General features: G+C 69.1%; 102 protein-coding genes (2 of these 102 running past the window's edge). 50 read left to right on the forward strand and 52 right to left on the reverse strand.

What is annotated here, in order from left to right; translation table 11 throughout:
• Window positions 1-10, reverse strand: the 5' end (the start) of a protein-coding gene (locus tag BUE42_RS08750) for a GNAT family N-acetyltransferase (protein ID WP_073464318.1). Its footprint begins 578 nt before the window's first position; 10 of the gene's 588 nt are visible here — the first part of the coding sequence; the start codon lies at window positions 8-10; its stop codon lies beyond the left edge, outside the window.
• A gap of 100 nt (window positions 11-110) precedes the next feature.
• Here BUE42_RS08750 and BUE42_RS08755 point away from each other — a divergent pair, with 100 nt between their 5' ends.
• Entirely contained in the window at window positions 111-1,607 is a 1,497-nt protein-coding gene (locus tag BUE42_RS08755) for a MocR-like pyridoxine biosynthesis transcription factor PdxR (RefSeq protein WP_073464320.1), read from the forward strand.
• Between the two features lie 91 nt (window positions 1,608-1,698).
• On the opposite strand, the gene BUE42_RS08760 is transcribed toward BUE42_RS08755, so the two are convergent.
• From BUE42_RS08760 to BUE42_RS08780, 5 genes are all read right to left on the reverse strand, one after another.
• Window positions 1,699-3,687, reverse strand: a complete 1,989-nt coding sequence (locus BUE42_RS08760; protein WP_083613991.1) for a patatin-like phospholipase domain-containing protein — start codon at window positions 3,685-3,687, stop codon at window positions 1,699-1,701.
• Window positions 3,684-5,168, reverse strand: a complete 1,485-nt coding sequence (locus BUE42_RS08765; RefSeq protein WP_073464324.1) for a Dyp-type peroxidase — start codon at window positions 5,166-5,168, stop codon at window positions 3,684-3,686. Before BUE42_RS08765 ends, BUE42_RS08760 begins: the two co-directional genes overlap by 4 nt.
• Window positions 5,165-7,072, reverse strand: a complete 1,908-nt coding sequence (locus BUE42_RS08770) for a cytochrome P450 family protein (protein ID WP_073464326.1) — start codon at window positions 7,070-7,072, stop codon at window positions 5,165-5,167. The genes BUE42_RS08765 and BUE42_RS08770 overlap by 4 nt, the downstream gene beginning before the upstream one ends.
• 31 nt (window positions 7,073-7,103) lie before the next feature.
• A complete protein-coding gene (locus BUE42_RS08775; protein ID WP_073464328.1) occupies window positions 7,104-11,147 on the reverse strand; it encodes an ATP-binding protein in 4,044 nt (1,347 codons plus the stop codon).
• A gap of 269 nt (window positions 11,148-11,416) precedes the next feature.
• A complete protein-coding gene (locus tag BUE42_RS08780) occupies window positions 11,417-13,138 on the reverse strand; it encodes a BamA/TamA family outer membrane protein (protein WP_159445387.1) in 1,722 nt (573 codons plus the stop codon).
• A gap of 295 nt (window positions 13,139-13,433) precedes the next feature.
• Between BUE42_RS08780 and BUE42_RS32040 the strand changes: the two genes are divergently transcribed.
• Window positions 13,434-13,763: a hypothetical protein gene (locus tag BUE42_RS32040; protein WP_143171388.1), complete on the forward strand. Its 330-nt coding sequence runs from the start codon at window positions 13,434-13,436 to the stop codon at window positions 13,761-13,763.
• Between the two features lie 67 nt (window positions 13,764-13,830).
• Here the strand turns inward: BUE42_RS32040 and BUE42_RS08790 are convergent, their stop codons facing one another.
• Entirely contained in the window at window positions 13,831-14,583 is a 753-nt protein-coding gene (locus BUE42_RS08790) for a hypothetical protein (RefSeq protein WP_235002203.1), read from the reverse strand.
• A gap of 220 nt (window positions 14,584-14,803) precedes the next feature.
• Between BUE42_RS08790 and BUE42_RS08795 the strand changes: the two genes are divergently transcribed.
• The gene (locus BUE42_RS08795) at window positions 14,804-15,388 is read left to right on the forward strand and encodes a L,D-transpeptidase (RefSeq protein WP_235002205.1); all 585 of its coding nucleotides are present in this window, start codon (window positions 14,804-14,806) and stop codon (window positions 15,386-15,388) included.
• On the opposite strand, the gene BUE42_RS34260 is transcribed toward BUE42_RS08795, so the two are convergent.
• Together BUE42_RS34260 and BUE42_RS08800 are read right to left on the reverse strand one after the other, a co-directional pair.
• Window positions 15,328-15,573 carry an EamA family transporter gene (locus BUE42_RS34260; RefSeq protein ID WP_369822961.1) on the reverse strand — a complete coding sequence of 82 codons (246 nt, stop codon included), beginning with the start codon at window positions 15,571-15,573 and terminating at the stop codon, window positions 15,328-15,330. The two genes, BUE42_RS08795 and BUE42_RS34260, sit on opposite strands and share 61 nt — an antisense overlap.
• Window positions 15,574-15,588: 15 nt before the next feature.
• Window positions 15,589-16,281 carry a DMT family transporter gene (locus BUE42_RS08800; RefSeq protein ID WP_369822962.1) on the reverse strand — a complete coding sequence of 231 codons (693 nt, stop codon included), beginning with the start codon at window positions 16,279-16,281 and terminating at the stop codon, window positions 15,589-15,591.
• Between the two features lie 68 nt (window positions 16,282-16,349).
• On the opposite strand from BUE42_RS08800, the gene BUE42_RS08805 reads away from it, so the two are divergent.
• Both BUE42_RS08805 and BUE42_RS08810 read left to right on the forward strand, forming a co-directional pair.
• A complete protein-coding gene (locus tag BUE42_RS08805; RefSeq protein WP_073464336.1) occupies window positions 16,350-17,216 on the forward strand; it encodes a LysR family transcriptional regulator in 867 nt (288 codons plus the stop codon).
• 67 nt (window positions 17,217-17,283) lie between these two features.
• Complete coding sequence (locus BUE42_RS08810; RefSeq protein ID WP_143171389.1) at window positions 17,284-17,904, forward strand: hypothetical protein; 621 nt, start codon at window positions 17,284-17,286, stop codon at window positions 17,902-17,904.
• A 13-nt stretch (window positions 17,905-17,917) separates the two neighbouring features.
• On the opposite strand, the gene BUE42_RS08815 is transcribed toward BUE42_RS08810, so the two are convergent.
• From BUE42_RS08815 to BUE42_RS08865, 11 genes are all read right to left on the reverse strand, one after another.
• Window positions 17,918-18,880 carry a recombination-associated protein RdgC gene (locus tag BUE42_RS08815; protein WP_073464340.1) on the reverse strand — a complete coding sequence of 321 codons (963 nt, stop codon included), beginning with the start codon at window positions 18,878-18,880 and terminating at the stop codon, window positions 17,918-17,920.
• Between the two features lie 57 nt (window positions 18,881-18,937).
• Window positions 18,938-22,252 carry a hypothetical protein gene (locus tag BUE42_RS08820; RefSeq protein ID WP_143171390.1) on the reverse strand — a complete coding sequence of 1,105 codons (3,315 nt, stop codon included), beginning with the start codon at window positions 22,250-22,252 and terminating at the stop codon, window positions 18,938-18,940.
• Between the two features lie 21 nt (window positions 22,253-22,273).
• On the reverse strand, window positions 22,274-22,735 hold the full coding sequence (locus BUE42_RS08825) for a CesT family type III secretion system chaperone (protein ID WP_073464345.1): 462 nt from the start codon (window positions 22,733-22,735) through the stop codon (window positions 22,274-22,276).
• Window positions 22,736-22,885: 150 nt separating this feature from the next.
• Entirely contained in the window at window positions 22,886-23,764 is an 879-nt protein-coding gene (locus BUE42_RS08830) for a transglutaminase family protein (protein ID WP_073464347.1), read from the reverse strand.
• Window positions 23,764-26,241, reverse strand: coding sequence for a circularly permuted type 2 ATP-grasp protein (locus tag BUE42_RS08835; protein ID WP_073464349.1), 2,478 nt, complete (start codon window positions 26,239-26,241; stop codon window positions 23,764-23,766). Before BUE42_RS08835 ends, BUE42_RS08830 begins: the two co-directional genes overlap by 1 nt.
• 52 nt (window positions 26,242-26,293) lie before the next feature.
• Window positions 26,294-29,623 (reverse strand): transglutaminase family protein, encoded by a 3,330-nt coding sequence (locus BUE42_RS08840; RefSeq protein ID WP_073464351.1) that lies wholly within the window; start codon window positions 29,621-29,623, stop codon window positions 26,294-26,296.
• Window positions 29,624-30,478 carry a transglutaminase family protein gene (locus BUE42_RS08845; protein ID WP_073464353.1) on the reverse strand — a complete coding sequence of 285 codons (855 nt, stop codon included), beginning with the start codon at window positions 30,476-30,478 and terminating at the stop codon, window positions 29,624-29,626.
• A gap of 22 nt (window positions 30,479-30,500) precedes the next feature.
• Window positions 30,501-31,484, reverse strand: coding sequence for an alpha-E domain-containing protein (locus BUE42_RS08850; protein ID WP_073464356.1), 984 nt, complete (start codon window positions 31,482-31,484; stop codon window positions 30,501-30,503).
• A 25-nt stretch (window positions 31,485-31,509) separates the two neighbouring features.
• The gene (locus BUE42_RS08855; RefSeq protein WP_073464358.1) at window positions 31,510-32,946 is read right to left on the reverse strand and encodes a circularly permuted type 2 ATP-grasp protein; all 1,437 of its coding nucleotides are present in this window, start codon (window positions 32,944-32,946) and stop codon (window positions 31,510-31,512) included.
• Window positions 32,947-32,994: 48 nt separating this feature from the next.
• The gene (locus BUE42_RS08860) at window positions 32,995-35,397 is read right to left on the reverse strand and encodes a DNA internalization-related competence protein ComEC/Rec2 (protein ID WP_073464360.1); all 2,403 of its coding nucleotides are present in this window, start codon (window positions 35,395-35,397) and stop codon (window positions 32,995-32,997) included.
• Between the two features lie 27 nt (window positions 35,398-35,424).
• A complete protein-coding gene (locus BUE42_RS08865) occupies window positions 35,425-37,515 on the reverse strand; it encodes a PQQ-dependent sugar dehydrogenase (RefSeq protein ID WP_083613992.1) in 2,091 nt (696 codons plus the stop codon).
• 158 nt (window positions 37,516-37,673) lie between these two features.
• Here BUE42_RS08865 and BUE42_RS08870 point away from each other — a divergent pair, with 158 nt between their 5' ends.
• The 5 genes from BUE42_RS08870 (at window position 37,674) to BUE42_RS08890 (ending at window position 41,192) form a co-directional block, all read left to right on the forward strand.
• Complete coding sequence (locus BUE42_RS08870) at window positions 37,674-38,060, forward strand: VOC family protein (protein WP_073464363.1); 387 nt, start codon at window positions 37,674-37,676, stop codon at window positions 38,058-38,060.
• Window positions 38,061-38,163: 103 nt separating this feature from the next.
• On the forward strand, window positions 38,164-38,625 hold the full coding sequence (locus BUE42_RS08875; RefSeq protein ID WP_073464365.1) for a RidA family protein: 462 nt from the start codon (window positions 38,164-38,166) through the stop codon (window positions 38,623-38,625).
• A gap of 3 nt (window positions 38,626-38,628) precedes the next feature.
• A complete protein-coding gene (locus BUE42_RS08880; protein ID WP_073464367.1) occupies window positions 38,629-39,108 on the forward strand; it encodes a disulfide bond formation protein B in 480 nt (159 codons plus the stop codon).
• Window positions 39,109-39,194: 86 nt separating this feature from the next.
• Entirely contained in the window at window positions 39,195-39,542 is a 348-nt protein-coding gene (locus BUE42_RS08885) for a hypothetical protein (protein ID WP_073464370.1), read from the forward strand.
• Between the two features lie 162 nt (window positions 39,543-39,704).
• Window positions 39,705-41,192, forward strand: a complete 1,488-nt coding sequence (locus tag BUE42_RS08890) for a leucine-rich repeat domain-containing protein (protein WP_143171391.1) — start codon at window positions 39,705-39,707, stop codon at window positions 41,190-41,192.
• Between the two features lie 18 nt (window positions 41,193-41,210).
• Here the strand turns inward: BUE42_RS08890 and parC are convergent, their stop codons facing one another.
• From parC to BUE42_RS08905, 3 genes are read right to left on the reverse strand one after another with little or no spacing between them, the layout of a single operon-like run.
• Window positions 41,211-43,523, reverse strand: a complete 2,313-nt coding sequence (gene parC, locus BUE42_RS08895; RefSeq protein WP_073464375.1) for a DNA topoisomerase IV subunit A — start codon at window positions 43,521-43,523, stop codon at window positions 41,211-41,213.
• A gap of 39 nt (window positions 43,524-43,562) precedes the next feature.
• The gene (locus BUE42_RS08900; RefSeq protein ID WP_235002207.1) at window positions 43,563-44,231 is read right to left on the reverse strand and encodes a lytic transglycosylase domain-containing protein; all 669 of its coding nucleotides are present in this window, start codon (window positions 44,229-44,231) and stop codon (window positions 43,563-43,565) included.
• Between the two features lie 35 nt (window positions 44,232-44,266).
• Window positions 44,267-46,252: a DNA topoisomerase IV subunit B gene (locus BUE42_RS08905; RefSeq protein WP_073464379.1), complete on the reverse strand. Its 1,986-nt coding sequence runs from the start codon at window positions 46,250-46,252 to the stop codon at window positions 44,267-44,269.
• Window positions 46,253-46,380: 128 nt separating this feature from the next.
• On the opposite strand from BUE42_RS08905, the gene BUE42_RS08910 reads away from it, so the two are divergent.
• The 8 genes from BUE42_RS08910 to BUE42_RS08940 all read left to right on the forward strand — a co-directional run bounded on the left by BUE42_RS08910 (window position 46,381) and on the right by BUE42_RS08940 (window position 52,876).
• Complete coding sequence (locus BUE42_RS08910; RefSeq protein ID WP_073464382.1) at window positions 46,381-47,106, forward strand: hypothetical protein; 726 nt, start codon at window positions 46,381-46,383, stop codon at window positions 47,104-47,106.
• 28 nt (window positions 47,107-47,134) lie between these two features.
• Window positions 47,135-48,352 (forward strand): MFS transporter, encoded by a 1,218-nt coding sequence (locus tag BUE42_RS08915; protein ID WP_073464384.1) that lies wholly within the window; start codon window positions 47,135-47,137, stop codon window positions 48,350-48,352.
• The gene (locus tag BUE42_RS34080; protein WP_255376836.1) at window positions 48,349-48,477 is read left to right on the forward strand and encodes a hypothetical protein; all 129 of its coding nucleotides are present in this window, start codon (window positions 48,349-48,351) and stop codon (window positions 48,475-48,477) included. The genes BUE42_RS08915 and BUE42_RS34080 overlap by 4 nt, the downstream gene beginning before the upstream one ends.
• A gap of 1 nt (window position 48,478) precedes the next feature.
• Complete coding sequence (locus tag BUE42_RS08920; protein ID WP_073464387.1) at window positions 48,479-49,285, forward strand: SDR family oxidoreductase; 807 nt, start codon at window positions 48,479-48,481, stop codon at window positions 49,283-49,285.
• Window positions 49,282-49,875 (forward strand): class I SAM-dependent methyltransferase, encoded by a 594-nt coding sequence (locus BUE42_RS08925; RefSeq protein ID WP_073464389.1) that lies wholly within the window; start codon window positions 49,282-49,284, stop codon window positions 49,873-49,875. The genes BUE42_RS08920 and BUE42_RS08925 overlap by 4 nt, the downstream gene beginning before the upstream one ends.
• 25 nt (window positions 49,876-49,900) lie before the next feature.
• Window positions 49,901-50,782, forward strand: coding sequence for a 4-hydroxy-tetrahydrodipicolinate synthase (gene dapA, locus BUE42_RS08930; protein ID WP_073464392.1), 882 nt, complete (start codon window positions 49,901-49,903; stop codon window positions 50,780-50,782).
• A gap of 110 nt (window positions 50,783-50,892) precedes the next feature.
• Window positions 50,893-52,065 carry an outer membrane protein assembly factor BamC gene (gene bamC, locus BUE42_RS08935; RefSeq protein ID WP_073464559.1) on the forward strand — a complete coding sequence of 391 codons (1,173 nt, stop codon included), beginning with the start codon at window positions 50,893-50,895 and terminating at the stop codon, window positions 52,063-52,065.
• A 34-nt stretch (window positions 52,066-52,099) separates the two neighbouring features.
• Window positions 52,100-52,876 (forward strand): MBL fold metallo-hydrolase, encoded by a 777-nt coding sequence (locus BUE42_RS08940; RefSeq protein ID WP_143171404.1) that lies wholly within the window; start codon window positions 52,100-52,102, stop codon window positions 52,874-52,876.
• Between the two features lie 68 nt (window positions 52,877-52,944).
• Here the strand turns inward: BUE42_RS08940 and BUE42_RS33695 are convergent, their stop codons facing one another.
• The 3 genes from BUE42_RS33695 to BUE42_RS08955 form a co-directional block, all read right to left on the reverse strand.
• Entirely contained in the window at window positions 52,945-53,175 is a 231-nt protein-coding gene (locus BUE42_RS33695) for a hypothetical protein (RefSeq protein ID WP_073464396.1), read from the reverse strand.
• Between the two features lie 163 nt (window positions 53,176-53,338).
• Complete coding sequence (locus BUE42_RS08950; protein ID WP_073464399.1) at window positions 53,339-53,842, reverse strand: hypothetical protein; 504 nt, start codon at window positions 53,840-53,842, stop codon at window positions 53,339-53,341.
• 19 nt (window positions 53,843-53,861) lie between these two features.
• On the reverse strand, window positions 53,862-55,034 hold the full coding sequence (locus tag BUE42_RS08955) for a cupin domain-containing protein (protein WP_073464561.1): 1,173 nt from the start codon (window positions 55,032-55,034) through the stop codon (window positions 53,862-53,864).
• 37 nt (window positions 55,035-55,071) lie between these two features.
• On the opposite strand from BUE42_RS08955, the gene BUE42_RS08960 reads away from it, so the two are divergent.
• Complete coding sequence (locus tag BUE42_RS08960; protein WP_073464401.1) at window positions 55,072-55,593, forward strand: FKBP-type peptidyl-prolyl cis-trans isomerase; 522 nt, start codon at window positions 55,072-55,074, stop codon at window positions 55,591-55,593.
• Here BUE42_RS08960 and BUE42_RS08965 read toward each other — a convergent pair.
• The 7 genes from BUE42_RS08965 to lepB all read right to left on the reverse strand — a co-directional run bounded on the left by BUE42_RS08965 (window position 55,579) and on the right by lepB (window position 64,470).
• Window positions 55,579-58,665, reverse strand: coding sequence for an efflux RND transporter permease subunit (locus BUE42_RS08965; protein ID WP_073464404.1), 3,087 nt, complete (start codon window positions 58,663-58,665; stop codon window positions 55,579-55,581). The two genes, BUE42_RS08960 and BUE42_RS08965, sit on opposite strands and share 15 nt — an antisense overlap.
• Complete coding sequence (locus BUE42_RS08970) at window positions 58,662-59,867, reverse strand: efflux RND transporter periplasmic adaptor subunit (protein ID WP_083613994.1); 1,206 nt, start codon at window positions 59,865-59,867, stop codon at window positions 58,662-58,664. Before BUE42_RS08970 ends, BUE42_RS08965 begins: the two co-directional genes overlap by 4 nt.
• Window positions 59,868-59,885: 18 nt before the next feature.
• Window positions 59,886-61,376 carry an MFS transporter gene (locus BUE42_RS08975; RefSeq protein WP_083613995.1) on the reverse strand — a complete coding sequence of 497 codons (1,491 nt, stop codon included), beginning with the start codon at window positions 61,374-61,376 and terminating at the stop codon, window positions 59,886-59,888.
• Entirely contained in the window at window positions 61,369-61,851 is a 483-nt protein-coding gene (locus BUE42_RS08980; RefSeq protein WP_143171392.1) for a MarR family winged helix-turn-helix transcriptional regulator, read from the reverse strand. The genes BUE42_RS08975 and BUE42_RS08980 overlap by 8 nt, the downstream gene beginning before the upstream one ends.
• A gap of 125 nt (window positions 61,852-61,976) precedes the next feature.
• A complete protein-coding gene (gene dut, locus BUE42_RS08985) occupies window positions 61,977-62,426 on the reverse strand; it encodes a dUTP diphosphatase (protein WP_073464406.1) in 450 nt (149 codons plus the stop codon).
• A complete protein-coding gene (gene coaBC, locus BUE42_RS08990) occupies window positions 62,423-63,664 on the reverse strand; it encodes a bifunctional phosphopantothenoylcysteine decarboxylase/phosphopantothenate--cysteine ligase CoaBC (RefSeq protein WP_073464409.1) in 1,242 nt (413 codons plus the stop codon). Before coaBC ends, dut begins: the two co-directional genes overlap by 4 nt.
• Window positions 63,661-64,470 (reverse strand): signal peptidase I, encoded by an 810-nt coding sequence (gene lepB, locus BUE42_RS08995; protein ID WP_083613997.1) that lies wholly within the window; start codon window positions 64,468-64,470, stop codon window positions 63,661-63,663. The genes coaBC and lepB overlap by 4 nt, the downstream gene beginning before the upstream one ends.
• Window positions 64,471-64,657: 187 nt before the next feature.
• Here lepB and egtD point away from each other — a divergent pair, with 187 nt between their 5' ends.
• Together egtD and BUE42_RS09005 are read left to right on the forward strand one after the other, a co-directional pair.
• Window positions 64,658-65,731, forward strand: a complete 1,074-nt coding sequence (gene egtD / locus BUE42_RS09000) for an L-histidine N(alpha)-methyltransferase (protein WP_235002209.1) — start codon at window positions 64,658-64,660, stop codon at window positions 65,729-65,731.
• 675 nt (window positions 65,732-66,406) lie between these two features.
• Entirely contained in the window at window positions 66,407-66,727 is a 321-nt protein-coding gene (locus tag BUE42_RS09005; protein WP_073464411.1) for an antibiotic biosynthesis monooxygenase family protein, read from the forward strand.
• A gap of 192 nt (window positions 66,728-66,919) precedes the next feature.
• Here the strand turns inward: BUE42_RS09005 and BUE42_RS09010 are convergent, their stop codons facing one another.
• The 4 genes from BUE42_RS09010 to BUE42_RS09025 form a co-directional block, all read right to left on the reverse strand.
• Window positions 66,920-67,477 (reverse strand): hypothetical protein, encoded by a 558-nt coding sequence (locus BUE42_RS09010; RefSeq protein ID WP_073464413.1) that lies wholly within the window; start codon window positions 67,475-67,477, stop codon window positions 66,920-66,922.
• A gap of 130 nt (window positions 67,478-67,607) precedes the next feature.
• Window positions 67,608-68,009 carry a c-type cytochrome gene (locus tag BUE42_RS09015; protein ID WP_200798926.1) on the reverse strand — a complete coding sequence of 134 codons (402 nt, stop codon included), beginning with the start codon at window positions 68,007-68,009 and terminating at the stop codon, window positions 67,608-67,610.
• Window positions 68,006-68,326, reverse strand: a complete 321-nt coding sequence (locus tag BUE42_RS09020; RefSeq protein WP_073464577.1) for a cupredoxin domain-containing protein — start codon at window positions 68,324-68,326, stop codon at window positions 68,006-68,008. Before BUE42_RS09020 ends, BUE42_RS09015 begins: the two co-directional genes overlap by 4 nt.
• 17 nt (window positions 68,327-68,343) lie before the next feature.
• Window positions 68,344-69,384, reverse strand: a complete 1,041-nt coding sequence (locus BUE42_RS09025) for a cytochrome-c peroxidase (RefSeq protein WP_073464415.1) — start codon at window positions 69,382-69,384, stop codon at window positions 68,344-68,346.
• 250 nt (window positions 69,385-69,634) lie between these two features.
• Between BUE42_RS09025 and BUE42_RS09030 the strand changes: the two genes are divergently transcribed.
• The 6 genes from BUE42_RS09030 (at window position 69,635) to BUE42_RS09055 (ending at window position 77,287) form a co-directional block, all read left to right on the forward strand.
• Window positions 69,635-71,713, forward strand: coding sequence for a methyl-accepting chemotaxis protein (locus BUE42_RS09030; RefSeq protein ID WP_073464417.1), 2,079 nt, complete (start codon window positions 69,635-69,637; stop codon window positions 71,711-71,713).
• A gap of 5 nt (window positions 71,714-71,718) precedes the next feature.
• Window positions 71,719-72,933, forward strand: a complete 1,215-nt coding sequence (locus tag BUE42_RS09035) for a sensor histidine kinase (RefSeq protein WP_073464419.1) — start codon at window positions 71,719-71,721, stop codon at window positions 72,931-72,933.
• 51 nt (window positions 72,934-72,984) lie between these two features.
• A complete protein-coding gene (locus BUE42_RS09040) occupies window positions 72,985-73,587 on the forward strand; it encodes a YfiR family protein (protein ID WP_073464421.1) in 603 nt (200 codons plus the stop codon).
• A complete protein-coding gene (locus tag BUE42_RS09045) occupies window positions 73,587-75,776 on the forward strand; it encodes an ATP-binding protein (RefSeq protein WP_083613999.1) in 2,190 nt (729 codons plus the stop codon). Before BUE42_RS09040 ends, BUE42_RS09045 begins: the two co-directional genes overlap by 1 nt.
• Before the next feature lie 289 nt (window positions 75,777-76,065).
• Window positions 76,066-76,533, forward strand: a complete 468-nt coding sequence (locus BUE42_RS32045) for a hypothetical protein (RefSeq protein ID WP_143171393.1) — start codon at window positions 76,066-76,068, stop codon at window positions 76,531-76,533.
• 82 nt (window positions 76,534-76,615) lie between these two features.
• Window positions 76,616-77,287: a response regulator transcription factor gene (locus tag BUE42_RS09055; RefSeq protein WP_073464426.1), complete on the forward strand. Its 672-nt coding sequence runs from the start codon at window positions 76,616-76,618 to the stop codon at window positions 77,285-77,287.
• Window positions 77,288-77,300: 13 nt separating this feature from the next.
• Here the strand turns inward: BUE42_RS09055 and BUE42_RS09060 are convergent, their stop codons facing one another.
• The 4 genes from BUE42_RS09060 to BUE42_RS09075 form a co-directional block, all read right to left on the reverse strand.
• Entirely contained in the window at window positions 77,301-78,899 is a 1,599-nt protein-coding gene (locus BUE42_RS09060) for a hybrid sensor histidine kinase/response regulator (protein WP_073464428.1), read from the reverse strand.
• On the reverse strand, window positions 78,896-79,354 hold the full coding sequence (locus tag BUE42_RS09065) for a response regulator (RefSeq protein WP_073464431.1): 459 nt from the start codon (window positions 79,352-79,354) through the stop codon (window positions 78,896-78,898). The genes BUE42_RS09060 and BUE42_RS09065 overlap by 4 nt, the downstream gene beginning before the upstream one ends.
• A 101-nt stretch (window positions 79,355-79,455) precedes the next feature.
• Complete coding sequence (locus BUE42_RS09070) at window positions 79,456-80,757, reverse strand: DUF4397 domain-containing protein (protein WP_083614002.1); 1,302 nt, start codon at window positions 80,755-80,757, stop codon at window positions 79,456-79,458.
• 30 nt (window positions 80,758-80,787) lie between these two features.
• Window positions 80,788-81,777, reverse strand: coding sequence for a tRNA dihydrouridine synthase (locus tag BUE42_RS09075; RefSeq protein WP_083614003.1), 990 nt, complete (start codon window positions 81,775-81,777; stop codon window positions 80,788-80,790).
• 131 nt (window positions 81,778-81,908) lie between these two features.
• Here BUE42_RS09075 and BUE42_RS09080 point away from each other — a divergent pair, with 131 nt between their 5' ends.
• The gene (locus BUE42_RS09080) at window positions 81,909-83,837 is read left to right on the forward strand and encodes an ATP-binding protein (protein ID WP_143171395.1); all 1,929 of its coding nucleotides are present in this window, start codon (window positions 81,909-81,911) and stop codon (window positions 83,835-83,837) included.
• On the opposite strand, the gene BUE42_RS09085 is transcribed toward BUE42_RS09080, so the two are convergent.
• Window positions 83,749-84,465 (reverse strand): hypothetical protein, encoded by a 717-nt coding sequence (locus tag BUE42_RS09085; RefSeq protein ID WP_235002217.1) that lies wholly within the window; start codon window positions 84,463-84,465, stop codon window positions 83,749-83,751. The two genes, BUE42_RS09080 and BUE42_RS09085, sit on opposite strands and share 89 nt — an antisense overlap.
• Window positions 84,466-84,637: 172 nt before the next feature.
• Between BUE42_RS09085 and BUE42_RS09090 the strand changes: the two genes are divergently transcribed.
• Window positions 84,638-85,072 (forward strand): FKBP-type peptidyl-prolyl cis-trans isomerase, encoded by a 435-nt coding sequence (locus tag BUE42_RS09090; protein ID WP_073464440.1) that lies wholly within the window; start codon window positions 84,638-84,640, stop codon window positions 85,070-85,072.
• Between the two features lie 63 nt (window positions 85,073-85,135).
• Here BUE42_RS09090 and BUE42_RS09095 read toward each other — a convergent pair whose 3' ends face one another.
• The 5 genes from BUE42_RS09095 to BUE42_RS09115 form a co-directional block, all read right to left on the reverse strand.
• On the reverse strand, window positions 85,136-85,345 hold the full coding sequence (locus BUE42_RS09095) for a hypothetical protein (protein WP_073464442.1): 210 nt from the start codon (window positions 85,343-85,345) through the stop codon (window positions 85,136-85,138).
• Between the two features lie 309 nt (window positions 85,346-85,654).
• Complete coding sequence (locus BUE42_RS09100) at window positions 85,655-85,834, reverse strand: hypothetical protein (protein ID WP_073464444.1); 180 nt, start codon at window positions 85,832-85,834, stop codon at window positions 85,655-85,657.
• A 148-nt stretch (window positions 85,835-85,982) separates the two neighbouring features.
• Window positions 85,983-86,282, reverse strand: coding sequence for a flagellar basal body protein (locus BUE42_RS09105; protein WP_073464447.1), 300 nt, complete (start codon window positions 86,280-86,282; stop codon window positions 85,983-85,985).
• Between the two features lie 54 nt (window positions 86,283-86,336).
• A complete protein-coding gene (locus BUE42_RS09110) occupies window positions 86,337-86,696 on the reverse strand; it encodes a GFA family protein (protein ID WP_200798928.1) in 360 nt (119 codons plus the stop codon).
• Window positions 86,693-87,658 (reverse strand): threo-3-hydroxy-L-aspartate ammonia-lyase, encoded by a 966-nt coding sequence (locus BUE42_RS09115; protein ID WP_073464449.1) that lies wholly within the window; start codon window positions 87,656-87,658, stop codon window positions 86,693-86,695. Before BUE42_RS09115 ends, BUE42_RS09110 begins: the two co-directional genes overlap by 4 nt.
• Window positions 87,659-87,824: 166 nt before the next feature.
• Between BUE42_RS09115 and BUE42_RS09120 the strand changes: the two genes are divergently transcribed.
• The 8 genes from BUE42_RS09120 (at window position 87,825) to BUE42_RS09155 (ending at window position 94,152) form a co-directional block, all read left to right on the forward strand.
• Complete coding sequence (locus BUE42_RS09120; RefSeq protein WP_073464451.1) at window positions 87,825-88,412, forward strand: LysE family translocator; 588 nt, start codon at window positions 87,825-87,827, stop codon at window positions 88,410-88,412.
• A gap of 30 nt (window positions 88,413-88,442) precedes the next feature.
• Window positions 88,443-89,879, forward strand: coding sequence for an aminotransferase-like domain-containing protein (locus BUE42_RS09125; RefSeq protein ID WP_073464453.1), 1,437 nt, complete (start codon window positions 88,443-88,445; stop codon window positions 89,877-89,879).
• Window positions 89,880-89,926: 47 nt separating this feature from the next.
• Window positions 89,927-91,327 carry an ATP-dependent RNA helicase DbpA gene (gene dbpA, locus BUE42_RS09130; RefSeq protein ID WP_073464455.1) on the forward strand — a complete coding sequence of 467 codons (1,401 nt, stop codon included), beginning with the start codon at window positions 89,927-89,929 and terminating at the stop codon, window positions 91,325-91,327.
• Window positions 91,324-91,647 carry a 2Fe-2S iron-sulfur cluster-binding protein gene (locus BUE42_RS09135; RefSeq protein WP_073464457.1) on the forward strand — a complete coding sequence of 108 codons (324 nt, stop codon included), beginning with the start codon at window positions 91,324-91,326 and terminating at the stop codon, window positions 91,645-91,647. The genes dbpA and BUE42_RS09135 overlap by 4 nt, the downstream gene beginning before the upstream one ends.
• Window positions 91,648-91,654: 7 nt before the next feature.
• Window positions 91,655-92,140, forward strand: a complete 486-nt coding sequence (locus BUE42_RS09140) for a DUF2127 domain-containing protein (RefSeq protein WP_200798929.1) — start codon at window positions 91,655-91,657, stop codon at window positions 92,138-92,140.
• A gap of 131 nt (window positions 92,141-92,271) precedes the next feature.
• A complete protein-coding gene (locus BUE42_RS09145; protein WP_073464463.1) occupies window positions 92,272-92,478 on the forward strand; it encodes a hypothetical protein in 207 nt (68 codons plus the stop codon).
• Between the two features lie 46 nt (window positions 92,479-92,524).
• Window positions 92,525-93,451: a peptidylprolyl isomerase gene (locus BUE42_RS09150; protein WP_073464465.1), complete on the forward strand. Its 927-nt coding sequence runs from the start codon at window positions 92,525-92,527 to the stop codon at window positions 93,449-93,451.
• A gap of 68 nt (window positions 93,452-93,519) precedes the next feature.
• Window positions 93,520-94,152, forward strand: a complete 633-nt coding sequence (locus BUE42_RS09155) for a hypothetical protein (RefSeq protein ID WP_143171396.1) — start codon at window positions 93,520-93,522, stop codon at window positions 94,150-94,152.
• Here the strand turns inward: BUE42_RS09155 and BUE42_RS09160 are convergent.
• The gene (locus tag BUE42_RS09160) at window positions 94,141-96,030 is read right to left on the reverse strand and encodes an ABC transporter ATP-binding protein (RefSeq protein ID WP_073464470.1); all 1,890 of its coding nucleotides are present in this window, start codon (window positions 96,028-96,030) and stop codon (window positions 94,141-94,143) included. The genes BUE42_RS09155 and BUE42_RS09160 overlap by 12 nt on opposite strands.
• Before the next feature lie 571 nt (window positions 96,031-96,601).
• Between BUE42_RS09160 and BUE42_RS32050 the strand changes: the two genes are divergently transcribed.
• Both BUE42_RS32050 and BUE42_RS32055 read left to right on the forward strand, forming a co-directional pair.
• Window positions 96,602-97,342 carry a hypothetical protein gene (locus BUE42_RS32050; RefSeq protein ID WP_143171397.1) on the forward strand — a complete coding sequence of 247 codons (741 nt, stop codon included), beginning with the start codon at window positions 96,602-96,604 and terminating at the stop codon, window positions 97,340-97,342.
• 485 nt (window positions 97,343-97,827) lie between these two features.
• The gene (locus BUE42_RS32055; protein WP_143171398.1) at window positions 97,828-98,319 is read left to right on the forward strand and encodes a hypothetical protein; all 492 of its coding nucleotides are present in this window, start codon (window positions 97,828-97,830) and stop codon (window positions 98,317-98,319) included.
• 8 nt (window positions 98,320-98,327) lie between these two features.
• Here the strand turns inward: BUE42_RS32055 and BUE42_RS09170 are convergent, their stop codons facing one another.
• The gene (locus BUE42_RS09170) at window positions 98,328-98,798 is read right to left on the reverse strand and encodes a BON domain-containing protein (RefSeq protein WP_073464474.1); all 471 of its coding nucleotides are present in this window, start codon (window positions 98,796-98,798) and stop codon (window positions 98,328-98,330) included.
• A gap of 241 nt (window positions 98,799-99,039) precedes the next feature.
• Here BUE42_RS09170 and BUE42_RS09175 point away from each other — a divergent pair, with 241 nt between their 5' ends.
• From BUE42_RS09175 to BUE42_RS09185, 3 genes are all read left to right on the forward strand, one after another.
• Window positions 99,040-100,362, forward strand: coding sequence for a PQQ-dependent sugar dehydrogenase (locus BUE42_RS09175; protein WP_073464476.1), 1,323 nt, complete (start codon window positions 99,040-99,042; stop codon window positions 100,360-100,362).
• A 78-nt stretch (window positions 100,363-100,440) separates the two neighbouring features.
• On the forward strand, window positions 100,441-101,058 hold the full coding sequence (locus tag BUE42_RS09180) for a YqhG/Tai3 family protein (protein WP_073464479.1): 618 nt from the start codon (window positions 100,441-100,443) through the stop codon (window positions 101,056-101,058).
• 74 nt (window positions 101,059-101,132) lie between these two features.
• Complete coding sequence (locus tag BUE42_RS09185) at window positions 101,133-101,363, forward strand: DUF1161 domain-containing protein (RefSeq protein WP_073464481.1); 231 nt, start codon at window positions 101,133-101,135, stop codon at window positions 101,361-101,363.
• 3 nt (window positions 101,364-101,366) lie between these two features.
• Here the strand turns inward: BUE42_RS09185 and BUE42_RS09190 are convergent, their stop codons facing one another.
• A complete protein-coding gene (locus BUE42_RS09190) occupies window positions 101,367-101,981 on the reverse strand; it encodes a nucleoside/nucleotide kinase family protein (RefSeq protein WP_073464483.1) in 615 nt (204 codons plus the stop codon).
• Between the two features lie 19 nt (window positions 101,982-102,000).
• Between BUE42_RS09190 and BUE42_RS09195 the strand changes: the two genes are divergently transcribed.
• From BUE42_RS09195 to BUE42_RS09225, 7 genes are all read left to right on the forward strand, one after another.
• Window positions 102,001-102,630, forward strand: coding sequence for an RluA family pseudouridine synthase (locus tag BUE42_RS09195; RefSeq protein ID WP_073464486.1), 630 nt, complete (start codon window positions 102,001-102,003; stop codon window positions 102,628-102,630).
• Window positions 102,631-102,634: 4 nt separating this feature from the next.
• Window positions 102,635-103,216 carry a flavin reductase family protein gene (locus tag BUE42_RS09200; protein WP_235002210.1) on the forward strand — a complete coding sequence of 194 codons (582 nt, stop codon included), beginning with the start codon at window positions 102,635-102,637 and terminating at the stop codon, window positions 103,214-103,216.
• Window positions 103,217-103,243: 27 nt separating this feature from the next.
• Window positions 103,244-103,699, forward strand: a complete 456-nt coding sequence (locus BUE42_RS09205) for a YybH family protein (protein ID WP_073464490.1) — start codon at window positions 103,244-103,246, stop codon at window positions 103,697-103,699.
• A gap of 27 nt (window positions 103,700-103,726) precedes the next feature.
• Entirely contained in the window at window positions 103,727-104,953 is a 1,227-nt protein-coding gene (locus BUE42_RS09210) for an MFS transporter (RefSeq protein ID WP_073464493.1), read from the forward strand.
• 56 nt (window positions 104,954-105,009) lie between these two features.
• Window positions 105,010-105,228 carry a hypothetical protein gene (locus BUE42_RS09215; RefSeq protein WP_143171399.1) on the forward strand — a complete coding sequence of 73 codons (219 nt, stop codon included), beginning with the start codon at window positions 105,010-105,012 and terminating at the stop codon, window positions 105,226-105,228.
• Between the two features lie 116 nt (window positions 105,229-105,344).
• Window positions 105,345-108,509, forward strand: coding sequence for an NAD(P)-binding protein (locus BUE42_RS09220; protein WP_073464496.1), 3,165 nt, complete (start codon window positions 105,345-105,347; stop codon window positions 108,507-108,509).
• Between the two features lie 48 nt (window positions 108,510-108,557).
• Window positions 108,558-110,234 (forward strand): GGDEF domain-containing protein, encoded by a 1,677-nt coding sequence (locus tag BUE42_RS09225; RefSeq protein WP_073464498.1) that lies wholly within the window; start codon window positions 108,558-108,560, stop codon window positions 110,232-110,234.
• On the opposite strand, the gene rsgA is transcribed toward BUE42_RS09225, so the two are convergent.
• Window positions 110,215-111,312: a ribosome small subunit-dependent GTPase A gene (gene rsgA / locus BUE42_RS09230; RefSeq protein WP_073464500.1), complete on the reverse strand. Its 1,098-nt coding sequence runs from the start codon at window positions 111,310-111,312 to the stop codon at window positions 110,215-110,217. The two genes, BUE42_RS09225 and rsgA, sit on opposite strands and share 20 nt — an antisense overlap.
• Window positions 111,313-111,676: 364 nt before the next feature.
• Here rsgA and BUE42_RS09235 point away from each other — a divergent pair, with 364 nt between their 5' ends.
• Complete coding sequence (locus tag BUE42_RS09235; RefSeq protein WP_073464503.1) at window positions 111,677-112,435, forward strand: SDR family NAD(P)-dependent oxidoreductase; 759 nt, start codon at window positions 111,677-111,679, stop codon at window positions 112,433-112,435.
• A gap of 7 nt (window positions 112,436-112,442) precedes the next feature.
• Here BUE42_RS09235 and BUE42_RS09240 read toward each other — a convergent pair whose 3' ends face one another.
• A protein-coding gene (locus tag BUE42_RS09240; protein WP_143171400.1) for a hypothetical protein crosses the window boundary here: on the reverse strand, window positions 112,443-112,682 show its 3' portion. 51 nt of this gene lie beyond the right edge of the window; only the last 240 of its 291 coding nucleotides appear in the window; the start codon falls outside the window, past its right edge; it ends in the stop codon at window positions 112,443-112,445.

Raw genomic sequence — 112,682 nt, forward strand, 5'->3', positions numbered from 1 at the left:
GCCAGGTCATCGTCGTCGTCCTTGCGGGAGGTTCGGTTCAGGGTGCTCTACAGTAGCGCCGGTGTGGCACCTTGAAAAGCGCCACGCATGGCGATTTTCATGGAGCCACGATGACAACCCACGTGCCGCAGGCCCTGCTCGATGCGCCGCTCTCGCGCGAGCGCGGCCCGGCCTCGCTGCAACGCCAGCTGCACGACCGGCTGAAGCACGCGATCCTCGGTGCAACGCTGGCGCCGGGCACCCGCCTGCCGGGTTCGCGGGCCCTCGCCGAGGCGCTCGGGATTTCGCGCAACACCGTGACGGCTGTGTACGACCTGCTCGCGGCCGAAGGCTACCTGCTGCCCGATCGACAGGGCACGCGCGTCGCGGCGCTGACCCGGCCGGCTCGCACTGCCCGTACAGCGCAAGGCAAGCCGGTGCAGCACGCCGCACCGGCGGCACCGCCTGCGATCGCCCGGCGCCTGTCGCCTATCCAGTCCGAGCCCGCACAGACCGATGGCGATGCGGCGTTGCGCCCCGGCGTGCCCGCACTGGCGCAGTTCCCGCTGGCCGAATGGCGCCGGGCACTCGATCGCGCGATGGGCCGCGCCGGTCCGTCGACGCTGGGCTATGGCAACCCGCTCGGCGAACCGGCGCTGCGCCGCTCGATCGCCCGCCACCTGAGCGTCGCGCGCGGCGTGCGCTGCGAGGCCGAACAGGTCGTCGTCACCGAAGGCGCGATGGAGGCGCTGGCGCTGTGCGCGCGGCTGCTGACGAACCCCGGAGACACCGTGTGGGTCGAGGACCCTGGCTACCGCGGCGCCCGCACCGCGATGCATGCGGCCGACCTGCAGATCGTGCCGATGCGCGTCGATGCCGAAGGGCTGTGCGTGCGCGAGAGCGACTGGGCCGCGCGGCCGCCGCGGCTGATCTACGCGACGCCGTCGCACCAGTACCCGTCGGGCGCGGTGATGAGCGCGGCGCGCCGGCTCGACCTGATCGCGCAGGCGCAACGCCATGGCGCGTGGATCATCGAGGACGACTACGACAGCGAGTTCCGCCACGCCGGCGAGCCGATCGGCGCGATGCAGGGCCTGGTCGCGCAGGCGCCGGTGCTGTACGTGGGCACCTTCAGCAAGACGATGTTCCCGTCGCTGCGGCTGGGCTTCCTGGTGCTGCCGGAGGCGCTCGCCGCGAGGCTGCAGGCGCCGCTCGGGCAACTGCTGCGCGGTGGGCATCGGCACGAGCAGCTGGCGCTCGGCGATTTCATCGAGAGCGGTGCGTTCGGCCGGCACCTGGGGCGCATGCGGCGGCTGTACCGCGAGCGGCAGGTCGCATTGCGCGAGGCGCTGTCGCGCCACCTGCGCGTGCCGCATGCGATCGACGGCGGGCATTGCGGCATGCACCTCACGGTGCGGCTGCCGGGCGAGTACACCGATGCCCGCATCGCCGCCGCAGCGCTGCGGCACGGAATGGCGCCGGCGGCACTGTCGAGCTTTGCGCTGCAGCCCTCGGCCGACGACAACGGGCTCGTGCTCGGCTATGGCAACACGCCGGCGGAGCGCTTCGAGGCGCTGGTGAAGAAGCTGTCGCAACTGGCGCGCGCTGCCGCGGCGGATGCCGTCTGACCGTTCGGGCTGAGCTTGTCGAAGCCCTGGCTCGATGCGAGCAGACCCTTCGACAGGCTCAGGGCGAACGGATTTGCGGCGCCGCCTTCGATCACACCGGCGTGCGCAGCCGCAACTCCGGCGCCGGCATCGGCTTGTACGGCTGCCGCGCGTCGTTGACCCGGAACCGCTCCTCCAACTGCTCGATGCCCGCCAGCAAGGCCTGCAGCTGCTCGGCCTCTTCATCGCTCAACGCGCGTGCGCCGTCATCGCCACCCCTCAGCGGAGGCCCGTGCCTGGCATCATCGATCGCCTCCCCCATCGGCACCGCATGCGCCTGGCTCGCTGCCGCCGAGGCCGCGCCCTTCAACCAGCCGCGCAGCCCGACCAGCAGCGCCTGCAGCCGCACCCAGCGCTGCTCCTGCCACGCCGGCGTCGCACGCTCGCCCGGCGCATCGGCATAGCGCTCGACGAACAACTTGCCGCTCGCCGTACCGTAGCGCCGTGCCATCCGCAGGATGCGCTTGCGTGGCATGCCGATGTGCAGCTCGCCCTCGCCCGGCCGCAGCGCGAGCCGTGCGACGCGGTTGCGCGCGGTGGCCAGGCGCATCGCGCTGTGGTCCTGCCAGTCCTTCGCGGTCAGGCCGGCCGCCAGCAGGAAGCCCGCGAGAAAACCCAGCGGCTTGTCCGCACGCTCGCGCGCCTGCACCGGCGTGCCGGGGTCGGTCGGGTCGAAACGCTGCCAGCTGTCGCGGCTGCCCTGCAGGTGCGTCTCGGGCAGCCACACGAACACGTTGCGCCGGAACGGGTTGCGCTGGCCCAGCCACAGCCCGAAGGTCGGCCAGCGCGGCACCGCCGCATCGAACAGGTGGATCGGGAAGTTCGAGCACAGCCCGCCATCGGAGAACCAGCAGCGCTTCAGCTGCCGGTCCTTGCGCGGCATCTCGTGGTCGACCGCCCACAGCGGCACCGCCGAGAACAGCAGCGGAAAGCTCAGGCTCAGGCGCGCCGCGACGAGGATCGGCAGGTCGCCGCGCGGCAGCTCCAGCAGCCCTTCACTCTTCGCGGCCTCACCGGCCGGCGGGTCGAACTCGCTGGCCGGCGCATAGGGCCGCGCCACCTTCACCATCGCGTCGACCACGCGGTCCGGAAAGAACAGCCGCAGCGCCTCGGGCTCGAAGTACACGCGGTCGGTCTCGTCCTGCAGCGGCAGCCGGTACGGCCGGCCGTGCGTCACGTTGGTCGTGATCAGCTCCAGGTTGATCGAGCGCAGCCGGCGCTCGTCGCCATCGCGCACCGCCACGCGCGGCGCGCCCGGCGAGGCCGGCGCCGACCACAGGTCGCGGAAGGTCAATGGTGCGTCCTCGCGGCCGAGGCCGGCGGCCAACTGGATGCCCTTGTCCAGCCATTCGACGAGACCGGGGTCGGTCTTCGGGTCGCGGCCCGGTTGCGTCTTGCCGCGGCACAGCCCGAGGTCGTTCTTCACCAGGCCCTTGATCAGATCCGGCCGAAGACCCAGCCAGACGACAGCCAGCAAGGCGCAGACCGGTATGGTCAGCAGCAACCCTGCCCCATTGCCCCGACCGATCAACAGCCCGAGGGCGGCGCCCCAAAGGGCCGGCACGCGGTAGCTGGACAAGATCGGCCACAGCAACCGCAGCCAGCGTGGCACCCGGCTGCGGCGTGTCTCGCCATAGATGTCGACCGCGCCCACGAACAGGTCGAACAAGCGCTGCCCGTCGGGCGCCGGCTGGAACAGCGACAGCATCTTCGTGCGCAGCCCGCGCGGCCCGGGCTTCGCCAGATCGCCCGGCGCGCGCCGCAGCACCTCGAAGCCATCGTCGTAGCCGTTGCGCCGCCCGTACTCCGCCGCCGCCGCGAGCGCCGCCGCCATCGCACCCACCGACGTACCGCCGATGCTCTTGAAGCGGAATGCCCGCGCGATCTCGAGGATCGCCCACGGGTAGACGACGCCGCTCGCGACACCTCCCGTCAGCACCAGGTCGCAGAAGCGATCGGCGGGCGGGCGCTCGGTCAGCGGCTCGGGCAGTTCGACGAAGTCTTCTCCGGTGTCGAGCGGCGCGCTCTTTTGCACCGTCATTCGAAGGCTTCCCGGTCCACCTCGTCGACCCACAGGTGGCCGTGGTCCTCGGTCGCGAGCTGTTCCAGGCCGTCGCTCGTCGGGTACAGCAGGTAGGCGGTGCCGCGCGTGCGCACGAACGGTTTCAGGCCCTTGAACTCCGTCACGCCGACGCGCTTCATCGCATCGCCCGGCAGCACGAAGTTCGCATCGGGATCCTCATGGTGCGAGGCCAGCGGATCCTTCGCACGGCCCTCGTCGAGGTTGCCCATCGGCACACGGTCGGCCCATTCGCCGAGCAGGTGCTCGAACTGGTTCTCGATGCTGCTGCAGAAGAACAGGCCGAGCAGGCCGCGCTCGGCATCGGCCGATTTGTCTTCCTCCCACGTTCTCCCGTAAGGCGCACCACGACGCAGCAGCGGGCGATGCCGCCGCTGGTGCGCGATCTCGCCGCCACGCGGGTTCATGCGGCGGACGTGGGCCCCGAACGGGCAGCCCTCGCCTTTCGCGTCGCTCTCGTAGTTGAAATCACCTTCGGGCTCGCCGACAGGTTCCTGCGTCTCGGGGTGGATGCGCTGACCGTCCCGAAAGCGGCCACACAGTTTGGCCCGCACGAGCTCGATCGCCGAGGCTTCCTTGATCGCACCACCGCTGCCTTTGACGATCCGCTTGGCCTGCTCCTCCAGGTAGCCGCGGAACGCCGGCTCGTCCTGCTCCATCTGCCGCAGCACGCCAAAGCTCGCCTCGCAGAAGAACGACCTGACGGCCTGCGGCTGCGCGGCCAACGCCCACGGGTTCGCGCCGCCGTCGTCCGGGTGGCCGAGCAGGAACTCGCCGGGGTTGTGCATCGAGACCGGCAACAGCGTCCCCGTCCGGTTCGGATCATCCGACCAGCCGCGGATGCCCACCTTCGACAGGCCGTCGCGATAGCCGAAGTGCACCCAGCGCTCCTCCGTCTTGCCGTGCGTGAAGTTCTCACCCCGCAACGGTTTCTCGGCCACTCGCACATCGAACTCGCCGGCCAGTCCGCGCACGCGCTCCACCAGCTTGGCAGCGCACGCATCGTCCTTGTAGTGAAGGCTGATCACGGCATGCAGCGCTTCAAGCTGAAAGTCGCTGTCCCAGCGATCCGGTGCACTCGATCCCGTGTCGCCCAGCCGCGTGGCGGCCTGCACCGGCGCGCCGAGGTGGAACGACGGTGCGAGCTTCTGCAGCACCAGCTGCACGTGGCAAGGCAGGCCCAGCGCTTCCAGCCCGCGGTAGGTGAAGCCGACGCTGAGCTGGGGATCCGAATCGGGATCGCGCGCCCGCGACGTGTATGTCACGTCCTTGCTCAGCTTCCTGAGGAACCTGCGCGCCGGCGAGCCCTTCCCGTTGAACTTGAGCAGCAAGTGCTGCACTCCCAGTTGCTTCGGCGTGCACAGCACGATGCGCTGCACATGGTCGAAGTGATCGCCCCACGGCGTGCGTGACGTGGCCGGCTTGCGCGGAGGGCTCTTCATGGCTCGATCGCCAGCACGCGCCGGATCTGCGCCGTCTCGGCGGCCGGGTAGGCGCTGAAGAAGTAGCCCGCCGCCACCGGCCGGTCATTGCGGCGGATCAGGTCGATGAAGGCGCCGGGGTACTTGTTGACCGGCATCGGCGGCGGGTCTTCGATGTGCTCGAAGATCTTGTCGAACAGCTCGCCCACCGCCAGCGCGAAATGCTCGATGTACGACTCGAACAGCCCGTCGTACACCGTGTGCAGCACCAGCCGGTTGTCGTTCTCGATGAACTCGAACCACGCGAAATGGATGTGCCGCGATTCGCGAAGCGCCCACTCGATGCGGGGCGCGCCGGCGCGGATCACCAAACGCAGCATCTCGGCATGCACGGCGATCGGCGACTTCACGCGCATCGACACGTTCAGCGCATGCTGGCGGTCGAGCCGGCAGCTCAGCGGATAACGCTTGCAGGTGAAGCCCCAACGGCGCTCCAGGCCCGCCACCGTGCCGTCTTCCGGGTCGATCGCCTCGGCCAGGCCGCGCAGCAGCAGCACGCGGCGCACGATCTCGCTGACCAGCGGCCGCACGAGCATGTTGCCGATGCACGAATGCAGACCGTGCGGCGACGGGCCGCCGTCCAGGCCGAAGATCAGCGGATGAGCTTCGGCCGGCGGCTTCGTGGAAACCTCTCCCTTGCCATCGAACGCACCCTGGAAAACCGTGCCCTCGGCACGCAAAGCCGCGACGATGGACAGCACGCACTCGTTGTTCTTCGCCAGCCTTGCCTTGCCCGGCAGCTCGATGTCCGCGGTCACCCGGCGCGGCAGGTAGGCGGCCGGCGGGTTCAGGCGCAGCGCCTCGGCAATCCACGGCCACAGGTCCAGCGGATCTTCCTTGTCGCGCAGCTTGTTGCGCAGCGGCTCGACCAGCCCGTTGCGGAAGAACTCGTACAGGGCCGAGCACACCGCCGCCTGCACGTTGCCGACCATGCCGGCCATCACGCCGACCACCATCACGCCGAGTTCCTCGCCGCTGAGGTCGCCGGCATCGCGCGCGAGGAGTTGCATCGCCGGATCGAAGCCGTGCACCAGGTCGATCCGCAGGTCCACACCGGTCGGGAGGTTCTCCGGATCGCGCTGGTACTCGTCGATCAGCTCGCAGGAGCGCGCAAACAGCAGGCCCATCGCGTCGCGGGCCACCGCCAGCGGCACCGGATCACTGACGAAATGCCGGCCCAGGATCTGGTGCGTCAACGCCATGTAGGCGCCCCGCAGCGCCTTCTCCAGCAACGGATAGTCGCCGGTCGCGAAGCCGAACAACCGGCTGCAGAAGCGCAGCGCGGCCTGCTCGGCCAACTCCGCGAGGTCGAAGTGCGGCGCGCGCAGCGAGATCGGCGCCGCTTCGTCGAACGCCAGCGCGGCCAGCTGCGACACGGTCGATCCGGAGTAGCCCAGCGCGACCTTCGCCGCTTCGCGCTGGCGCCTGCGCATCTTCTCGTCGTCGAGCCCGAGCAGGAAGGTGCCGGAGCCCAGCTTGTTGTACGCCTCGTTGCTGAAGGCCTTGCCTTCATTGCGCAGCACGAACGCGATGTCTTCGGCCCGCATCACCAGGTGCACGTTCTTGTGCCCGAACGTCGGGTCTTCCCCTGCCAGGCTGTCCTTGGGCTCGTACTCGCTCAGGTGGTGGATCGCGCGGCTGCGAAAGGTCAGCACGCCCTTCAAGTCCGAGCGTTTCAGCAGCGCCTCGAACAGCGCATCGCGCTGCGCCGGCAGGCTCTGCGGATCGTGCGGCCGCAGGTCTCGCCAATCGCACAGCCAGTCGAACAGCATGCGGTTGCGCACGTAGTCGGTCGCCTGTGCGTCGGACCAGGTCGGCAGGCCCTTCTCGACCGACCCGGGCCGGAACTTCCTGTTGGTCGTCATCACCGCCTCCCCGCGTTGCCGCGTCAAAAGCTCAACTCATGGACCGCAGCAGCTCTCGCGCCTGTCGCAGATCGTGCGTCTCCAGCCCTTCGGTGAACGACGCATGGGCCGGCTTCAACAGCTGCAGCGCCTCCCGCGTGCGGCCGTCCTCATGCCACAGCCGCGCCAGGCTGGTGGCGCTGCGCAGCGCGAAACCGCGCTTGTGCTGCTGCATCGCCAGCGCGTGCGCCGCCTGCAGGCCCTGCTCGGCCACGCGGCGTGCCGCCGGTAGCAACGGCCCGTCGCGGCGCAGCGTCAGCTCGGCGATCAGCCGGCGCACCTCGGCCTCGTAGTAGCGCTCGCCATGCGCCTGCACGATGCCCATCGCCTCGTCGAGCCGCGCGAGCCCTTGCACCAGGTCGCCGCCGCGCGCCAGGCCCTCGGCCAGCAGCGTCAGGTACAGCGGCCGCGTGACCACCGCACCGCTGCGCGCCCACAGCGCCAGGCCCTCGCGCATCTCGGCAACGCCCTCGTCGTGCAACCCGCGCTCGCACTGCAGCCAGCCGTGCATCACATGCGCGTGCGCCAGCCACACCGCGAAGCCGCCTTCGTCGCAGATCGCGATCGCCTGCTCGGCGCAGGCCAGCGCCTGCGCGTGCTCGCCGCGGTAGCGGTGCACGTTGGCGGCAAAGCCGAAGGCCTCGCCGAGGCTGAACTTGTGGTCGAGCGTGCGCGCGAGCTGCTGCACGCGGTCGATGCGCGCCAGCGCGTCGTCCGGATGGCCCAGCTCCCACTGGCCCCAGGCCGAGTAGCACAGGCACATCACGCCCGGGTCCTGCACCGCGGCGCGGCGGTGGTGCTCCGGCCGGTACACCGCCAGGCACTCGTCCATGCGCTGCACCGCGGCCAGCCCGTGGCCCTCGTGGAACAGGATGTTGGCCGTGGCCCAGCGCACCTGCAGCCGCGCCATCGTGTCGCCGCTCTGCTCGGCCAGCGCCTCGGCGCGGCGCGCGATCTCGTGGGCGCGTGGGAAATCCGCGCGCATGAAGTGGTAGCCCTCCAGCCCGAGCTGCGCCTTCAGCCGGGCCCCCGGGTCGCCGAGTTCGTCGCCCAGCTGCTCGGCGCGCGCATAGGCGCGCTCGACCGGCGGCGCGCCATAGCCTTCGGTCGCGATGTAGCGCGACGCGAGCAGCAGCTGCAGCCGCAGCTCGATGCTTCGACGCTCCGGTTCCTGCGGGTGGCTGCCCAGCAATGCCAGTGCGCGCTGCAGGTGCTGGATGGCTTCGTCGTGCGCCGAGCGCGAGGCGGCCAGCCGCGCGGCGACCTCCCACTGCCCGAGCGCCTCGGCCGCCAGGCCGGCCTCGGTCTGGTGGTGGGCGAGCAGCTCGGGCTGGCGCTGCGCGAGCTCGGGCCACGAGGCGCGCAGCACCGCTGCCACGGCGCGGTGCACCAGTTGGCGGTCGCGCGTCCACAGCGACTGGTAGGCGATGTCGCGCACCAGCGCGTGCTTGAACGCGCAGCGCCGCTCGCCCGCGCCGTCGGTACCGCCGGCACTCGTCAGCAGCCCCGATTGCTCGATCAGGTCGAGCTGCGCCGTCAACTCCTGCGGCGTCATCGGGCGCCCGCCGTGCGCCAGCACCTGCTGCAGCAGCGCGACCGGAAACTCGCGCCCGAGCACCGCACCGAATTGCGCGATCGCGCGCGCCGGGCCGAGCCGGTCGAGGCGCGCCATCAGCAGGTCCTGCAGGCTGCCCGGCACGTCGAGCGACTGCGGCAGCATCTCGTCGAGCGTCGCGCTCTGCTCGACCACCATGCGCGCCGATTCCTCGAGGAACAGCGGCACGCCGTCGGAGCGCCCGGCCAGCAAGCGCACCACGCCGGCCGGCAGCAGCGATTCGCCGCAGGCCTGTTTCAGCAGCCGGCGCGATTCATCGGGGCGCAGGCCGTGCAGCTCGATGGTCTCGTGCACGACCGCGGGCTGCCATGGCGCGGCGGCGGGGTTGTCACCACTCGTGCGCTGCGTCAGCAGCACCAGCATCGGCACCTGCTCGCCACTCGCCAGCAGCCGGCCGAGGAACTCGCGTGTCGACGGGTCGACCCAGTGCAGGTCTTCGACCACCAGGCACAGCGGCCGGGCCTGCGCGCTGCGCTGGAACCACTCGACCAGCGTCGCGAGCGTGCGTTCGCGCAACCGCTCCGGCGTGCCGACCAGCGGCTCGCCCGGCAGCGACAGCAGCGCAGCCACCACCGGCAGCGCCTGCGCGGCGTCCAGGCCGGCCGGCATCGCGTCGGCGAGCTTGCGCCGGCGCGTGGCCTCGTCATCGTCGTCGCGCACGCCCAGCCAGTGGTGCATCGCGTCGATCACCGCATGGAAGGCACTGCTCGCGTGGTCGGGCAGGCAGCGGCATTCGAACGACAGCGCGCCGCGTGCCTTCAGGCCGTGCCGGAACTCGCGCACCAGCCGCGATTTGCCGATGCCGGCATCGCCGTGCAACTGCAGCACGCGCAGCGCGCCGGCCTGCAAGGCGTCCCAGTGGCGCAGCAGCACCGCCAGTTCCTCGCCACGGCCGACGAAGGGGGTGAGGCGCGGCAGCGCGTCGAGCCGGTGCTCCTTGCGGTCGTGCAGCACCACGCCGGCGCGCTGCGCGCCCTCGATGCCCTTCAGCGCCAGCGCGTTCTCGAGCGGCTGCACCGTGAAGCGGTGCTGCACCAGCGCGAGCGTCATGTCGGACACCATCACCGTGCCGGGTGCCGCCTTGCTCTGCAGGCGCGCGGCCAGGTGGATCGACACGCCGACCGGCTGGCCGGCCATCACCGAGACGCGCCCGGTCGCGATGCCGATGCGCACCTGCACCGGCGTCGACATGCCGGCCACCGACTGCACGATCGCCAGCCCCGCCGCCACCGCCTGCTCGGCGCTGCGCTCGCTGGCGGCCGGGTAGCCGAAGTACGACATCACGCCGTCGTCGCCCTGCGGGTCGTCGGCGACGCCGCCGTGGCGCTCGATCTGCGCGATGCAGCGCTGGTGGAACTCGGCCAGCAGGCTCGCGTAGCGTTCGCTGCCCAGGCGGTGCAGCCAGCCGGTGGAATCGACGAAGTCGAACGACAGCGAGGTGACCTGGCGCGCATCGTTGCCGGCCGACGCGCGCGCATCGGGCAGCACCAGCACCGCATCGCCGTCGCCGTACAGCTGCAGCCATGCGGCAGCGGGCTCGCCGCGCACCGCGCGCACCGCCTCGGCGATCGGCTGGGCCTGCGAGAGCCGCTCGCACAGCATCGCGAACCAGCCGTGCTCGTCGTCGCCCGGGGCTTCACCGGAGCCCTGCGGCGCCACCAGCAGGCTCGCCCCGAGCGCCGCCAGCCGCTGCGCGAGCCGCGCCACCTGCTGCTCCGGCGCCGGTGCGACGACGAAGAGCTTCGGCGGCCGCAACCAGGTCACGCCCGCCAGCAGCTCGTGCGGCACGCCGGCGTCCAGGCGGATCACGTCGTGCTCGGCCAGCAGGCCGGCGATCGCGTCGGCGGCCACGGCATCGCGCGGCAGCCGGGTCGACAGCACGGCCGCGCTGTCGAGCGCCGGCAGCGCGGGCGGCACCGCATCGGCACGCCCCGCCGCATCGCCCAGCCGCAGCACCCGCAGCGGCCCGCGCCGCGGCACGCGCCGCACGGTGGCGGCAGGATCGGTGTCGGGATCGACGTCGGACCCCGCGCCGGGGCCGGCCTGCCGGTCGTCGTCGACCAGCAGGTGCCGCGCGACCCGCCAGCGCTCGCCGAGCAGGCCGTGGCCATCGCTTGCCAGTTCCCAGTGCAGGCCGTGCAGGGCCGCGTCGAGCTGCAGGTTCAGGCGGCGCGGCTCGCTGCCGCGCAGCGTGGCGCCGACGATGCCCGGGAACAGCTGGGCGAACAAGGCGAGGCCCGCGTGCAGGTCGCCCTCAGCGGCGGCTTGCGACAGCCGGCGCAAGGCCGGCAGCTCCGGCCACGACCGGGCGTGGCGGCCCACCGACCGCCCATCGGTCACGAAGACGTCGCATGACCCGGATTCGTCCAGGCGCGCCGTGACGTGGAACGGCGGCAGATCCTGTGCTCGCGCACTGCGCATTCAAACTTCCCCCTGCGGGAAATCTAACCGCAAACGCGCCTGTCTGACACACTTTGCTACACGCCATCCGCGCGACTGTCGACGAGTTGCCATCGCGCTGTCATCCCCAATGTGTCGGATGGGTTGGAACCGGTACCGGAATCGGCCGCCCGCGCATACCATGCACAGCCACGCCTTGCCGGGGAGGTATGGCACTTGGTGCATCCTGAGGTGTCATCGACCGACCGCGCGGCCCTGCCGATGGTCGGTGGCGTGTTCGGCACCCGGCCCTAGAAGCTCTCTTTCACCTCGACGACGAACTGCACCTTCTTGATCGAGGTGTCGCCGTCCAGCGGGAACGCGAGGTCGACGTGGATCACGTTGCCGAGCGACGTGCGGCTGTTGCCCAGGCGCAGCCCGAAGCCCACGTCCTTCAGCAGCTTGTGCGATGACTCCACCGCGCCCTGCCCCCAGGTGCGCCCCATGTCGTAGAACACCGCACCGCCGACGTTGAAGAGCCGGAACGGGTACCAGTTCGTGAACACCCGCTGCTCGGTCGTGAACAGCCAGCGGCCGTCGCCGCTCTGGTAGCGCAACGGGTAGCCGCGCAGCCCGTTGTCGCCGCCGAGCAGCACCTGCTGGCCGTCGTCGAGCCGCACGCCGCGCTGCGCCGACAGGCCCATGAAGAAGCTGCGGCGCGCCGACTGCCGCAGGTAGTAGCGGCCCTCTGCCTTGAACAGCGAGTTCTGCAACTGCCCGTCCTCGACGTGGCCGACCGCCGAACCTGCGAGCAGCAGCGTCTGCCGCGGCGTCAGCGCATGGCCCACCTTGGCGCCCAGCGAGAACACCGTGGCGCGCCGGTCCGCGCCCAGCGCGGGCAGCGAATAGCCCAGCTTGCCGTTCACGAACCAACCGAGCGAGACATCTTCGGTCTTGCCGATCTGGTCCTGGTTGCGCACCTCGCTGAAGGCATCCTCGATCAGCTCGAAGCCGATCCACGGGTACACCAGCTGGCGTTCGGTGCCCGGTGGCACCGCCTCGTTCGGCGGCACGGCCAGCGTGGCGCGGTGTTCGTCGAGCGAGACGCCCGCGGTCCAGCGCGTCACCCAGCCATCGCGCAGCCCGGCCGACCAGCCGCCGTACGCCGACACCATGCGGTCGCGCACGTCGAGCTGGCGCAGCACCTCGCCGCGGTCGTAGACGGAATCGACACGCTGCTCGTCGCGCACCTGCGCACCGGTCGTCCACGGCGTGTCCAGCGCATAGAACGGCCGCCTGACGATCAGCTCGTGCACGTGGCCATCGCTGTTGTCGGAGTACTGGGCCTGCAGGTCCCACCAGCTGTCGAGCACGTGCTTGTCGTGGTAGCTCACTTTCTTGCTGCTGCGGTCGACCTCGGACTTGAACGAGAAGCCGAGCTCCTTGCCGAGGCCGAGCAGGTTGGAATCTTCCAGGCTGAAGCCGCTGCTGTTCTTGCCGCCCGAGCGGCCGAGCGACACGCCGGGGTTCAGCGTCCACACGTCCTGCGTGACGACCTCGAGGTCGACGATGCCGTCATGCCAGGCGATCGGCCGGATGTGCGCATCGCGGAAGTACGACTCGGTGCGCATGATGCGCTCCGACTCGCGCAGCCGCCGCGGGTCGTAGGGATCGCCCGGCTTGAACAGCAGGTGCGACGCGACCACCGACTCGTGCGTCAGCAGGTGCAGCTTGTTGGCCCAGCGGAACAGCAGCCGGTCTTCTTCGGGCAGGCGCGTGTCGAAGAGGTTGAGCCGCTGGAAGCGGACTTCGCCGATGCGTGCGCCGGCCGCGACCAGCGCCTCGTCGTTCGGCACCTCGTCCGGACGCGGCTTCTCGAACTCGGGGGGCTTCGGGCGCGGCGGGCCGTCGTCGGCGGTGGGCTCGGAGGCGGCGGAGGCGGGCGGGTCGGCGGCTTGCGGCGCGCCTGCGGCCGCATCCTGCGCTGCAGCGAGGGTCGGCGCCAGCGCCGGCACGAGCGCCGCCCCCAGCATGAGGGTCCAGCTTGCCGCACACGAGCTCACACGCCACACCATCGGCTTCCTTTCGGTTGAACTGCTCGCCCCGCGTCGTACCGACCGTGCAGGCATGGTAGCCACACCAAGGCAGTCGGCGTGCCCGGTCGATCCGACAGACAGGCGGCAGCGGCACGGGGAGCGCAGCGCATCCACAAGGCACACCGATTGCCACCCTTCCATACCGCGCCTTTGGGTCTTCGGGCCAAAGAGCGGGATGTGACCGGCGGGGCCGGCGCGTCACCTCTTCCAACACCTGCAAAGGAGTCACATCATGACAAAGCTGTCCACCACCTTGACCCTCGTGTCCGCTGCCGCACTGGCGGCCGTGGTGTCGCTGTCGTCGGCCCAGTCGACCTCGAGCAACACCTCGGCACCCAGTTCGGCGAGTGCCGACCAGAACCAGCCGAACGGCCCGTCGACGTCGACCACCGAGAGCACGACGCCGACGAACCAGAACACGACGGCTCAGCCGACCACCATGGACACCCAGGTCAGCCCGAACAACTCGAACAATGCGAACCCGCCGACGACCTTGAACAACAGCGATTCGTCCAGCACGGTCGCGAGCGACCCGCTCGCACCGCGCGCCGACCGCAACTGATCCAGGTCGCAACGGACTGAAGGCCCGGCAGACGACCGTCTGCCGGGCCTTTTTCAATGGAAGCACGTCAGTTGTAGACCGTCGCCTGCGCAAGGCGCGTGGCGGAATGCGCCACCTCGGGCACGCCGAACATCTCGGCAAGCGAGCGCCGGTCGGGCACCAGGTACACCATTGCGCGACCGCGGCTGAACATCGGGCTGATCACGCCGTCGTAGAACGCCGGCGGCAGGTTGATGCAGCCGTAGCTGATGCGGTTGTCGTCGACGCCCGGCGACGCGAGGCGCTGCGCGCGCCGCTCGCGCGGGTTGGTGGTGCGCACGCGGTGCATGGAGACCGCGGCGTCGTAGTCGACCCAGACGATGTCTTCCCCATTGGCGTTGTGGCCGGGGCGCCCGACGAAACGCCCGGCCGGCGTGATGCGCTCGAACGGCTTGATGTCGGCGATGGGGCGCTCGCCGATGCCCGGCACCGAATCGTCGCCGCGTGCCGCGCCCAGCAGCGCCGGCGCCGAGCCCAGCAGCCGGCCGGTGGCATCGAACGCGAACACGTGCGCGCGCGGCTTGTCAATCAGCACGAACGGCAGCCCGCGGTTGTCGGATCGGCTGACGACCCAGTCGCCGAGGCGCCGCACATCGGCCGACGCCGTCTCGGCACCGAAATCCAGCGACCTCGCCGTGTACACCGGCACCGCGTGCCGAGCGTTGTGCGCCAGCCGCTCCGGATGGGCGGGCGACAGCGGCTGCGCTATCAGGCTCAGCGCGATCGTCGCGACGCCCATCAGGCCCGCGTTCACCCATTCCAGCACCGGTGATGGCTTCATGCCGATGCGTGGCAATCCCCGTGCCCGTGGGATAGCCAGCGCGATGGTTTGCGCGCCTCATCGGCACAGCGAACTGCGTCCACTTTGTCGCGCTTTTCGACGGACATCCCGCGACCGGCTTCCCTACGATTCACCATCTTCACGCGAGCGAGCCAGGACCCCGCCCATGCGATTTGCAGGTAAAGCAGTGCGATCGGCAATTCTTGCCGGTCTGTGGGCGGTGAGCACGCTGGCATGTGCGGCAGCTTCGACATCCGACGATGCCGGCGCGTCGCCCGAAGCCCGGCTCGTCACCCGCTGGATCCTCGACAGCCACGACAACCAGGGCAAGCCGTTCGCGGTGGTCGACAAGAAGGCGGCGCAGCTGCGCATCCATGCGGCGGACGGCCGGCTGCTCGGCGTCGCCCCGGCGCTGCTGGGCCTGGCCCCTGGCGATACCGCGATCGCCGACATCGCGCACCGCGCGCCGTCCAGCCTGCGCCCGTTCGAGCGCACCACGCCGGCCGGCCGCTTCGAATCGCAGCCGGGGCGCAACCTGCACGGCGAAGACATCGTCTGGCTCGACTACGCGGCCTCGCTCGCGATCCACCGGCTGCGCCCCGCGGCGGCGGCTGAGCGCCGCGCGCAGCGGCTCGCCTCGGACTCGCCGGCCGACAACCGCATTTCGCTCGGCTGCGTGGTCGTGCCGGTGGCGTTCTACGAGCAGGTCGTGGCGCCGGTGCTCGGGCACGAACGCGCGGTGGTCTACGTGCTGCCGGAAGACCGGCCGGCGCGCGGGTTCTTCGAAGCGGCGCAGGGTTTGTAGACCAGCGCCGCGCCCATCAGCAGCATCCCCGCCGACTGCAGCGCCGACAGGCTGCGGCCATACACCAGCCAATCCACGGCCACCGCGGCGAACGGGTAGACGAACTGCAGCAGCGCGATGCGGCCGGTCGGCAGCCGTGCCATGCCGGCATACAGCAGCACATACGCCAGGCCGGTGTGGATCACGCCCAGCCCGGCCAGTCAGCCCCAGGCCGCGGGCTGCGCGGGCCAGCCCTGCGTCAGCGGCCACCAGGCCGTCAGCAGCACGCCGACCGCGCATTGCCAGGCCGCGAGCGCAAACGACGACGCCCCCTGCACCAGCTTCGCGATCAGCGTGACCGCCGCGTAGCTGAGCGAGCCGCCGAGGCACATCACGAGGCCGGCCAGGTAGCGCGTCGATGCCAGCTCGCGCTGCGGCTGCCCGGCCAGGCCCGTCGCCAGCGCCAGGCCGAGCAACGCGAGCCCTGCCGCGGCCCAGCGCCGCGCGCCGATGCGTTCGCGCAACCACCACGCGCCGAAGCCCATCACCCACAGCGGCTGCACGTGGAACACCACGGTCGCGACGCCGATCGAGGTGCGATCGATCGCCGCGAAGAACAGCGCCCAGTTCACCACCATCAGCACGCCGCACGCGAGCGCGGCCGCGAACGCCCGCGGCGCGAGCCGCAGCTCGTGCAGGCGGCCGGTGGCCGCGCCCCAGGCGAGCAGCGCCAGGCCGCCGAACGCACAGCGGAAGCAGACCGCCATCAGCGGATGCTGGTCGGCCTCTTCGACGAACACGCCGAGCGTGCCGAGCAGCAGGCCGCCGGCGGTCATCAGCAGCACGCCGCGCTCGGTTGACGAGGCGGTGGGCGCTGACGGGGTCACGGCAGGCGTCGCGGTGGGTGTGCTCATGCCGGCATCGTCGAGGCGGCGCAGCATCCCGTAAAGCGCATAGTTCAGCTTGCTACCATTCGATTTCCATGAGAACCCCCGACCTCCAGCTCGACTGGCTGCGCGCCTTCGTCGCCGTGGTCGATGCCGGCTCGCTGACGGCGGCCGCGCCGCAGGTGCACCGATCGCAGTCCGCGCTGAGCATGCAGATCCGCAAGCTCGAAGAGGCCGTCGGCCGGCCGGTGCTGACGCGCGGCCCCCGCCACCTGGCGCTGACGCCGACCGGCCACGAGCTGCTCGGCTATGCGCGGCGCCTGCTCGAACTGCACGCCGAGGCGCTGGGCGCACTGAACGACACCCGCGTCAGCGGCCATGTGCGGCTGGGCGTGCCCGACGACTACGCGGTGGCCTACCTGGCGCCGGTGCTGCGCACCTTCGCGAGCCGCCACGGGCTGGTCGAGATCACGCTGTCGTGCGCGCAATCCACGCTGCTGATCCCGCAGGTGGAGCGCGGCGAGATCGACGTGGCCATCGTCACGCGCGACCGGCCGCAGCGCGGCACGCTGCTGTTCCGCGAGCCGATGGTGTGGGTCGGCGCAGCGCAGCACGAGGCCTGGCGGCGCGAGCCGCTGCCGCTCGCGATGTACGAGGCCGGCAGCCTGGCGCGCAAGGCGGTGCTCGCCGCGCTGGCGGCGCAGCGGCGCCAGCACCGCACCGTGACGCACAGCCAGAGCCTGGTCGGCCAGCTCGCGGCGGTCGAGGGGGGGCTCGCGGTGGCGGCGCTCACGCGCTGCAGCGTGCCGGCAGGCCTGCAGATCCTCGACGGGCGGCACCAGCTCCCTCCGCTGCCCGACATGGAGGTCGCGGTGCTGCGCAGCAAGGCGAGCCAGGGCGACGCGGCGGCCGATGCGATGCAGGCGCAAATCGTGAATACCTTGCGCCGTTCACCCTCCTGAGGGATGGACGGGCGGCACGAACGCAGCAGAATCCCTCCCGACTCAAGAACAACAGGAGGGTTGGAACGTGAAGAGATCGACAAAGGCCCGCGTCGTGCGGGGCGTGTTCGGTGCCGTCGTCGCGGCGGCAGCGCTGGCCGCGACACCGGCCGCTTCGGCGCAATCGATGTACCGATGCAAGTCGGGCAACTCGGCCTACCTGTCCGACCGGCCCTGCACCAGCGGTGCCGGCTCGACGCTCGGCACCATCAGCGCGGCCCCGAGCAACACCTACCAGCAGCCGTCGGGCACCTATGTGCAGCGCCCGGCCAAGGCGGCCGATCACGTGAACTACCTCAGCTCGGCCTGCGCCGACATCGCCGAGGCGATCCGCACCGGCCCGTCACGCGGCGTGCGCGGCGACGTGATCAGCGGCTTGCACGAGGAATACCGGCAGAAATGCTCCGAAGACGACGCGGCGGCGCGCCAGCGGGTGGCCGAGGACCGGCGCAACGAGCGCGATGCCAAGCGTTCGGTCCAGACGGCGGCCCAGCAACAGCAGCAGCAGACGCGCATCGCCAGCGACCAGTGCAACGAGCTGCTGCGCATCCTCGCGGCCAAGCGCCGGCAGACCGCGACGATGACCGACGGCGAGCGCGCCGACCTGCAGCGCTCGGAGGAGAGCTACGCGCAGCGCTGCAAGCACTGACGCGGCAGGCCCCTCAGGCCGCCAGCGGCTGGGGCGACGCTGCTGTTGCCGCTTTCGCGGCACCGGTGACGGCGTCGCGGTTCAGCTCGCCGCCCAGCGCCTCGATCAGCGCGGGGATCAGCTGCTGCAGCTCGCCGGTGACCAGCGCGACATCGGCGTCGAAGTGGTCCTCGTCCTTGGTGGCCGTCGAGGCGCCTTCGAGCACCACGTCGAGCAGCTTCAGCTTCTTGATCGTCATCGCATCGCTCAGCACGAAGGACACGCGCGACGACCAGGTCATCGCAAGCGATGTCGGCAGCTTGCCCTGCACGATGTGCTGGCCGACCTCGTCGATGTCGAGCGTGTGGCGGGCGTACTTGACGGTGGCCTTCTCGCTGTCGGGCTGCTTCAGCTCGCATTCGCGGTCGACCGTGAAGCCGGCCGGCGCTTCCTTGCTGGTCAGCCATTCGGCCATCGCGGTGGCAGGCGAGATCGCGCTCTGGGCCAGGCTCAGCCGGATGCCGCCACCGAGCAGCTCGACCAGCATCGTGACGACGCGGTCGGCCTTGGCGGTGCTGGCGGCGTCGATCACGACGAAGCCGGCGCGCACGTCGATCCACACCAGCGTGGCGGAGCGCTTCGGGAAGGCGCGCGGCAGCAGGTCCTGCACGATCTCTTCCTTCAGCTCCTTGGCGATCTTGCCCTTGGGGCGGCGACCGGTCTCGGCCTCGATGCGGTCGAGCCGGGCTTCGAGCTCGGCCTTGACCACCGACGACGGCACCGCCTTGCGCTCGACGCCCAGGCGCAGCACCAGCTGGCCGCCGATGTTCTCGATCAGCGCGCCTTCCTTGTCACCGCGCGGCTGCAGCCAGCCGGCGGATTCGGGCTGCGTCGCGCCGCAGGCGGTGAAGCGGCTGCCGGCGAGGCGGTCTTCCACCTCGTCAAGCGGGGGCGGGGTCCATTGGTCGATGCGGTAGAGGAGTGCGTTCTTGAACATCAGCGGCGGCGTGGGAGCAAGGGGGCGGATTGTAGGCCGGCCATCCGCCCAGGTGCCTCACGCGCCCTGCCGCCTGGCCTGCACGCGGAACAGGTCGACGAAATCCAGCGCGGCAGAGTCGACGTGCCGCCCCCGTGAGTGCATCGCGATGTACTGCTTGATCGCAGAGCCCATGTCGGGTGCCTCGAGCAGGCGGCTCTCCTTGCCGGTGGCGGGATCGTAGACACGGAAGCCGTAGCCATTCCTGGCGCGCGAGACCATCACGCTGTGATGACGCAGCCGACCATCGCGTGCGTAGCGCTTGAAGCACACGCCGAGATCGTTCGACCACTGCAGCATCTGCGGCATGCGGTCCTTCGAGGCATTCCACCGCGATTGCTGAAGCTGCAGACCGTCGCCCCGCGCCGCCAGCTTGGTACCGATCTGCGCGATCGAGCCCGGTCCGTCGGGCATCACCAGGCGGTCAAGGTCATCTGCCTGCTTCATCAGCAGCATGTTGATCACCGGCCGGCTGCCATCGCCGCCGGATTCCTCGCGTTTCAGCAGTTCGCGGTAATCGGGACGACCGGTGTGCTTGTCGGTCACGGAAAGCACGTCGAGAACCTCGGCCGGCACCAGGTCGGACCCCTTCTCCATGCAGCGTTCGACCTCCGCGTTGATCATCAACGCAAAGCCTTCACGGTCGTTCAAGCGCTGGGTGAATCCGATGTCGCACTCGTTCCACGGCAACGGATACCGGTCGGACGTGGCCACCGCCATGCGGCGGACGTAGCTGTCCCTGGAACCCTCGGGCTCGATCGGATGGCGGGCTTGCAGGTGGCTGTCGATGGCGGACTTCATCGCCGCCATGGCATCCGCCTCATGCCCGGGCACGGCCGGTATCCCGTTCCGGGCGGCCTCGAGCCTGGAGCGGCTGAAGGACGCCAGGATCTCGTGCTGGCCGGCCTCGTCCTGCGCGGCGTCCAGCGCGCGCTGGACGCTGCGGGTCGCATTGACATCGCGATTCCATTGCTCGCGAACGAACCGGCAAAACGGCGCCAGGTCGTGCATCGGCAAACCGTCGACCTGCCATTCGAAGTGGTCGCCTGTGCGCCAGGCTTGGTCGGCCATCGCCAGCAGGTGCTCGCACTTCTCCAGGAACAGCTGCGGTGGGATGCCAGGAAACAGCTGATCGGCGATGCCCTGCATTTCGGCGTCGCTGCAGTGGCTGTAGTGGATGCTGGGTGCCGCCTCGGCCAGGTTGCTGGCCACCCGGCTCAACAGCTCCAGGCCCTGCGCCGGCTCCGTCATCAGGCGGCCGGCTCCGTCGAGGCAGTCCTTGATCCGGCGCTGGCACTCGGGATGTTGCTGCGCATGGCTCTGCGCGCGCTGCGCCAGCCGCGCCCCGAAGAAGCTTTCGAGGAAGACACCGTCCGACAGCTTCGTCGCGCCGCGGGGCAGCCCGAAGCAGGGACCCAGCTGATTCTGCAGGTCCAGCAGGCGATGCCACTCGTCGCCCTCGTCGTCGAGGGCCGCATCGGCGGCCTTGCGCATCCGGGCCGCGGCCAGCACGCTCTGCTTGATCATGCTGAGTTCGAGTGCGGTGACACCCTGCTTGATCATGAACCTCATCAGCGCGACGTGCACCTCCGGATCCAGCGGCTTGTCGCGCACGATCTTGTCGACCAGCGTGGCGAAACAGGCCAGGCCCATCGCCGGGCTCAGCTGCACGTCGACCCGGTGGGTCTTCTTGCCGGCAAACACCTTGCCGCCGCCGACGAACGTCCCCCGCGTCGCCGTGCCCTTGAACCACCCTTTGCGGACCGTCTTCCGTAGCCCGTCGCCGCACTGCGTCGCGATCAGGATATCGGCGGCCTGCTGGTCGTTCTTCTGGTCTCGCTTGCGGCACGCGTTCCTGCCGAGCTTCGCGCCCATCGAAATCAGGTAGAGAGTTCCAACGCTGCCGCTGACCGCAGCGGGGACGGTGCCGAGAGTGGTGACGCCGGTGGCCACTGCCGCGACCCACAGAGGCCATGCGACGACGCTGTTGGCGACCCCCTTGAAGAAGCGCACATAGGAGCAGCGCTTCATGAACTTGGCATGCTTCGCGATGTCGTGGTGCGCCTGCCAGCAGGCGGGCAGCATCGTGTTGAAGAGCGCCCGATCAGCCTGGTGTTCCGGTGACTGCTCGTCGTTCACCGGAAGGTGCTTCACGGCCTTCAGCCAAGCCATCGTGTCCTTGGCGAGGCGGAACTTCTCGCCCCAGGCCTTGTGTTCGAACGTGCTGTGACCCATGTCGAAGCCGCTGCCGATCGGCGCCAGCCCCCCCGACGACACGTCGCCCAACGCACCGGCCGCCGCCGACAACGCTTCGTTGGCGCCGTCTGCCGCCGCGGCGATGCCGACAGCGATGCGGGTCAGGCTGACAAGGCCGGACGGCGCACCGACGCCGACATCGCGCCAGGTGGCCACCAGGCACCGCAGGCTCATGTCCGACATCTCCGCCCCGAACTTCGGATGCCGGGCGAACGCCTGCCTGCATTGGCTTGCGGCGATCCATTCGGCGTCGGTCGGTACGGCAGCGCACTCCTCCCCCGCCTCGTGGCACATCACCTTCAGCAGCGCGTGGAAACTCGTGACGATCTCGATGGCCGCCTTCTTTGCGGCACTCTTCATATCGATAAAGGCATGCAACTGGTCGGCGGCGTCGATCAAGCCCCCAAGAGCGTTGCCGGCACCTGTCATGCCACCAACGACTGACCCGGTCGACGCGGCGCCACCCATCGCGCTCTCGACACTGAGGCCGGCGCCCTCAACGCGGCAAGTCGCCCAGCCGGGCAGGACAGTGCTCACATAGGCGGTCTGGGTAAAGAAACCACGATCCGGTGTGGGCTTGATCACGTGGTAGTGCTTGTCACCCTCGTCGTTGCTCAACCCGGTCTCCCTCCTGAAATGTCGACTGAGGAAGACCGGCAAGCGCTGCGACGCGTCTCTCGCGTCATTCCACGTGGGGCGTCGCTTCTGCAGCGGAATGTCGATCCGGTAGGCCGGAAAGCCCGCGAAGAGATCCGTGGCATCGCGATCCACCGCGACGTAGCCTTTCTTCTCCAGCTTCGCGGCCAGCCGGCTCACCTTGGCGATCATTCCGCCGGGCTCGCGCGCCAGCTTCAGGAAATTCACCACCTCGTCGGCGGCCGCACGCCAGTCCTCGACGTGCCGCGACAGGCTGGGTTGAGGCGGCAGCACGGGGCCGCGTTCCGAAGGTCGATTGCTCCGGCTGCGCCCGTGTGCCTTCGCGAAGACCCTGCGCTTGCGGGTTGCGGGCGGTGCGTCGCCTGGTTCGGCGCGCTCCTTGCCGGCCCGATCGATTTTTCTTTGGCTGACAGGGTTCATCGCATGTCCCCCTTGGCCACTTCAGTATTGAGCCGACATCGGAAACTGCGCGGCAGCATCGCTGACAGCGGACGGCCTCTCCAGCAACTCGCTCAATGCGTCCTCCCAGGCATCGACGATTCCCCCGAGCTGGCCTTCGATCACCTCGCCGAGGACCTCGGCGTCGACAAGCTCAGCCGCTTCGAGGTGCACGCAAAGTCTGATGTGACCGGTCTGCGGCCGCAGGCTCATCACGGGTTGCCGCAGTCCATCGGCCTGGTGGTTGAATTGCAGCAGCAACCGGCAGCAGGCGAGTTCGACGGACGCCGGTGGCGGCCCGAGATCGATCGTGATGCGGCACCGGTCGATCGCCTCGATGAATTCGATCCGCAGCGGGTACCCGTCGATCGAGAGCAGGCAATCCTTCAACAGCTGGTGCGGATCCTCCAGGCCCTGCGCCTCACAGAACCGGTGGATGGCCTGCTCATAGTGCTCGATGCTCATGTCCGATGCCTTCACGGTCGGGTACGTGTCATTCAAACGGCCCCCCGATCGACTCGATCCGATCGCCAATCACACCCGGGGACGATGGTTGCTGAGTGACCTTCGCCGGGAATTCGTTCGCTGTTCAGATGAACTGGTCAGAAACCCGCATCAAACCGGCGTCACGCTCACCGACACATCGAGCTGCTGCTCGCCACCGCCCAGGATCACGCCGCGCAGCGGCACCACGTCGGCGAAGTCGGCGCCCCAGGCGAGCGTGATGTAGCGCTCGTCGGCCAGCTGGTTGTTGGTGGGATCGAACTCGACCCAGCCGTGCGCCGGCGAGTACGCGGCCACCCACGCATGCGACGCATCGACGCCGAGCAGCCGCGGCTGCCCTGGCGGCGGGTCGGTCAGCAGGTAGCCCGACACGTAGCGCGCCGGCAGCCCGTGGCCGCGCAGGCAGGCGATCATCAAATGCGCGAAGTCCTGGCAGACGCCGCGCTTCTGGTACAGCACCTCGTCGACCGAGGTGCTGACGGTGGTCGCACCCGCCTCGAACTCGAAATCGTCATGGATCGCCTGCGTCAGCGCCGACAGCGATTCGAACCAGTCGCGGCCCGGCGCCAACGCAGCCCGCGCATACAGCCGCGCGCCTTCGGACAAGGGCACCAGCACCGTCGGTTCGCACATGCGCGCCGGCTCCAGCGCACCGAGTGTCGGTGTGTTGCGCACCGCATCGCGCACCGATTCCCAGGGCTGCGCCGCCGACGCCCACACCGGCCGCGTGCCCACCTCGACCGTGCAGGCCATGCGCACCCGCAGCAGCCGGTGCGCGCCATGCAGCCCGAAATGCGTGACGGCGTTGCCGAAGCTGTCGGGCGCCTCGTGACGCTCGTCGGGCGGCGGGTCGATCTGCAGCGAATGCGCCAGCAGCTTCTGCCACGGCAGGTCACGCGGCGCGAGCCGGGCCAGTTGCCACGATTGAGACACCGGCGCGGCGTACGCGTAGCGCGTCTCGTGCTCGACGGTGTAGCGGACGGCCGGCATCACGCGACCAGCGAGAGCACGCTGCGCGACGCGGCGTGCGAGAAGAACTTCAGCGTCAGCTCGTCCGACACCGTGTACGCGGCGCGCTGCAGCTGGTCGATCACCGCCGCCAGCGCCTCGCTCTCCGGGTGCAGGTCGTGCGCACCGAGCGCCAGCAGCGCCGCCTGCGCCGGCCCGAGCACGTCGCTCGCGAAGCGGCCGTGCGTGCGCTCGAGCCTGTCGGTGTATTCCACCAGCCCCTTCACCTGGAAGGCCACCGAGCGCGGGTTGGTGTCGTCGCGCAGCAGCAGGTCGAGCACCGGCAGCCACTCCGGCGCCACCAGGTAGCGCGAACGGTAGGTGACGGTGGAGTCGGTCAGCTCCAGCAGCCAGTCGAGCCCGCTGCTGCGGCCTTCGCGCGTGGCGACCTTCAGCGTCTGGCACAGGGTCGACAGCCGTTCGATGCGCCGCCCGATCGACAGGAAGCGCCACGAGGTGCTGCGCGTCATGCCGTCGAGCACGAAACCCGACAGCGTCATCATCGACGTGACCGCGCGGTCCAGCCAGGCCAGCGCCAGCGCCAGCGAGCCGCCGCGCTGGAACACCGGGTCGGCGATCAGCTGGTTCAGCGTGCGCCAGTTGTCGGCCGACAGGCGGTCGCGCAGGCTGAAGGCCACGCGCAGCAGTTGCCGCAGCCGCACGCTCAGGCCTTCGTCCGGGTGCGTCGCGGCGCGCAGCAGCTCGGTGCCCACGTCGTCGAGCGAGTCGATCAGGCCCATGCGCTTCGCGAGCGCGAGCGTCGGCGTCAGGCCGTCTTCCGGGTCGTCGGCGCGCGCATCGACATTGCCCAGCACACCGGCCACCGCGACACGCAGCAGCCGCGCCGAGGCATCGCAGCGCTCGCCGTAGCGGCCGAACCAGAACAGGTTCTCGGCGGTGCGCGACGGCACGTTGCCCTTGGTCGTCGCCAGGTCGGCCGGCGTCACGGTGCGTGTCAGCAGCGAGAACGACGCGTTGACCGGCCGGTCGGACAGCACCCAGGTGTCCTTCGAGCGGCCGCCGCGCTGCATGCCGATCACGCGGTCGTCTTCGTCGCCGGCCACGCGGGTCAGGCCGCCGGGCATCACGCGCCAGCCGTTCGGCGTCGCGACCGCGAACACCCGCAGCCCGACGGTGCGCGCGCTCAGGTGTTCGCCATGGCGGGCGGTGCCACGCTGCTCGCGCTCGAGCACCGGTGCCTGCGACACGTGCACCCACTCCTGCGCGACGTAGCGCTGCGGGCGTGCCGCCACGCGGGCCCGCAGCAGCACGCGCTCGTCGTCGGAGAGGTCGGCACCGAACACCGCCGGCTCGCCGGCCGAGCGGTCCAGCGGCTTGATGATCAGGTGGTCGATGCGTTTCCAGGCGTCGTCGAACGCCGCCGGCTCGCCCAGCCACCAGGTGGCGACCGACGGCAGCAGCAGCGGCTCGCCGAGCAGCTGTTCGCTGAGCTGCGGCAGGTAGCCGAGCAGCGCGCCGGATTCGAGCACGCCCGAGCCGAGCGCATTGGCCAGCAGCACGGTGCCGCGGCGTGCGCAGTCGGTGAGGCCGGCCACGCCGAGCGCCGAATCGGAGCGCAGCTCGAGCGGATCGCAGTAGTCGTCGTCCTGGCGGCGCAGCAGCGCGTGCACCCGCTTCAGGCCGTCGACGGTCTTCATCCAGACGCGGCCGTCGCGCACCGTCAGGTCGCTGCCCTCGACGAGCGCGAAGCCGAGGTAGCGCGCCAGCAGCGCGTGCTCGAAGTAGGTCTCGTTGTACGGGCCCGGCGTCAGCAGGCCGATCAGCGGCGGACCGTCCCCCTTCGGGGCCAGGCGCAGCAACGATTCGCGCAGGTTCGAGAAGAACGAGGCCAGGTGCTGCACGTGCAGGTCGCGGAACATCTGCGGGAACACCCGCGAGACGACCAGCCGGTTCTCCAGCGCGTAGCCGGCGCCCGACGGCGCCTGCGTGCGGTCATTGACGACCCACCAGCGGCCGTCGGGCGAGCGCGCGAGGTCGGCCGCGTACTGGAACAGGTGCACGCCGCCGGGCGGGCGGATGCCCTGCACCTGGTGCAGGAAGCCGCTGTGGCCGAACACCACCGACGGCGGCACGCTGCCGTTGCGCAGCAGCTCCTGCGGGCCATAGATGTCGGTCAGCACGCGGTTCAGCAGTTCGGCGCGCTGCGCGATGCCGGCCTCGATCTCGTCCCATTCGGTGGGCGAGATCAGCAGCGGCAGCGGGTCGACCTCCCACGGGCGGTCGGCGCCCTGCGGATCGGCGTAGACGTTGTAGGTGATCCCGTTCTCGCGGATCTCGCGTTCCATCAGCGACAAGGTGTCGCCGATGTCGGGGCCCTGGCGCTGGGCCAGGGTCTTCAGGAAGGCTTCCCAGTGGGGCCGGGGTTCGCCGGCCGCGGCGAGCAACTCGTCGTAGCGGCCCTCATTGACGGCGTATCCCTCAAGCAATGTTCTGAGCATGTGTCGACTTCAAACCAGTCGCCAGTTTGTCACATGCGCATCGCGTCCTGCGTCACGAGGGAGCGCGCCGCAGATCCAGCGTGAACGGAAAGTTCGGGTTGCGCTCCTCCTTCGGCACCACCATCACGCCCGGCGTGTGGCCGACGCGGAAGAAGCGCGCCAGCCGCCGCGCCTCGGCCTCGTACGCATTCACCGGCGCGGTGTCGTAGCTGCGCCCGCCCGGGTGGGCCACGTGGTACTGGCAGCCGCCGAGCGAGCGGCTCATCCAGCTGTCGACCAGGTCGATCGTCAGCGGCGCATGCACCGGGATCGACGGGTGCAGCGCCGATGCAGGGTTCCACGCGCGGTAGCGCACCGCGCCGACGAACTCGCCGACCTTGCCGGTCGGCTGCATCGGGATCGTGCGGCCGTTGCAGGTGAGCACATGGCGGTCGCCGACGAGGCCGGTCGCCCGCACCTGCAGCCGCTCGACCGACGAATCGACGAAGCGCACCGTGCCGCCCGGCGCGCCCTCCTCGCCCATCACGTGCCACGGCTCCAGCGCGAGCCGCAGCTCGACCTCGGTGCCCATCGCGCTGAAATCGCCCAGCCGCGGGAAGCGGAAGTTCAGGTGCGGCGCGAACCACTCCGGCTTGAAGCCGTAGCCGAACTGGTTCATCTCCTCGATCACGTCGCACAGGTCCTGCCAGATGAAGTGCGGCAGCATGAAGCGGTCGTGCAGCTCGGTGCCCCAGCGCTTCAGGCGCGGCGGCTGGTACGGCCGCTGCCAGAAGCGCGACACCAGCGCGCGCATCAGCAGCTGCTGCGTCAGGCTCATGCGCGCATGCGGCGGCATCTCGAAGGCGCGCATCTCCAGCAGCCCGAGCCGGCCGGTCGGGCCGTCGGGCGAGTACAGCTTGTCGATGCAGAACTCGGCGCGGTGCGTGTTGCCGGTCACGTCGATCAGCAGGTTGCGCATCAGCCGGTCGACCAGCCACGGCGGCGTGTAGCCGTTGCCTTGCGCGGCGATCCGCTGCAGCTCGGCGAACGCGATCTCGATCTCGTAGACCGAATCGTTGCGCGCCTCGTCGACGCGCGGCGCCTGGCTGGTCGGGCCGATGAACAGCCCCGAGAACAGGTAGCTCAGCGCCGGGTGGTTGTGCCAGTAGCCGACCATGCTGGCCAGCAGGTCGGGGCGGCGCAGGAACGGCGAATCGGCCACCGTCGCGCCGCCCAGCACGAAGTGGTTGCCGCCGCCGGTGCCGGTGTGGCGGCCGTCGACCATGAACTTCTCGGTCGACAGCCGCGTCTCGTGCGCTGCCTGGTAGAGGTGCGTCGTCTGCTCGACCAGCTCGCCCCAGTTGTGCGCCGGGTGGATGTTGACCTCGATCACGCCGGGGTCGGGCGTGACGCGCAGCGTCGACAGCCGCGGGTCCTTCGGCGGCTCGTAGCCTTCGAGGATCACCGGCAGCTTCATCGCGACCGCCGTGTCCTCGACCGCGGCGATCACCTCCAGGTAGTCCTCCAGCGCGGTCGCCGGCGGCAGGAAGACGTAGAGCCGGCCACCGCGCGGCTCGGCGCTGATCGCGGTGCGGGTGACCCAGCCGGCAGACTCCTTCGGCGCGGGCTGGGGTGCGGGCTGGTGTGCTGCCACCGCGGGCATGACGCTCGCGGTCGAGCCCGGCGCCAGGCGCAGCCGGGGGTAGGCCGGCAGCGGCGCGAACGGCTGCGATTGATCCGGCGGATGCACCCACGGCAGGTCGGTGTCCTTGGCCCAGGGCTGCGAATCGAGCGGCAGCCGGTAGCCCATCGCCGAATCGCCGGGGATCAGGTAGCAGCGCTCGGCACGCAGGAACCACGCGCCGGTCTTCCACCGGTTGATGGCATTGCGCACCGGGTTGCGCGCGATCGGCAAGACGTGGCCGACCACCTTGTCCAGCCCCTGGGTGAACACATTCCGCAGGCGGTCGCGCTCCAGCGCGTCGGAGAGCTTCGCGTCGAACGGGTCGACATTGACCGGCAGCTTGCGCTCGCGCCACAGGTAGTACCAGACGTCTTCATACGCCGGGAAGACGTACTTGCCGTCCAGTCCCAGGCGCTGCGCGACGCCCTGCAGGAACGTCTGCGCCTGCACGTCGGTGACGCCGTAATCCTTGTGCTCATCGGCGAACAGCTCGGGGTGCGTCCACACCGGCTCGCGGTCCTTGCGCCAGAACAGGTTCAGCGACCAGCGCGGCAACTGCTCGCCCGGGTACCACTTGCCCTGCCCGTAGTGCAGCAGCCCGCCGTCGCCGTACTTGCGGCGCAGCTTGTCCATCAGGTCGGCGCTCAGCAGCCGCTTGGTCGGCCCCATCGCGTCGGTGTTCCATTCGGCGCCGTCGCGGTCGTCGACCGACACGAAGGTCGGCTCGCCGCCCTGCGTCAGCCGCACGTCGTGGCGGCGCAGGTCGTCGTCGACGCGGTGGCCCATCGCCTCGATCTCGCCCCACTGCGCATCGTCGTAGGGCAGCGTCACGCGCGGCGCTTCCCAGATGCGCGTGACCTTCATCAGGTGCTCGAACTCGGTCTCGCATTCGTCCAGCGCGCCGCTGACCGGCGCGGCCGACGACGGCTCCGGCGAGCACGCAAGCGGGATGTGGCCCTCGCCCGCCAGCAGGCCGGACGTGGGGTCGAAGCCGATCCAGCCGGCGCCCGGCAGGTAAACCTCGCACCAGGCGTGCAGGTCGGTGAAATCGACCTCGGTGCCGCTCGGACCGTCGAGCGATTTGACATCGCTCTTCAGCTGGATCAGGTAGCCCGACACGAAGCGCGACGCGAAGCCCAGGTGGCGCAGGATCTGCACCAGCAGCCAGCCGGAATCGCGGCACGAGCCGCTCGCGTTGACCAGCGTCTGCTCCGGCGTCTGCACGCCGGGTTCCATGCGGATCAGGTAGCCGATGTCCTTCTGCAGCCGCTGGTTCAGCGCGACCAGGAAGTTGGTCGTCTGCATCTTCTCGCGCGGGATGCTGGCCAGGTACTTCTCGAAGGCCGGCGTCAGCGGCGCCTTGTGGCGGTACGGCTCCAGCTCGGTCGCGAGCGATTTGTCGTACTCGAACGGAAAGTGCTCGGCCGCCGGTTCGAGGAAGAAATCGAACGGGTTCAGCACCGACATCTCGACCACCAGGTCGACCTCGATGCGGAACGAGGTGGTCTTGTCCGGGAACACCAGCCGCGCCAGGTAGTTGGCCTGCGGGTCCTGCTGCCAGTTGATGAAGTGCGTGGCCGGCTCGATGCGCATCGAGTAGCTCAGCACCCGGGTGCGCGAATGCGGGGCCGGGCGCAGCCGGATCACCTGCGGGCCCAGGTTGATCGGCCGGTCGTACCGGTAGTGGGTCACGTGGTTGAGCGCGACGTGGATGGACATTCAGGGCTCCTGGGCGGTGAGCACAGCGGTTTCGGGATGGGGCCTGGGGTCCGGCGTGGGGGCGTCGTCGAGGACGCCGATGTCCACCGTGACCCGCATGGTTTCGTCGCCGCCGCCTTCGCGCACGCCGCGGATCGGCGAGCAGGCGGCGTAGTCGGGGCCGACGGCCAGGCGCACATGGCGCTCGTCCATCAGGCAGCGGTGCGTGATGTCGACGCTGAGCCAGCGCCGCGCGGCGGGGTCGACGCAGATGTCGGCCCAGGCGTGGCTCGCGAGGGCGGGCGCATCGGGCGCGTGGAAATAGCCGCTGACGTAGCGCGCCGGCACGCCGGCGGCGCGGCAGGCGGCGATGAAGACGTGGGCCTGGTCCTGGCACACGCCGGCACCGAGCGCGAGCGCTTCGGCGGCGCTGGTGCGGGTGGTCGTCTTGCCGCCTTCGTAGGCGATGCGGTCGGCCACCGCGAGCGCCAGCGTGAGCGCCCGGGCCTCATCGACCGGGCCGTCGAGGTGCTCGCGGCCCAGCGCGGCGAGCGCGTCGGCAGCCTCGGTGAGCGGCGTGGCGCGCAGGTAGAAGGCCGGCGGGATGCGGTCGTCGACCAGCAGCGGCGAGGCATGCGTGCGCACGACGCCCGCGGCCCGCACCACGCCGCGGTAGACGCGCTGGCGCAGGCTCCAGGTGTGGCCGAGGTTGCCGAAGGCATCGCGCTGCGCAAACAGCTGGCCGGGCGCGGACAGGCTCCAGTCGAGCACCGTCTGGTGCGCGTTCGCCTGCGGCGTGAGGCACAGCGACTGCAGCGCGTACTGCAGCGGCGCGCTGTAGTCGTAGTGCGTGACGTGCCGGATGTCGAGCTTCATCCGGTGGCCCGCGCACGAGGCGTCATGCCGCCACCGGCACCAGGAAGTCGCGGCTGATGCCCACCCCCAGCGTGCCGACGCGTTCGAGGAACTGCGTGAGGAACGCGTGCAGGCCGGTCGCGAGGATCTCGTCGATGCGGCCGAAGCGCAGGTCGGCCTGCAGCCGGCCGGCGCGGCGCAGCGTGTCGGACGACTGCTCGTTGGCCACCTGGCGCAGGTTGTTGACGACCTCGTCCATGCAGGCCGCGAGCGAGCGCGGCATGTCGGCGCGCAGGATCAGCAGCTCGGCCACTTTCTCGGGCTTGATGACGTTGCGGTAGGCCTTGCGGTAGACCTCGAAGCCGGACACCGAGCGCAGGATCGCCGACCAGTGGTAGAAGTCGTACTCCTGGTCCTTGCCGTTGCCGTTGCCATTGGTGCCCATCGAGCCGGTGCCGAAGAACTCGCTCTCGACCGCGTGGAACTTCACGTCCAGCATGCGGGCGGTGTTGTCGGCGCGCTCCAGAAAGCTGCCGATGCGCAGGAAGTGGAAGGCCTCGTCCTGCAGCATCGTGCCCACCGTCACGCCGCGCGACAGGTGCGAGCGGAACTTGACCCATTCGAAGCCCTCGCCGGGGTCCTTCTGGAAGGTCTTGTGGCGCAGCATGCGCTGGAACTCGAGCCAGGTCTGGTTCTGCGTCTCCCAGACCTCGGTGGTCAGCGTGCCGCGCACCGCGCGGGCGTTCTCGCGCGCGGCCATCAGGCAGCTGTAGATGCTCGACGGGTTGCGCTCGTCGCTCACCATGTAGTCCATCACGCGGCGGGCATCGATCTCGCCGTAGCGCGACGCGTAGTCGGGGCTCAGTTCGGAGATGCTCAGCAGGCCCTTCCAGCCGTTGACCGCGGCATCGGCCGATTGCGGCAGCAGCGAGGTCTGGTAGTTGACGTCCAGCATGCGGGCGGTGTTCTCGGCCCGCTCCATGTAGCGGGCCATCCAGAAGAGGTGGTCGGCGGTTCTCGACAGCATCGTTGGTCTCCCCTTTTCTCAGGCTTCAGGCTTCCAGAACCCAGGTGTCTTTCGTGCCCCCGCCCTGCGACGAGTTGACGACCAGCGAGCCTTCCTTCAGCGCGACGCGCGTCAGCCCGCCCGGCACCATCTGCACCGTCTTGCCGCTCAGCACGAACGGGCGCAGGTCGATGTGGCGCGGCGCGATGCCGCTCTCGACGAAGGTCGGGCAGGTCGACAGGCTCAGCGTGGGCTGCGCGATGTAGCCGCCCGGGTTGGCCTCGAGCACCTTGCGGAAATCGGCGATCTCGTCCTTCGTGGCGGCCGGGCCGACCAGCATGCCGTAGCCGCCGGCGCCGTGCACCTCTTTCACGACCAGCTCGCCCAGGTGCGCCAGCACGTACTTGAGGTCTTCGGCATCGCGGCACTGGTACGTCGGCACGTTGTTCAGGATCGGTTTCTCGCCGAGGTAGAACTCGATCATCTTCGGCACGTAGGGGTAGATCGACTTGTCGTCGGCCACGCCGGTGCCGATGGCGTTCGACAGCGTCACGTTGCCGGCGCGGTAGACGCTGAGCAGCCCGGCGCAGCCGAGCGTCGAATCGGGGCGGAAGGCGAGCGGATCGAGGAAGTCGTCGTCGACGCGGCGGTAGATCACGTCGACGCGCTTCGGGCCCTGCGTCGTGCGCATGTAGACGAAGTTGTCCTTGACGAACAGGTCCTGCCCCTCGACCAGTTCGACGCCCATCTGCTGCGCGAGGAAGGCGTGCTCGAAGTAGGCGCTGTTGTACATGCCGGGCGTCAGCACCACGACGGTCGGGTCGTTGACGGCGGCCGGCGCGACCGCGCGCAGGGTCTCGAGCAGCAGGTCGGGGTAGTGCGCGACCGGCGCCACGCGGTGCTGGCTGAACAGGTCCGGGAACAGCCGCATCATCATCTTGCGGTTCTCGAGCATGTAGCTCACGCCGCTGGGCACGCGCAGGTTGTCTTCGAGCACGTAGTACGAGCCGCTGCCGTCGGGGTTGGCGGCGCGCACGATGTCGATGCCGGAGATGTGCGAATAGACGCCGCCCGGCACGTCGACGCCCATCATCTCGGGGCGGAACTGCGCGTTCTTGAAGATCTGGTCGCCGGGGACGATGCCGGCCTTGATGATCTCCTGGCCGTGGTAGACGTCGTGGATGAAGCGGTTCAGCGCGGTCACGCGCTGGCGCAGGCCGGCTTCCATGCTCGTCCACTCGGACGCGGGGATCACGCGCGGGATCAGGTCGAACGGGATCAGGCGTTCGGTGCCGGAGCCGTCTTCGTCCTTCGCGCCGTACACCGCGAAGGTGATGCCGACGCGGCGGAAGATCATCTCGGCTTCTTCGCGGCGCGAGCGCATCACGTCGCCCGGTTGCTGGGCCAGCCAACGCTCGTACACCCGGTAGTGGTCGCGCACCGTGGTGCTGGTGGCCTGCATCTCGTCGAAGCTTGCTCTCATCGGTTCAGTCTCCTCGTACTCAGGGTAGCAAATTCCAGGCCATTCACGTCACGGCGACGGCAACCGATGGTGCCAGTAGCGGCGGACGCGGTCACGCTCGCAAACGCCAGTCGCGGCCGGGCGGTCGCTGCGCCAGCGCCAGGCGCCGCACGAGGTGGTGGCGGCGACCAGCACGTCGCGCTCGTGCAGCCGGGCCAGCACTTCGGGCACCGGGTGGCCGAAGCGGTTGCGGTAGCCAGCCTGGATCAGCGCGACCTGCGGCTGCACCGCATCGAGGAAATCCGCGCTCGACGAGGTGCGGCTGCCGTGGTGCGCGACCAGCAGCAGGTCGCTGCGCAGTGCATCGCGGCTGCGCTCGACCAGCGCGCCCTCCTGCTCGCGCTCGATGTCGCCGGTGAGCAGCGCGCTGCGCCCGCCGGCGCTGACGCGCAGCACGCACGAGACGGCGTTGGGCTTGCGGGCTCGGTCGTAGTCGTCGGCGAAGGGGTGCAGCATCTGGAAGTGCACGCCGTCCCAGTCCCACGACTGGCCGGCGGCGCAGCGGGTGGCGGGGATGCCGGCGTCGCGCAGCGGGTGGCCGTCTTCCAGCGAGCTGTCGAGCTCGGCGACCGGCAGGCCAGCGATCACCGCCGCGGCGCCGCCGGTGTGGTCGGCATCGCGGTGGCTCAGCACCAGGCGGTCGATGCGGTCTTCGCCGCGTGAGCGCAGCAGCGGCAGCAGCACGCGCTGGCCGGCGTCGGATTCGCGCGAGTACTGCGGGCCGGCGTCGTAGACCAGCAGGTGCTGCCGGGTGCGCACCAGGACCGAGGTGCCCTGCCCCACATCGAGCGCCAGCAGCTCGAACTGCCCGGCGGACGGCAGCTCGCGCGGCGGCAGCAACAAGGGCAGCGCGAGCGGCACGGCCAGCAGGCGCAGGCGCCACGGCAGCGGCAACACCAGCAGCAGCGCCGACGACAGCCCGGCGAGGGCCGCCCACCACGGCGCGGCCGGCACGCTCCACACCGCCCACGGCGCCTGGGCCAGCCACGTCAGCAGCACGACCAGTTGCTGTTCGACCCATGCGCCCACCGTCCACAGCCACGGCCAGCCGGCGCCCAGCAGCGCGAGCGGCGTGATCACCAGCGTGATCAGCGGGATCGCGACCAGGTTGGCCGCGAAGCCGACGACCGAGATCTGCTGGAAGAACACCAGCGTCAACGGTGCCAGGCCGATGGTGGCGATCGCCTGCGTACGCAGGCCGGCGCGCAGGCTGCGCAGCACCGCGGCGAGCCGGCTCGGGGCTGCGGTTGGTGCGGGCTTGCCGTGCACGGGCTCTGACGCCATCAGCAACCCGACCGCCATGAACGACAGCCAGAAACCCGGCTGCAGCAGCGCCCACGGGTCGCAGGCGCTGACGACCACCGCCGCGGCCAGCAGCACCAGCGGCCACGGCCAGCGGCGTGCACCGGCCTGCAGCAGCGTGACGACCGCGAGCATCCACACCGTGCGCTGCGCCGGCACGCCCCAGCCGGCGAACAGTGAGTAGCCCATCGCCGCCGCGAGGCCGATCCAGCGCGCGGCCAGCGGCGCCGGCACCCACAGCATCGCGCGCACCGAACGCCGCCACAGCGCACCGGCAAGGCGCGCGGCCAGCCACGCGAACATCGTGATGTGCAGCCCGCTGATGCTGACGAGGTGGGCGATGCCGGTGCTGCGGAACAGCTGCCAGTCGGCCCGCTCGATGGCCGATTGGTCGCCGACCGCCAGCGCCGCCAGCACGCCGGCCGTCTGCGGGTCGTCGACCTGCGCGTACAGCCGGTCGCGCACGCGCTGGCGCAGGCGCTCGATCGGGTGCGCGGCGGCGGGGTCGAGCAGCGCGGCATGGCCGTCGAGCACATAGCCGGTGGCGCGCACGCCTTGCTCGAACAGCATCAGCTCGATGTCGAACCCGTTGGGATTCAGGCTGCCGTGCGGCTGGCGCAGGCGCGTCGTGAAGCGCCAGGCCTGGCCGGCGCGCAGCTTCGATTGCTCGGCGCTCAGCGGGCCGTCGTCGTGCCAGCCCTTGTACCAGCCGAGCGAGACGAGCGGCGGCACGGCGACGCGCTCGCCGCGCCAGCGGGCTTCATCGATCTCGAAGCGGAACTGCAGGCCGGAGGGGGTGTGGTCGGGTAGGCTCGCGACGACGCCGGTGAGGACCAGGTCTTCGCCTTCGAGCGAGGTGGGCAGCGCATCGGCCAGCCGCAGCGAGGCGCGCAGGTCGGAGGCCGCAAAGCCGGCGATCGATGCGGCCAGCACGCCGAGCAGCGCCCAACGGTGCCAGCGCCACGCGAGCATCGCGCAGGGAAGCGATGCGATGAGCAGCAGCGCCGTGACCGATGCCGGACAGACGGCTTGCTGCTGCAACTGCCACGCAACCCCCAACAGCCAAGCGACCGTGATCCCCGCGAGGTACAGCCCGCCCTGTCTGTGCATCGGGCGAGTGTAGGGGCGCGAGGCCCGTCAATTCCCCAGGATCACCTTGAAGATCTTCTCGTCGCTGTTGTTGGCGGTACTGTCCTTGTCGCCATTGTTGGTGGTGCTCATCCACAGGTTGCCGTCGATCGACGGCTCGACGGTGCGGATGCGGCCGTAGGTGCCGCGGAACAGCTCCTGCACGTTGGTCAGGCTGTCGCCGCTGATGACCTCGCGGTAGACACGCGTGCCGCGCTGGCACGCTACATACAGCACGCCGCGCACGATCGCGATGCCGCTGCACGAGCCGTCGGCCGTCGGGTAGGTGTGCTTGGGCGCGATGTAGCCCGAGGTGCCGCAACCGCCGCCGCTGCGCGACGAGGTGCCTTCGCAGTCAGGCCATCCGTAGTTGCCGCCCTTCTGGATCAGGTTGGTCTCGTCCATCGTGCCGTCGCCGAACTCCTGCTCCCACAGCCGGCCCTGCGCATCGAAGGCCAGGCCTTGCGGGTTGCGGTGGCCGTAGCTCCACACGTAGTTGCCGAACGGGTTGTCGGTGGGGCGCGTGCCATCCGGGTTCATCCGCAGCACCTTGCCGTTCAACCCGCTCGTGTTCTGCGCGTTGGCGCCGTTCTGCGCATCTCCGGTGGCGACATACAGCTTGCCGTCCGGGCCGAAGCGCAGGCGCCCGCCGTTGTGGAACTTGTTGCGCAGGATGCCGCTGAGCAGCACCTGGATCGTCGACGTGTCCAGCGTGCCGTTGACGTACTTCAGGCGGATCACGCGGTTGTCGCTGGCCGTCGTGTGCATCACGTAGAGCCATGGGTCGGTGGCCGGGAAGGCCGGCGTCACGGCCAAGCCCATCAGCCCGCCCTCGCCGTCGGTGCCGGACACGTTCGGGATCTTGCCGACGGTGGTCTTGGCGCCGGTGGCCGGGTTCAGTCGCACGATGTCCTGCGCATCACGGCGGCTGTAAAGCACGTTGCCGTCGGGCAGCGTGACCAGCCCCCACGGGATGTCGGTGTCGGTGGCCACCTGGCTCACCGAGCACACCGGGTTGCTGCACGCGCCGCCGGTCGTCAGGCTGACGCTGGTGCTGCGGGCCGACACGTTGCCCTGCGCATCGCGCGCGGCCACCGCATAGCGGTAGGTCGTGCTGGCGGCGAGGCCGCTGTCGGTGTAGCTCAGGTTCGAAGTGGAGCCGACCTTGGCATCGTCGCGGTAGACGTCATAGGCGCTCACCGCGACGTTGTCGGTGGCGGCCTTCCAGGTCAGCGTGGCGGCAGTGCCGGCCACCGAGCCGGAGAGCCCGGTGGGCGCGGTCGGCGGCTCGGTGTCGGCGCTGCACTGCGGCACGGTGATCGGCAGCGTCGCGCTGGCCTGCGAGACATTGCCCGCTGCGTCGCGGGCGTTCACGTACAGCCCCCAGCTGGCACCCGGGCTCAACGTCAGCGAGGTGCTGAGCGTGCTGCCGCTGACCGAGGCCATCGCCTGGCCATCGTGGTAGATGTCGTAGAACGCGACGCCGACGTTGTCGGTGGCCGCCGACCACGACAGCGTGACCGACCGGCATTGCAGGTTGGCGACCTTCAGGTTGCCGGGGATCGACGGCGCCTGGGTGTCGTTGGTGCCGCCATCGCTGCGGTTCCACACTTGGTTGCCATTGCCGTGGCAGGCCCAGAGTTGCACCACCGCCTTCTGCGCGGTGCTGGCGCCCGTGACATCGAGGCACAGGCCGGATTGCGAACCCGAGATGGTGCCGTTGGCGTTGTAGCGCCACTGCTGGTTGGCCTGGCCGTTGCAGGTGTACGAGGTGACCAGCGTGCCGTTCGTGGTGCCCTGGCCCTTGGCATCGAGGCAGCGGGTGCCGCCGAAGGTGCGCAGCTCGCCGGACGCGGTGAACTCCCATTGCTGGTTGGGATTGCCATGGCAGTCGTAGATCTGGATGCCCGCCCCGGGCGTCGTGCTGTTGCCGGAGACATCCATGCAACGGCCACTCGCCTTGCCGACCAGCGTGGTGGTGGCGGCAGACGCCGAGCCGGGCAACGCCGCAAGGGCCGACAACACGGCCAACGGTGTGCACAGGGCAAGGCGCCGCAGCGCGCCCGCGTTCAGGGTCTTGAATGCCGTGTCGATTGCCATGGATGAGCCTCCTTGCGTTGTTTGAGGAACGTTCGTTCCAGCGGCAACATACTTGGAATTTCAATTCCACTGTGTAAACAGGCGTTCGCGACGACGCGTCGGATATCGGTAGCGTCTCACCTCCCGCTACAGTTCATCCAGCAACAAGGAGCCCTGTCATGAAGCGCGTTACCGGCATCGGCGGCATCTTCTTCAAGTCCAAGGATCCGAAGGCACTCGGCGAGTGGTATCGGAAACACCTTGGGCTGGACGTCGAGGCATGGGGCGGCGTGAGCTTCCGGTGGGTCACCGAAGACAACCCGACGGGCACGGGCACCACGCTCTGGACGCCGTTCAAGGAAGACACGTCCTCCTTCGCGCCGAGCGCGGCGAGCTTCATGGTCAACTTCCGGGTGCACGACCTTCACGCGCTGCTCGCGGCATTGCGGTCGGAAGGCTGTGCGGTCGACGACAAGGTCGACGAGTCCGAGTTCGGGAAGTTCGGCTGGGTTCAAGACCCGGAAGGCAATCGCGTCGAACTGTGGCAACCGCCACAAGGTCAATGAAGCGGGGGACATCCTCAGTCCGGGCGCGCTCACAACCCCGCAGCGCGTTCAGCCAAAGGCCCAGGTGTAGGATCCCCCGCTTCCTCCACCTGCCCTCCCCGCCATGTCCGTCTACGACCGCCTGAAAGCCCTCGGCATCGACCTGCCGCCGGTGTCCGCTCCCGCTGCCGCCTACGTGCCCTTCGTGCGCACCGGCAACCTGGTGTTCCTGTCCGGCCACATCGCCAAGCGCGACGGCAAGCCCTGGGTCGGCAAGCTCGGCCTCGACATGGACACCGCCACCGGCAAGCAGGCCGCCCGCGCGATCGCGATCGACCTGATGGGCACGCTGCAGGCCGCGGTCGGCGGCGACCTCACCAAGGTGGAACGCATCGTCAAGGTGATGAGCCTCGTCAACAGCACCGGCGAATTCACCGAGCAGCACCTGGTGACCAACGGCTGCTCCGAACTGCTGGCCGAGGTGTTCGGCGCCGACAAGGGCGCGCATGCCCGCAGCGCGTTCGGCGTGGCCCAGGTGCCGACCGGTGCCTGCGTCGAGATCGAGTTGATCGCGCAGGTGGCCTGACCGATGGCCGCCTTCAAGTTCGGCGCCACGCAGCGCCTGTATGCCGTCGCGGTGCTGTGCCTGGCCGCCGTCGGCGTCGCGATGTTCTCGCAGTACATGTTCGACTTGCGCCCCTGCCCGTGGTGCATCCTGCAGCGGCTGCTGTTCACGCTGATCGCGGTGCTGTGCATCGTCGCGGCCTGGCTGCGTGGCGGGCCGCGCGTGGCGCTCGGCGGCATCTCGGTGCTGCTGGCCGCGGGCGGCATCGCGGCCGCGCTGTGGCAGAACCTGGTCGCCGCGAAGTCGAGCTCGTGCAACCTGACCTTCGCCGACAAGATCATCACCGGCATCGGCGTCGACAAGCTGCTGCCGTCGGTGTTCAAGGTGACCGGCAGTTGCGCCGAGGCAGCGGTCTCCATCCTCGGCGTGCCCTACGAGTTCTGGAGCCTCGCGGTGTTCGGCGTGGCCGGGCTGCTGGTGCTGTCGGCGCTGCGCGGGCGCTGATCACCCTGGCCGCGGGTCAATCGCCGATGGCGCCCGGGGCCATCGAGGGCTAAGCTCACCGGATCGTCCGCTACCGGAGCACGATCATGATGTGGCACTGGAACTCGTGGTGGGAACCGCGCAAGGACAACCCCGCCGCCACCGAGCCCCCCGCCTGGCACGGGCCGTGGGGCGTCGAGCAGGTGGCCGCCTGGCAGGCGCGCAGCTGGGAGCACATGGTGAGCACGAGCCGCTCGATGTGGAGCTTCTGGCTCGGCGCGATGCCGGTGCCCACGTGGCCGGTGATCGGGCAGGTCACGCCGCCATCGGCGCCGCATGAGGTGCAGCCGGAGACGCCGGCCAAGCCGGTGACGCGGACGGCTCAGAAATCACCGACACGCAAGCGGACTGCGCTGCCCGATGGGCGGCATGCGCAGCAGGCGCGCAAGCGTTGAACCTGCCGCCGTCGACCTGAGCAAGATCGCCTGCGCGTTCTGGTCCGGATTCAGATGTTCGAGGTCCGCATTCCCCGGGACCTCTGGTTGGCCCACTTCCGGAACCCCTTCATGGCAAGTGCCACTCAAGGTGAGTCGTATCACCTGTGAACAAAGCACGCCATGAATATCTCGTCCGCCTTGAAGGCTTTTCGTCCAACGACCCCGCGCTCATCGAGCGAGTCTGACGTCCGCGCAATCACCTCGTCAAACCCACCTGCCTTCATCGCGCAGAACTTTCGCCCTCAAGACGAGCGCAGTTGGCGCGAAGCGGCCACGGCTTCGCTGCGAGCCGCTGACGGAGAGGGAGCAGAGTCGCTCGAGTGGCTGAGCCACCACCCCTTCCGTGAAGAATCCGGCGATGCCTGCTCGAAGGCCCCCGTGGAGTTGAACCTGTCCAACATGGGCTTGACCCGTACCGACCTTCGCAAGCTTGGTGCATGGCTGCAGTCGCGGAAACTCCAGGTTCCCATCAAGATCGATCTGTCCGGCAACAACTTCGGCGACAAATGCGCCGACGAACTCACCGCGTTGCTGACAGAGCCTTCATGCGTCACCGCACTGAATCTCTCCAATTGCGAGCTTCCCAAGAGAAGCCTCTCGAAAATCTGCGCCGCCTTGCATGAGAACACGACGCTGCAGGAACTGAAGCTGAACCTCAATCGCTTCCAGGGTTGCGGCGAGCACATTGGCGCCATGCTCCTGGCGAACAAGACATTGAAGTCGCTCGGGCTTCAAGGCGAGCTGGGGGGATACCTTGAGCGCAAGCGGATGGGATATCAGAGCATCCGCTTGATCGCCCAAGCCCTTGAAAAGAACTCGTCGTTGCAGGCGTTGGATCTCAGTAGCAACGATTGGGGATTCAAGGGCGCCGAGGCGATGGCGAAGATGCTGAAAGAAAACAAGACGTTGACCGAACTCAACCACCGCCGTACACCACTGCATCGTGGGTTCAAAACACTTTGCAAGGCACTGGAAGCCAACACGACACTCAAGCGTCTCGATCTGAGCAACAACAACCTCTACAACAAGCAGCTCGTGGCACTTGGCTCCTTGCTGAAGACGAACAAGAGCCTTCAACAACTCGACCTGTCCTACACCAGATTCGAATGCAGCAAGGAAGAAGACTGGCTGTACTACGACCAGTTCTGCGAAGGCCTGTCTTTGAACACCGGTCTGCGCGAGCTGAAAATCCGTCCCTGGACCTCCGCGATCGACAACGCACTGGTGTCCATGTTGCGCAATCCGACCAGTCACATCGAGGCGCTGGACATCTGTGGCGCACCCCTGTGGGGAAAACGTGGGCTGGCCGCTCTGACGGAGGCAGTGCAGGCCAACCAGACATTGGTCAGCTTCAAACCGGGACGCGGCAGCAGCTTCACGGAAAGTGAACTGTCCGCCATTCGGCAGGCGACCGCGAGAAATAGGGAACGGCGACAAGGCTTGCCCACGCAAGCAGGGCCAGCCTTGTACGCTCTGCTGAATATGGCGTTCCAGAAGGGCCAGGTACCATTCCTTCCCAGGGAAATGGCCCGTGAATTGGAGAAGGCATTCAGCGCCAATGGAGACGTGCCTGCGATGATCAACACCATCGAAGCCGTCACGGGCTGACGGATTGGCGTGCGGGGCTCACCCCCCCGCCAGCACCCGCTGCGCCTTCATCCCCGCCGCATCCAGCACCTTCCCCTTGCGCGCCCGCTTGCCGCCATAGACGGCGAGCGACGCGCCCTTCAGGTCTTCTTCCTTCGGCTTGCCGCCGCGGCCCAGGCCCAGCACCTTCAGCGCGGCCGCGCAGGTGGCGGTGGACACCAGCGGGTCCTTCGCGTCGACCTCCATCAGCGTCAGCCCGCGGCCGCCGTTGGCCTGCAGCTTCAACTCGTCGAGCGGGAACACCAGCAGCCGGCCACTCAGGCTCAGGCAGGCCACCTGCTTGTGCGCGGCCGCCAGCGGCACCGGCGGCAGCAGCTTGTCGCCGTCGTCCAGCGTCAGGAAGCTCTTGCCGCCGCGCTGCCGGCTGACCATGTCGGACACCTGCGCCAGCAGCCCGAAGCCGCCGGTGTTCGACAGCAGCAGCTTCGTGTCGGCGCTCGCCGCAAAGTAGTGCAGCGGCTGCGTGCCGCTTTCCAGGTCGACCAGCGTCGTGATCGGCTGGCCGTCGCCGCGCCCGCCGGGCAGCAGGCTGGCCGCGATCGAATACACCCGCCCGTTGCTGCCGAACACCAGCAAGGTGTCGACGCTGCGGCACGGGAAGGTGCCGTACAGCCCGTCGCCCGCCTTGAAGGCCAGCGCCGCCGGATCGATCTCGTGCCCCTTCAGCGCGCGCGCCCAGCCCTTCAGGCTGACGACCACCGTCACCGGCTCGTCGAGCACCTTCACTTCCACCACGGTGCGCTTCTGCGCCTGGATCAGCGTGCGACGGTCGTCGCCGTACTGCTTCGCGTCGGCCTCGATCTCCTTGATCATCGTGCGGCGCAGCGAGGCCGGGCTGCCGAGGATCTCCTGCAGCTTGTCGCGCTCGGCGCGCTGCTCCTTCAGCTCCTGCTCGATCTTGATGGCTTCCAGCCGCGCCAACTGGCGCAGGCGGATCTCGAGGATGTCCTCGGCCTGCCGGTCGCTCAGCTTGAAGCGCTCGATCAGCGCGGCCTTCGGCTCGTCCGACTGCCGGATGATGCGGATCACCTCGTCGATGTTCAGCAGCACCGTCTGCCGGCCTTCCAGCACGTGGATGCGCTCGAGCACCTTGTCGAGGCGGTGCTGCGTGCGCCGCTGCACCGTCTGCTGGCGGAAGGCGATCCACTCCTGCAGCATCAGCCGCAAGGTCTTCTGCGTCGGCCGGCCATCGGCGCCGATCATCGTCAGGTTGATCGGTGCCGAGGTCTCCAGGCTGGTGTGGGCCAGCAAGGTGTTGATCAGGTCCTGCTGCTCGATGCGGCTGGTCTTGGGCTCGATGACGATGCGCACCGCCGCATCCTTGTTCGATTCGTCGCGCACCGTGTCGAGCACGGCCAGCACCGTCGCCTTCACCTGCACCTGGTCGGCCGTCAGCGCCTTCTTGCCGGTCTTGACCTTCGGGTTGATCAGCTCCTCGATCTCTTCGAGCACCTTCTGCACGCTGGTGCCGTGCGGCAGCTCGGTGATGACCAGCTGCCACTGGCCGCGCGCCAGGTCTTCGATCTTCCAGCGCGCGCGCACCTTCAGGCTGCCGCGGCCGGTGGTGTAGGCCGCGCGGATGTCTTCGGGCGAGCTGATGATCTGGCCGCCGCCCGGGTAGTCGGGGCCCGGCACCAGCGTGAACAGCTCGTCGTCGCTCATCGCCTCGTTGCGGATCAGCGCGACGGTGGCCGCGGCGATCTCGCGCAGGTTGTGCGACGGCAGCTCGGTGGCCAGACCCACCGCAATGCCGCTGGCGCCGTTCAGCAGCACGAACGGCAGGCGCGCCGGCAGCAGGCGCGGTTCGCGCTCGACGCCGTCGTAGTTGGGGACGAAGTCGACCGTGCCTTCGTCGAGCTCGTCGAGCAGCAGGCGCGAGATCGGGGCCAGGCGCGCTTCGGTGTAGCGCATCGCGGCCGCGTTGTCGCCGTCGCGCGAGCCGAAGTTGCCCTGGCCGTCGACCAGCGGATAGCGCTGCGAGAAATCCTGCGCCATGCGCACCATCGCGTCGTACGCCGCCTGGTCGCCGTGCGGGTGGAACTTGCCGATCACGTCGCCGACGACGCGCGCGCTCTTGACCGGCCGGGCGCCGGCCGTGCCGCTGAAGGCCAGGCCCAGGCGCTGCATCGCGTACAGGATGCGCCGCTGCACCGGCTTCTGGCCGTCGCAGACGTCGGGCAGCGCGCGGCCCTTGACGACGCTGAGCGCGTATTCGAGGTACGCGCGTTCGGCGTAGTGGGCGAGCGTGATGGCGTCGTCGGGGTTGCCGGTGTCGAAGAGGTCGTTGGTCATCGTGTTTTTCAGGGAAAGGCTTCGCGGCTTCTGCAAGGGCTAGCGGGAAGCGTCGGATGCAGCGGCGCCGTGCATCTGCAGCCCGGTGCGCTCGCCCGGCATGCGCGCCTGCAGCAGCGCCCAGTAGAGCTCCAGCACCAGGTGCACGTGCGCCTGGGTTTCGGGGATGGCCGGCATCTCGCCGCCGGCCTTGCGCACCGCGGATTCACCGGCATTCCACGCCGCGAGCGCGACATCGATGCGGCCGAAGCGGCGCGTCAGGGTCGACAGCATGCGGGCGCCGGTGAGGATGTTGGTGCGCGGGTCGAGCAGCTTGTCGCGCAGCGCGGCGGGGCGTTCGTTCGCAGCGAAGCCGCCGTAGTGCTGCGCGGCGATCGGGGTCAACTGCATCAGGCCGACCGCGCCGCGCGGCGACACAGCCTTCGCGTTGAAGCCGGACTCAACAGCGATGATGGCCTTCAGCAGCTCGATGTCGACGCCGTGCGCGGCCGCCGCCTCGCGCAGCAGCGGCTGCAGCGATTTCACTTCCGGCGCGAACTCCAGCCAGGTCAGCAGGCCGCCGGCGCCATCGGTCTTGCCAGGCACGCGCAACTGCGCCGCATCGCCCATCACCAGGTGGTAGCGCGAATCGACCTGCGTCGGCGCGAGGTGCGCGGTGCCGCTGCCGTCGACGTAGCCCCACAGCTCGGCGTGTGCGAGCGTGGGCACGGCGAGGGCGACCGCAGCCAGGGTCGCCGAGGGACTCACACGTCGACCTCGACGTCGTCGCCGCGCAGTTCCATCAGCTCGCGGCGGGCTTGCGCCTCGCCCTTGCCCATCAGCTTGGTCAGCGATTCGGTCGTGGCGCCGAAATCGAGCACGCCGAACGCCACCTGCAGCAGCCGGCGTGTGTCGGGGTTCAGCGTGGTGTCCCACAGCTGCTCGGCGTTCATCTCGCCCAGGCCCTTGAAGCGGCCGATGCTCCAGCTGTTGTCGCGCGCGCCTTCCTTGCGCAGCTTGTCCAGCGTGGCGGTCAGCTCGCCTTCGTCCAGCACGTAGAGCTTGGCCGCCGGCTTCTTGCCGCGCGCCGGCGCATCGACACGGAACAACGGCGGCTTCGCGATGTAGATGTTGCCGCGCTCGATCAGCTTCGGGAAATGCCGGAAGAACAGCGTCAGCAGCAATACCTGGATGTGCGAACCGTCGACGTCGGCATCGCTCAGGATGCAGATCTTGCCGTAGCGCAGCCCCGACAGGTCCGGCTCGTCGTTCGCGCCATGCGGGTCGACGCCGATCGCCACCGCGATGTCGTGGATCTCGTTGTTGGCGAACAGCCGGTCGCGCTCGACCTCCCACGCGTTCAGCACCTTGCCGCGCAGCGGCAGCACCGCCTGCGTCTCCTTGTTGCGGCCCATCTTCGCGCTGCCGCCGGCCGAATCGCCCTCGACCAGGAACAGCTCGTTCAGCGTGAGGTCACGGCTCTCGCAATCGGTCAGCTTGCCGGGCAGCACCGCCACGCCCGAGCCCTTGCGCTTCTCGACCTTCTGGCTCGCGCGCTGGCGCGTCTGCGCCTGCTTGATCACCAGCTCGGCCAGCTTGCGGCCCAGCTCCACATGCTGGTTCAGCCACAGCTCCAGCGCCGGCTTCACGTAGGTCGACACCAGCCGCAGCGCATCGCGGCTGTTCAGCCGCTCCTTGATCTGGCCCTGGAACTGCGGGTCGAGCACCTTGGCCGACAGCACGAAGCTGGCGCGCGAGAACACATCTTCCGGCATCAGCTTCACGCCCTTGGGCAGCAGGCTGTGCAGGTCGATGAAGCCCTTCACCGCACCGAACAACCCGTCCTTCAGCCCGGCTTCGTGCGTGCCGCCGTTGACGGTGGGGATCAGGTTCACGTAGCTCTCGCGCATCGGCGAGCCGTCTTCGGTGAACGCGACGCACCAGGCCGCGCCCTCGCCTTCGGCGAAGTTCTCCGTCTCGCGCGAATCGGCGAAGCGCTCGCCCTCGAACAGCGGGATCACCGGGTCGGCGGTGAGCGCCTGCATCAGGTAGTCGCGCAGGCCGCCCTGGTAGGTCCAGGTCTGCACCTCGCCGCTCTTCTCGAACGTCAGCGTGACGATGACGCCCGGCATCAGCACCGCCTTGCTGCGCAGCAGGTGGGTCAGCTCGGCCTTCGGGAAATCGACGCTCTCGAAGTACTTCGGGTCCGGCCAGGCGCGCACCGTGGTGCCGGTCTTGCGGTCGCCCGACGCGGCCGAGTACACGCCCTTGCGAATCGTCAACGGCTCGATCACGTCGCCGCCCGAGAACGCCAGCCGCGCCACCTGGCCCTCGCGGTACACCGTGACCTCGAGCCGCTTGGCCAGCGCGTTCGTCACGCTGACGCCCACGCCGTGCAGGCCGCCCGAGAAGCTGTAGGCACCGCCGGAGCCCTTGTCGAACTTGCCGCCGGCATGCAGCCGGGTGTAGACGATCTCGACCACCGGCACCTGCTCTTCGGGGTGCAGCCCGAACGGAATGCCGCGGCCGTCGTCGTGCACGGTGACCGAGCCGTCGGTGTGCAGCACCACGTCGATGCGCTTGCCGTGGCCGGCCAGCGCCTCGTCGGCCGCGTTGTCGATGACCTCTTGAATGATGTGCAGCGGGTTGTCGGTGCGGGTGTACATGCCCGGCCGCTGTTTCACGGGCTCGAGGCCCTTCAGGACACGGATCGATGACTCGCCGTAGGAATTGCTGGGTTTGGTCGCCATGGGGCGGGATTCTAGAAGCCCACCACGTTACAACTCGCAATCGACCGTGGCGCGGTCGACACGGAGCCGTCGTGGAGGCGCGTTACCCTTGCGCGCTTTTTTCTGATTCATCCAACCCGACCCGACCCATGCGCCTTGCCTCCGCCACCCTGATCGCCCTCCTGTTCGGTACCGCTGCGCCGATCGCCCAGGCAGCCGAGCTGAACTCGCTGCAAACGCTGACGCAGTCCGAGTTCCGCCTGCTGTCGGAAGACCTGGGCGCCATCGTGTCGTTCAAGCCGCTGATCCCGTCCGAGCCGCTCGGGCTGACCGGCTTCGACATCGGCGTCGGCGTGTCGGGCACCGTGCTCGAGAACCGCGGCGTCTGGGAAAAGGCGACCGGCGGCAGCAGCGTGCCGTCGACGATCGCGGTGCCGTCGCTGCGCGCGCACAAGGGGCTGCCGTTCGACATCGACGTGGGCGTCTCGGTCTCGCGCGTGCCGTCGGCCGGCGTCACCGTCACCGGCGGCGAGTTGCGCTGGGCGCCGCTGGCCGGCAATGCGGTGCTGCCGGCGATCGCGCTGCGGGTCAGCGCGTCGTCGATGTCGGGCGTCGACCAGCTGAAGCTGCGCACGCTCGGCTTCGACGTCTCGGTGTCGAAGGGCTTCCTGTTCGCGACGCCGTACGCCGGGCTCGGCACCGTCAACGTCAAGAGCAAGCCCCAGGGCGCACCGTTGGCAGGCGATGAAGACTTCAACCTGGCGAAGGTGTTCGCCGGCGTGAACCTGAACCTCGGGCTGGGCAACCTGGCCTTCGAGGCGGACAAGACCGGCAAGGCGACCAGCTACAGCGCGAAGTTCGGGTTCAGGTTCTGACCGGAGGGCAATCCGTTACATTCGCCCGATGTCCCGGACCGTCGACGCCCCCGCTCCGCTCTCGATGAAACAGGTGCTGCTGTGCGGCGCCATGATCGTCACGCTGTCGATGGGCATCCGCCACGGCTTCGGGCTGTGGCTGCAGCCGATCACGATGGACCGCGGCTGGACGCGCGAGACCTTCGCCTTCGCGCTCGCGGTGCAGAACCTCGCCTGGGGCGTCGCCGGCCCGTTCGCCGGTGCGCTGGCCGACCGCTTCGGCGCCTTCCGGGTGCTGATCGCCGGCAGCCTGTTGTATGCCGGCGGGCTGGTGCTGATGGGCCTGTCCACCTCCGGCCTCGCCTTCACCGGCAGCGCCGGGCTGCTGCTCGGCATGGCGCAATCCGGCACCACCTACGCGGTGGTCTACGGCGTGATCGGCCGCAACGTCGCCGCCGAAAAGCGCAGCTGGGCGATGGGCGTCGCCGCGGCAGCCGGCTCGTTCGGCCAGTTCCTGATGGTGCCCACCGAGAACTGGCTGATCGGCCACCTCGGCTGGCAGCAGGCGCTGTTCGTGCTGGGCTGCGTGGCGCTGGCCATCATCCCGCTGGCGGCCGGCCTCAAGGAACCGAAGTTCGTCGTCAACCCGCTGCAGCAAAGCCTCTCCGCCGCGCTGCGCGAGGCCTTCGCGTACCCGAGCTTCCTGCTGCTGATGGCCGGCTATTTCGTCTGCGGCTTCCAGGTGGTGTTCATCGGCGTGCACATGCCCAGCTACCTGAAGGACCACGGGCTGTCGCAGGATGTCGCGACCGGCGCGCTCGCACTGATCGGCCTGTTCAACGTGATCGGCACCTACACCGCCGGCACGCTCGGCCAGCGCCTGCCCAAGCGCTACATCCTGTCGACCATCTACGCGCTGCGCTCGGTCGCGATCCTCGTCTTCCTGAACGTGCCGCTGTCGCCGACCAGCGTCTACGTCTTCGCGTCGGTGATGGGCGTGCTGTGGTTGTCGACCGTGCCGCCGACCAATGCCGTCGTCGCGCAGATCTTCGGCGTGCGATACCTGTCGATGCTGGGCGGCTTCGTGTTCCTCAGCCACCAGGTCGGCTCCTTCCTCGGCGTGTGGCTCGGCGGCAAGCTGTACGACACCACCGGCAGCTACGACGTGGTGTGGTGGATCGCAGTCGGCCTGGGCGTGTTCGCCGCGCTCGTCAACCTGCCGGTGCGCGAATCGGCGATCGTGCGGACGACGCCGCAACCCGCATGAAGCAGGACGTCGTCAGGGTGGGCATCTGGGTCGCGGTCGGCATCGTGATGGTGCTCGTGTTCCTGGCCTACCTGCGCCCCGAGATGGCCTTCACGCTCGCCAACCAGCTCTGGAACTGCTTCTGACATGTACGTCGTCGTGATCACCGGCGCCTCGGACGGCATCGGCGCCGAGCTGGCCCGGCAGTGGGCCGCGCGCGGCAAGGGCAACATCGCGCTGGTGCTGGCAGCCCGCAACCTCGACAAGCTGCAGGCCGTCGCCGACGAGTGCCGCACGCACGGCGCGCAGGCGCTGGTGCAGCGCTGCGACGTGAGCGTGCAGGCCGACTGCAAGGCGCTGGTCGACGCGACGATGCACACCTACGGCCGGCTCGACACGCTCGTCAACAACGCCGGCATGTCGGCGCAGGCGCTGCTGCGCGACGTGGCCGACCTCGGCTGGTACGAAGACCTGATGCGGGTGAACCTGTGGGGCAGCGTCTGGTGCACGCATGCCGCGCTGCCGCACCTGAAGACGAGCTACGGCCGCATCGTCGCGGTGTCGAGCCTGGCCGGGCTGGTCGGCGTGCCGGGCCGAACCGCCTACGCCGCCACCAAGTTCGCGATGACCGGGTTCTTCGAATCGCTGCGGCCCGAGATCGGCCGCCAGGGCATCAGCGTGACCATCGCCTACCCGGGCGTCGTCGCGACCGGGATCCGCCACCGCGGGTATGACGCCAGCGGCCACGCCGCCGGCCGCAGCGGGCTCGATGAATCGAGTGCGATGCCGGTCGAGACCTGCGCCCGGCTGATCATCGAGGGCGCCGAGGCGCGCCGGCGCGACATCGTGATGACGGCGCAGGGCAAGCTCGGCCGCTGGCTGAAGCTGGTCGCGCCGCGCTTCATCGACCGGCTGGCGCTGAAGGCGCTGAACCAGCACGCCCGCCCGCAATGAGCGCGACGCTGACGCCCCCCGGCGCACCCGCGCCCTCGGCCTGGGTGCAGCGCTGGTCGCACCTGATCGCGCCGGGCGCCCGCGTGCTCGACGTCGCCTGCGGCAGCGGCCGCCATGTGCGCTGGTTCGCCGGCCGGGGCTGCCACGTGACCGCGCTCGACCGCGACGCGGTGGTCACCGAGCCGCTGCACCCGATCGCCGACGTGGTGCTGGCCGACATCGAGGCCGGCCCGTGGCCGCTGCCCGACCGCCATTTCGACGCCGTCGTCGTGACGAACTACCTGTGGCGGCCGCTGCTGCCGACGCTGTGCCAGGCGCTGAACGAGGGCGGCGTGCTGATCTACGAGACCTTCGCCCACGGCCAGCAGAGCGTGGGCCGGCCGGCCAACCCCGATTTTCTGCTGCGCCCGGGCGAGTTGCTCGAGGCGGCCCGCGGCCTGCGCATCGTCGCGTTCGAAGACGGCTTCCTCGGCTCGCCCGCGCGCTTCGTGCAGCGGATCGCCGCGGTGAACGCCGCCGCCGACCCCGCCGGACCGGGTGAAATCCCGCGTTATCTTCTGGACGCCGGGCACCCCCCGCAGGGTGAGTAAAATCCGCGGATTCCGAGGATCCCGCATGAAACCCATTGTTGGCAGCATCGTCGCGCTGATCACGCCGATGCACGAGGACGGCAGCGTCGACTATGACGCGCTGCGCCGCCTGATCGACTGGCACATCGACGAAGGCACCGACTGCATCGGCGTCGTCGGCACCACCGGCGAGAGCCCCACGGTCTCGGTCGAGGAGCACTGGGAGATCATCCGCGTCGCGGTCGAGCATGCGCGCGGCCGCGTGCCGATCATGGCCGGCACCGGCGCCAACTCCACCCGCGAGGCCATCGAGCACTCGCGCTATGCCCGCAAGGCCGGCGCCGACTGCACGCTGTCGGTCGTGCCGTACTACAACAAGCCGTCGCAGGAAGGCATCTACCAGCACTTCAAGGCCATCGCCGAGGCGGTCGACATCCCGATGGTGCTGTACAACGTCCCCGGCCGCACGGTCGCGGACATGCTGCCCGAGACCACGCTGCGCCTCGCGCAGGTCCCCGGCATCGTCGGCATCAAGGAAGCCACCGGCAACATCGAGCGCGCCGGCTGGCTGGTGCGCAATGCGCCCGCGGGCTTCTCGATCTATTCCGGCGACGACCCGACGGCGATCGCGCTGATGCTGCTGGGCGGCCACGGCAACGTGAGCGTCACCGCCAACGTCGCGCCGCGCGCGATGCACGAGCTGTGCAAGGCGGCGCTGGCCGGCCAGGCGCGCGAGGCGACCGCCATCCACCTGAAGCTGCTGCCGCTGCACAAGAACCTGTTCGTCGAACCGAGCCCCGCGCCCACCAAATGGGCCTTGTCGCGCCTGGGGCGCTGCGGCGCCACGCTGCGCCTGCCGATCGTCGGGCTGACGCCCGCCGGCCAGGCGACGGTGGAACAAGCGATGCGCGAATCGGGTCTGCTGTGAGCGGCCCGAGCCGCCTGCGCTGACGCGATCGCCCGTCCCTGCTCCAGTCCGCCCTCCCTTTCCTCTTTTCCACCGGCCCGGCCGGCGCCCTTGTGGCACTGTCCTCGGAGATGCACAACGTGACCCGTTTTCCCCTGAATCCTCTCGCCCAGGCCATCGCCGCCGCCCTCGCCCTGGGCCTCGCCGCCGCCGGTTGCTCGACGATCGAGACGGCCGTGACCGGCGAGAAGGTCGACTACAAGACCGCGACCGCCAAGCCGACGCCGCTGGAAGTGCCGCCCGACCTGACCCAGCTGCAGAACGACTCGCGCTACAACATGCAGAGTGGCGGCACCATCAGCGCCACCACCTTCCAGAACCCGCAGGCCGCCGCAGGCTCCACCCAGGCCGCCGGCCCGGCCACGCAGACGGTGGCGCCGAACGCGCTCGGCCAGGCCCGGCTGGAACGCCAGGGCGAGCAGCGCTGGGTCGTGACCGCGCAGACGCCCGAGCAGGTGTGGCCGCAGCTGCAGGCCTTCTGGAAGGAGCGCGGCCTGTCGATCTCGCTCGACCAGCCCGAGGCCGGCGTGATGGAAACCGAATGGGCCGAGAACCGCGCCAAGCTGCCGGACGACCTGCTGCGCCGCACGCTGGGCCGCGTCATCGACGGCCTGTACTCCACCGGTGAGCGCGACAAGTACCGCACCCGCGTCGAGCGCGGCGCGAACGGCACCGAGATCCACATCGCGCACCGCGGGCTGCGCGAGGTCTACGTCGGCCAGCAGAAGGAATCGACGACCTGGGAACCGCGCCCCAACGACCCGGAACTCGAGAGCGAAATGCTGTCGCGGCTGCTCGTGAAGCTGGGCGCGAAGGACGAGCAGGTCAAGCTGGCCTCGCAGCAGGCCGCGTCGGCGCCCGCCGCTGCCACGCCCCATGCACGCGCGCTCACCGGCCAGGCCGCCGCGACGCTGCAGGTCGACGACGCCTTCGACCGCGCCTGGCGGCGTGTCGGCCTCGCGCTGGACCGCAGCGGCTTCACGGTGGAAGACCGCGACCGCACGCAGGGCGTCTACTTCGTGCGCTATGTCGATCCGGCGATGGCCGGCAAGGAAGAGCCCGGCTTCTTCGGCCGCCTGTTCGGCACCGGCGAGAAGGGCAACTTCGCCCCGGTGAAGTACCGCGTGCGCGTGGTCGGCCAGGGCGATGCCAGCCTGATCTCGGTGCTCGACAGCAAGGGCGAGCCGGAGAACGGCGACGCCGGCAAGCGCATCGTCGGCCTGCTGGTCGACGAGCTGAAGTAAGCCCCGGGGTTCCGGCGACGAGGTACCGCACATGCTGCGCTTCTGCAGCCTCGGCAGCGGCAGCACCGGCAACGCGACGCTGGTCGAGGCCGGCAGCGGCGCGAGCGTCACGCGGCTGCTGATCGACTGCGGCTTCTCGCTGCGCGAGCTGACGCTGCGGCTGTCGCGCACCGGGCTCGCGGTCGACGACATCGACGCGGTGTTCGTGACGCACGAGCACGGCGACCACGTCGGCTGCGCGCTGACGCTCGCACGCCGGCACCGCGTTCCGCTGTGGACCAGCCAGGGCACCTGGCGCGCGATCGGCGATCCGACGGCGCAGGAATGGCTGAACGTGGCCCGCGACGGCGAGCCGATCGCGATCGGCGACCTGCAGCTGCAGCCCTACACCGTGCCGCACGATGCCAACGAGCCGCTGCAGCTGCGCGTGACCGATGGCGACGCCTGCCTGGGCGTGCTGACCGACATCGGCTCGTCGACGGCGCACGTGGTGTCGCACCTGCAGCACTGCGATGCGCTGCTGCTGGAATGCAATCACGACGTCCAGATGCTCGCGAACTCGAGCTACCCGGCCTCGCTGAAGCGGCGTGTCGGCGGGCGGCTCGGGCACCTGTCGAACGAGACCGCCGCGGAGATCCTCGCGGCCTGCCTGCATGGCGGGCTGCGCCACCTGGTGGCCGCGCACCTGAGCCGGCAGAACAACCGGCCCGAGCTGGCGGTTCAAGCGTTGCTCGGCGTGACCGGCGGCAACGCGGACGACATCATCGTGGCCGACCCGGCGCTCGGATTCGGCTGGTTGTCAGTGCGGTGAACGGGCAGCGGCAGATCCAGACGTGAAAAAGCCGCCCGAAGGCGGCTTTCTCGAATCGCCGAAGCGATTTACTTGGCAGCCGAAGCAGCGCTCGAAGCAGCGGCAGCAGCAGACGAAGCAGCGTCCGTGGCAGCCGAAGCGGCCATTGCAGCGCCCGAAGCGGCGGCATCAGCCATCGGAGCGGGAGCGGGAGCCGGCGTGGCGACCGGAGCAGCCGGAGCGGCCTCTTCCGGCTTCTTGCCGCAAGCGGCCAGAGCAACAGCAGCAACCAGGGAAGCCAACAGAAGCGACTTTTTCATACTTATCCTCAATGAAGGTTCAGACAATTACCGGTAATTGTGGGAACCCTCCGATCTCGATATCCGGCAGGATACCCGGCAGATCCCCAACGCAGTCAGACCCAGGAAAGCTCGAGCGTTTCCTAGGCCCAGCCCATGATTATACGCAGGCGCAGTGCTTACCCTATAGGCCCAGCGTTGTCGCAGGAAAGGCCTCGACGGAGCGTTGCAAAAGTGCATCAAGGTGTTCGCGCGTGCGCACCGCATCGCCCTCGTCGGTGGACCAGCTCGCGCGGTACTGCGCGCGGTTCAGCAGCTTCAGCGTGAGCAGGCCGGGTGCCAGCAGCACGGTCGGCATGTCGCGCTCGTCGTCGCTGTCGGGCGAGCGGCATTCGACGATGTGCGACCACTGCCGCCGCCAGGCCGCGAAGCGCGCATGGCGCCGCGACACCTCGTCGAAGTGCCCGCCCAGCATCGTCAGCTTGCGGTGCGCGAAGGCCCAGCGCGTCAGGTGATCGAGCACCTCCAGTTCGCCGAGCGGCCAGTCGGCGAAGTCGGGATCGCTCAGCAGCAACTCGCGGCAACCCTGCTCGGCCGCGAGCGCGAAGCCCTCGCGCAGGGCGTGCAGGAATTCGCTGCGCGACGTGATGATGCGGTGTGCGCCGCTGCTCCCTTCCACCTCTTCCATCGTGTGCTCCTTGCGTGGCTCAGGTCTCGTGCACCGGGTGCACCCAGCCGGCATGCGCCCACTGCCCGAGCAGTTCGAAGGCATCGTCGCTCAGCCGCGCGACATCGGCAAGCGCCAGGCTGCGGCCGTCCGCCAGCAGGCGCATCAGGCGCGCATCGCGGCCTGCGGCTCGGAACGAATCGCCGTTGATGAAGACATGCCGATCGTCGTACATCATCCGCGTGCGGCGGTCCAGGCGCACCGCCTGCGGCGCCTCGAGCGGCTCGCCGGCGTCGAACCACACCGCCGGTTTCGGCTCGCTCAGCAGTTCGCCGAGCGCGCAGGTCAGCGCTGCCGGGTCGCGCAGCAGCCGCTGCACCGCATCGGCGGCGAACGCCTGCAGCCGCTGCGGCACGCGGCCGGGTGCGTCGGTGGCCGTTTGCGACGGATCGCGGTACAGCGGGTCTTCGCCGTCCGGGTCGACCGCCTCGATCACGCGCTGCAGCACCTCGGTCGCGAGTTCGTCGCGGCCGGTGGCACGAAAGCCGATCGAGCAGGTCATGCACTCGCCCTCGGCCACGCCGTCATGCCCCCAGCCGGGTGGCAGGTACAGCATGTCGCCGGGCTCGAGCAGCCACTCCTGCTCGGGCACGAAGCGGCTGAGGATCTTCAGCGGCACGTCCGGCTCGAGCGATGCATCGTCGACCGGCCCGATGCGCCAGCGCCGCCGGCCTTGCACCTGCAGCAGGAACACGTCGTAGGAATCGACGTGCGGCCCGACCCCGCCACCGTCGCTCGCCCACGAGACCATCAGGTCGTCGAGCCGCGCATCCGGCACGAAGCGGAACCACGACAGCAGCTCGCGCGCGGCATCGAGGTGCAGGTCCAGCCCCTGCACCAGCAGGGTCCAGCCGCGGCGCGACACCGCCGGCAGCGAACGCCGCAGCAGCGGGCCGCGCTTCATCGACCAGCCGCGGCTGCCGCGCAGGATCAGCCTCGATTCGACGTCCTCGCGCGACGCCAGCTCGAACAGCTGCGCGCGCGGCGCGATCGGCACGATGCCGGGCACCGCCTGTCGGATCAGCAGCGGCTTCTTCTGCCAGTGGCGGCGCATGAAGGCGGCGGGCGACAGGCCGCCGAGCAGCGTGTCGGGGCGGGGGGCGTCACCGGGCGTAGAGCCGGACGCAGAGGGGTGGGAGATCGGTGCGGGCATCGCCGGATTGTGCGATGACTGTGCGATCATTCCGCCGATGCTCATCACCAATCCCTGCGTCGTCGCCCTCACGTGGCGGCTGGAAGACGCCCAAGGCCAGCTGATCGACGAACTGGATGCGCCAGTCGAGTTCTTCGTCGGTGGCGACGACCTGCTCGCGAAGGTCGAAGAAGCGCTGATCGGCCAGGAGGCCGGCTACGAAACCAAGCTGCACCTCGAGCCCGACCAGGCCTTCGGCGACTACCAACCCGACCTGGTCTTCTTCGAAGAGCGCTCGATCTTCCCGGAGCAGGTCGACGTCGGCATGCAGTTCGACGGTCCGCCCGAAGGCGCCGTCACCGAAGGCCTGCAGCCCGACGCGGTCTACACCGTGACCGAGGTCTACCCGACCCACGTGGTGCTCGACGGCAACCACCCGTTGGCCGGCATCGCGCTGCGGCTCGACCTGAAGGTGCGCGACGTGCGCGAGGCCACCGAAGATGAGATCGACGCCGGCACCGTCGGCTCGCCGGCCGTGAGCATCATGACGACGGCGCCGTCGAATTCACAGCTGCACTGAGCCCTCGGGGGCCGTGACCGGCCCCTTGCCGCTGAAGCGGTCGAGGTACAGGTAGATCACCGGCGTGATGTAGAGCGTGATCGCCTGCGAGAACACCAGCCCGCCGACCACCGCCAGCCCGAGCGGCTGGCGCAGCTCGGCACCCGCGCCCAGCCCCATCGCGATCGGCAGCGCCCCCATCAGCGCCGCCAGCGTCGTCATCATGATCGGGCGGAAGCGCAGCACGCAGGCCTCGCGGATCGCCTGCTCCGGCGCCATGCCCTGCGAGCGCTGCTGGTCGAGCGCGAAGTCGATCATCATGATCGCGTTCTTCTTGACGATGCCGATCAGCAGCAGGATGCCGATGGTCGCGATCAGCGTCAGGTCCATGTTGAAGAGCTTCAGCGTCAGCAGCGCACCGACCGCCGCCGACGGCAGCCCGGCCAGGATCGTCAGCGGGTGGATGTAGCTCTCGTACAGCACGCCCAGCAGCACGTAGATGACCAGCAGCGCGCCGACGATCAGGATCGCCTGGCTGCCCTGCGAACTCTTGAACACCGCCGCATCGCCGCCATAGCTGGTGATGATCGACTCCGGCAGCTCGATCTCCGCGCGGTAGTGCTCGATCTTGCCGGTGGCATCGCCGAGCGCGGCCCCGGGCGCGAGGTTGAACGACACCGTCACCGCCTGCAGCTGGCCGACGTGGTTGATCGAGGTCGGCCCGACGGTGCGCGCGACGGTCGTGAAGCTCGACATCGGCACCAGCGTGCCGTTGGACGAGCGCACGTAGATGTTGTTGAACGCGCTCTCGTCCTGCTTGGCGCCGGGCGCCACCTCCATGATCACCTGGTAGCTGTCGACGCTGGTGTAGATGGTCGACACCTGCCGCTCGCCGAACGCGCTGAACAGCGCCGAGCGCAGCGCGTCGATCGACACGCCGAGCACGTTGGCGCGGTCGCGGTCGATGTTCAGCGAGGCCTGCAGCCCGCGCAGCTGCGAATCGCTGGTCACGTCGCGGAACAGCGGATCGGCACGCAGCTTGGCTTGCAGCTTCTGCGCCCAGTCGCTGAGCTCGTCGGCCTTGACGCTCTGCAGGATGTATTGGTACTGCGCCTTGCTCTGGCGGCCGCCGAGCTGCAGGTTCTGGATCGGGCGCATGAAGACGGTGATGCCGGCCACGTCGCGCAGCTTGCGGCGCAGGCCTTCGACCACCTTGGTCATGTCGTCGCGCTGCGCATGCGGCTTCAGCGCCACGAACATGCGGCCGGTGTTCTGCGCGCCGCCGCCGCCGTTGAACGAGCTGACGGCCTGCACGTTCGGGTCGTCGCGGATGATGGCCGCGACGCGGTCCTGCAGCCGCACCATCTCCGGGAACGAGGTGTCTTCCGAGGCCTCGGTCTGCACGCTGAGCTGTCCGATGTCTTCCTGCGGGAAGAAGCCCTTCGAGATGCTCGCGAACAGCCAGCCGGTCGCGAGGAAGGTGACCGCCGCGACCATCACGACGGCCACGCGGTGGCGCAACGCCACGTCGAGCGTGCGCGAGTAGGCGCCGAGCAGCAGGTCGAAGCCGCGCTCGAACGAGCGCACCAGCGCGCCCGGCTGCTTCTTGTGCGCATCGTCGGTCAGGAAGCGGCTGGCCAGCATCGGCACCAGCGTCAGCGAGACGAAGGCCGACGCGATGATGGCCAGCGACACGATCACCGCGAACTCGTGGAACAAGAGGCCGATCACGCCCGGCATGAAGAAGATCGGGATGAACACGGCGATCAGCGAGGTCGAGATCGAGATGATCGTGAAGCCCACTTCGCGCGAGCCGCGCAGCGCAGCGCCGAACGGCGCCTCGCCGTGCTCGACGTGCCGCATGATGTTCTCGAGCATCACGATCGCGTCGTCGACGACCAGCCCGACCGCCAGCGTCAGCCCGAGCAGCGAGATGTTGTCGAGCGTGTAGCCGAAGCCCCACAGCAGCGCGATCGCGCCGACCAGCGAGACCGGCAGCGACAGCGTCGGGATCGCGGTCGCGACGAAGCGGCGCAGGAACAGGAAGATCACCAGCACCACCAGCACGATGGTGCCGAGCATCGTCAGCGTCACGTCGTGCAGCGATTCGCGCACCGACACCGAGCGGTCGTTGACCAGGTTCATGCGCACCGACTGCGGCAGCTGCGCCTGGAAGCCCGGCAGCGCGGCGCGCACCGCGTCGACCACCTTGACGGTGTTGGCATCGGGCTGGCGCAGGATGGCGAGCGTGATCGACGGCTCGCCGTTGTAGCTCGCGAAGGTCTTGACCGTCTCGTAGCTGTCCTCGACCGAGGCGACCTCCTTCAGCCGCACCGGGTTGCCGTTGCGGTTGCTGACGATCAGCTCACCGAACTCGGCGGCATTGCGCAGTTGGCGGTTCGCCTGCAGCGTCAGCGTCTGCTTCGGGCCTTCGAGCGTGCCGACCGGCGTGTTGGCGTTGGCCGCACCGAGCGCGGCGTTCAGCTCGTCGAGGCTGATGTTGCGCGCGGCCAGCGCATCGGGCTGCACCCGCACCCGCACCGCATAGCGCTTCTGGCCGAAGATGTTGACCTGCGCGACGCCGGCCAGCGTCGACAGCGACGGCGAGATCAGGTGCTCGGCGAAATCGTTCAGGTCCGACAGGTTCAGCGACGGCGAGGTCAGCGCGATCAGCAGCACCGGCGCATCGGCCGGGTTGACCTTGCGGTACGACGGCGGGCTGGTCATGTCCTGCGGCAGCTGGCGCTGCGCGCGCAGCAAGGCGGCCTGCACGTCGACCGCGGCGGCGTCGATGTCGCGGCCCTCGTCGAACTCCAGCGTCACGGTGGTGCTGCCCAGCGTGTTCGCCGAGCTGATCACGCTGAGGCCGGGGATGGTCTGGAACTGCTTCTCGAGCTGCAGCGCGACCGAGGTGGCCATGGTCTCGGGGCTCGCGCCCGGCAGTGCCGCCGACACATTGATCACCGGCGTGTTGTAGCTCGGCAGCGCGGCCACCGGGATGCGCGTGTACGCGATCACGCCGGCCACGACGATGGCCGCGTTCAGCAGCACCGTCATCACCGGACGGCGGATGAACAGCTCGGACAGGTTCATGGTGTCACCCCCGATGTGGCGGATGCCGATGCGGACGCGGTTGCCGATGTCCCACCCTTGCCCTTGCCGCCGGCCCCGCTGGCGGCGCGCTCGACCACCGGCGCGCCCGGGCGCAGGTTCTGCCGGCCATCGACCACGATGCGCTCGCCGGGCTGCACGCCGGTGACGACCGCGTCGGTGCCGGCCGCCTGCACCACGACGATCGGCCGGGCGACGGCCTTGCCGCCGTCGTCGACCGTGTAGACGATGTTGCCGCGCGGGCCCTGGATCAGCGAGGCCTGCGGCACGACGGTCGCGCCCTTCAGCGTCTCGACCACCAGGCGCACGCTGACGAACGCGCCGGGCCACAGCGTCTGCTGCCTGTTGTCGAACACCGCCTTCACCTTGACGGTGCCGGACGACGCGTCGATGTTGTTGTCGACGAACTGCAGCTTGCCGGTCAGCGTGCCGCGGCCTTCGGGCAGCACGGCCGTGACCACGCCACGGCCCGATTGCAGGTTGCGCAGCGCCTCGCCGAGGTTGCGCTGCGGCAGGTTGAAGCCGACCGCGATCGGGTCGATCTGCGTCAGCGTGACCAGCGTGCTGGTGGCCGGCTGCACCGAGCTGCCGGGGAACACGTTGATCGCGCCGGCGCGGCCGGCCCCGGGCGCGACGATGCGGTTGTAGCCGAGCGCCACCTTGGCGGCGGCCAGCGCGGCGCGGTCGGACGACACCACCGCCTGCGAGCCTTCGACCAGCGTCTGGCTGCTGTCGACCGCGCTCTGCGAGACGAAGTTCTGCGCCAGCAGGTCCTTGCTGCGGGTGAGCTGGCGCTGCGCGTCGGCCAGCGAGGCCAGGTCCTTCTCGAGCTGGGCCTGCGCCTTCGCGACGTTGACCTCGTCGGTGCGCGCATCGAGCGTGAACAGCAGCTCGCCGGCCTTCACGAACTGGCCTTCCTTGATGTGCACCTGGGTGATGGTGCTGGCGACCTGCGGGCGGATGTCGACGCTGTTCAGCGCGGTGACGGCGCCGGTGGCTTCGAGCGTCACGTCGTAGTCGCGCTGCTGGGCCCGCACGGTGCTGACGCTGACCGCCGCGCCCGAGGCCGCCGACGCCGGGCCCGCCGCACCGCCCTCGCCCTTGCCGCGCGATGCCAGGCCGTAGCCGACCCCTGCCACCACGACCACTGCGGCGATCACCCAACCCACCAAGCTCTTGTTCATGAACTGCCCGTCGTCAAGTCATTCGGAAAAGTCGGCCCGGCCCTCGGCCCCGGGATGGAAGCGCAGCGCCGGCACCCGGCTGGCGGCCCAGGCGGCCAGCACGCACACGGCGGCGGCACAGCCGAAGGCGACCTCGAACGCGACGCGCAGGTCTTGCTGCGCATGCGGATCCTGGGCCGCGTGCAGCGCATCGCTGCTCCCGATCAACCCGAAGATCAGCGCGCCGAACGCACTCGCGCCGATCGAGGAACCCAGCGTGCGCGCCAACGACATGGTGGCCGCCGCGGCACCCAGCCGTGCGGGGCCGGAGGCCGTCTGCGTCACGATCTGCATCACCGACATCACGCTGCCCAGGCCCAGCCCGGTGGTGAATCCGAGGCCGATCAGGGTGCGCTTGTCGGGCGGCAGCAGCGCCATGCCGAGCAGGCCGGCGGCGGCCAGCAGCAACCCGCCCATCGGGATCGCCGTCGGGCGGCCGGTCCAGACGATCAGCCGCGACGTGAGGGTCGCGCCGCCGACGATGCCGGCCGTCAGCGGCAGCAGCAGCAGGCCGGATTCGGCGGCATCGGCGTGCAGCGACAGCTGCAGGTAGATCGGCAGGTAGAACACCATCGCGAACATCGCCGACGCGAACCCGACGACCGTCAGCACCGCGTAGCGCACCGGCGGCAACCGCATCAGCTCGATCGGCAGGAAGGGCCGCGCGGCCAGGCGTTCGACGCGCAGCAGCACGGCCCACAGCGCGACGATGGCCGCCAGCATCGCCGCGCTGGCGGCCGACACCCATTCGAAGCGGTGCCCGGCCGACGACAGCCAGAACAGGCTCAGCCCCATCGCCAGCGCGAACAGCAACATGCCCTGCACGTCGGGCGGGCCCTTGCGCTCGTGCGGCACGTCGTCGGCGCGCAGCGCATGCAGCCGCCACAGCGCCAGCGCGCACAGCGGCAGGTTGACCAGGAACAGCCAGCGCCAGCTGGCGTGGTGCACCACCAGCCCGCCGATCACCGGCCCGCCGACGCTGGCCAGCGTGAAGACGATCGCGAAATAGCCCTGGCTGCGCGCGCGCCGCTGCGGCGAGACGACCTCGCCGATCAGCGCCTGCGACAGCGTCATCAGCCCGCCGCCGCCCAGCCCCTGCAGCGTGCGCGCGGCGACCAGCCACCACAGGCCGGTCGCCAGGCCGCAGCCCAGCGAGCCGAGCGCGAACACCAGCGTGGCCAGCGACAGCAGCTTGCGCCGCCCGAACTGGTCGCCCAGCTGGCCGTACAAGGGCACGACGATCACCGACGCGAGCAGGTAGGAGACGGCCAGCCAGGAGGTGTCGCGCAGCCCGCCGAATTCGCGGCTGATCACCGGCGTGGCGGTGGCGAGCAGGGTCTGGTCGACGGCCGCGAGGAACATCGGCAGCATCACCGCGCCGAACAGGCGGCGGAAGCGGCGGCGCCCCTCGGCGATCCGTTCGGTGGCGACCTGATCGGTGGCTGCCGTGGGCGATGCGGTGTCAGTCATGGACGAACCTGGCCTTGAGGATGGCCAGACCCTGCATCACGACCGCCAGTTCCGCCGGCGTGGCGCCGGACAAGGTCTTCGCGAGGTCGGTGCGGGCGCCGCGGCGGATGCCGTCCAGCAGCGACTTGCCTTCGGCGCTCAGCCGCAGCTCGGTGCGACGGCGGTCGGCCTGCGCGATGGCGGGCGAGACGTAGTTGGCGCGCACCAGCCGGTCGACCATCGACGACGCGGTGGCCAACGTGACGCCGAGGAAGCCGGCAACGTCGCTGATCGAGCAGGCGGCGTGCCGGCCGATGAAGCCCAGGCAGCGGAATTGCGGCACCGACAGGCCGACATCCAGGTTGCCACGCATGCCCATGCGGATGGCGTTCATCACGTCGGGCACGACGCTCAGCACCTCGGCGGCGACGCGGCTGGCGTCGGGCGCGGGGCTGGTCGGTTCGGGCTTGGCTGGAGGTCTGGCAAGAGAGGCCACGGCGGGGCGCTGCCTTCGCAGGACTGGATGAGATGCTTAGCCTATCAAAGCATTTCGACGAGTTTATTGCGGGTCGGTAAACCAACCGCCAGCCGCCGCGAGGATTTCACGGCGTCGGCAAGAAATCAGTGCTTGCCGGTCGAGCCGAAGCCCCCTGCCCCGCGGTCGGAGGTGCCGAATTCGTCCACCACCCGGAAGCTCGCCTGCACCACCGGCACGATCACCAGCTGCGCGATGCGCTCCATCGGCGCGATCGTGAAGGCCGCCTGGCCGCGGTTCCAGCAGCTCACCATCAGCTGGCCCTGGTAGTCGGAATCGATCAGCCCGACCAGGTTGCCGAGCACGATGCCGTGCTTGTGGCCCAGCCCGGAGCGCGGCAGGATGATCGCCGCCAGCCCCGGATCGGCGACGTGGATCGCGAGGCCGGTCGGGATCAGCTGCGTCTGGCCGGGCTCGAGCACCAGCGGCGCGTCGAGGCAGGCGCGCAGGTCGAGGCCGGCGCTGCCGGGGGTCGCGTACGCGGGCAGTTGCTCGGCCATGCGCGGGTCGAGCACCTTCAGGTCGATCGGGGTCATGCGGTTCGGGGAGTGGAATTGGAAGAGGACAGCCGCGCCGCGATCTCGTCCACCAGCGTGCGCGCGAGCGTCAGCTTGTCGGCATGCGGCAGCTGGCGCTCGCCCTGGGCGTCGACCAGCAGCAGCGCGTTGTCGTCACGTCCAAAGGTTGCCGGCCCCAGGTTGCCGACGATCAGCGGCACGTTCTTGCGCTGCAGCTTCTCGCGGGCGTGCTTGGACAGGTCGTGGCTCTCGGCCGCGAAGCCGACGCAGAACGGCCGGTCGGGCAGCTTCGCGACGGCGGCCAGGATGTCGGCGTTCTCGGTCAGCTCGAAGGTCGGCGCGACCTTGCTGCCGTTCTTCTTGATCTTGTGGTCCGACAGCGAGGCCGGCCGCCAGTCGGCCACCGCCGCGGTCGCGACGAACACGCCGTGCTGCGCCGCCAGCGGCAGCACCGCGTCGAACATCTGCTGCGCGGTCTGCACGTCGATGCGGCGCACGCCGCGCGGCGTCGGCAGGTGCACCGGGCCGGCCACCAGCGTCACCTCGGCACCGGCCTCGTGCGCCGCGCGGGCGATCGCGAAACCCATCTTGCCGCTGGAGCGGTTGGTGATGCCGCGCACCGGATCGATCGGCTCGAAGGTCGGCCCGGCGGTGATCAGCAGGCGCTGGCCGCGCAGCCGCTTCGGCGCGAAGAACGAGACCACGTCCTCCAGCAGCTCCAGCGGTTCGAGCATGCGGCCGTCGCCGATCTCGCCACAGGCCTGGTCGCCGTTGCCCGGGCCGAGCACGGTGGCGCCATCGGCGCGCAACTGGGCGATGTTGCGCTGCGTCGCCGGGTGCGCCCACATCTCGCGGTTCATCGCCGGCGCCACCAGCAGCGGGCAGTTGGCGATCGGCCGCGCCAGGCACAGCAGGCTCAGCAGGTCGTCGGCCCGGCCCTGCACCAGCCGGGCGATGAAATCGGCGCTGGCCGGCGCGATCAGCACCGCATCGGCCTCGCGCGTCAGGTTGATGTGGGCCATGTTGTTGGCCTCGCGCGCGTCCCACTGGCTGGTGAACACCGGCCGGGTCGACAGCGCCTGCATCGTGACCGGCGTGATGAACTGCTCGGCGGCCTCGGTCATCACGACCTGCACCGACGCGCCGGCCTTCACCAGTGCGCGCGTCAGCTCGGCGGCCTTGTAGCAGGCGATGCCGCCGGTCAGGCCGAGCACGATGCGCTTGCCTTGCAGGTCAGTGGAGGATGCAGTGCTCACAGCGGCGTCCAGAAGCGTGACATGTCGGACAGGTTGAACAGCACGCGCACCGCCTTGCCATACACCTCGGAATGCGGCAGGAAGCCCCAGCGGCGGGAGTCTTCGGAGTTGTCGCGGTTGTCGCCCAGCATCATGTACTGGCCCTCGGGCACCGTGCAGTGCCAGGCGCCGCGGCGCTCGTTGACGCACTGCCGGCCGAGGTCGGGCTGCTGCAGGTCGACCGCCATGCTGCCCAGCACGAACGGGTTGACCTTGATCAGGTGCTCGCGCCCGGGCAGCGACTCTTTCTGCAGCCACTGGCCGCGGTCTTCCTCGCGCACGCCGGCCTCGCTGCCGTCGCTGACCGGCTCGACCTCGAACGGCGCGCCGTTGATGCTGACCGCGCCGTCCTGGAAGCGCACCACGTCGCCCGGCATGCCGATCAGCCGCTTCACGTAGAACTCGGAGACGTTGCGCGGGAAGCGGAACACGACGACATCGCCGCGCTGCGGCTTGCCGAACTCGATCGCGGTGTTGGTGAACGGCAGGCGCGGGCCGTACGCCAGGTGATTGACGAGCAGGTAGTCGCCGACCCGCAAGGTCGGCTCCATCGAGCCGGACGGCACCTTCGGCCAGTCGGCCACCGCGACGCGGCAGGTGAACATCAGCGCCACCACGAAGAACAGCTCGGCACCGAAGCTGACCCACAGCGGCTTGCGCGTCGGCGCGGGCGTGCGCGCGAGGCGCCGGCGCCACGCAAACCAGCAGGCGCCGGTGGCCAGGCTCAGCAGGCAAAGCACTTCGTTGATGGAAAAACCGATCTGCATCGAGGGCGCTTTCCGGGTGGGTGTTCGGGGGCTTGACTGGAAATGGGCCCGGCCGGGATTATGGCCGCGCCGCGCGGCCCCTTCGGCGCCAGATTCCTACACCTCGACGGCTGTAAGTCCTACGACCTTGGGTCGACAACGTTTATCGGCATCCGGCAAGATGCCCCCCACCCCGAGGAGACCCTGCATGGACCCGTTGCTGGCTTTGCGCACCACCGCCCGAGATACTGCCCGAGACACCCCCCGCGATACCGCCCCCGCCGACCCGGGCCGCCGCCCGTCGCTGGTCGGCCTGCCCGGCCGCACGGCACCGTTGCAGCCGCAGTTCATGCAGAACAAGCTGCCGCCCGAGACCGCCACGCTGGCCGAGGTGACAGCCGGGCTGCTGAAGGCGCGGGCCGAGGTCGCGCCCAAGTATTTCTACGACAGCCTGGGCTCGCACCTGTTCGAGGCGATCACCGAGCTGCCCGAGTACTACCCGACCCGCACCGAGGCCGCGATCTTCGACCTGCATGCCGGCGAGATGGCCGACGCGATCGGCCGCGGGATGACGCTGATCGACCTGGGCGCCGGCAACTGCGCGAAGGCGGTGCGGCTGTTCCCGGAGTTCAAGCCGTCGCGCTATGTCGCGATCGACATCTCGGTCGACTTCCTGCGCGAGGCGCTGGCCGGCGTGCAGCGCGCGCACCCGGCGCTGAACGTCACCGGCCTCGGCATGGACTTCGCGAATGCGCTGGTGCTGCCGAACGAGCTGCTGCGCGACCGGCCGGTGTTCTTCTACCCCGGATCGAGCATCGGCAATTTCACGCCCCAGCAGGCCTCGCGGCTGCTGGCCGGCGCCCGCGAGCAGGCGCGCGGCGGCGGCATGCTGATCGGCATCGACCTGGTGAAGCCGGCGCACCTGCTGGAAGCTGCCTACGACGATGCGCTCGGCGTCACCGCGGCGTTCAACCGCAACCTGCTGCCGCACCTGAACCGGCGCATCGGCACCGATTTCCAGCTGCCCGACTGGCAGCACGTGGCGCGTTTCGACACCGGGCTGTCGCGCATCGAGATGCACCTGCAGGCGGTGCGCGAGCTGGACGTGCGCTGGGCCGGGCACACCCGGCACTTCGCGGCCGGCGAACGCATCCACACCGAGAGTTCGTACAAGTACACGCTGGCGAGCTTCGAAGCGCTGCTGCGCGAATCGGGCTTCCGCCAGATGCGGCACTGGACCGATCCGCAGGGGTGGTTCGCGGTGTTCTGGGCACAGGGCTGAGCGCGCCGCACCTGTTCTGTCCATTCAACTGGCAGAAATCGGTGCGTCCAGTTGCCTTGAGCTCCCGGCCGGCAGTTGCAACATGGACAAAGGTGCTTTGGCGTTGTCAAGCCGAGGCGACCGCAGGCAGCGACGCGGCTCTCCGTATCGTCGCCGAGATCGAGCAATCGATCCATGAACTCAAGCTCGATCTGGCTGACAGGCCCGGAGTGGCGAGTTGCACCATCGGGCCGTTGCTGAGCGACGACCCCATGATGTACCCAAGTTGGCGTGGGGAGGGCTTCTGCATGGCTGACGATTTGCGATGTCCCGGGCGAGGATATGCGGTGCCAACGAAGTCTGTTCAACAGATTGGTCGCCGAAAAGCGGACGCTGCCGATGCATGCCGGGGCGCTTCGAATCGGTCGCCGGCATTCGGAAATCGGGAGTCGAGTGGTTGGCGATGACAAGCAGCGCTCATACCCCTGTGCAGGGCCACCACTGTAAAATTCCAGCGTCGAGAAAGGGCCGGATCGGTAAGTTGGTAAGCCCGATCCCTTCCGCAAGGAAGAACCTGTTCAGCTCCGGCGAGAACCCGCGACAAGCCCGTGGTGCGCTTTGCGCCACTGCGCTTGTTCGTGCACGGTTCCATCGATTGCCCGCGACCGAAGAAGCGCTTCTGAAAAGGGAAGTGTCATGCCTACCATCGTTGCTGACGACAAGGTCGTCACACAGATCAACGTCTTCACCACCACACCGGATCACCAGCAAGCGCTGATCGATCTCCTCAAGGAAGCCGCGCACGCCGTGCGGGACGTACCGGGCTGGCGATCGGCCAGCATCCGTCGAGAGCGAGACGGCACACGCGTCGTCAACTATGCGCAGTGCGACAGCTTTGACGCCTGGAAACTAGTCTTCGAAAAGCTGCAGGACGAGGGTTTTATCGCCCGCAACAAGGCGCTCGGAACTGCGTCGCCCGGCCTGTACGAAGTCGTGTTTACCTTGGTCAAGACGTAGCAAGTCGATCGAGCTGCATGAGGATTTGCTTGAGCCACATGCGCTGGCGTTTGCCGACACAACTTCACCAATGGTCGGCAAACGCCTTTCTCAAAGTGCCCTGGGGTCCGACTGCAAGTGGCCGACCACGGGTGGTCAAGTTCGACTGGTGCCTGAGCCGGTTGCGGGTGGTATGTCGGTGCTCACCGGCTTTCAACCTACGCTCTGGTACGGCACCAACTCCCATAGGCGCTTGGGCATAGGTTTCACACGTGGCAACTCGAGGCAACCATAGCTCGACAGCAACCCCAAGCGACGGCGCCAGTTGTGAATGTAGAACGCGACTCGGAAGCGAGGCAGCAACGGCGCCTTCGGCGGCGGCTGGCCCGAGAGCACGGCGCTGCCGTCATCGGTGAGGTACGTCTCCTGCCAAGCACACTGCGACCAGCCTTCGCGCACCCCGGGATCGAATTGCACAAAGTCGCCCACGTCAAACCTGGAATCGACGTTCTCCGCCAGGACCTCGACAAGAACAGCCATCGCCAGCGAACTCTCAAACTCCTCCCAGATTTCCTGCCTGTCGGCTTCAGTGTGCGCCCTCGGAACTTCACGCCGACATCGGGTGAGGAAATCAATGGTCTCCTGTGAGTAATTCGCCGGGTCCCGCTCAGCAACCCGACGTTCGACGAAGCGCTCGTATTCAGCGCGGTTTTGCACCGGCGAGTACAGGCCGAAGGCTGTCAGTCGGGGGGGTGAGGACCTGTGTCTCATGCCGCCCAATTCTGCCCGTGGATGGCGGCTCGCCCCGTATTCCTCTGGCAGGAACGTTCGCACCACCCCTGCTGATCCAGTGGGTTGGAACTGTTTTCGAAAAACCAAAGCGAAGAGCCTGACTGCAGGACTACGGCGTCGCGTCGGCCCGCAGGTTCAGTGAGCGCACGTAGGCGACGATGTCGCGCATCTGCTCCTCGGTCAGCTCGGCGCCCCACGGCGGCATGAACGGCGAGCGGCCCAGCGCCTGCCCACCCATCTTGACGATCAGGCCGAGGTAGGCGTCGTTCTTGTCGGTGGTGCGCAGGTTGGCCGGCCGTGGGTCGTACAGCCGGGCGGCGCGGCCATTGCCGTCGGCGTTGATGCCGTGGCAGGTGACGCAGTAGTTCGCGAACACCAGCCCGCCGCGGAACACCGCCGCCTCGCGGCTGTCGCGCGGCAAGGGCTCGGCGCGCACGCCCCCGGCCCAGCTCAGCAGGCACGCGACGATCAGCCCGCCGATCCACAGCGCGCGGCTGTCGTGGGGCTTCACTTGCCGACCTCGATCACCATGCGCATGTCCGGGTGGACCGCGCACTCGACCTCGACGGTGCCGGGCTTGTCGAGCGTCACCGTCTTCGAGCCGCCCTGCCCGAACGAGCCGAGGTCGAAGCTCTTCGCATCGGACAGCGAGAACACGTTGTGCGCGAACGGGTCCTCGTTGACGAACTTCACGGTGTCGCCGACCTTCACCTGCAGCTTCTTGACGGAGAAGGCCTTGCCCTTCTGCGCCAGCACATGCTCGGCGGCAGCGGCCGGCAGGCTGGCCAACACGACGGCGCCGGCCACGAGGAGAGGATGGAACTGCATGAAACTGCTCCTGGACATCAGTTGGCCGGCAAGGTCGGCAGCGTGAACGGCTTGGCCGGCGTGGTCAGCGCCTCCATGAAGGCAACGATGTCGCGCATCTCGTCGTTCGACAGCGACAGCGGCTTGACGCTCGCCGACAGGTTGGTGCGAACCTCGCCGCCACGGTTGTAGTGCGCCACCACGTCGAGCAGCGTCCTGGCCGACCCGTCATGGAAGTACGGTGCGGTCAGCGCCACGTCGCGCAGCGTCGGCGTCTTGAACGCGCCTTTCAGCGACGCCACCGGCTTGATCGCGAAGCGGCCGACGTCCGGGTTTTCCTGGCCCCACGACACGAGGCCGATGTTGTGGAAACCGTTGTCGGTGAAGTTCGGCGCCTGGTGGCAAGCGGCGCAATTGCCCTTGGCCGGATCGGCGAACAGCCGGAAGCCGTTCACCTGGCGGGCCGTCATGGCCTGGCGATCGCCCCGCAGCCAGCGGTCGAACGGGGAGTCGTTGCTGACCACCGTGCGCTCGAAGGCCGCGATCGCCTTCGAGGTCGTCGTCTTGTCGATCGCCTCGCCCGGGTAGGCCGCGGCGAAGGCGGCCTGGTAGCTCGGGTTGACGGCCAGCCAGGCGAACAGCGCGTCGAGGTTCATCGCCATCTCGTCCATCGACTCCATCGGCCCCATCGCCTGGTGCTCGAGCGTCGCGCGGCGGCCGTCCCACATCTGGATGGTGTTGTAGCCGCTGTTGACGATGGTCGGCGACGCCCGGCCCAGCACCTTGCTGCGGAATCCCTTGGCGGTGCCCAGGCCGTCCGACCAGCCGTACAGCGGGCTGTGGCAACCGGCGCACGACAGGTTGCGCTCTGACGAGAGGCGGGCATCGAAGAACAGCATCTTGCCCAGCTCGATGCGGGCGGCGGTCGGCGCGTTGTCGCCGGGGTGCGGCGGCGCGTCGGGCAGCAACCACTGCCGGTCCTGCGGCGTCGCCACCTGCGGGTCGTCGACCGCCTCGGCAGCGCTCCAACCCAGGCTCGACAGACACAGGGCCAGGGCCCACGGACGCATCCAGTTCATGGTGAATTCCTTTCTTTTGAGCAAGAACAAGCGACGGAAATGTGAACCGGTTTTCGTCGCCGTGCGCGCCAAACGGACCCCTGCTTTGTCAACAACTGCCAACTGGCCGGTCAGGGCGGCAGCGGTTCCATCAGTTGTCATTCGTTGACAAATGAAGCGTTCACCAAAACGCTGAGGGCGGCGATATTTGTCAACAGTCGGCAACACAAACGTTCCGACACGTGACCCTCTGGAACAGAAAGCAGTACCCATGTCATCCGCGACACCCGCCACCGCCGACGGCCTGCCAGCGTCCGTCCGCCCTGCCGAGCAGCGCGCTGTGTCGAGGAACGCCGGGCCGCCCGGCGGGCCATGGGAGTTCTTCCGCTACCACGGCATCTGGGCACCCGGGGTCCGCCTGTTCCGCCACCTGTCCTTCAACGCCAAGGCCTTGATGATCTCGGCGGTGTTCATGGTGCCGATCACGATGCTGGGCACCGTCTACCTGCGTGACATGGCGGCCGCGTCGGTCGCCACCGAGCGCGAGCTGCAAGGCCTGCGCTACCTGCAGGATGCGCTGCCGCTGGTGCGCTTCACGCAGGCCCAGCGCCAGCGCGCGATGCAGGCGGCCGGGCTCGCTGCCGCGAGCAGCTGGCCGAAGGACCAGGCGGACTATCGGCAGCTCCACGGACGGCTGCAGGCCACGCACCGGTCGATGGGCGAGGTCTTCGACACGGCCGCGCCGTTCCAGGCCGTGGCGGCCGACTTGCCGGCCGCACCGCCGCGCGGGGCGGACGCGACCGACCTGTACGAACGCTACACGCAGCTGGTCGCCGACCAGCAGGCGCTGGTGCGGGTGGTGATGGAGCAGTCCAGCCTGTCCCAGGACCCCGACCTGACGACCGGCCGGATCGTGGCCGGTGCCGTGGCCGCCGTTCCCGAGCTGGCCGACCGGATCGGGCAGGCCTTGTCGCTGGGCGAGCAGATCCTGGCGGTCGGCGAGATTTCCGCGCCGCAGCAACGGTTGCTGTCCGATGCGCTGCCGGTGATGGAATACCTGGAGGCCCAGGTGTCCGATCACCTCGACAAGGCCTTCAAGCTGAGCGAGCCGCTGCGCGCCGAGCTCGGGCTCGACAAGGGCATGCCGGCCGCTGCCGAGCTGCGCGGGCTCTCGCGCCGCTACCTGCTGGGCAGCACCGTGAAGGGCGACGCGGCCCGCTTCAAGGCCGCCGGCACGCGCGCGTTCGAGGGCTACTGGACGCTGAACGGGCAGGCGCTGTCCGCCACCGAGCGGCTGCTCCAGCAGCGGCTGCACGACACGGGCGTGCGCCGCAACACCGTGGTCTCGATGCTGGCGGGCAGCCTGCTGCTCGCCGCCTACCTGTTCTGGTCGTTCCGCCAGGCCACGCAAGGCGGACTCGAGGTGGTGGCCCGTCACATGGCGCGCATGCAGCACGGCGACCTGACCGGCTCGCCGACGGCCTGGGGGCGTGACGAGGCGGCCCGGTTGATCGTCGCGGCGAAGGCGCTGCAGCGGTCGTTCTCCGGCATCGTCGGCGACGTGCGCCAGGTGAGCGGCCAGGTGCTCGACGCGAGCGCCAGCCTGGACGGCCACGCCCGCCAGCTGGTGGCCGGCAACGAGGCATCGCGCGGCCACATGCAGCAGTGCACCACCGCGATGCAGCGCATCTCGCACGCCGCGGGGCACACCCGCACGGTGGTCGACACGGCGGCCCGGCTGTGCGACGCGAACGTGCAGGCCGCGCACGCCGGCCAGCACGCGGTGCGCAGCCAGGTGCAGACGATGACCGAGCTGCGCGAGCTGTCGACCACGATCGCCGACGTGACCCGCGTCGTCGACACGATCGCCTTCCAGACCAACCTGCTGGCGCTGAACGCGGCCGTCGAGGCGGCCCGCGCGGGCCACGCCGGCAAGGGCTTCGCGGTGGTGGCGGCCGAGGTGCGCACGCTGGCCGATCGCTCGGCGTCGGCCGCGCGCGAGATCCGCGGCCTGATCGACACCAACGTGCAGCGGGTCGAGAGCAGCACGCGCATCAGCAGCGATGCGAGCCTGAAGATGAACGAGCTGGTCGCCAATGCGCAGCAGCTGACCGGTCTGCTCGGATCGATCTCGAACGCCGCCGACGAGCAGAACCGCTGCATCGGCAACGTCGACGCCGCGCTGGTGTCGCTGGAACAAGGTGCGCAGCAGAGCACCGACCGGATCGACCGGACGGCCGAGGCGGTGCGCTCGCTGCGCGCCTCGTCGGACGCACTGCGCTCGCATGTCGAAACCTTCCGCATCGACGATGCCCGCGTCACCGATGCCACCGCAGGAGCCACACCGTGAGCGCCATGACATTGCAAGAGACGCCGCTGCCCCAGGCACCGCCGCACGATGCGGACGACGCACCGCCCGGCGCGGCGCAGACCATCCTGGTGGTCGACGACCTGCCGGCGAACCTGGAGGCCGCCGCGCGCTTCCTGACGCACCACGGCTACCGTGTCGCCGTCGCCCAGGACGGCGAGGACGCGATCGAGCGCGCCGCGCTGGTCCACCCCGACCTGATCCTGCTCGACGTGATGATGCCGGGGCTGGACGGCTTCGAGACCTGCCGCCGGCTGAAGGCCGCCCCGGCGTCGAGCCACATCCCGGTGATCTTCATGACGGCGCTGGCCGAGACGCCCGACAAGCTCACCGGCTTCTCGGTCGGCGCGGTCGACTACGTGACCAAGCCGCTCGATGTCGCGGAAGTCATCGCCCGCATGCGGCTGCACCTGACCTTGCACCAGCTGCAGCGCCGCGTCGAGGCGCGCAACGCCAGCCTGCGCGAGGAGATCGCGGCGCACGAGCGCACGCAGGCCGCGTTGCGGCGCTCGAACACCGAGCTGGAGCAGCTGGCGTACGTGGCCTCGCACGACCTGCAGGAGCCGTTGCGGATGATCGCGAGCTACCTGCAACTGGTCGAGGAGCGCTACCAGGACCGGCTCGACGACGACGGCCGCGAGTTCATCGGCTATGCGGTGGACGGCGCGAAACGGCTGCAGAAGCTCATCAACGACCTGCTGCACTATTCGCGCCTCGTCAGCAAGGAGCGGCCGCTGCAGCAGACGCCGTGCACCGAGGTGCTCGAGCTGGCGCTGCGCAACCTGCACGTCGCCGTCCAGGAGAGCCAGGCGGTCGTGACGCACGACGAACTGCCGCTGGTGGCGGCCGACCAGACGCAGCTGGTGCAGCTGTTCCAGAACCTGATCGGCAATGCGATCAAGTTCCGCAGCGGTCCGGGTCCGAAGGTGCACGTGGGCGTGCGGCAGGACGGCGACGACTGGCATTTCACCGTCAGCGACGACGGCATCGGCATCGCGCCGGCCCACTTCGAGCGGGTCTTCGTGCTGTTCCAGCGGCTGCACAGCCGCTCGCGCTACGACGGCACCGGCATCGGGCTCACGCTGTGCAAGAAGATCGTCGAGCGCCACGGCGGGCGCATCTGGGTGAGCTCGCTGCCAGGCGAAGGAACGACCTTCCATTTCACGATCTCGCCGCACGCCGGCGGTCTGGTCCAGCCGTGAGGCGTCGGACCCGGCGAGGCGGGCTTCCCCATGGCAAGATGGCCCCCTCCGATGGCCCTCGATGCCGCCTTGCCGGGACGCCCGCTGAACCACGCCACCCTCTTCGACGCCACGGCGCAGGCCCTGCGGCGCGGCTTGATTGCCGTGCTGTGCTGCCTGCCGCTGGGCGGCGCGACGGCCCAGGTCGACGCCGCCCGCATCGACGTGATCCGGGTGGCCTTCACACTGAACTTCGCGCGCTACACCGGCTGGCCTGAAGGCGCTCCCACCGATTCGTTCCGGCTCTGCGTGTCGGCCGGCGATTCGCTGTACGAGGCGTTCGCCACGGCCGACAACACGCTGGTGCGCGGCCGGCCCGTGCGGCTGCGCCGCATCGTCCCCGGTGCGGCCGACGTCTCGCGCTGCGACCTGCTGTACCTGTCGGGCACGACGGAGAACCGCAGCGGGCTGCTGCAGTCCGTCGCGTCGCTGCCGGTGCTGACCGTCGGCGACGACCCGCTGTTCCTGAACAGCGGCGGAACGATCCGGCTGTTCACCGGCGACCAGCGCATGCAGTTCGACATCAACCTGGCGCAGGCCGAGCGCGCCCGGCTGGTGCTGTCGCCGCAACTGCTGCGGCTCGCCCGCTCCGTCAGCCAAGACAAGACGCCGTGATGCAACGACTGCGTATCACCTCGAGACACTGGCTCGTCCAGGCCACGCGCTGGTTCGGCCGCCAGCACGTGCCGCTGCGCCGCAAGACGGTGCTGGTGCTCGCGGTGAGCCTCTCCTGCGGGCTGCTGGCGCTCGGCAGCTGGCAGGTCGGGCGGCAGATCGCCGAACAGCAGCTGGCCGCGCGCGTGCAGATGCAGGCGCTCGCCGCAGTGATGGCCGAAGGCACGGCCGCGGCGCTGGCGTTCGGCAACGCGGCGGCGGCCAGCGAGACGCTGTCGGCGCTGCGCGGCCAGACCGCCGCCCACCGCGCCGATCTGTACGACGCACGCGGGCGCCTGTTCGCCTCATATGCGGCATCGCAGCCGCTGCCCGATGCCGACGGCATGGCGATGACCGTCTCGCTGGACGTCATGCTGGATGGCGTGCGCACCGGCGAGCTGCGCCTGTTCGGCGTCGCACCGACGGCCGTGTCGCAATGGCAGCGGCAGTCGCTTCCGCTGCTCAGCGCGCTCGGCGCCTCGCTCGCGATCGGGCTGATTTTCGCGACCGTGCTGCTGCATGCGAGCCTGTCGCAGATCGAGGACCTGGCGCGCGTGGCGCGCGACATCCACCAGGGCCTGCCGCCGCGCCGCGTGCTGCGGCGCAGCCGCGACGAGCTGGGCGAACTCGTCGATCAATTCAACGCGATGCTGGGGCAATTGCAGCTCAACCAGACCAACCTCGAGCTCACGGTGCGCGAGCGCACCGCCGAGCTGCGCTCCGCCAAGGAATCGGCCGAGGTGGCCAACCGGGCCAAGAGCAGTTTCCTGGCCAACATGAGCCACGAACTGCGCACGCCGCTGAACGCGATCATGAGCTACGCGCAGCTGTTCCAGATCGATCCGCGGCTCGACAAGGAGCAGCTGCAGGGCGTGCGCACCATCCAGCAGAGCGCGGAGCACCTGCTGCTGCTGATCAACGACCTGCTCGACCTCTCGCGCATCGAAGCCGGCCGCCTCGAACTCTTTCCCGAGCCGGTGATGCTGAAGACCTTCCTCGGCGCCATCACCGACATCATCCGGATCCGGGTCCAGGAAAAGGAGTTGACGTTCCGCTTCGAGGACCACAGCAGCGACAGCCTCGCCGTCTCCGTCGACAGCACGCGGCTGCGCCAGATCCTGCTGAACCTGCTCAGCAACGCGGTCAAGTTCACCGAGGCCGGCGAAGTCGGGCTGGTGATCCACGAGGCGCATCGCAGCATGCGCGAGGTTCGGCTGCGCTTCGAGGTCCACGACACCGGCATCGGCATCGACCCGGACAAGCTCGGCGCCATCTTCCGGCCCTTCGAGCAGGCCGCCGACGTGCAGCGCCGCTTCGGCGGCACCGGGCTGGGTCTCGCGATCAGCCGCCAGCTGGTGGCCCTGATGGGCAGCGACATCATCGTCAGCAGCCGGGTCGGGCACGGCAGCCATTTCTGCTTCGAACTCGACCTGCCGCTCGAACAGACCGCCCTCACGACGACGGCCGCCACCGACCGCCTGGCGCAGACCATCGCCGGCTACCGCGGCCCGCCGCGCAAGCTGCTGGTCATCGACGACACCGAAGCCAACCGCCGGCCGCTGATCACGTTCCTGAGCGCCAAGGGGTTCGAGATGCTCGAAGCGCCGGACGGCTCCGCCGGCCTGCAGGTCGCGCTGGAACACCGGCCCGACCTCATCCTGATGGACAGCGTGATGCCGGTGATGGACGGTTTCGAGACCACCCGGCGCATCCGCGAAATGCCGATGCTGCGCGACGTGCGCATCATCGCGATCTCGGCGAGTGCCTCGGCCTCGGACCATCAGCACACGCTGGATGTCGGCGCCGATGCCTTCCTGCCCAAGCCGTTCACCCTGACGGCGCTGATCAACTCGATCGGCCGCCTGCTGCAGCTGGAGTGGCTGGAAACGGACTCCGCGCAGCGTGCCTTGCCGGAAGAAGCGACCGGCGATGCGGCAACCGACCAGGTGCCCGATCGCGCGCAGCTCGAGCTGCTGCTGCAGCTGGCCCAGTTCGGCAACATGCAGGATCTCGCCACGCAGGCCGCCGAGCTGGCGGCCAGCTCGCCGTCGTGCCGCTCCTTCGCGCTGCGCCTGCAGCGGCTGGCAGAGCAGTTCCAGTCCAAGGCGGCGTTGCAGCTGGTGCGTGGCGCGATGCGCGACGACACCTGAGACGCCCGCCGCGGGCGGTCGCGCCGCCCCAGCCAAAACGACACCGGTCACTTGTCAATTGTTGACAAAGGGCTCATCGAGCTCGCGGTCAAATCGATCGATAGTTCAACCTGACCCTTGTGCATTTTCAGTGACCGATGGCAGTTGGCATTTGTTGACTTTGACCTGCGGCAGACGCGGCATTCGTCCATATCCAAACGCAGCTGCAATCGAGATCATGACGGCACCCAAGACAGCAACCTGACAGGTCACTGAACCCCAGCGACCGTCTCACCGAACGGGAAAGACCATGGATTTTTCTCCGAACCCCTTGACCAGCATGCCGACGCTGCTGCCCGCGACATTGCTGCTCCTGCCCACACTGATCGCCGTGTGGTGGCAGGCACGCCGGTGCTTCGATCGGCGGCTGTCCTTGCTGAGGCGCCAGTTCGACGCCCAGCGCGCCGCCACCAGCGAATTCCTCCAGCACGCGAACAGCCAGATCGATCTGCTGCAAAGCGAACTCGCGTTGGCCCGACGCCGCGAAGATATTCTTCGCGCGCGGCAAGCCAGCAAGTCGCACGACTCATCGACGCTGCGTAACAAGAGTGCCGGACCTGCCATCACCTTGCTGTCGGTACTGCGCGAGCAAGCCACAGGCACATCGCACAAGCGTTCAGAGACAAGCGGCGCAGGTTGTGCAGACAAGATGCACGAACCACCCATGCTGCCTGCACATGGCAGTTTCAACATCGGCATCAGGACTCAAGCAGCCTGAGCCCACAAGTTGGCGCCGCCGCAAGGTGGCACCACACCAGATCCAGGGACCGGACTCTCATCTTTTCAACATCGAGGCAGGTATGACCAGCAGTAGTGGAATAGCAAGGATTCTGATCGTCGATGACCACGAGATCGTCAGAGACGCCGTGAGCCTGTTGCTGAACAAGCTCGAGCGGCCGGTGATCACGTTGGCCGCAGGCGATTTCCAGACGGCACGCAACATCCTTTCGAACGAAACCGTCGACCTGGTGCTGCTCGGCATCTCGTCACCCATCGGCCCCAGCCTGAACGGCGTGGTGTTCCTGCGAAGGTTGCCGGCGTGCCCGCCGATCGCGGTGTTCTCGACGCACACCACCCGCCGCTTCGTGTCGAGCGCCGTGGCCGTGGGCGTCTCGGGCTTCATTCCCAAGTCGCGGTCGGCCGTCGACATCCTGCAGGCGGTGACCTCCCTGCTGGGCGGCAACAAGTACATGCCTTCCGACGACGAGATGACGCACGTCGCCGGCACCTCGGAGATCGAGGCCAGCGAGCAGACCTACGCCGAAGAGAATCTTGCCGCCGCCTACGACCTCGCGCCCCGCGAAGCGGCCGTTCTGAAATGCGTCTGCCAGGGCATGCCCAACAAGCGCATCTCGACCGAGCTGAACATTTCACCGAACACGGTGCGCAACTACCTGTCGCGCATCTTCAAGGTGATGAACGTTCGCAACCGGACCGAGGCGGTCGCTCGCACGCAGAACATCCTGCGCTAGACGTGCCCGGGTTCTACGCCGATGGTGCCGCGTTGGCCTCCTGAATCCACGCCAGGTTCAGCAGCGCGCCCATCTGGTCCATCAGGGCTTGCAAGTTGATCGGCTTCGTCAGGAACGCATTGGCGCCGGCCGACAGGCTTCGCTCCTTGTCATCGATCGACGCGCTCGCCGAAATCGCGATCACCGGCACCTGAGTTCGCCTCCCGCGCAGGCGCTCCAGGGTTTCAAGGCCGCCGACATGGGGCATCAGGATGTCGAGCAGGATCAGGTCCGGCATGCTGCTGTCCAGCTGCAACAAGGCCTCTGCGCCGCCGCCGGCCTCGCACAGTTCGAAGCCGAGGCTGTCCAGCATGTCGAGCAGCAAGGCGCGGTTGGTCGCCACGTCGTCCACCACCATGATCTTGCGGCGCGGCCCGGCATAGCCCGTCACGCTGCCGCGGTCCGATTCGGGCGCAGGCGTTCCTTCATCCGCTGCAGCGTCCAGCACCAGGTCGAACCAGAATCGCGTGCCTTCGCCCTTGGCGCTCTGCACGTGGATCTCGCTGCCCATCAGGCGCACGAACTGCCGGCTGATGGCGAGACCCAGGCCGGTGCCGCGATTGCGATCTTCGAGCCCTCCCACCTGCTCGAACGGCTGGAACAGCCGTGACAGCTGCGCTGTATCCATGCCGGAGCCGGTGTCCTGCACTTCGAAGCGCAGCGCGTGCGGCCCGCTCGGCCCCACCCGCAGTGTCACCGCACCGCGCTCGGTGAACTTGACGGCGTTGTCGAGCAGGTTCAGCAGCACCTGCCGCAGGCGCTTCTCGTCTGCGCGCAACGTCGCCGGAAGGCCGGCCGACAGGTCGGCCCCCAGTTGCAAGGCAGGCTTCTGCCTCGCCCGGACCCCCATCAGCTCGACCAAGCCGTCGAGGTAGCGAGGGAGATCGAACACCGCCGGGCACAGCTCGAACTTGCCGGCCTCGATCTTCGCCAGGTCGAGGATGTCGTTGATCAGGGTCAGCAGGTGTTCGCCGCTCTGGCGGATGGCGTTCACGCCCGCCTGCTGCCGCTGGGTCAGGTTCTTGTCGCGCTGCAGCAGCTGCGCAAAGCCCAGCACGCCATTCAGCGGGGTCCGCAGGTCGTGGCTCATCGCCGCGAGGAACGCGCTCTTGGCCCGGTTGGCCACTTCCGCGCGATCGCGGGCGACCACCAGTTCGGCGGTGTGGGCCTGGACCAGTTCCTCGGCCTGGCGCCGCCCGATCGCATAGCGGATCGCCCGCGACAGCAGGTCGGCGGTGACCTCGCCCTTGACGAGGTAGTCCTGGGCGCCGGACTGGATCGCCTCCAGCGCGACCGCCTCGTCGGTGAGTCCGCTCATCACCACCAGCGCCGGCACCTTCACCGGCTGCGCCAGCAACTGGCGCATCGTGTCGAGACCCCAGGTCCCGGGAAGGCCGAGATCGAGCAGCAGCACGTCGAAGTGCTGCTCCGCCAGCGACTGCACGCCGGCATCCAGGCTTTCGCACCACGTCAGCGTGAACTCGTCGGTGCGCGACTGCGAGAGCATGTGCCTGATCAAGCGCGCATCGCCGGCGCTGTCCTCGATCAGCAACACGCGGCGCAGGCCGTTCACGCCGCGCTCCCCCGCCCGACCAGGCTCACCGTCTGCAGCCAGAAGCGCTCGATGTTGCGAATGACCTGGTTGAACTCGTGCAGGTCGGCCGGCTTGCTGATGAAGCAGTTCGCCTGCAGGTCATAGGCGTGGGAGACATCGTCGTCCGACTGCGACGTGCTCAGCACGATCACCGGGATCGACCGCAGCGATGCGTCGGACTTGATGGCTGTGAGGACATCGCGGCCACCCATCAGGGGCAGGTTCAGGTCGAGCAGGATGAGGTCGGGCCGGGGTGCCGCTTCGTAAGGGGCGTCGCGGCGCAGGAACTGCATCGCGCAGAGGCCGTCCTCGGCATGGTGCAGGCGCAGGTCATGTCCGGTGCGGCGCAGTGCTTCGCGCGTCAGGCGGACATCGCCCGGATTGTCTTCGACCATCAGAACATCGATGGCCCTGAACGCGCGCTGCAACAACATCGCCGCACCTCCGGATGCGAACGACTATACCCGTCACGACTCTCGAAAACATCCCCCTGAAGCCGATGGGCTCCGAGGGGGAAACCCTCGAACGCGCCGCCTCAGCGATCGGCGCGCAGCGTGCTGGCGGTGCCCACCGTCGTGGTGTTGCCCAGCAGGAAGATGGAGTACACCTTCCCGGTCGTCAGGGTCTGGTCCTTCAGCTGCCACAGCAGGCTCGCGCCGTTGCTGGCGGCGAGGTCGGCCAGCCCGGCGCTGGCGGCCACCGTGGCCGGCAACGAAGCCGCGCCGAATGCGACGTCGTCGCCGATCACCTCGCTGTCGAGCGTCGCGTTCGCGCTGCCGGTCAACCCGTTGACGCCGTTGACCAGCCGCAGCTTGACGGGCTCCGACGCACTGGTCGACGGCGTGTTGTCGTCGGTGATCACCGAGACCTGGGGCGCGCTCACGTCGCCGGTCACGAGCAGGGTCAGGTCGCCACCCGACGGTGCGGTCGCGGCACCGACGTTCACGGCCGCACCGTTGACCGTGACGGCCAGGGCGCCGGCCGTCACCAGACGGTAGCCACCGACCGTGCCCGGCGAAGAATTGCTGGCAACGGTCGTGCCGTTGACCGCGACGTTGACCATGTCGGTCGACACCAGGGTGTTGGCGACCACGCGCACACGGGTCGACAGGTTGGCGCTCGGGGTCACGGCCCCCTGTTGGCTGACGACCAGTCCGTTCACCAGCATCCCGCCGCTGCTGCGGGTCAGCACGAGCGTGGCGACCTGCTTGTCGCCGAGCGTCAGCGCCGGGATGTCGAGCCTCACGTCGTTCTTGCCGCCGGCAGCGGTCACGCACACGTGGTACGACCCGGCACCGAACGCGGTGTAGCCGGTCGGTGCCGTCGCCGAGGTCGAGGTCGACAGCCCACTGGCAGCGGCAATGGCGGTGGCGCCCAGCGCATTGCATGCGACATGGCCGACATACACATCGAGATTGCCGGCCTCGAGGCCGGCGGTGTTCATGAAGCGCAGCTTGGCCTGGCCCGAATTCGGCTCGCCTTCATCTTCCGTCAGGTAGCTGACCTGCAGTGACGCGCCGCTTGCATAGGCCAGCAGCGCGTAGTGGGAGCCCGCCGACACCGAGCCTCCGATACTGGCCGCTACGGTGCCGGAACCGCTCTGCGCGATCTTGAAGGTGTAGCTGTCTTTGTCGAGGTGGGCGTAACCGCTGCTGGTCCCGGCAGCCACGCCGTAGACCATGCCGTCGTCGTCGCGGGAGGCGTCGAGCAGCGCAAAATCGGTGGTGGCATTGATCAGGCGCACGGACCCCTCGTCCTCATCGCTGTTGCCGCCACAGGCATGCAGCAGCGGAAGCACGAGGGCGGCGATCAACAGGGCACGGGTCGGGCTTTTCACGGGTCAGGATCCTCGAAATGGGTCGGACGATTATGCGTGCAGGTCTGCAAGCGCCGGATGTCGCTCGTATGCTTGTGTGTGACTCGCAGTGCACCACTGTTGCAGATGCAACTCGAGCAGCTGCGGGTCGTTGACGGTGCGCACCGTCTGGTAGGCCTCTTCAGCCTCGGGATGGCGACGGCGCAGGTAGTTCAACCACTGTTTGAGCCGACCGGCACGGTGGCGCGGCTCGACATGTCCGCACACCAGCTGCCAGAAATGCATCATCAGCGGCAGCAGCTGCACCCAGCCGAGCGACGTGCCCGGCCGGGCGATCGCGCGTGCCAGGCCCGGGTCCGCCACCATGCCGCGGCCGATCATCAGCGCATCGCAGCCCGACACCTCGCGGCAGCGCTGCGCATCACCCACCGACCAGACCTCGCCGTTCGCGATCACCGGAATGGCCACGGCTTCACGCACGGCATGCACCCGCTCCCAGTAGGCCGGCGGCCGGTAGCCGTGCGCCTTGGTGCGGGCATGCACGACCAGTTCGGCCGCGCCGGCGCCTGCGATGGCCTGCGCGCACTCCACGGCCCGCAGGTCGTCGTCGAAGCCGAGGCGCATCTTGGCCGTCACCGGCATCGCCATCGGCACCGCGCGCCGAACCGCCGCGACGATGCGCCCCAGCAGCTCCGGGTCCTGCAGCAGCGCGGCCCCACCCCCATGCCGGTTCACGATCTTCGCGGGGCACCCGAAGTTGAGATCGATGCCGGCCGGGCCCAGTGAAGCCAGACGCGCGGCGTTCTCGGCCAGGCAAACCGGATCGGAGCCGAGCAGTTGCGCGCTGACCGGCACGCCGCTCGGCGTGCACCCGCCGTGGCGCAGCTCCGGAACGATGCGCAGGAAGACACGCTCCGGCAACAAGGTGCCGGTGACGCGGATGAACTCGGAGACGCAACGGTCGATGCCGCCGACGCGCGTGAGCACGTCACGCAGCGTGAAGTCGAGCAACCCTTCCATCGGGGCAAGCAGGATGGTCATCGGATCGGGATGGACAGGCAATCCACGAGTGTACGTATGTCCAGAAATGAAGCGACCGGGCGGCGCCGGCGCACGGCGGACTGCCGACCGGGCGGCCCCAGCCGCATACTGCGTGCCGAGGGAGACAACCCATGGCACCACATCGCATGTCGGCCGACGTCCCGGGCCTGGGCACTCCCGGCGAGGCCCGGCCGATCCCGCCGCTGGACGCCGCCCACGCGGAGCACGTCGCAGCCGAACTGCTGCGCATGGTGCTGCTCCACACGCGGGCCGGCACGCTGCTGGCGACGGCGTTCGCGGTGCTGCTGGCGATCTACTGGTCGGGCTCGACCCCGGTCGACTGGGTGCGCGGATGGATGGTCGCCAAGCTGGCCGTGTCGGCGTTGCGGATCTTCTCGGCCCACAAGCATGCGCGCGCCGGCCTGCCGGCCACCCGTCGCTGGCGTCAACTGACCTACGGGCTGCTCGCCCTCGACGGTGCGATCTGGGGCGTGGCCGGCCTGTGGTTGATGCACCAGCCGGTGCAGGTGTCGTCCTTCGTCGCCGCGGCGCTGGCCTGCGTGACCTGCGTGGCCACGTTCGGCCTGCAGGCGCGGCTGCTGGCCACGGCAGCCTATGTGGGACCGATCATGGTGCCGACCGCACTCGGGCTGGCGCTGCGGGCCGACCAGGTCGGCGTGGTCGGCAGCCTCGGGCTGATGATGATGCTGGGGCTGCAGCTGCTCACGGCACGCGGGGCCGAGCAACGGCTCACCGCCAGCATCCTGCTGCGGCTCGAGGCCCAGGCGCTGGCCCACGAGAAAGCGGCCGCGCTCGAGCTCGCGCAACGCCAGATCGAGGTCAAGACCCAGTTCCTGGCCAACATCAGCCATGAGCTGCGCACGCCGCTGCACGGCATCCTGGGTGTCGCGCGGCTGCTTCACCTCGAGGCGGCCGAGCCGGCCGTGCAGCATCGCCTGGAGTTGATCGAGTCATCGGGCACCCACCTGCTGCGGCTGATCAACGACCTGATCGACGTCTCGCGCATCGAGACGGGCCATTTCCCGATCCGGCACGAAGTGTTCGACATCGTCACGCAAGCCGGGCTGGTGGCCGACGTGTTCGCGCTGCGCGCCACCGACAAGGGCCTCGACTTCTTGATGACGCATGCGTTTCCACGCCCGAGCTGGGTGGTGGGTGACGCCGCGCGGTTCAGGCAGGTGCTGCACAACCTGCTGGGCAACGCCATCAAGTTCACCGAGAAGGGCCGGGTGGAAATCAACCTGAGGCGCGGAAGCACGCCCGACATGGTCGAGGTCGAAGTGATCGACACCGGCCCCGGCATCGCGCCGGCCGACCAGGACCGCCTGTTCGAGGTGCCCTCGGCGCCGGACTCCGAGGCCAGTCCCGCTTCGCGCAACCATGGCGGCCTGGGCCTCCTCATCGCCCGCGAGCTGGCCGAAGCGATGGGCGGCTCGCTCAGGGTGCACAGCAAGACCGGTGTCGGCTCGCAGTTCCTGTTCAGCGCCCAGCTTCCAGCCGCCGCCGCACCCGACGAGGCGGCAGACGGCGCGGCGCCCGCAACGCCGGTCATCGATCTGCGGCGGGTGCTGGTCGCCGAGGACGACGACGTTTCCGCGCTGATCGTCTGTGCCTACCTCAAGCAGCAAGGACTGGCCCACGAGCGCGTTGGCAATGGGCACGATGCCGTCGGGCGGGCGCTGCGCGAATCGCAGCGACCCGACCTCGTGCTGATGGACTGCCAGATGCCGACGATGGACGGGCAGACCGCCACCCGCGAAATCCGGGCGCAGGAGCAGACGCTGGGCCTGACCCGGGTTCCGATCATCGCGATCACGGCGACTTCGACCGACGAGGACCGGCGCGCCTGCGCCGATGCCGGCATGGACGACCTGCTCGCCAAGCCCTTCAACCGCCAGGAATTGATGCAGGTCCTGGCGCAATGGGGCGGCGCGCTGCCCTCATCGGATGTCATGCTGCCTGACGAACCTCACCGTGAAGAGGCGGCATGGATTCTCTCGGGAACAGGTGCACGTCCGGGTGGAAGGTCTCGATCATGAACGGGTAGAGCCCGTGGCCCGAGGCCAGCCAGGTCCGCTCGGCGGCCACGACGTCGAAGGCCAGGATGCGGTGCGGCAGGTTGCCGGCATGCACCAGCGGCACGCGATCATCAGGCCCCAGCACATCGGTGAAGCCCAGCCCCTGGTAGATCCTGATCAGCGCATTGCTGCGCGCACCGATCACCATCCAGCGCACCTGGCTCGCCAGGCAGTACAAGTAGGCGGCCTTCATCAGCATCAGCCGGGTCTGCGGATCGGCGCCGGGCATCACGGCCAGCCGCGTGAGTTCGGCGCGAGGCTCGTCGGCCAGCCACCTCGGCAGGATCACGCTGCCTTCCAGCTGCAGCGGTAGCGCGACGTTGCGCTGGATGCGGGTGGTTCCGGTGGCCGCGCCGGTGGCCTTGTCACGACACAGCAGGATCGCCGTGCCGCGCAGGCCATCCGTGGCATCGGGCGCGGCCAGGGTTTCCTGCATCTGCGGCACGTGGTGGCCATAGGCGTGAGCCCGGACGCCGCATACATCACGCAGGTCAGCAGCCGTCGCGGCAAGTGAAACGCTGAAGGTAAGGGTGCTTGTCGTCATGGTAGGAACAGGCAGTTGAGATACCGCCTGTGTGGCGTGGCACATCGCCACGTACCCACCCTATAGAGAGGGACTCTCTGCACGTCCGCCGAATAAGACACGACCCAACACCGGTCGTAAGACTGTGTTCCAAGTGCGTCGCAGTGCAGCGAGGTTCGGGGCCCGACCCGCCTTTCGGCGATGATGGTCGTCCCTCATTGACCTCGGGAGTCACGGTTTGAAGACACCATGGATCGGCCTTGCGGCCTGCCTGATCAGCCTGTCCGCCGGCGCACAAGCCGACTTGGCCGCCAGCGCGGCAAAGCAGAAAGGCGCACTGGTCACGCCCAGCGGCCTCGTGTATCGCTCATTGAAGGAGGGAACGGGGGCGAGTCCGGCGGCCACGGATCGTGTCCGGGTGCACTACCGCGGCACGTTCGCCGACGGCAAGGAGTTCGACAGCTCCTACGCCCGCAAGGAGCCGGCCGAGTTCCCGTTGAACCGGGTGATCAAGTGCTGGACGGAAGGCGTGCAGCGCATGAAGGTGGGCGGCAAGGCGCTGCTGGTGTGTCCGCCGGCCATCGCCTACGGGGAGGCTGGCGCGGGGGGTGTCATTCCGCCGAATGCCACCTTGCAATTCGAGGTGGAGTTGCTCGGCATCGCCGGCAAGTAGGTTCGGCAAACAGGCTCGCCGTGCGCGGCGGCGGTCCGCGCCGCGCGGCGAGCTTCAGTGAATTCAGTGAAGGTCGCTGCGCATCACCGCCGGCGTCGCGTACTCGCGGCCCACGACGGCACGGGCATACAGGTAGTTGGTGCGGGCCCGGTCGCTGAGAGCGTCCATCTGCACATGCCCGTCGGCATCGCAAGGAAAGGCCAGCGCACGGCCTTCGTTGAACAGCGATTGGAACCGGATTTCGTAGCGGGCGATTTGCGAAGTAGAGCTCATGTCAGCCTCCGTGGAGAACCTTGCCTGGGATCGGTCGTCGACCTCAATAAGCCCAAACTCGATGGATGAAGATTAGGCGCTGCCTGTCGACTCCGCTGTCGGGGCCCCTCGTTGCAGGGGGTCAGAAAAACTCCAATCCCCGTGTCAGCCTGGCGGGTCCATCCGACAGGGACTGCAGGCATTGCCTGACAAGCCTCGAGACCAGACTAGGTCGCCACGACCTGCCAACACCCCGTTCAACGGAAAACGTGGATGGCCAGGCGAAAAAAAGCCGGGCAAGCCCGGCTTCTTCGTTCAGGCCGGGCCTGATTACTTGGCGGCGGAAGCAGCCGGTGCAGCGGCTTCGGCCTTCTTGTCAGCCTTGTGGTGCTTCTTGTGAGCGGCCTTCTTGGCGGGTGCCGAAGCGGCATCGGCCGAAGCGGCGGCTTGAGCGAACGAGCCCACGGCGAAAGCGGACAGGACGGCGGCAACGATCAGAGACTTGGTCATGGTGGTATTCCGAATGGAGTGGAAGTCGTTCTGCCCGACTCCCTGAAGCTGGCCCGGCTGTCGCCCGGCTTGTGTCCACAACGGGAGATATTGACGATTGGTTGACGTTAAGAAACGAAAAGGGAGGCTGGAGAAATATGTCGTCACGTTACGCCGTGGCGTCCAACAATGACCCCAGCACCTCGTCCTGCACCTGCAGGGTGCGCAGGTTCGCCTTGTAGCTGTAGGCGGCGGACATCTGGTCGACGACGTCGGCTTCCAGCGAACCCCCGGCTTGCGCTGGCGCCGCGATGTCGGCTTGCACGCCCCCTTCGGGCTGGGCCTGCAGGACGACCTGCTGGCGCCGGAACCCCGGCGTCTGCGTGTTGGCAATGTTGTGGGCAGCGCTGTCGAGCCGGAGCTGGGCAGCGTTCAGGCCGGACAGGCCGATGGAGAAGGTGTTGGACATGGCAGGGCCTCGCTTGCAGCGATATCGGCGAGCCCGCCGCCGACTTGAACGGTTTCAGGCCATCGCCGCGCCGACCGTCGCCCGCACCGGGATGCCGGCCGGATCGAACCCCTCGAGGCAGAACACGTTGACGCCGACGAAATCCGGCGTCACCCGCTTGCGGTGGAACGGGTAGATGCCGCACGCGCTGCAGAAGAAGTGCCGCGCGGTGCGGGTGTGGAACCGGTACTCGGTGAGCGAGGCCTCGCCCGCGAGCAGCGTGAAGCGGCTCTCGTGCACCTTCACCATCAGCGCGTTCTTGCGCCGGCAGATCGAGCAATCGCAGGTGGTCAGCTCGGGAAAGTCGGTCTCGATCGCGAAGCGGACTGCCCCGCAATGGCAGCTTCCCTGCCAGGTCTGCAGCGGCCGGCTCATGCGGCGGCGACCAGCTCGCCATACCGGCCGAGGTCGATGTTGCCGCCGCTCAGGATCACGCCGACGCGCTGGCCCGCCAGCGGCAGCACGCCCTCGAGCACCGCCGCCGCGCCAAGGCAGCCGGTCGGCTCGACGACCAGCTTCATCCGTTCGCCGATGAAGCGCATCGTGCGTGCCAGCTGCGCGTCGCTGACGGTGAGGATGTCGCGCACGCGGCGCTGGATCACCGGGAAGGTCAGCGCGCCCACCAGCTGCGTCTGCGCCGCGTCGGCGATGGTCTGCGGCACCGGGATGCCGACACGCTCGCCGCGCCGGAACGATTGCTGTACGTCGTTGCCGGCCTCCGGCTCGACGCCGTACACCGCGCAGTCGGGCGACAGGTGGTTGGCCGCCGTCGCGCTGCCGCTCAGCAAGCCGCCGCCGCCGGTGCAGACGAACAGCGCATCGAGCGGGCCGACCTCCTCGATCAGCTCCTTGGTGGCCGTGCCCTGCCCTGCCATCACCAGCGGGTGGTCGTACGGCGGGATCAGCGTCAGCCCGCGTTCGGCGGCGAGCCGCTGGCCGATCGCCTCGCGGTCGTCGCGGTAGCGGTCGTACAGCACGACCTCGGCGCCATAGCCGCGCGTCGCGGCAATTTTCAGCGCCGGCGCGTCCTGCGGCATCACGACCACCGCCGGCAGGCCCAGCAGGCTGGCGCACAACGCGATCGCCTGCCCGTGGTTGCCCGACGACCACGCGATCACGCCGCGGCGGCGTTGCTCGGCGTCCAGCTGCACCAGCGCGTTGTAGGCGCCGCGGAACTTGAAGGCCCCCATGCGCTGCAGGTTCTCGCACTTGAAGAACACCTGCGCGCCGGTGCGCAGGTCGGCGGTGCGCGAGGTGGCCACCGGCGTGCGGTGGGCCACGCCATCGAGGTGGGCGGCAGCGATGTCGACATCGCGCCAGGAGATCGGCAGGTCCATGGTCGGGTCCGGAAGAAGGCGGGGTGCACCGAGCGTAGCCCAGCGAACCCGCGCTGAAACTGTGCGCCCGCGCCGATTGATACAGTGCCGCGGCCCGGCCCCACGCCTGTAGCTTCACGCCACGCAGCCGGGTTCCTAAGCTCGTCTCCACCCTGAAGGAGACCCGATGAACGACCTGCTGCCCCTGCTGAGCTACTCGCTGCTGATGTCGGCGACGCCCGGCCCGAACAACATCCTGCTGACCACCTCGGGTGCGAACTTCGGCTACCGGCGGAGCCTGCCGCACCTGCTGGGCGTCAGCATCGGCGGCGGCGTGCAGACCTGGCTGGCCTGCATGGGCCTCGGCACGCTGCTCGCCGAACACCCGGCGATCCATGACGCGCTGCGCATCGCCGGCGCGCTGTTCCTGCTGTGGATGGCGTGGAAGCTGACCACGCCGGTGGTGTTCGGCACCGAACTCGCGCAACCGGTCGGCTTCTTCGAGGCCGCCGCGTTCCAGTTCGTCAACCCGAAGACCTGGCTCAAGTCCGTCACCGTCGCGACGGTCTTCATGCCCACCGGCATGCCGACGAGCGTGGCCGCGCTGCTGGTGCTGGCGGTCACGCTGGCCACCAACTTCCCGTGCATCTCGATGTGGACGCTGTTCGGCGCCGGCCTGCGCCGCGTGCTGACGCGACCCGGCTGGCGCGAGGCGTTCAATGCCATCATGGCGGGATCGCTGGCGGTGCTGGCCGTGCTGCTGCTGACCCGCTGAACCCCTCGCCGAACACCCCAAGGACGCCCCGTGTTCTCCCTCGACCGCGACTCCCCCGCGCCGCTCGCCGACCAGATCGAGACCCGCCTGCGCGCGCTGGTCGACGGTGGGCGCCTGTCGGCCGGCGCCAAGCTGCCGTCGATCCGCACGCTGGCGCGGCAGCTGGGCGTGAGCCCGAACACCGTCGTCACCGCCTACGACCGGCTGGTCGCAGCGGCCGTCGTCGAATCGCACGGCACCGCCGGCTTCTTCGTCTGCGAGGCCGCCGCCCCCGCAGCCCTCGAGGCGCTGCTCGAAGCCGGCGAAGAACAGGATGCCGTCTGGCTCGTGCAGCAGGCCCACGACCAACGCGCCGGCCTGCTGCCGGTCAGCGCCGGATCGCTGCCGGTCTCGTGGCTCGAGGACGCGATCCCCGCCACCGTCGTGCAGCGCGGCCTGGCGCGCGCCAACGGCGGCATGGCCGCGCGCTGCCCGCCGCAGGGGCTGCCCGAACTGCGCGAGCGCATCTCCACGCTGATGCGCGGCCAGGGCATCGCGGCCGATGCGAACCGCATCCTCACGACCTACGGCGGCACGCATGCGATCGACCTGATCTGCCGCAGTTTCCTGCAGCCGGGCGATGCGGTGATGGTCGACAACCCCGGCTATCACCTGCTGTTCGACCGGCTGCGCCAGATGGGCGTGCGCATCGTGCCGATCACGCGCCGCCACGACGGGCCCGACCTGGCGCAGATCGAGGCCGCCTGCACCGCGCAGCGGCCGCGCCTGTTCTTCGTGCAGAGCGTGCTGCACAACCCGACCGGCTGGAGCAGCAGCGCCGCCAACCTGCACCGCATCCTCGGGCTGGCCGACCGCCACGGCTTCCTGATCGCCGAGGACGACGTGCAAAGCCACTTCCACCCGGGCCACCCGACGCGGCTCGCGCAGTTGTCGGAGCTGCGCAACGTCATCTACTACTCCAGCTTCTGCAAGGCGCTCAGCCCGGCGCTGCGCCTGGGCTACATCGCGGCCGAGCCGCAGTGGCTGAAGCCGCTGCTGCGCGAGAAGATCCTCTCGGTGCTGACCACCGCCTCGCTGAACGAATACGTGCTGCTCGAGCTGCTGTCGACCGGGCGTTTCCGCAAGCACATCGACCGGCTGCAGCAGAAGCTCGGCACCGCGCGCGGCCTGGCCACCCGCCTGCTGCGCCAGGCCGGCGTGCTGCTCGACCACCCCGGAGAGGGCGGCCTCTTCCTGTGGGGGGCCGTGCCGCACGGCATCGACATCGACGAACTGGTGAAAGACGCCTACCGCAACGGCATCCTGCTGGCGCGCGGCGCCACCTTCATGGCCGACAACGCCGGCGACCCGCACCTGCGTTTCAACGTCGTGTTCAGCCAGCATGTGCGGCTGGCCGAGTACCTGACGCAGCGGCTGTCGGCAGAGTCGGCGGCGAGCCGCGTGCTGGCACGCGCGGCCGCGCGCTGAGCGGCCACCGGAACCATCGACCGAAGCGCGCACCGATAATCTGGCGCATGACCCAAGCGCTCCCATTCAGCCAGCTGCCCCTTTCCGCCGCCACCCTCGAGAACCTGTCCCGCCTCGGCTACGAGACGATGACGCCGATCCAGGCCGCCAGCCTGCCGATCGCGCTGGCCGGCCACGACCTGATCGCGCAGGCCAAGACCGGCAGCGGCAAGACCGCCGCCTTCGCGCTGGCGCTGCTGGCCCGGCTCGATGCGAAGCGCTTCGACGTGCAGGCGCTGGTGCTGTGCCCCACGCGCGAGCTGGCCGACCAGGTCACGCAGGAGATCCGGCGCCTCGCGCGCGCCGAAGACAACGTGAAGACGCTGACGCTGTGCGGCGGCGCGACCATGCGCCCGCAGATCGCGAGCCTGGAGCACGGCGCGCACATCGTCGTCGGCACGCCCGGGCGCATCCTCGACCACCTGGAGCGCGAGACGCTGTCGCTGGCCGCGCTGAACACGCTGGTGCTCGACGAGGCCGACCGCATGCTCGACATGGGCTTCTTCGACGACATCGTCGCGGTCGCCAAGCGCTGCCCGAAGCAGCGGCAGACGCTGCTGTTCTCGGCCACCTACCCCGAGGGCATCGCCAAGCTGAGCCAGCAGTTCCTGCGCGAGCCGCGCGAGGTGAAGCTGGGCGAGCAGCACACCGCCGCGAAGATCCGCCAGCGCTTCTACGAAGTCAAGGACGACGAGCGGCTGCATGCCGTCGGCCTGCTGCTGAACCATTTCCGCCCGGCCAGCACGATCGCGTTCTGCAACACCAAGCAGCAGTGCCGCGACCTGGTCGACGTGCTGCAGGCGCAGGGCGTGCAGGCGCTCGCGCTGCACGGCGACCTGGAGCAGCGCGACCGCGACCAGGTGCTGGTGCAGTTCGCCAACCGCAGCTGCCCGGTGCTGGTGGCGACCGACGTGGCGGCGCGCGGGCTCGACATCGCGCAGCTCGAAGCGGTGATCAACGTCGACATCACGCCCGACCCCGAGGTGCACACGCACCGCATCGGCCGCACCGGCCGCGGCGATGAAGAGGGCTGGGCCTTCAGCCTGGCCAGCATGGACGAGATGGGCCGCGTCGGCCAGATCGAGCAGGTGCAGGGGCGCGAATCCGAATGGCACAAGCTGGCCGAGCTGACACCGAGCGGCGGCGGCCCGCTGACCGCGGCGATGCGCACGCTGCAGATCCTCGGCGGGCGCAAGGACAAGATCCGCCCCGGCGACGTGCTGGGGGCGTTGACCGGCGAGGCGGGCTTCACCGCGGCGCAGATCGGCAAGATCCAGGTCGGCGAGTTCTCGACCTATGTGGCCGTCGACCGGGCGATCGCCAAGCAGGCGCTGCAGCGGCTGAACAGCGGCAAGCTGAAGGGCCGCAAGGTGAAGGTGAGGTTCCTGGACGAGGCGTCGGCCGAATGAGCGGCGAGGACGCCGCCCTTGCCGCGCCAACCAGCTTCGAGGCCGTCGTCGAGCCGGGCGGGTTCCGCTTCGCGGCGCCTGCGAGGCAGGGCCTGGTGAAGTCGGCGCAACTGGCCGGCCTGCGCTTGCCGAGTTCGTGCCGCAACGGGACCTGCCGCGCGTGCATCTGCAAGCTCGTCAGCGGCCGCGTCGAGTACGCGATCGACTGGCCGGGCCTGAGCGCCGACGAGAAGGCCGAAGGATTCATCCTGCCGTGCGTGGCGCAACCGCGCAGCGATCTGGTGATCGACGCGCCGGCCGCGCGGCCGTTGACCTCATGAGCACATCGTGACAACGCGCCCCCATCCGCCGCGCACGATGCAGCTGGTCGCGCTGTTCGAGGCGATCAAGGGCCTGGCCGTGCTGGCCGGCGGCTTCGGGCTGTTGTCGCTGCTGCACCGCGACGTGCGGCACCTGGCCGAGGCGCTGATCGCCGGGCTGCACCTCGACCCGGACCGGCATTTCCCGCACATCTTTCTCGAAGCCAGTTCGCAGCTCACCGATGCCCGGCTGTGGCTGCTGGCCGGCCTGGCGGCGCTGTACGCGAGCGTGCGGCTGGCCGAAGCGTATGGCCTGTGGCACGGCTACCGCTGGGGTGCCTGGCTGGGCGCGGCGGGCGGTGCCATCTACGTGCCGGTGGAACTCTACGAGTTGCTGCAGCGGGTGAGCCCGCTGCGCGTCGCGACGCTGTTGCTGAACATCGCGATCGTGGTCTACCTGCTGTGGATGCTGGAGCGTCAGCGGCGCGCGCGGCCGGTCATCGAAGTCGGATAGCCGCGCTGCGGCCCCACGCCGAACAGACGGATACCCGCCCTTTACCTCGCAGCAACGCGGGGGCGTCAACATCGGGGCGACGGCACCCGTTGTCATGGCGAGGCCGCTGTACGGCCTACAGGAGACCCACGATGAAACGCTTTCTGAACCGCCGCATGCTGGGCTTGGTCGGCATCGTTGCCGTGACGCAGTTGCTGAGCGCCTGCATCGTCGTGCCACCCCGCGGCTACCGCCAGCGCACCGTGGTGGTCGAACCGGCGCCGTACTACAGCCCGGGACCGGGCCGCGACTGGCGTGACCGCGACCATGACCGGCGCGACTGGGACGGCCACCGCTGATCTGGGCTGATATCGTGGCCGCTCCCTGTCCTCACGGAGTCGGCCCATGTCTTTCTCGCGTTCCGTTGCGCGCGCACTCTGCGCCGCATTGGCACTGGTCGCAGTGCCGTGGACCCTGGCGGCGCCGCCGACCGTCGCCGAGGTGATCGAACGCTCGGGCGCCGCCGACTGGCGCCCACTGGTGCCGGCCGACACCCTCGTGATGGAACTCGCCGATCCGCGCAGCGGCCCGATCGTCATCGAGCTGGCACCGCGCTTCGCGCCCCGGCATGTCGAGAACATCCGAACGCTCGTGCATGAAGGCTTCTTCGACGGCTTGGCGGTCGTGCGCGTGCAGGACAACTACGTTGCGCAATGGGGCGACCCCGACGCCGAGTCGGCCGACAGGGCCCGGCCGCTGGGCACCGCCCTGCGCAAGCTGCCGGCCGAGTTCTCGGTGCCGCTGAAGGGCCTGCCGATCACCCGCTTGCCCGACACCGACGGCTGGGCCCCGGTGACCGGCTTCGTCGACGGCATGCCGGTGGCGGCCGATCCACGCAGCGGCCGCGCGTGGCTGACCCACTGCTACGGCATGGTCGGCGCCGGGCGCGACATGGCGGTCGACAGCAGCAACGGCAGCGAGCTGTACGCGGTGATCGGCCAGGCGCCGCGCGGGCTGGATCTCAACATCACGCTGGTCGGCCGCGTGCTGCAAGGAATCCAGGCGCTGGCTTCGCTGCCGCGCGGTACCGCCGAGATGGGCTTCTACGCGCAACCGGACCAGCGCGGCGGCATCCGCCGCGTGCGCCTGCTGGCCGACATGCCGGACGCCGAACGCCCGGCGATCGAGGTGATGCGCACCGACACCGCGACATGGCGCGCCCTGCTCGACGCCCGGCGCGTGCGGCGCGAAGAATGGTTCGTGCACAGCCCGCGGCACATCAATGTCTGCAATGCGACGGTGCCGGTGCGGGCGAAGAAGAGCTCGGGATAGCGTTGAGTGGAACCTCTTGTGCCGGGGGCGTGACTCAGGCAGCAGTTGCACTTCGAGCCCCCACTTCCATGATCGAAAAGAAAATCGACAAATTCACCGCTTGGGTGAAAAGGCGAACTTCCCCTGCGAGACCCCCAGAGAGAAAGTCAATCAAGGTCGAACGGCGTAAATCGGAGAGGCTCCTCAGGTCAATCGATGCGGATCCGATGCGCTCAGAGCGCCGCCAATCGTTGCCCATCCTGCAGATGCGATCCACCACGAATGTGGTGGAGAAAGAGCCAAAGAATGTGCGTCGCGCTCGAAAGCAGAAGTTCTATGTCGCAGCGGCCCTCAATTTGTTCGAGGTCGACAGGCGGCTTGAGATGATGAAAATGGCTGCGCTGCTGAGCGACTTCAGTGCTGCAGTCGAGCCAACGTGGGTGGCGATGAGCCCCGATGCGAGCGGCCCACGCTTCACGTGTTTCGAGCTGCGGCTCAACGAGAAGGGAGAGATCGACGTTAAGGAGAAAATTCGACGAAGAGTCGACACCGCGGCAATCGAGCTGGAGCCCGTTCACGTCTTCACAGACGATCAGATGCGACGCGGCAAGGCTCAACTGCATGCCGTATTCTTGTGGTTATTCGCCGAGAAAACTGGCTTCCACGAAGCTCCACCAGTTTTCATGCCTTTGCACTTGGCGGCATCGCTCTCAGAGGATTGAGTCCGCTGCAGCCCGCTGCGGCTCGGCAGCGGGTTCGCCGACTTCTTCACCCGCCTCCTCCCCCAGGAACCCACCGCTCTGGTGCGCCCACAAGCGCGCATACAGCCCGCCTTGCGCAAGCAGGCTGCGGTGGTCGCCCTCCTCGACGATGCGGCCCTTGTCGAGCACGATCAGCCGGTCCATCGCGGCGATGGTCGACAGGCGGTGCGCGATCGCGACCACCGTCTTGCCTTCCATCAGGCGGTACAGGCTCGCCTGGATCGCCGCCTCGACCTCGGAGTCAAGAGCGCTGGTCGCCTCGTCGAGCAGCAGGATCGGCGCGTCCTTCAGCATCACGCGCGCGATCGCGATGCGCTGGCGCTGGCCACCGCTCAGCTTGACGCCGCGCTCGCCGACGTGCGCGTCATAGGCCTGGCGCCCCTTCGGGTCGGTCAACCCCTGGACGAACTCATGCGCCTCGGCGCGGCGCGCGGCCGCCACCATCTGCAGGTCGTCCGCATCGGGCCGGCCATAGAGGATGTTGTCGCGCACCGAGCGGTGCAGCAGCGAGGTGTCCTGCGTCACCATGCCGATCTGCGCGCGCAGGCTGTCCTGCGTCACGCCGGCGATGTCCTGCCCGTCGATCAGCACGCGGCCCGATTCGATGTCGTAGAAGCGCAGCAGCAGGTTCACGATCGTCGACTTGCCGGCGCCGGAGCGCCCGACCAGCCCGATCTTCTCGCCCGGGCGGATGTGCAGCGACAACCCGTCGATCACCGGCTTGCTGCCGCCGTACGCGAAGCCCACCTGCTCGAAGCGGATCTCGCCGCGCGTCACCTGCAGCGTGCGCGCATCGGGCCGGTCGACCACCGCCTGCGGGCGCGACAAGGTGTTGATGCCGTCGTGCACCGTGCCGATGTGCTCGAACAGCGAGGCCATCTCCCACATGATCCAGTGCGAGATGCCGTTCAGGCGCAGCGCCATCGCGGTGGCCGCTGCCACCGCGCCGATGCCGAGTTCGCCCTGCACCCACAGCCACAGCGTGGCGCCGGTGGTCGACATGATCAGCCCGATGCTCAGGCTGTGGTTGACGATCTCGAAGGCACTCACCAGCCGCATCTGCGCATAGGCGGTCTGCATGAATTCCTGCATCGCCGAGCGTGCGAAGCCGGCCTCGCGCTGCGCGTGCGAGAACAGCTTGACGGTGGCGATGTTGGTGTAGGCGTCGGTGATGCGGCCCGTCATCAGCGAGCGCGCATCGGCCTGGGCCTGGCCGATCTTGCCCATGCGCGGCACGAAGAAGCGCAGCGCCGCGACGTACAGCACGAGCCACACCAGGAAGGGCAGCAGCAGGCGCAGGTCGAAGCTGCCGACCACCGCGGCCATCGTCGTGAAGTAGATGACGACGAACACGAGGATGTCGGTGAGGATCATCACCGTGTCGCGCACCGCGAGCGAGGTCTGCATCACCTTGGCCGCGACGCGGCCGGCGAACTCGTCCTGGTAGAAGTTCATGCTCTGCGCGAGCATCAGCCGGTGAAAGTTCCAGCGCAGCCGCATCGGCAGGTTGCCGGCCAGCGCCTGGTGCTTGAAGAGCGTCTGCAGTGCCACCGCGATCGGGCTGGCGAGCAGGATCGCGGCCAGCAGCAGCAGCGTGCCGCTGTGCGTGGGCCACAGCTCGCGCGCCGGCGTGGCGCCGAGCCAGTCGACCACGCGCCCCATCATGCTGAACAGCAGTGCCTCGAACACGCCGAGCGCGGCGGTGAGCATCATCATGCCGAGCACGAAGCGGCGCGAGCCGAGCGTGCAGGCCCAGACGAACGCGAAGAAGCCGCGCGGCGGAGGTGCCGGCACGGCATCGGGGTACGGGTGCAGCAGGTTCTCGAAGTAGCGGAACACGCGAGGGAATCTCCACGGGTTGGGAGGAGCGGGGCGACGCATGGATCGGTGGTCCGGCGGCGCGCGAGGGCGGGAGCTTATCCGCTTGCTGCTGACATCGCACGACAAGCATTGCTTTCATCGTGCTTTTCGTTGGATGGGCAGCACGCCGCCTCGGCACAATCCATCTTCATCAAGGCGACAAACCGACCGCACCACTGGGCGGAGTCCGGAACCCGTACCCGGCGCCAAGACCCCCGTCTCGTTCTTCCCCGAACGATGTTCGGTAGCTACAAGGGCCACCCTGCGGTGGCCCTTTTGCTTTTTGGGGTTTGCGCGGAACTCTCCGGCCGCCAGGGTGACTCAGCAGGCGCATTCGGTTTGCGAATGCGCTTACCAAGGAAATCAGGTGTCCAGCAGACAACAGGTGGTGTCCCGCAGCCCATCGATAGAACGCACACGGAGCGCATCCACAGAGCCTCTTCAGAAATCATCAACGGGCGGTCTTCACTATTCAAAGGTGAGGCCCAAGAAGATCGCAGACCGAATCAACTCGGAGCGACAAGGCGCAGACGGCACCAAGAACGAAGCCTTGAAGCTGCGATCGAGCTCCATTCCTCCGAAGCTGAGCAGTTCGCAGCAACCAACGCGGCCGACAAAAGCGGTACCCGCTTCGCCGCGACGAGTTGTGTTCGGCCCGAACAAGGGTTCGGCCAAAAAATCCATCAGCCCCAGACTGACCCGAGCGTCGCCGCGACCGCTGACAAGCTCTCGGGAGGAGGAGACAGCGCACGGTACAGCAGCCACCCACCAGCGGCAGATCCCCGCGACGGAGAGGGCCTGGAGTCTGCTTCGAAAGACCACGCAGAAGTCGGCTCCCCCCGGGCAACCCGATCCGACGCCAGCAACCGCGACCGCAGGGTCTGGTGCTCGTTCACACGAGAGCCCCAGAGGGAGAAGGAGATCGTCGCAGCCGCCACTGATCAACCCCCTGTACAAGAAGAAAAAGAAGGCCAGCTCGGCGGACGGCAATGACAGGCATGGCGGCGTCTCGCAGATCGGCCAGCTTCCGGCACGAGATCATTGGTTGATCCCACCGCTGGACGACGAGCTGGACGAGATGCCCCTGCCCGCGGATCCGCGCATGACGGGTGTGCTGGGGCATATCGCGATGCTGGAACAGCGTCATCTGCGTCACAAGGACGAGAAAAAGAAGTGGAGGGATCAGAAGGAGGTGCTGCTCGCAGAAATTGCTTCGCAGAAGGAAGCCCTCAAGAAGTTGCAGGAGAAAAGCGAGGAGACGACACAAGACCTGAAAGAGACGTTCTCGTGAACGCAGAACACCCGTAACCATCGCGCGCCTTCACCGTGTGACAGGCGGCGGCCCAGGAGTCCGACATGCGAAAAGAAAGAGCTGTTCCATCCCAGCGCAGTTTTTCTCACTCGCCACCCGCTGCCAAGCGGCGTGAACCGGTTGGCGGGCCTCCCCAAGCGAGCCGGGCCGAAAGACTGGATGTTGAAATGAAGCACCGTCGCGAGTCGGCGGAGACTTTTCTTCTTCAGTCCAACCCACCACTCACACGGAACTCAGGTCCTTCGCCGCGCCGCAAGGATTCGTTGGCGGGCCCCGCACCGCAAGCGCGAGCCATGCATCGCGCGACCCGATGCAGCACCGTCCCGGGAAGAATGCCGGTCGGTGATGAAGAAAAAACTCCTGACGCAGGTGGGGAGCGGCGGAATGGCACTCGCGCCGGCAGCCTTGTTGACGAGAAGGCGGCAGCTACCACACGGACACGGCGTCCAAGGGACGCCTCGCAAGTGCTGAAAAAGCGCCGCGCATCCATGGAAATTTCGGTGCGCCCACGTGACTCGCTCGACGAGCTTCGGGGAGTGCTGAAGATCATTGACCCGCCGCACACGTCAAAACCGCGCGTCGGCAAGACGCGATCCAGCCCTTCTCTTCCTCGCGAAAAGAAACCAGCGCCAACTCCGCCACGGGCTCCTGTGCAGGTTCATGTCCGCAAAGGTGCGTCCCTTGCCGACCACGAGCGACTCACGCCGAAGCGGGGTGCGTCCCCCGTCAAATATGAATTCCGCAATCAGTTGGGGAGTCCGAGGCGCGTGAAAAAGATCCCCATCAAGGTGGAGAAGCAGCAGCCGTCGAGGCAGGCTTCAGTCATTCATCCGCCTCAACCTCCCACGCTGCTGCAGATCGCCAACAGCCTGCTGGCGATGGAGCGACACACGGAAAATTTCGAGCGAGCGCAAAGGGGGGAAGCATTCATGCCTCCCCCCAAAAAAGAAGATTGAAACTGAGATCAGCCCTTCCCCGGCTCCACGCTCAGCTGGTTGTCGACGCTGACAACCCCCTTCACGTTCGACGCCAGCTGAGTCGCGCGTTCACGCGCCGCTTCGCTCGGTGCCGTGCCGCGCAACGCGACCCGGCCGTTGGCGGTGTCGACATTGATCTTCAGCGCGCTGAGGCTCGAATCCTTCGCCAGCTCGGCGTTCACGCTGGTCGTGATCACCGCATCGGCGACCTTGTCGCCGGCCTTGTCGGTCGCGGCCTTCGCGTCTTGCGCCATGTCGCGGCCGGCCTGCTTCGCCTGGTCCATGCCGCTCGAGGCATCGGCCTTCAGGTCGCGGCCCTTCTGCTCGGCCTGCGCGATCACGCTGTCGTTCGAGTTCGCCGCGGTCGATTCAGCCGACTCGCGCTTGCCGCAACCGGTGAGGGCCACGCCTGCGAGCAGGACTGCCGCAGCCGTCGTCGTCAGAGTGTGCTTGTTCATGGTTCTCTCCTGTCATGCGCCCGCAGGCGATCTGGTTGAGCGAGTGCAGCGGCACCGATGCCACCGCAACCTTGTCCTGAGACGCCTCAACCTTAGGCGCCGACCCGACGGAGCGCCGTCAGTCGGGTTCGCCGATGCCTGTCGGACGATGCCCACAGCCCGCGCGATGCGGCGCCGTCCGACACCGCCTCGGCCCGCCGGCCTACAGCCGTTCTCCGCGCCCGGTCGGACAGTGGCAGCCATGACACGTCGCCTGACGCCCCTCGCCAGCCTGATCGCCCTCCTCGCGCTCGCCGCCTGCGGCGGCACCGCCACGTTGCAGGTCGCCGACGGCACCGGCCCGAACCCGAAGCTGCCGCCGCCCGACAAGAGCCTGATCCCGCTCGTCAACATCGCGCCGGCCACCGGCTGGGCGAGCGGCGTGAAGCCCACCGCCGCCCCCGGCACCGAGGTGCAGCCCTTCGCGAACGGCCTCGACCATCCGCGCTGGATCACCGTGCTGCCCAACGGCGACGTGCTGGTCGCCGAAACCAACGCGCCGCCCAAGCCCGATGACGGCAAGGGCATCCGCGGCTGGTTCATGAAGATGACGATGAAGAAGGCGGGCGCCGGCGTGCCCAGCGCGAACCGCATCACGCTGCTGCGCGATGCCGATGGCGACGGCATCGCCGAGACGCGCAGCGTGTTCCTTGCGAACCTGCAGTCGCCGTTCGGCATGGCGCTGGTCGGCAACAGCTTCTACGTGGCCAACACCGATGCCGTCGTCCGCTTCGACTACACGCCTGGCGCCACCGCGCTGCAAGGCAGCGGCACCAAGCTGGTCGACCTGCCCGCCGGCACCATCAACCACCACTGGACCAAGAACCTGATCGCCAGCCCCGACGGCAGCAAGCTCTACGCCACCGTCGGCTCCAACAGCAATGTCGGCGAGAACGGCCTCGCGGCGGAAGCCGGGCGCGCGGCCATCTGGGAGATCGACACCAAGACGGGCGCCCACCGCGTGTTCGCCTCCGGCCTGCGCAACCCGAACGGCATGGCCTTCGAGCCGCAGACCGGCGCGCTGTGGACCGTCGTCAACGAGCGCGACGAGATCGGCAGCGACCTGGTGCCCGACTACCTGAGTTCGGTGAAGGACGGCGCCTTCTACGGCTGGCCGTTCAGCTACTACGGTGCGCACGTCGACGAACGCGTGAAGCCTCCGCAGCCCGAGATGGTGGCCCGCGCGATCGCACCCGACTACGCGCTCGGCCCGCACACCGCATCGCTCGGGCTCGCAGCCGCGCGTGGCAACGCGCTGCCACCCGCCTTCGCCGACGGCATGTTCATCGGCCAGCACGGCTCGTGGAACCGCAAACCGCACAGCGGCTACAAGGTGATCTTCGTGCCGTTCGCGCAAGGCCGCCCGGCGGGGCCGCCGATCGACGTGCTGACCGGCTTCCTGTCGGCTGGAGAAAACGCGCAGGGCCGCCCGGTCGGCGTGGCGCTCGACAAGCAGGGCGCGCTGCTGGTGGCCGACGACGTCGGCAACGTGATCTGGCGCGTGCGCGCGGCGGCGGCGCGCTGACAAGCTGTCACGACGAACCCGCACCGGGCGTGAATTGCTGACGCGCTCCGGCCTCGCGCGGCCAGGGACAATCCGCCGATGCGCCCTCCATCCCTGCCGGCCCGTCGTCTCCTGGCCGTCGCCCTGACGCTCGCGACCGCGCTCGCCACGGCCATCGCCACAGGCGCCGCGCAGGCGGCCGACGCCAACCCGCAGTCGGCCGTCCAGGCCTTCTATGAACTGCGCATCGCGCAACTGCCGAACGGCGGCGCGCCGGACGAGCCGGCGCTGAAGCTGATCGCCGCGATGCTGACGCCGCGCCTGCAATGCCTGCTGAAGACGGCGCACCGCTACGACGAGGCCTTCCTCGCGACGCAGCCGGGCGACAAGCCGCCGTTCGTCGAGGGCGACCTCTACTCCAGCCTGTTCGAGGGCCCGAGCCGCGTGAAGGCCCAGCCGGCCCGGCTCGCGCGCGACATCGCGTGGGTGCCGGTGCGCATGTTCTTCGACGCCGGCGGCAAGCTCGACGCGACCGGTTGGACCGACACCGTCGTGCTGAACCGCATCGACGGCCGCTGGCTGATCGCCGATGTGAACTACGGCGGCAACTTCGCGTTCGGCAACAGCGGGCGGCTCAGCGGCGTGCTGGCCGACCAGCTGGAGCGCCCCGATCCGGCCCTCAAGTGGACCGGCCGGGAAGTGCGCAGCTGCCCCTGAGTTCGCGCGGCGTGGCACCATGCGCGCCGGACCACGGTCCTGACATCCCAAAAGACAACCCCACGGAGAACCCGATGAAAGCCACCTTCACCCTTGCCCTGGCCGCCCTGACGCTGGCCGCCGCCCCCGCCTTCGCCGCCGGCAAGTCCTGCGACGAACTGAAGACCGAGATCGCCGCCAAGCTCGACGCGAAGCAGGTCACCGGCTACGTGCTGGAGATCGTCGACGCCGACAAGGCGGGCGATGCCAAGGTCGTCGGCAGCTGCGAAGGCGGCGCGAAGAAGATCACCTACAGCCGCAAGTAACTTTCAGGCCGCGCAGCGCCAGTCGGCGCGTGCCGCGGTCGCCTCGATCAGCGCGGCATTCGGCTGGTCGGTGCCGGCCTCCCAGGCACGCGCCTCGGCCTCGCTGCGGCCGAAGCGCATGTGGCGCTCGACGAGCCGGTGCCGGCGCAACGCCTCGTCGACATCGACGTACCAGGCCTCGTCGAGCAGCGGCTTCACGCCGGCCCAGCCATCGCGCTCGAGCAGCAGGTAGTTGCCTTCGGTGACCACCAGCGGCACGTCGGCGGGGATCGGGATGGCCGATGCGATCGGCTCCTCGATCTCGCGGCGGAATTCCGGCGCGTAGATGATGCCGCCACCGGCCTGCTGACCGCGCACCCGCTGCAGCAGCGCGCGGTAGCCGCCGGCATCGAAGGTGTCCGGCGCACCCTTGCGGCCGGCCCGCCCGAGCCGGGCCAGTTCGACGTTCGCGAGGTGGAAGCCGTCCATCGGCAGCAGCACCGCCGCGCCGTCGAGCGCGTCGACCAGTTGCTGTGCGACCGTCGACTTGCCGGCACCCGGCGCGCCGATCAGGCCGAGAATGCGGCGGCCGCCACGTGAGATCAATGCCCGCGCGCGGGCCAATGCCTGTTCGTTCATGCCCGCCAGTGTTGCACCGATGAGCCCCGCTTTCCTGTACCTCGACGATTCGATGCTGGTGGTCGACAAGCCGGCCGGCCTGCTGGCCGTGCCCGGCCGCGGCGAGGCCGGGCTCGACAACCAGGCCGTGCGCGTGCAGGTCGAGGTGTCCGATGCGCTGGTGGTGCACCGGCTCGACATGTCGACCTCCGGGCTGATGCTGTTCGCCCGTGGCAAGGAGATGCAGCGCCGGCTCAGCCACGCGTTCGCGCAGCGCGAGGTGCACAAGGAATACATCGCGGTGGTCGACGGGCTGGTCGGCCCGGAGCACGGCGAGATCGACCTGCCGCTGTTGACCGACTGGCCGAACCGGCCGCGGCAGAAGGTCGACCCCATCGACGGCAAGCCAGCGCTGACGCGCTTCAGCGTGCTGCAGCGCGACCCGGCGGCCGGCACGACGCGCGTGATGCTGGAGCCCGTCACCGGCCGCTCGCACCAACTGCGCGTGCACCTGCTGGCGCTCGGCCACCCGATCGTCGGCGACGCGCTCTACGCCCCGCCCGAAGCCCTTGCCAAGGCGCCGCGATTGCTGCTGCACGCACAATCACTGCAGCTGGCGCACCCGGTCGATGGCCGCACGCTGCGCTTCCACAGCCCCGCTCCGTTCTGACCCCATGCACGCACCCGTCGAGCTCGCCAAGTCCTACCGCCTGCTGAACCACGGGCCGACCGTGCTGGTCAGCGCCGCGCACGGCGGGCAGCGCAACATCATGGCCGCCGCCTGGTCGATGCCGCTCGACTTCAACCCGCCCAAGGTCGCCGTCGTGCTCGACAAGAGCACCGTCACGCGGCGCCTCGTCGAAGGCTCCGGCACGTTCGCGCTGAATGTGCCGACGCGAGCGCAAGCCGAGGCGACGCTGGCGGTCGGCGGCATCTCGGCCAGCGAACTGCCACCGGGCCAGGACAAGTTCGCCGCGTTCGGCCTGTCGGCCTTCGAGGCCGCCCGCATCGACGCGCCGCTGCTCGAAGGTTGCGCCGCCTGGCTCGAATGCCGCTTGCTGCCCGAGCCGCACCTGCAGAACCGGTACGACCTGTTCCTCGGCGAGGTGATCGCCGCCTGGGCCGACCCGCGCCTGTTCGCCGACGGCCACTGGCTCGACGCCGCGGCGGGCAGCACGGTGCACTACATCGCCGGTGGCCGCTTCTTCGCGACCGGCGAGGCCTTCGACGCCAAGGCGATGCCGCGACGGTCGTAACATCGCCCCCTCACGCCTCGCCCCTCCATGCAGTCCACCGCCCGCTCCCGCCGCCGCCTGTCATTGGTGATCGCGTCGGCGCTGTGGCTGTCGGCCTGCGCCGTGCCGGTCATTCCTCGCGCCACGCTCGAACAGCAGGTCGCCGACACCGAGCGCGCGTTCGCGAAGACCATGGCCGACCGCGACCACGCGGCCTTCACCCGCTTCCTTGCCGACGACACCGTGTTCTTCTCCGGCCCCGTGCCGCTGCGCGGCAAGGCCGCCGTCGCTGCAGGGTGGAAACGCTTCTACGAAGGCGCCCAGGCGCCGTTCTCGTGGCGCCCCGACAAGGTCGAGGTGCTCGATTCCGGCGAACTCGCGCTGAGCACCGGGCCGGTGTTCGACCCCGACGGCAAGCCGGTCGCGAGCTTCACGTCGGTGTGGCGCCAGGTGACGCCGGGCGTCTGGCGCATCGTCTTCGACAAGGGCTGCAACTGCCCCTGATCCCTCCCTTCTTCGCCCCCACGCTTCGTGTCCACACTCTCCGCCGCTCCGCTCTCGCTGTTCTCGCTGCCGTCCTTCATGCGCTTCTGGTACGCGCGCGTCGCGGCGACCATGGCCAACCAGATGCTGATGGTGGCTGTCGGCTGGGAAATGTACGAACTCACCGGCAGCGCCTGGGACCTGGGCCTGGTCGGGCTGCTGCAGTTCCTGCCCGCGCTGCTGCTGACGCTGGTCGCCGGCCACGTCGCCGACCGTCACGACCGCAGCCGCATCCTCGCACTGTCGATGGCGGTGCAGCTGGCGATCGCCGCGCTGCTGGCGACCGCGACGCACGGCCACTGGGCCAGCCGCGAGCTGCTGTTGCTGCTGTCGATCGCGATCGGCTGCGCGAAGGCCTTCCAGATGCCGGCTCAGCAGGCGATGGTGCCGCTGCTGGTGCCGGCCGACACGCTGCCGCGCGCGATGGCCTTCAGCTCCGGCGGCATGCAGGCGGCGATCATCGGCGGGCCTGCGATCGGTGGCTTCATCTACGTGGCCGGGGCCGACGTCGTCTACGCCGTCTGCGCTGCGCTGTTCGCACTCGCCACGGTGCTGTTCCTGCGCATCGGCCACCCGCACGTGCCGCCGCCGAAGGAGCCGGTGACGCTGCGCACGGTGCTGGCCGGCGTCGGCTTCATCTGGAACCGGCCGGTGGTGCTGGGCGCGATCTCGCTCGACCTGTTCGCGGTGCTGCTGGGTGGCGCGACCGCGCTGCTGCCGATCTTCGCGCGCGACGTGCTGCAGGTGGGACCCTGGGGCCTCGGGCTGCTGCGCGGCGCGCCGGCGGTCGGTGCGCTCGCGATGTCGGTCGCGCTGACGCGCTGGCCGCTGCAGCGCCGCGTCGGCCACCTGATGTTCGCCGCGGTCGCGCTGTTCGGGCTGTCGACACTGGTGTTCGCGGTGTCGAAGGTGTTCGTGGTCTCGCTGATCGCGCTGTGGGTCAGCGGCGCGGCCGACATGGTCAGCGTCGTGATCCGGCAGACGCTGGTGCAGCTCGAGACGCCGAACGAGATGCGCGGCCGCGTCAGCGCGGTCAACTCGATCTTCATCGGCGCGTCGAACCAGCTCGGGGAGTTCGAGTCGGGTGCCACCGCGGCGCTGCTCGGGCCGGTCGGGTCGGTGCTGCTGGGTGGCGTCGGCACCTTGGTCGTCGCCGGCTTGTGGATGAAGCTGTTCCCCGCCCTCGCCCAACGACAACGCCTTACCGGCGATTGACACACGACAGACACCCGCCTGCGACAATCCGCGGTTGCTGTATTGGAATGTCGATGATGTCCTGGATGTTGATCGCGGTGGCCCTGCTCGCCGCGCTGGCCCTCGTGGGCCTGTGGTGGGTCCGGCGCCGCGCGGCGCAACGCCGCAAGTTCGTGCCCTTCTCGCTGCCCGGCCTGCCGCAACCGGTGGCCGTCGAGCGCCGCTTCCGCGGCGGCGGCGCACCGGCCACCGGCTGGCCCTCGACGCTGGCCAGCATGCAGTTCGACGATCGCTGATCGACGGTCTTCCATCGCGATTCGCGATGGAGGTGCCGCAGGTCGTGAAATCCTGCCACCCCTGGAATGGGTGACAAAGCGTGACTTATCCGACATCGCGGTAATACTTCGGCCCCATGACCGAAGCAGCACCGAACCGCCCAGACTTCATCTACCCCGGCGGTTCGCCGCTGATGCACCCACCGCTGAAGCTGAACCGCTCGCGGATGTATGGCTTCTTCGTGCACGGCGACCTGGCCCGCCTGCAGGCCACCGTCGACGAGACGCTGACCGCGGTGGCCGGCGGCACGATGAGCTTCAAGGTGCTGTCGCCGTTCGTGATGCTGACCTTCACGCAGGTGCAGCATGCGCAATCGGCCTGGCCGTCGGACGCCGTCAAGGGCTGGGGCGAAGAGACCGACATCGTCACCTGGGTGATGCTTGGCCAGGTGCTCGCCGGCCAGACCGGCGTGAGCCGCGTCTTCTTCTACCCCTGCCACATCTGGGTCGACGACTGCATGGCGCTGATCAACGGGCGCGAGCTGTTCGGCTACCCGAAGTACCAGTGCGAGTACACGATGCCGGCCGACGGCGAGCCGGCCACCCGCTTCACGCTGGCGGCCAAGGGCTTCCAGCCGTTCAGCCCGGACTCGGTGCTGCAGCTGCATCTACTGCTCGAGGTCGCCGCGACGACCGGCAAGGGCACGCGCCACGAGCTCGGCGGCCTGCCCGAGCTGGTCGAGCAGGCGATCGAGCTGCTGGCCGCCAACCTGCCCGGCTTCCTGGCGCTCGACCGCGCCGGCTGGGAGCAGATCGCGCAAATGCTGCGCAGCCCGAGCGTCGCGCAGATCTTCCTGAAGCAGCTGCCCGATGCGGCCGGCATCAAGGCGGTCTATCAGGCGCTGATCGCCGCGCCGGCCACCGTGAAGGCGGTGCGCCAGGTGCAGTTGCTCGGCGACGACTACACCTGCACGCTGCACCCGTTCGCGAGCTTCCCCCTCGACCGCACGCTCGGCCTGAAGCTCGGCGCGCAGCCGGCGATCCTGCCCTTCCACATCGACATGGATTTCGAGGTGCCGGCCGGCGAGGAGCTGTACGACAACTCGCGCATCGCGCCGAAGAAGATCGCGATCCTCGGCGGCGGCGTCGCGGCGATGACCGCGGCCTTCTACCTGACCGACCAGCCGGGCTGGCGCAATGCATACGACATCACCGTCTACCAGATGGGCTGGCGGCTCGGCGGCAAGGGCGCGAGCGGGCGCAATGCCGCGCTCGGCCAGCGCATCGAGGAGCACGGGCTGCACATCTGGTTCGGCTTCTACGACAACGCGTTCAAGACCATCCAGCGCGCCTACGAGCTGCTGGATCGGCCCGAAGGCGCGCCGCTGCGCACCTGGCGCGACGCCTTCAAGCCGCAGCAGTTCATCACGCTGACCGAACACGTGCAGGGTGACTGGCGGCTGTGGCCGATCGAGACGCCGGCGATGCCCGGCGAGCCCGGCCAGGGCGGCGAAACGCTGAACCTGTGGCAGATCGTGCTGGTCGGCTACGAGTGGATCAAGCAGTGGCTGGGCGAGCTGAAAGATGCCGAGGCGCACGGCCAGGTCGGCCACGCGCACCGCGCGATCCAGGCCGACACGCACGCCGGCAGCTGGCTGCATCGGCTCGCGGCACACGTCGAGGACGACGTGATGTCGCTGTGCAACGATGTCGGCGTCGCGTTCGCTGCGCTGCAGCGCTTCAGCGCCGAGCTGCCGGCCGCGCTGCGCGACCATTCGCCCGAGCATCATCTTCTGCAGTCGAGCGCGCTGAAATGCGTGCGCACCTGGCTGCACGCGCGCTTCAACGACCTGCTGGCCGACAGCAGCATCGCCGACGACCTGCGCCGCCTCTACATCTGCGCCGACCTGGGGCTGACCAGCATCATCGGCATGATCGAGGACGAGGTGCTGACCAAGGGCTTCGACGTGATCAACGGCGAGGACTTCCAGGCCTGGCTGACCCGCCACGGCGCGAACCCGCAGGTGACGGTGCAGTCGGCGCCGGTGGTCGGCTTCTACGACCTGGTGTTCGCCTACGAAGACGGCAACTTCGACAAGCCGAACATCGAGGCCGGCACGATGCTGCGCGGCATGCTGCGCGTCGCCTTCGACTACCACGGCGCGATCATGTGGAAGATGCAGGCCGGCATGGGCGACGTGGTGTTCACGCCGTTCTACCAGCTGCTGAAAGAGCGCGGCGTCAAGTTCGAGTTCTTCCACAAGGTCGACGAGCTGGTGCCCGACGCCGCCGGGCGCCAGGTCGCCGAGATCCGCATGACGCAGCAGGTGGCGCTCGCCGACCCGGCGCAGGGCTACGACCCGCTGGTCGACGTGAACGGACTGGCCTGCTGGCCGAGCACGCCGCGCTTCGAGCAGCTCGACGCGGCGCAGGCCGCGTTGATGCGCCGCCATGGCATCAACCTCGAATCGAACTGGAGCGACTGGCCCGAGGTCTACGCCGCTGCCTTCGGGCAGCCGCTGCCGACGCGCACGCTGAAGCTCGGCGCGGATTTCGACCAGGTGATCTTCAGCATCTCGGCCGCGTCGGTCGCGCAACTGTGCCCGCAGCTCGTCGCGCGCAGCCCGGCGCTGGCGGCGTCGTGCGAGCACGTGAAAGCGGTCGCGACCCAGGCCTACCAGGTGTGGCTGAACCAGGACCTGGCATCGCTCGGCTGGACGCTCACCGGCCCGGACGGCCAGCAGCCGGTGCTCAGTGCGTTCAGCGAGCCCTTCGACACCTGGGCGCCGATGGACCAGCTGCTGTGCCGCGAGAGCTGGCCGCCGGCGATCGCACCGAAGAACGTCTCTTACTTCTGCAGCGCGCTGCCGATCTCAAGCTACCCGCCGTACAGCGACCATGCGTTCCCGAAGCGCATGGCCGAGCAGGTGAGGCTCGGCGCCGTCGAGCAGTTGCAGCGGCGTATCGGCACGCTGTGGCCGGACGCGGTCGGCGCCGCCGAGGGCTTCCGCTGGCCGCTGCTGGTCGACCCGAGCGACGCCCGCGGGCCGGCGCGTTTCGACAGCCAGTACTGGCGTGCCAACGTCGACCCGTCGGAGCGCTACGTGCTGTCGGTGGTCGGCAGCAGCCGTCATCGCGTCGCGACCGACGGCACCGGCTTTGCCAACCTGTTCGTCACCGGCGACTGGATCCGCACCGGGCTGAACGCCGGCTGCGTCGAGGCGGCGACGATGGCCGGCATGCAGACGGCGCGCGCGATCTGCGGCCATCCGGCGCTGATCGTCGGCGAGCGCGACGTTTAAGAAGTCTTCAGGCTGCGGCTGATTCCTGTTGTTACAGTCGACGACCTCATGAAATTCCCGACGCTCGTGGCCTGGATCGCCGGCCTGCTGTGCTTGCTGGCCGGGCCGGCGTTCGCGCAAGCGACGCTGTCGCCGATCGAGCCGCTGGAGCTCACGCGCAGCGGGCAGTTCTACCTCGCCGAGGCCAGCGAAGAGCCACCCGACGTCGACCGCCTGGCCGACTGGCTGGCCCGCAAGACACCGGTGGCGCATGTCTCGCTGCTCGGCGGGCGCTACTGGTTCCATGCGACGGTGCGCAACGACAGTTCGGCGACGCAGTGGGTGATCGACCCGCATGCGAGCCTGATGGAGCACGTCGGCGGCTGGGTCTATGTGGGCGGCCAGCCGCCGCAGACCTTCGTGACCGGCTACCACGCCGACACGCCCTACATGCTGCACTACGGCAGCGACATCACGCTGCCGCGCGGCAGCTCGGCCCATGTGCTGCTGCGCATCGACAGCCGCTATTTCGCTCGGCTGCCCGGCATCGACATCCAGACCAAGGCCGAGTACCGCCGCACCGTGATCTCGGAGAACGTGCTGGCGCTGTTCGCGCTCGGCGCGCTGCTGACGCTCGCGCTCTACAACGTGTTCATGTTCCTCGGCACGCGCGACAAGGCGCTGCTGTACTACGCGCTGTACCTGCTGGCCGCCACGGCGGGCTGGGGACTGACCTTCCACCTTCCCGCGCAATGGCTGGGCTGGCACGGGCTGCAGTGGCACTACCTGCCGTTCTTCCTGATGGTGGTGTTCAACACCCTCTTCTACATCGAGTTCCTGCAGCTGCGCGAGGCCGCGCCGAGGCTCGCGTGGCTGGGCTACGCGAACCTGGTGCTGGCGCTGGTGCTGCTGCCGAGCTGCTTCATCGCGATGTCGTGGGCGCACACGCTGGCGACGATCACGATCTCGATCTCGCTGACCCTCGCGCTCGTCGCCGGGCTGCTGCGGCTGTGGTCGGGCTACCTGCCGGCGCGCTACTTCCTCGCGGCCTTCCTCGCGCTGCTGCTGCCGGCGCTGGTGATCCTGCCGGCCAACCTCGGCCTGAGCCAGGACATGGTGCGCAACCCGGAGCTGATCGCGCTGCTGGGCAGCACCGCCGACGCGATCCTGCTGGCCTTCGCGCTGGCCGACAAGATCCGGCTGCTGTCGATCGAGAAGGACGGCTACCTCGTCCAGCTGCACCGCGCGCTCGACCAGGCCAGCACCGATGCGCTGACCGGCATCGGCAACCGCCACGCCTTCGACCGCGCGCTGACGGCGCTGACCGCCGCCGATTCGTCGGCCGGACTGATGCTGGTGATGATCGACCTGGACGGCCTGAAACGCCTCAACGACGAGCACGGCCATGCGCACGGCGACGCGCTGCTGTGCGAGTTCTCGCGCCAGTTGCAGACGCTGCGCGACCGCGACATGACGGTGTTCCGGCTCGGCGGCGACGAGTTCGCGGTGCTCGGCGACATGCGCCATGAAGACGAGACGCGGCGCGACATGCGCCGCTTCGAGGAGCGGCTGCACGCCGCCGGCTTCGAGGGCTGCGGCATCAGCTTCGGAATCGCGTTCGGCTCGGAGATCACGTCCAGCAGCCAGCTGCTGATCCATGCCGACGCGCGCATGTACCGCCACAAGTCGACCAAGCGCGACGCCCCGGAGAGCGCCCCGCAGGCCTTCAATCCTCGCCGCGCTTGAGCTTCATGCGCTCGCGTGCCGAGCGGCCGCGCGCCTTCCACTCGGACAGCTGCTGGTGGCGCTCGAGCACGGTCAGCGTGTCGCGCCGCACCTCGCGCAGCAGCTTGTGGTAGTTGCGCACGCGGTCGGCACCGACGCCTTCGCGCACCGCGCAGCCCGGCTCCTCCTCGTGGCGGCAATCCCGGAAGCGGCACTGCAGCGACAGCGTCGAGATGTCCTCGAAGCCGAGCGCGAGCCGCGCCTCGTCGGTGTCGGGGCGCAGCGTGCGCAGGCCCGGCGTGTCGATCACGCAGGCGCCGCCGGGCAGCCGGTGCAGCGAGCGCGAGGTGGTCGTGTGCTTGCCGCGGCTGTCGTGCTCGCGCACCGCGCCGGTGTCCTGCAGGTCGGAACCGGCCAGCGTGTTGGTGAGCGTCGACTTGCCGGCGCCCGACGAGCCCATCAGCACGACGGTCTGGCCGGCTGACAGCCAGGGCTGCAGCGCCTGCGCCGCCGCGGCGCTGCGGCCGTTGACGGCCAGCAGCTCGACCTGCGCCGGCAGCCGGCCGCGCAACTGCGCGCGGGCGTTGTCGAGCGCCTGCGGCGACACCGCATCGGCCTTCGTCAGCACCACCACCGGCTGCACGCCGCTGCCCTGCACCAGCAGCAGGTAGCGCTCGAGGCGGCGCGGGTTGAAGTCGTCGTCCAGCCCCATCACGAGGAAGGCGGTGTCGACGTTGCTGACGACCGGGTGGCGGCGGCCGTCGGCATCGCGCCGCGCGATGTGCGTGAGCGGCGGCACGCGCGCGTGCACCCAGCGCTGGCCGTGGGCGTCGAGCGCGGCGATCACCCAGTCGCCGACGGCGAGGCCGGTTTCGTCGTCGTCGAGCATGCGCACCAGGCGGGGCAGCACGCGCGCGCCGTGCGGCTGATCGCCGTCGTGCAGCTCGACGGTCTCGCGGTGCACTTCGGTCAGGCGCATCAGTTGCGCGCCGGGGGTGGCGGTTTCAGGAAGGGAAGAAGAAGCAAAGGAGATGGCCTCGGCGGCCATCGCGGGCGTGAGCCCCATCGAGCGCAGGCGCTCGACATCGATCTCGATCATGGTGGGTCGTGTCTCTCATCATCGCGGCCGGCGCAGGCGCCGAGCCAGAGGCCCTGCGCGGCGAACGCCGTGCAGGGCAACGAAGGAATGAAAGCTGTGCCGCGGCGGCAGGGTGCCGGCGGGGACGATCAGGACCCGAGAGGGATCGGCGTGATCAGCGCAGACCGGAAATGCAATCCGCGGGCAGCAGGAGGGCAATGTCAGTGTTCTTCATCGCTTGGTCTCCTTGTCGCGGGGTGGTGGGGGCTGGCCCGGGCGATCCGCGGAATCGCCGGGCGCGCAGTGTGGCATGCACCGCACCGGCGCGTCAAACCCGTGGCAAAGGCGCGACAATGCGGCTCCTCTGCTGGACTGGAGCGTTGGGATGATTCGATCGCTTTACATCGTCACCGGCGCATCGCGCGGCCTGGGTGCGGCGATGGCGGAACAACTGCTCGCCCCCGGCACGCAGCTGCTGTGCATTTCACGGCGCACCAGCGAGGCGCTGGCGCTGAAGGCCGGCACCGCCCAGGCGCGCTGCGAGCAATGGGCGATGGACCTCGCGACCCCGTTGCCGGTGGCGCACCGCCTGTCGGCCTGGCTCGCGCAACTCGACCACACCGCATTCGACACCGCGACGCTGATCAACAACGCCGGCGTGCTGACGCGCGTCGGCCCGCTCGGCCACGTCGACGGCACCGATGTCTCGAACGCGTTGCGCGTCGGGCTCGAGGCGCCGCTGCTGCTGACGGCCGCGTTCCTGCGCGCGACGCTCGCGTGGCCGACGCGGCGGCGCGTGCTGCAGATCTCGTCGGGGCTCGGCCGGCGCGCGATGGCCGGGCAGGCCATCTACGCCGCGGCCAAGGCCGGGCTCGACCATGCGGCCCGCACGATCGCGCTCGATGAAGCCTTGCAGCCGAACGGCGCGAAGATCGTCTCGCTGGCGCCCGGCGTCATCGACACCGAGATGCAGGCCCGGCTGCGCGACAACCCCGCGGATGGGTTCCCGGACCAGGTGCATTTCGTGAACCTGCAGCGCAACGGCGGCTTGTCCGCGCCGGCCGAGGCGGCTGCCAAGGTGCTCGCCTACCTGGATCGGGCCGACTTCGGCCACCAGCCCGTGGCCGACGTGCGCGACGCCTGAAGCCTCTTCAGGACCGGTCGAGCCGCGGCGGTGCGGTGGGCACCTCGCGCGCTTCAACATCGACGATGTTGGCGGGGTCGACCGCCGGGCCACGGCGCGTGAAGCCGCCGAACGGCTGGCGCGGATCGACCTTGAAGCGTTGGACCTGCGGGCGCCAGCCGCGCAGCAGCGCCCAGACGACGAACGACAGCGTGAGGACGAACCCCAGCAGCAGCAGCCCGATCGCGAAGATGGTGCCGATCAGGAA

The organism is Rhizobacter sp. OV335 (assembly GCF_900142965.1).
GTDB lineage: Bacteria > Pseudomonadota > Gammaproteobacteria > Burkholderiales > Burkholderiaceae_C > Rhizobacter.

Excerpts from the sequence above, each read along its gene's own strand:
- BUE42_RS09215 (WP_143171399.1), top strand. The coding sequence starts at position 105,010 with ATGTCCTGGATGTTGATCGCGGTGGCCCTGCTCGCCGCGCTGGCCCTC.
- BUE42_RS09185 (WP_073464481.1), top strand. The coding sequence starts at position 101,133 with ATGAAAGCCACCTTCACCCTTGCCCTGGCCGCCCTGACGCTGGCCGCC.
- BUE42_RS09220 (WP_073464496.1), top strand. The coding sequence starts at position 105,345 with ATGACCGAAGCAGCACCGAACCGCCCAGACTTCATCTACCCCGGCGGT.
- BUE42_RS09075 (WP_083614003.1), bottom strand. The coding sequence starts at position 81,777 with ATGACCATCCTGCTTGCCCCGATGGAAGGGTTGCTCGACTTCACGCTG.
- BUE42_RS09105 (WP_073464447.1), bottom strand. The coding sequence starts at position 86,282 with ATGTCCAACACCTTCTCCATCGGCCTGTCCGGCCTGAACGCTGCCCAG.
- BUE42_RS08790 (WP_235002203.1), bottom strand. The coding sequence starts at position 14,583 with ATGAAGCCATCACCGGTGCTGGAATGGGTGAACGCGGGCCTGATGGGC.
- BUE42_RS09100 (WP_073464444.1), bottom strand. The coding sequence starts at position 85,834 with ATGACCAAGTCTCTGATCGTTGCCGCCGTCCTGTCCGCTTTCGCCGTG.
- BUE42_RS08960 (WP_073464401.1), top strand. The coding sequence starts at position 55,072 with ATGCTCATCACCAATCCCTGCGTCGTCGCCCTCACGTGGCGGCTGGAA.
- bamC (WP_073464559.1), top strand. The coding sequence starts at position 50,893 with ATGCACAACGTGACCCGTTTTCCCCTGAATCCTCTCGCCCAGGCCATC.
- BUE42_RS08870 (WP_073464363.1), top strand. The coding sequence starts at position 37,674 with ATGAAGCGCGTTACCGGCATCGGCGGCATCTTCTTCAAGTCCAAGGAT.
- BUE42_RS09170 (WP_073464474.1), bottom strand. The coding sequence starts at position 98,798 with ATGAACAAGCACACTCTGACGACGACGGCTGCGGCAGTCCTGCTCGCA.
- BUE42_RS09150 (WP_073464465.1), top strand. The coding sequence starts at position 92,525 with ATGTCTTTCTCGCGTTCCGTTGCGCGCGCACTCTGCGCCGCATTGGCA.
- BUE42_RS08875 (WP_073464365.1), top strand. The coding sequence starts at position 38,164 with ATGTCCGTCTACGACCGCCTGAAAGCCCTCGGCATCGACCTGCCGCCG.
- dbpA (WP_073464455.1), top strand. The coding sequence starts at position 89,927 with ATGACCCAAGCGCTCCCATTCAGCCAGCTGCCCCTTTCCGCCGCCACC.
- BUE42_RS09115 (WP_073464449.1), bottom strand. The coding sequence starts at position 87,658 with ATGGACCTGCCGATCTCCTGGCGCGATGTCGACATCGCTGCCGCCCAC.
- BUE42_RS08780 (WP_159445387.1), bottom strand. The coding sequence starts at position 13,138 with ATGCTGGGGGCGGCGCTCGTGCCGGCGCTGGCGCCGACCCTCGCTGCA.
- BUE42_RS08760 (WP_083613991.1), bottom strand. The coding sequence starts at position 3,687 with ATGACGGTGCAAAAGAGCGCGCCGCTCGACACCGGAGAAGACTTCGTC.
- BUE42_RS09045 (WP_083613999.1), top strand. The coding sequence starts at position 73,587 with ATGCAACGACTGCGTATCACCTCGAGACACTGGCTCGTCCAGGCCACG.
- BUE42_RS09235 (WP_073464503.1), top strand. The coding sequence starts at position 111,677 with ATGATTCGATCGCTTTACATCGTCACCGGCGCATCGCGCGGCCTGGGT.
- rsgA (WP_073464500.1), bottom strand. The coding sequence starts at position 111,312 with ATGATCGAGATCGATGTCGAGCGCCTGCGCTCGATGGGGCTCACGCCC.
- BUE42_RS08975 (WP_083613995.1), bottom strand. The coding sequence starts at position 61,376 with ATGACTGACACCGCATCGCCCACGGCAGCCACCGATCAGGTCGCCACC.
- BUE42_RS09145 (WP_073464463.1), top strand. The coding sequence starts at position 92,272 with ATGAAACGCTTTCTGAACCGCCGCATGCTGGGCTTGGTCGGCATCGTT.
- BUE42_RS08915 (WP_073464384.1), top strand. The coding sequence starts at position 47,135 with ATGTCCCGGACCGTCGACGCCCCCGCTCCGCTCTCGATGAAACAGGTG.
- BUE42_RS08910 (WP_073464382.1), top strand. The coding sequence starts at position 46,381 with ATGCGCCTTGCCTCCGCCACCCTGATCGCCCTCCTGTTCGGTACCGCT.
- BUE42_RS33695 (WP_073464396.1), bottom strand. The coding sequence starts at position 53,175 with ATGAAAAAGTCGCTTCTGTTGGCTTCCCTGGTTGCTGCTGTTGCTCTG.
- BUE42_RS08855 (WP_073464358.1), bottom strand. The coding sequence starts at position 32,946 with ATGAGAGCAAGCTTCGACGAGATGCAGGCCACCAGCACCACGGTGCGC.
- BUE42_RS09200 (WP_235002210.1), top strand. The coding sequence starts at position 102,635 with ATGCACGCACCCGTCGAGCTCGCCAAGTCCTACCGCCTGCTGAACCAC.
- BUE42_RS08820 (WP_143171390.1), bottom strand. The coding sequence starts at position 22,252 with ATGAACCCTGTCAGCCAAAGAAAAATCGATCGGGCCGGCAAGGAGCGC.
- BUE42_RS08845 (WP_073464353.1), bottom strand. The coding sequence starts at position 30,478 with ATGAAGCTCGACATCCGGCACGTCACGCACTACGACTACAGCGCGCCG.
- BUE42_RS08920 (WP_073464387.1), top strand. The coding sequence starts at position 48,479 with ATGTACGTCGTCGTGATCACCGGCGCCTCGGACGGCATCGGCGCCGAG.
- BUE42_RS09095 (WP_073464442.1), bottom strand. The coding sequence starts at position 85,345 with ATGAGCTCTACTTCGCAAATCGCCCGCTACGAAATCCGGTTCCAATCG.
- BUE42_RS09065 (WP_073464431.1), bottom strand. The coding sequence starts at position 79,354 with ATGTTGTTGCAGCGCGCGTTCAGGGCCATCGATGTTCTGATGGTCGAA.
- BUE42_RS09035 (WP_073464419.1), top strand. The coding sequence starts at position 71,719 with ATGACATTGCAAGAGACGCCGCTGCCCCAGGCACCGCCGCACGATGCG.
- BUE42_RS09025 (WP_073464415.1), bottom strand. The coding sequence starts at position 69,384 with ATGAACTGGATGCGTCCGTGGGCCCTGGCCCTGTGTCTGTCGAGCCTG.
- BUE42_RS08770 (WP_073464326.1), bottom strand. The coding sequence starts at position 7,072 with ATGACGACCAACAGGAAGTTCCGGCCCGGGTCGGTCGAGAAGGGCCTG.
- BUE42_RS09205 (WP_073464490.1), top strand. The coding sequence starts at position 103,244 with ATGCAGTCCACCGCCCGCTCCCGCCGCCGCCTGTCATTGGTGATCGCG.
- BUE42_RS09010 (WP_073464413.1), bottom strand. The coding sequence starts at position 67,477 with ATGAGACACAGGTCCTCACCCCCCCGACTGACAGCCTTCGGCCTGTAC.
- BUE42_RS08865 (WP_083613992.1), bottom strand. The coding sequence starts at position 37,515 with ATGGCAATCGACACGGCATTCAAGACCCTGAACGCGGGCGCGCTGCGG.
- BUE42_RS08880 (WP_073464367.1), top strand. The coding sequence starts at position 38,629 with ATGGCCGCCTTCAAGTTCGGCGCCACGCAGCGCCTGTATGCCGTCGCG.
- BUE42_RS09110 (WP_200798928.1), bottom strand. The coding sequence starts at position 86,696 with ATGAGCCGGCCGCTGCAGACCTGGCAGGGAAGCTGCCATTGCGGGGCA.
- lepB (WP_083613997.1), bottom strand. The coding sequence starts at position 64,470 with ATGCAGATCGGTTTTTCCATCAACGAAGTGCTTTGCCTGCTGAGCCTG.
- BUE42_RS09120 (WP_073464451.1), top strand. The coding sequence starts at position 87,825 with ATGAACGACCTGCTGCCCCTGCTGAGCTACTCGCTGCTGATGTCGGCG.
- BUE42_RS08925 (WP_073464389.1), top strand. The coding sequence starts at position 49,282 with ATGAGCGCGACGCTGACGCCCCCCGGCGCACCCGCGCCCTCGGCCTGG.
- BUE42_RS09080 (WP_143171395.1), top strand. The coding sequence starts at position 81,909 with ATGGCACCACATCGCATGTCGGCCGACGTCCCGGGCCTGGGCACTCCC.
- BUE42_RS09195 (WP_073464486.1), top strand. The coding sequence starts at position 102,001 with ATGAGCCCCGCTTTCCTGTACCTCGACGATTCGATGCTGGTGGTCGAC.
- BUE42_RS09155 (WP_143171396.1), top strand. The coding sequence starts at position 93,520 with ATGATCGAAAAGAAAATCGACAAATTCACCGCTTGGGTGAAAAGGCGA.
- BUE42_RS09085 (WP_235002217.1), bottom strand. The coding sequence starts at position 84,465 with ATGTGCCACGCCACACAGGCGGTATCTCAACTGCCTGTTCCTACCATG.
- BUE42_RS08815 (WP_073464340.1), bottom strand. The coding sequence starts at position 18,880 with ATGTTCAAGAACGCACTCCTCTACCGCATCGACCAATGGACCCCGCCC.
- BUE42_RS08905 (WP_073464379.1), bottom strand. The coding sequence starts at position 46,252 with ATGGCGACCAAACCCAGCAATTCCTACGGCGAGTCATCGATCCGTGTC.
- dut (WP_073464406.1), bottom strand. The coding sequence starts at position 62,426 with ATGACCCCGATCGACCTGAAGGTGCTCGACCCGCGCATGGCCGAGCAA.
- dapA (WP_073464392.1), top strand. The coding sequence starts at position 49,901 with ATGAAACCCATTGTTGGCAGCATCGTCGCGCTGATCACGCCGATGCAC.
- parC (WP_073464375.1), bottom strand. The coding sequence starts at position 43,523 with ATGACCAACGACCTCTTCGACACCGGCAACCCCGACGACGCCATCACG.
- BUE42_RS09190 (WP_073464483.1), bottom strand. The coding sequence starts at position 101,981 with ATGAACGAACAGGCATTGGCCCGCGCGCGGGCATTGATCTCACGTGGC.
- BUE42_RS08805 (WP_073464336.1), top strand. The coding sequence starts at position 16,350 with ATGAGAACCCCCGACCTCCAGCTCGACTGGCTGCGCGCCTTCGTCGCC.
- BUE42_RS08840 (WP_073464351.1), bottom strand. The coding sequence starts at position 29,623 with ATGTCCATCCACGTCGCGCTCAACCACGTGACCCACTACCGGTACGAC.
- BUE42_RS08885 (WP_073464370.1), top strand. The coding sequence starts at position 39,195 with ATGATGTGGCACTGGAACTCGTGGTGGGAACCGCGCAAGGACAACCCC.
- BUE42_RS08965 (WP_073464404.1), bottom strand. The coding sequence starts at position 58,665 with ATGAACCTGTCCGAGCTGTTCATCCGCCGTCCGGTGATGACGGTGCTG.
- BUE42_RS08850 (WP_073464356.1), bottom strand. The coding sequence starts at position 31,484 with ATGCTGTCGAGAACCGCCGACCACCTCTTCTGGATGGCCCGCTACATG.
- BUE42_RS09175 (WP_073464476.1), top strand. The coding sequence starts at position 99,040 with ATGACACGTCGCCTGACGCCCCTCGCCAGCCTGATCGCCCTCCTCGCG.
- BUE42_RS09030 (WP_073464417.1), top strand. The coding sequence starts at position 69,635 with ATGTCATCCGCGACACCCGCCACCGCCGACGGCCTGCCAGCGTCCGTC.
- BUE42_RS08830 (WP_073464347.1), bottom strand. The coding sequence starts at position 23,764 with ATGCCGGCCGTCCGCTACACCGTCGAGCACGAGACGCGCTACGCGTAC.
- BUE42_RS09225 (WP_073464498.1), top strand. The coding sequence starts at position 108,558 with ATGAAATTCCCGACGCTCGTGGCCTGGATCGCCGGCCTGCTGTGCTTG.
- BUE42_RS08775 (WP_073464328.1), bottom strand. The coding sequence starts at position 11,147 with ATGCGCAGTGCGCGAGCACAGGATCTGCCGCCGTTCCACGTCACGGCG.
- BUE42_RS09020 (WP_073464577.1), bottom strand. The coding sequence starts at position 68,326 with ATGCAGTTCCATCCTCTCCTCGTGGCCGGCGCCGTCGTGTTGGCCAGC.
- BUE42_RS09005 (WP_073464411.1), top strand. The coding sequence starts at position 66,407 with ATGCCTACCATCGTTGCTGACGACAAGGTCGTCACACAGATCAACGTC.
- BUE42_RS09135 (WP_073464457.1), top strand. The coding sequence starts at position 91,324 with ATGAGCGGCGAGGACGCCGCCCTTGCCGCGCCAACCAGCTTCGAGGCC.
- BUE42_RS08890 (WP_143171391.1), top strand. The coding sequence starts at position 39,705 with ATGAATATCTCGTCCGCCTTGAAGGCTTTTCGTCCAACGACCCCGCGC.
- BUE42_RS08835 (WP_073464349.1), bottom strand. The coding sequence starts at position 26,241 with ATGCTCAGAACATTGCTTGAGGGATACGCCGTCAATGAGGGCCGCTAC.
- BUE42_RS08825 (WP_073464345.1), bottom strand. The coding sequence starts at position 22,735 with ATGAGCATCGAGCACTATGAGCAGGCCATCCACCGGTTCTGTGAGGCG.
- BUE42_RS08970 (WP_083613994.1), bottom strand. The coding sequence starts at position 59,867 with ATGAACAAGAGCTTGGTGGGTTGGGTGATCGCCGCAGTGGTCGTGGTG.
- BUE42_RS08765 (WP_073464324.1), bottom strand. The coding sequence starts at position 5,168 with ATGAAGAGCCCTCCGCGCAAGCCGGCCACGTCACGCACGCCGTGGGGC.
- BUE42_RS09055 (WP_073464426.1), top strand. The coding sequence starts at position 76,616 with ATGACCAGCAGTAGTGGAATAGCAAGGATTCTGATCGTCGATGACCAC.
- BUE42_RS08955 (WP_073464561.1), bottom strand. The coding sequence starts at position 55,034 with ATGCCCGCACCGATCTCCCACCCCTCTGCGTCCGGCTCTACGCCCGGT.
- BUE42_RS08800 (WP_369822962.1), bottom strand. The coding sequence starts at position 16,281 with ATGAGCACACCCACCGCGACGCCTGCCGTGACCCCGTCAGCGCCCACC.
- BUE42_RS32040 (WP_143171388.1), top strand. The coding sequence starts at position 13,434 with ATGACAAAGCTGTCCACCACCTTGACCCTCGTGTCCGCTGCCGCACTG.
- BUE42_RS32045 (WP_143171393.1), top strand. The coding sequence starts at position 76,066 with ATGGATTTTTCTCCGAACCCCTTGACCAGCATGCCGACGCTGCTGCCC.
- BUE42_RS08950 (WP_073464399.1), bottom strand. The coding sequence starts at position 53,842 with ATGGAAGAGGTGGAAGGGAGCAGCGGCGCACACCGCATCATCACGTCG.
- BUE42_RS09040 (WP_073464421.1), top strand. The coding sequence starts at position 72,985 with ATGGCCCTCGATGCCGCCTTGCCGGGACGCCCGCTGAACCACGCCACC.
- BUE42_RS34080 (WP_255376836.1), top strand. The coding sequence starts at position 48,349 with ATGAAGCAGGACGTCGTCAGGGTGGGCATCTGGGTCGCGGTCGGCATC.
- BUE42_RS08755 (WP_073464320.1), top strand. The coding sequence starts at position 111 with ATGACAACCCACGTGCCGCAGGCCCTGCTCGATGCGCCGCTCTCGCGC.
- egtD (WP_235002209.1), top strand. The coding sequence starts at position 64,658 with ATGGACCCGTTGCTGGCTTTGCGCACCACCGCCCGAGATACTGCCCGA.
- BUE42_RS08860 (WP_073464360.1), bottom strand. The coding sequence starts at position 35,397 with ATGCACAGACAGGGCGGGCTGTACCTCGCGGGGATCACGGTCGCTTGG.
- BUE42_RS09180 (WP_073464479.1), top strand. The coding sequence starts at position 100,441 with ATGCGCCCTCCATCCCTGCCGGCCCGTCGTCTCCTGGCCGTCGCCCTG.